Source organism: Streptomyces sp. NPDC058579 (assembly GCF_042718575.1).
Classification (GTDB): Bacteria; Actinomycetota; Actinomycetes; order Streptomycetales; family Streptomycetaceae; genus Streptomyces.
Genome location: NZ_JBHXPI010000009.1, coordinates 56921 through 168673, shown reverse-complemented (window position 1 = coordinate 168673; position 111753 = coordinate 56921). Strand labels below are relative to the sequence as shown.

Here is a 111753-nt window from a genome sequence, read left to right as displayed (position 1 = left end):
CGTGACTTCCTTGCAGGCGCTCTGCGAGCGCGCCGGGCAGGCCGTTGCGGCGACCTACCGGGTGCGGACCGCGAGCGGGGGAGAGCACCTGTACTTCACCGCCCCGGCCGGCGTCCGGCTGCGGTCGACGGCGGGCACGCTCGCGCCGAAGGTCGACACCCGGGGGTGGGGCGGCTACGTCGTCGCCCCCGGATCTGTCCTTCCCAGCGGCTCGTACGACGTCCTCGACGACGTCCCTGTTGGTGAACTCCCCGTGTGGCTTCTGGAGGCTCTGGCACCCTCTCAGAAGTCCGTACGGCCGGTTGCGCTGTCCATGCCGAGCAGGGCGAGCCGGTACGCCGACGTGGTGCTGGAGCGCGAGGCCGCCGCTGTCGCCACGGCCGTGGAGGGTGGCAGGGAGGCGGAGTTGTTCCGGGCCGCCCGCGCCGTGGGGCGCCTGGTCGCGTGGGGCGACCTCGACCGGCACGTGGTTGAGGAGGCTTTTCAGGTGGCGGGGGAGTCGGCGGGACTGCGGCCGGCCGAGTGCCGCTCGACCCTGCGCAGCGCTCTGAACTGGTCCATCCGTACCGCCCGACCCCGGGAGACGGCATGAGCGACCGCCCCAACCCCCGCCTGAAAAGCATCACCCGGACCACCGACTGCCCGGCAGCCGCCGAGCAGCCTCGCCGCCTGCGGGCCGTGGGCGCCTCGAAGGTCGTCGCCGAAGGCGTCACTTCTGCTCTTCTCCCGAACCCCGGCGACCCGACACCGGATCAGCCCGGGATCCGCATCTGTGCGGCTCCGGTCTACCGGTCGCACCACGACGGCGCCCGCTGGTCCACCCGCACGGACGGAGCCCCCACGGCTGCGTACGCCTGCGCCTGCGGCCAGACCGGCGCCGCCACCGGGGCGAACTCGGTTGCGGCCCTGGTCGCCGAGTACGACGCCCACAAGACCGCCTGCACCGGGGCCGTGGTCCCGCTTCCCGAAGGGAGGGACGCCGCATGAGCGAGCAGCCCATCGACGGCGCCGCCCTGCTCGCCGAAGTCGAGCAGTTCCACCGCCGGTTCAACGTCTTCCCCCGCGAAGCCGCCTACGTCGCCGTCGCCCTGTGGGACGCCCACGCCCACCTCCTCGACGCGTTCGACTCCACCCCGCGGCTGGCGTTCCTCTCCCCAGAACCCGGATCCGGCAAGTCCCGCGCCCTGGAGGTCGTGGAGACGCTCGTGCCGCGTCCGATGCTGGCGGTGAACGCGCGGGCCGCCGCCCTGTTCCGGTCCGTCTCCGACCCCGCCGGACGGCCCACGATCCTGTTCGACGAGATCGACACCGTCTTCGGACCCAAGGCCGGGGACAACGAGGAACTGCGCGGATTCCTGAACGCCGGGCACCGCCGCTCCGGAGTCACCTACCGGTGCATCGGCGACGGCGGCAACCAGACCGTCGTGGAGTTCCCCTCCTACACCGCCGTCGCCGTCGGCGGGCTCGGCTACCTGCCCGACACCATCACCACCCGCTCGGTCATCATCCGCATGCGCCGCCGCGCGAGGAACGAGCACGTGGAGCCGTTCCGGGCCCGGCTGCACGAGGCGGAGGGCAACAAGCTCCGCGATCGGCTCGCCCAGTGGGCCGACCAGGTCCGCGAGGACGTCGCCGGACGCTGGCCCGAGATGCCCGAAGGCGTCACCGACCGCCCCGCCGACGTGTGGGAACCGCTGATCGCGGTCGCCGACGCGGCCGGCGGCGACTGGCCCGACCGGGCGCGTGCCGCGTGCCTGGAACTGGTCAACGCCTCCCGCGCCGACGACAAGGGCAGCCTCGGTATCCGGCTCCTCACCGACCTGCGGGACCACGTCATGGCGGGCATCGACCGGATGCCCACCGTCGCCGTCCTGGACCGACTGTGCGCGCTCGACGAGGCGCCGTGGGCCGACATGAGCGGCCGGCCGCTCGACTCCCGGATGCTCGCCAAGATGCTGGGCGAGTACATGACCAGCGACAACAACCCGATCAAGGCCCGCAACATCAAGACCGCCGGGACTGTCCTGAAGGGCTACTACGCGCTCGACCTCCACGACGCGTGGCAGCGGTACTGCCCCCCACCCCCCTCCAGGGCCGCTACCTCCGCTACCTCCGCTACCCCGCAGGTCAACGGCCTGGAATCGGTAGCGGAAGGGCTCTTCACGTCCGCTACCTGAGCGCTACCCCGCTACCGGCCCCGCGCCCCGGAAGCCGGGGCCGGTAGCGGCACACGTCCGCTACCGCTACCCCGTCCGCTACCTCCGATCATGCCCCTGACCAGGGCGGTAGCGGCACACGTCCGCTACCGCTACCCCGTCCGCTACCTCCGATCATGCCCCTGACCAGGGCGGTAGCGGAGGTAGCGGAGGTAGCGGACCTGACAGGAGGGGGCGAGACCGCCCCTCGTGTCGCCGCCCGGCAAGGAGAGGAAGGGAAGTTCATGACTACGGCCCCCGTCGCGTCTTCCACCGTGCACCGCCTGCATCGCGTCGAAGCCGCTGCCGAAGTACTCAACATCAAGCGGACGACGGCGTATGAGGAGATCCGGCTCGGCCGGCTCCGGACCGTCCGGATCGGCCGTAGGCGCCTCGTGCCGAGCGAGTACATCGACGACTACGTCGAACTCCTCAAGCGCGAGGCCGAAGCCGCTGCTTAACCCGTTCACCCGAGGGGCCGCACTGACCAGGTGCGGCCCCGCTGCTATTGGAAGGCGCGAATGCCTGAAGCGTCCGGCCGGCCTCGCAAGGCTGGCAATGGAGAAGACTCGATCTACTGGGACAAGTCGAAGAACCGCTTCGTCGGGGCTGTCTCTCTCGGCTACACCCCGGCTGGCAAGCGGCATCGGCCCAAGGTGTCCGGCAAGACGAAGACCGAAGTCCGGCACAAACTGAAGGAACTCAAGAAGGAGTTGGATGCCGGAGTTAAGTCCTCGGCCACGTACACCGTTGAGCAGGCCGTTTCCGACTGGCTGAAGAGCGGCCTTAAGGGGCGCGACACCGCGAGCGTCGACACCTACCGCAGTCTCGCCAAGAACCACGTCGTTGCCGATCTGGGAAGGGCGAAGCTGCGCGACCTGGAGGCCGATGCACTCGACCACTGGTTGGAAGAGAAGTCGATGGTCCTGGCGACCAGCTCTCTGCAGATGGTGCTCTCCATCCTGAGGCGGTCGATCGCTCAGGCCCAACGGAGAGGGAAGGTGTTCCGTAACGTGGCCGAGCTGGTGGAGGCGCCTGAAGGCAAGACGGGGCGCCCGAGTAAGTCCCTGACGCTGCCTCAGGCCAAGGCGGCTCTCTCCGCGATGCCCGGTTCCTGGATCCATGCCTACCTGGCCCTTTCGCTGTTGGTAGGCATTAGGACTGAGGAGGTGCGTCCGCTCACGTGGAGCCACGTGAAGCTGGACGTGCCCGAGGACTCTGTCCCGCATGTCGAGGTTTGGCGCTCCGTGAGACGCCGTGGAGAGACCAAGACGCGGAAGAGCCGCCGGACTCTGGCAATGCCGCAACAGCTCGTCGGCACCTTGCGGGCCCTGCGAGAAGTGCAGCAGGCTCAGCGCGCGTTGCTGGGGCTCTCTTGGCGTGACGACGACTACGTCTTCGGCACGGACAGCGGCGCGGTGCGTAGCGCCCACGATGTTCGGCGAGCGTTCAGAGCCTTGCTCAAGGAGGCCGGGTTCGAGACCCCCGAATCCTGGACGCCGAGAGAGCTGCGAACGAGCTTCGTATCCGTTCTGTCGGATCACGGGATCCCCATCGAGGTGATCGCTCGCGTAGTGGGCCACAGCACCACGCAGACCACGGAACTGGTGTACCGCAAGCAGATTCGCCCGGTCATCACCCAGGGCGCGGAAGCCATGGACGAGATCTTCCGGGATGCCGACAGTTCGAAGGGGTAGGGCCGACGACGTCAGTGCCGTGGCTCCCGATTTGGCTCCCCGTGGCGAACGCCGTGGGGAGCTGGAGCGGCGAGGGCTGCCGGTGACCAGCAGGTTTGGCGTCCAGTTCCGGAGGGGGCTGCTTACGGAGCCGCTAAGCGGCCCCTCAGACACCGCCTTGGACGGCCCCTCAGACACCGCCTCGAACGGCCCCTCAGCCCAGGCGGCGGTAACGCCGCTCCGGGCGGCCCGTACCCCCGTACCGCAGGGTGATCTCCGCGCGGCCCGTCTCCGCGAAGTACTCCAGGTAGCGGCGGGCGCTGACCCGGGAGAGCGCGCCGGCCTCCGCGCACTCCGTCGCCGACAGACCCTCCGGGTGGGCCCGCAGGATGCCGTCCACCAGGTCCGCCGTGTGGGCCGCGAGGCCCTTGGGGAGTTCGCGCGAGCCCGGCGGGCGGGTGCCGAAGATCTGGTCCACGTCCTCCTGGCGCGCCTCGTCCAGCGCGTCCAGACGGGTCCGCAAGCTGGCCACGTGCCGCAGCTGCTCCTGGAGCGCGGCCTGGTTGAAGGGCTTGATCAGATAGTGCAGCGCCCCCGCGCGCAGCGCCGAGCGGATCATGCCCGCGTCCCGCGCCGCCGTGATGAACAGGGCGTCGACCGCGAGACCGGACCCGCGCAGCTCGCGCAGGACGGAGATGCCGTCCATGTCCGGCAGGTAGATGTCGAGCAGGACGAGATCCGGGCGCAGCCGGTCGGCGAGGCGCAGCGCGTCACCGCCGCTGTGCGCGACCCCGACGACGGAGAAACCGTCCACAGTCGACACATATCGGCTGTGCAGCTTCGCGACCATGAAGTCGTCGTCGACCACCAGCACCTTCGTCACGCCGACACGCTAGGTCGAGACCACAAGGACCACAACGTCCGTTGATTGCGGAAGAGAGACAGGTTCTTAACGCGCGGGCAACATGTGGGCCACTTCACATACCTATCGAGAGGCGGCACACGTGCGTCTGCGCACCCCCCTCGCCCTGCTCGGGGCCGCGCTGCTGGTGTTGGTGGGGCCGCCCCTGCTCTCCGCCGGCGGCGGCTCCGACACCGGCACCCAGATACCCGGACTGCGCTTCATGGTCCCCAACACGCCCGGCGGCGGCTACGACATCACCGCCCGCACCGCCGCGAAGAACGCCGAGGACGCCGGTCTGACCACCGACATCGAGGTCTTCAACCTGCCCGGCGCCGGCGGCACCGTCGGCCTGACCCGGCTCGTCGGCGAGCACGGCAACGGCAAGCTCGCCATGTCCATGGGCCTCGGCGTCGTCGGCGCGGTCCACACCAACAAGACCCCGAAGACCCTCGCCGACACCACCCCGATCGCCAGGCTCACCATGGAGCCCGACATCGTCGTGGTCGGCAAGAACTCCCCGTACAAGACCATCCAGGACCTGCTCACCGCCTGGAAGAAGGACCCCGGCAAGCTGCCCGTCGGCGGCGGCTCCTCGCCCGGCGGCCCCGACCACCTCGCCCCGATGCTGATGGCCCAGGCCGCCGGCATCGCGCCGAAGAGCGTCAACTACATCCCCTTCGACGGCGGCGGCGAACTCCTCGCCTCCATCCTCGGCGACAAGGTCGCCTTCGGCGTCTCGGGCGTCGGCGAGTACCTCGACCAGATCGAGTCCGGCGAACTGCGCCTGCTCGCGGTCACCGGACCCGAGCGGGTTCCCGGCCTGGACGCCCCCACCCTGCGCGAGGCGGGGCTCGACACCGAGTTCATCAACTGGCGCGGGATCGTCGCCCCGCCCGGTCTCTCCGACGCCGAGCGCGACAAGCTCGTCGGCCTCGCCAAGGAGCTGCACGGCTCCCCGCAGTGGCGCGAGTCGCTGAAGAAGAACGGCTGGAACGACGCCTTCCTGCCCGGCGAGCAGTTCGGCGCGTTCCTCGCCGAGCAGGACAAGCAGGTCGCCTCCGTACTGAAGGAGCTGGGACTGTGACCACCCCCGCCACCGAGAAGACGCAAGGCCGCTCCTGGCTGCGCGAGCACTCCGAACTCGGCGTCGGCGTCCTCCTCTTCGCCATCGGCGTCCTCGTCCTCACCGACGCCCTCACCATGACCGTCGACATCGCCCAGCGCGGCCCGGTCGGCCCCAAGACCGTCCCCGTGGTCGTCGGCACCGGCCTGCTCGTCGTCGCCGTCCTCCTCGCCGTCGACGTCCTGCGCGGCGGCCGGGGCGAGTCCGAGGGCGGGGAGGACGTCGACCTCTCCGAGCCCGGCGACTGGCGCACGGTCCTGCTCCTCTCCGGGGTCTTCCTCGCCTTCGCCGTCCTCATCGGACCCGTCGGCTTCCCCGTCTCCGGAGCCCTGCTCTTCTGGGGCGCGGCCTACGCCCTCGGCAGCCGCCACCTCCACCGCGACCCGCTGATCGCCGCGGGGCTCTCCCTGCTCACCTACGTCGTCTTCAACAACCTGCTCGGAGTTCCGCTGCCCGGCGGCCCGCTGATGGGAGTGCTCTGACCCATGGACTCACTCAACTCCCTGATCGACGGCTTCGGTACGGCCCTCACCCCGATGAACCTGCTGTGGGCCGCGATCGGCGTGCTCCTCGGCACCGCCATCGGCGTCCTGCCCGGCATCGGCCCCGCCATGGCGGTCGCCCTGCTGCTCCCGGTGACGTACGGACTCGAACCGACCGGCGCCTTCATCATGTTCGCCGGCATCTACTACGGAGCCATGTTCGGCGGCTCCACCACCTCGATCCTGCTCAACACCCCCGGTGAGAGCGCGGCCGTCGTCGCCGCCCTGGAGGGCAACCCGATGGCCAAGGCGGGCCGGGGCGCGCAGGCGCTCGCGGCGGCCGCGATGGGCCACTTCACCGGCGGCATGATCGGCACGCTGCTGCTCGTCGCCCTGGCCCCGACCGTCGCCGCGCTCGCCGTCGACATCGGCGCGCCCGACTACTTCGCCATCATGGTCCTCGCCTTCATCGCGGTGACCTCCGTCCTCGGCTCCTCCCGCATCCGGGGCCTCGCCTCGCTGCTCATCGGCCTCACCCTGGGTCTGGTCGGCCTCGACCAGATGACCGGGCAGCAGCGCCTCACCTTCGGCTCGCTCCAGCTGGCCGACGGCATCGACGTCGTCATCGTCGCGGTCGGCCTCTTCGCGATCGGCGAGGCGCTGTGGGTCGCCGCCCATCTGCGCCGGAACGCCGGTGAGGCCATACCCGTCGGCCGCCCGTGGCTCGGCAAGGACGACGTGCGGCGCAGCTGGAAGTCCTGGCTGCGCGGCCCCGTCATCGGCTTCCCGTTCGGCGCGATCCCGGCCGGCGGCGCGGAGATCCCGACCTTCCTCTCGTACGTCACCGAGAAGCGGCTCTCCAAGCACAAGGACCAGTTCGGCAAGGGCGCCATCGAGGGCGTCGCGGGGCCCGAGTCCGCCGCCTCGGCCTCCGCCGCCGGCACGCTCGTCTCCATGCTGACCCTGGGCCTGCCGACGACCGCCGTCGCCGCCGTGATGCTCGCCGCCTTCCAGCAGTACGGCATCCAGCCGGGACCGCTGCTCTTCGAACGCGAACCCGACCTGGTCTGGGGCCTGATCGCCTCGCTCTTCGTCGGCATGGTCCTGCTGCTCGCGCTCAACCTGCCGCTCGCGCCCGTCTGGGCCAAGCTGCTGCGCATCCCGCGCCCGTACCTCTACGCCGGCATCCTCTTCTTCGCGGCCGTCGGCGCGTACGCGGTCGGCGGCGAGGCGCTCGACCTGGTCATCCTGCTGATCATCGGCCTGATCGGCTTCGGCATGCGGCGGTACGGACTGCCCGTCCTGCCCGCCGTCATCGGCGTCATCCTCGGCCCGGCCGCCGAACAGCAGCTCCGGCGCGCCCTGCAGATCAGCGACGGCTCGCTGACCGGCCTGGTGAACACCCCGTTCTCGATCACGGTCTACGCCGTCATCGCCCTCCTGCTGGCCTGGCCCCTCCTCAAGAAGGTGATCGTCCGCCGCCGTCACGTGTCGGCATGACCCAGGACGTCCTCCCCCTACGCCCTGCGGGCGTGGGGGGACCCCGCGTACGGCTACGAGCTCGTCGAGCGGCGTGTGGAGGGACCGTACGATCGTATGCACCACCGCAAGCGTCTCAACTCGCCCCCGATAGGGTGAGTTTCGGCCAGCTCATGGCGTGATCCGGTATCCCTGGCGGGCGATACACCCCCCACCCCGAAGGGATCACCCCTCATGCGTATCCGCCTCGCCCTCTCCGCCGGCACGCTGCTCGTCGCCGCGGCCGCCGGCACCGTCCACGCGGACCCGGCCGACTCGGTGACCGTCGACGCGTACGGAACCGTCGCCGCCGACGGCACGGTCACCCTCTCCGGCCAGTACCGCTGCCTCGACGACAGCGCGGGCCCGGTCTTCGTCAGCAGCACCCTCGTCCAGCGGGACCGCTCGGCCGGCATCGGCGGCACCCGGGCCGTCTGCGACGGCCAGGTCCACGACTGGTCCAACTCGGCCGTCGTGAAGGAGCCCGCCTACCGGGCCGGCGCCGCCCAGGTGAAGGCCGCCCTGATGCAGCTCACGCTCTCGAACCCGCTGGGCGTACCGCTGCCCGGCCTCCTCGCGGCGGAGGAGGCCGACGTCATCCTCGGCTGACGCCGACGTCGTGCGGTCGGGGTCCGGTGCTCCCGAGCAGCCGGACCAGACCCTCGCGGCCGAGGTGTTCGAGCTCGTCGAGGGCCGTGACGGCGCGGGCCGCCGCCTCCGGGTCGGCGGCGGCCAGGCCGCTCGCCGCGAACTCGTCCTCGTCGAGCCGCAGCACCTCGCTGCCGTCCGCCGACACCCACAGATCCAGGTCCAGGTCCTCGACCACGACCTCCGAGCCGTCGGTCGAGGCCGGCCGGGTGATGTCGCAGTACCAGCCCTTGAGCGTGCCGTCCGAGGACCGGACCTCCTTGACCGCGTACCACCGGTCGCGCCAGTAGTGCTCCACGAACACATCGCCCGGCTCGAACCGTACGAAGCCGAAGTCCCGCACCCCCTCGGCGGCCCAGGGCGCGCGCACGGTCAGCCGCGCGCCCTCCTCGGCCACGACCTCGGCGGGGTACCGGATCTTCGTCCGGCCCGCCTTCACGAGCACCACCTCAACCGAGCGCCCTGACATGGCGCACCTCCGTCGCACAGATCTCGTATCCGAACCATTCGTTGATCGCCAGCATCGGCCCGTTCCCGGCGTCGTTCCCGGTGAACGCCTCCGTACAGCCCGCCGCGCGCGCCCGGTGCAGGGAGGCGTTCTTGGCGAGCTTGGCCAGACCCCGGCCCCGGAACGCCGGGTCGGTGCCGGTCATCGCCGTGCTGTACCGCCCCAGGCCGTCGGTCTGGGCGGCGCTGAACGCGGCGGGGCGGCCGTCGACCACCGCGACCGTGGTCAGCTCGGGGTCGAAGAGGGGATGGTTCCACGTGGTCGCCAGCCAGTGCTCGTAGTCCGTCAGTTCGGAACCGACGTCACTGGGCTCGTCGGCAGTGGTCACCGCGTCGAGCACGAACAGCGGACGGGGATCGGCGGCGAAGGCGGCGGCGGCCCGCAGCTCGACACCGGCCGGCGGCTCCTGGAGCGGCGGCAGCTCGGCGGAGGTGAGGTCGAGGCGGAGGAAGTGCGCGGAGCGGCGGGCCTCGTAGCCGTGCCGCTCGGCGAAGCCACGGAACCCCGGCTCGTCGAGCACCCAGCTGTAGAGCGTCGTCGCCCCGCACCGCGCGAGATGCTCCTCGGCAGCCCGGACAAGGAGCGTTCCCGCGCCCAGGCCCCGCTTCTCCGGGTGGACGTAGACGTTGACCGAACCGATCCCGGGCTCGGGCGCGTCGTGCGCGATGCGGAGTTGGACCGTGCCGACGATCTCCCCGTCCACCTCGGCGACCAGGGGGCGCGCGTGGGCGTCGGGATGGGCGTGCGCCCAGTCGAACGCGACCTGGGTGCCGCTGGCGAGCATGTACGGGAGCGCGGCACGCCGGACGCGGGCGAAGGCCTCGGCGTCATCGGGGTGTACATCTCGGACGATCACAGTCATGGTGCCGCACGCTATGCGGGGGAGTGGCGCGGCCGCCTCCCATTTTCCCCCGGGGCGGGGGGAGAATCGGCGGGTGACATTGCGAATCACCGTGGACACGGCTTCCTCGACCGCCCCGTACGAACAACTGCGCGCCCAGATCGCGGAACGCGCCCGCTCGGGAGCCCTGCCGGTCGGCTACAAGCTCCCGACGGTACGGGGCCTGGCGGAGGACCTCGGCCTCGCGGCGAACACGGTCGCCAAGGCGTACAAGTCGCTGGAGGCGGACGGCGTCATCGAGGGGCGGGGCCGCCTCGGCACGTTCGTCGCCGCCGCCGGCGACGCGGCGGCCCGCCTCGCGGCGAGCGCGGCGGCGACGTACGCGGCGGAGGCGAAGCGCCTGGGCCTGAGCCGGGAGGCGGCGACGGCGGCGATCTCGGACGCCTTGCGGGCGACGTACGAGAGCTGATCCGGCGGACGCCCGGGCGCTCCGGCGAAGGCTCGGAGCGCCCCGACCGGGCTGCTTTCCCCGCCGGCTCGGAGTGCCCGACCGGGTTGGGTTCCCACCCGCCGGCTCGGAGTGCCCGACCGGGCTGCGTTCCCCCGCCGCCCCTACAGGTAAAGCCCCGACTCCGGGGCCCGGGACTCCGGGATGCCGGCGGGCGACGTGCCGCGGCGCAGGGCGTACAGCTCGGCGAGCGTCGCGCCGTCGCGCCCCACGCCCTCCTCCGTCCCCAGCCACCCCACGGCCTCCGACCGCGTGAGCCCGCCCACTTCGAGCCGGGCCAGGCACCGGCCGGGGCGGACCACGGCGGGGTGGAGCCGCTCCAGGTCCTCGTTGGTGGTGACGCCGACGAGGACGTTGCGTCCCTGACCGAGCAGCCCGTCCGTGAGGTTCAGGAGCCGGGACAGCGCCTGCCCCGCCGTGTTCTTCGCCTCGCCGCGGATCAGCTCGTCGCAGTCCTCCAGGAGCAGCAGCCGCCACCGCCCCTTCGCCGTGCCCTCGTCCTCGCCGATCGCGATGTCCATCAGATAGCCGACGTCGTTGAAGAGCCGCTCCGGGTCCAGGACGCAGTCCACCTGGCACCAGTCCCGCCAGGAGCGGGCGAGGGTGCGCAGCGCGGAGGTCTTGCCGGTCCCCGGCGGCCCGTGGAGCAGCAGCAGCCGGCCGGCGATGTCGTCCGGGGTGACCTTCATCAGCCGGTCCATCGCATCGGCCACCGGAGCCGTGTAGTTGGGCCGGATCTCCTCCCACGTCCCGGCGCTGATCTGCCGGGTCGTACGGTGCGGGCCGCGCCGGGGCGACACGTACCAGAAGCCCATCGTGACGTTCTCGGGCTGCGGCTCGGGCTCGTCCTTCGCCCCGTCCGTCGCCTCCTTGAGGATCCGCTCCGCGAGGTCGGAGTCCGTCGCGGTGACGGTGACGTCCGCGCCCCTGTTCCAGCGCGAGACGAGCAGCGTCCAGCCCTCGCCCTCGGCGAGCAGAGCGGCCCGGTCGTCGTCCTTGGCGGCGCGCAGCACCTTCGCCCCGGCGGGCAGGAGCGTCGCGGCGGGCTTCACCCGGTCCAGGGTCGTGCTCTGCGCGTGCGGCTGCTCGCCGGTCGTGAACCGGCCGAGGAAGAGTGCGTCGATGACGTCCGAAGGGGAGTCGCTGTCGTCGACGTTGAGCCGGACGGGCAGCGCCCGATGCGGCTCGGACGGGACGGACGGCGCGGACGGGTCGGACAGGACGGGCCCCTCGACTGGCGTGGCTGACATGGCGACCATGATCCGGCAACCGGGCATGCCCCGCACCACGTTTTGAAAGGAAGGAAAGGGCTGATCGGGCTTTATGCCCAAAGGTCTGTCGGCCCCCCAAAGAGGGACTTTCGACCCTGCTTACGGAGTCTTTACCTCTGTTTGGATCTTGCAGGTCAACCAAAGTTGATCAGGCCCGCGCCCAGCTGGAACGGCAGGCGTGGACCTGTCGTTCGAGCAAGGACCTGCATGTCGTCGATACGGCGTAGATTTACCGGATCCATCGCGGTGGGGGGCGTTTCGGCGCTGACTGCGCTCGCTCTGCTCGGCGCGGCCACCCCGGCCATGGCTGAGGAGCACACCGACCAGGCGGTCCACACCGACCAGGCAGCACAGGACGTACGCGACGCCGTACGCGCGAAGAACCCGCTCGGCGGGGTCGTGACCGAGGCCGTCACCGCCGAATCGGCCCTGCTCGCCGCCCAGGTGTACGACCGTCGGATCGAGGTCCTCGACCGGCGGACCGAGACCTCCACCACCTGGGCCAACCCCGATGGCACCCTGACCAGCACGGTCTCCGGCGGCCCCGTCCGCATGCTGAAGGACGGCACGTGGACCGACGTGGACGCCACGCTGCGCCGCCGGGCCGACGGCACCGTCGAGGCCGAGGCGCACCCCGGCGAGCTGAAGCTGGCCGGACCCGGCGGCGCCCGGGCGCGCTCGGCGCGCGACGCGGCCGACGCGCCCGCCTCCGCCGCCCGTGACCTGATCACCCTCGGCACCGGGGACCAGTCGCTCGGCGTCCAGTGGAAGGGCGGCCTGCCCGCTCCGGTCCTCGACGGACCGAAGGCCACGTACCCCGACGCCGTCCCGGGCGCGGACCTCGTCGTCGACGCCACCCGCACCGGCTTCGAGCAGTTCCTCAGCCTCAGGCAGCGGCCGGCCGACGGGGCCGCCCCGATGACCCTGCCGCTGCGGATCCCGGGTCTGACGGCCACCCAGCAGCCGGACGACTCCGTGGTGTTCGCCGACCGGGAGAGCGGTGAGCCGGTCGCCACCATGCCGGCGCCCGTCATGTGGGACGCCCAGGTGGACGAGCGCTCCGGGGAGCGCAAGCGCACGGCCCGGGTGCCGATGACGGTCGTCCAGGACGGGGACACGGTCGAGCTGCGGCTCACCCCCGACCGGGCGTTCCTCGCCGACCCGGCGACGAAGTACCCGGTGACCGTCGACCCGGCCACCGACACCCTCTCGGTCCTCTTCGACACCTTCGTCCAGGGCGGCGACACCACCGACCAGTCGGCGTCCACCGATCTGAAGATCGGCTGGCCCGGCGACTACGCGGGCACCACCAAGCGCACCGCGCGCTCCTTCATCACCTGGGAGACCGGCCAGTTCGCCGACGCGCTGGTGACCGACGCCAAGCTGTCGCTGTACAACTACCACTCCTGGTCCTGCGAGAAGCGCGGCTGGGAGGTCTGGGCGGCCGACCCGGCCGACACCTCGAGCCGCTGGACCAAGCAGCCCACGCTGCGCCAGAAGTTCGCCACCTCCGCCGAGACCCGCAGCGGCCCCTGCGGCAACGAGGGCCGGGTGACCGCCGACGTCACCGAGCTGGCGAAGACCTGGGCGAGCGCCAAGGCGGCGACCGGTTCGGTGGGCCTCAAGGCCGTCGACGAGTCGGACACGTACGCGTGGAAGCGCTTCTACTCCTCCGAGACCACGGAGGACAAGGTCCCGCAGCTGACGGTCACCTTCAACTACCGCCCCAAGAATGGCGCGAACCTCCAGGCCGGCACCCCGTTCCACAGCGAGGGCGGTGTCTACAAGGTCAACAGCCTGACCCCCACGCTCCGTTTCACCACCGAGGACGTCAACGAGGACGACCAGGTCCAGGGCACCTTCGAGGTCAAGGACAAGGCGACCGGCGAGGTCGTCGCCCTCTTCAACGCCCCGTTCGTGCGCTCCGGCGAGACGGCCTCCACGAAGGTCCCGGCCGGCAAGCTGGCCACGGGCCGCGCGTACACCTTCCGTACGACGACCTATGACGGCCAGCACTACGCCAACGGCTGGTCGGACCCGGTGACCTTCACCGTGGACACCTCCTGGCGTCCGGGCCCGGCCATCGACGCGTTCGGTGCGGCCAACGCGGCCCTCGACGCCGCCGACATCACCCCGGCGAGCACCAGTGACGCCCGGTTCGCGGTCATCGCCGAGACGGCGACCGGCACCGTGACCGTGCCGTGGGACTCCCAGGGCCGCATCGAGGTCAAGCCGGACGACATCCCCGCGGTCGGCATCGGATCCGGCGCCGGCCCGCAGCGCGCGGTCAACGTCAACGGCAGCGTGGTCCACGCCGACGCCGCCTCCCCGGTCGACACCGTCGTCCAGCCCACCCTCGACGGCGGCAGCCGGACGCTTCAGGTCATCAAGAACGCCACCGCGCCGCGCGAGTACCGGGTTCCGCTCAGCCTCGCCCCGGGGTCGAGCCTGCGTCAGCAGCCGGACGGCTCGATCGTGATCGTCTCGGCCGACCCGAACGAGCCGGTCGCGGCGATCAACGCCCCCTGGGCGAAGGACGCGCACGGCAAGCCGGTGCCCACGTCCTACCGTCTTGAGGGCCAGACCCTGATCCAGACGGTCTCCTTCGACGCGAACACCGCGTTCCCCGTCGTCGCGGACCCGTGGTGGAACCCGTTCAGCTGGAAGTGGAAGCGGATCGGCAAGGTCGTCAAGAACGCGGCCAAGAAGTGCGGCGTCGGCGCCCTCGCCGCCTATGTGCCCGTCCAGTCGCACCACGTCTCCGTCAACATCCAGCGCGCCCGCGCCGGCCTGCGGATGGTGAAGTTCGCGGGCGGTCCCTGGGGCTACGTCTCCGTGGCGGCCGCGGGCTGCCTGATGGGACAGCTGTCATGACCCGCGGGCAGGACCGGCGCCAGGCCCTCGGCTGGACGGGGGACCCCGCCCCCGGCGGCCGCCCGGCCGCCCTGCTTGACCTGCTGGTCCTGGTCGCCGTCCTGACGGTGATCGCACTCGGCCTGCGCGCGCTCACCGCCGTCCCCACCTGGGGGGCGATCCTGATCGGCGCCTTCGTGGCGGCAGGCACGACCCGCCTGCGCCCGGGCGCGCGCATGCTCCGCGCCGTGGGCCGCCGTCGCTGACGGCCCGCAGAGCGGAGGCCGTACCGGAGACCGCTCCGGTACGGCCTCCGCCGCTTTCGCTCGGCGCCTCAGACCGCGAGCCTGCCGGTCGCCCGCATCGCGCCCCGGGTTCGGCGGACCATGGCGTACCCCTTGGTCAGCACCCGGTCCGCCGCGAACGTCCGGCCGATCGCCCGGCCCTCCACGAGCCGGGTGAACTCCTCGATGCCGGTGGAGCGCCGGACGGTCAGCCGTTCCAGGGCGTACGGTCCCTGGCGGCGCCGCGCGACGGTGTTGCCCACGGCGAGCGCCTGGGCGTAGCCGGCCGCCCGGACCGTACGGCGGACGCGGCGGTCGGAGTAGCCGTACGGGTAGGCGAACGAGGCCGGCGCCCGGCCCAGCTCCTCGCGGACGATCTCCTTGCAGCGTAGGGTCTCGTACCAGAGCCGCCGGTCGTCGACCTGGTCGAGCTGCGGGTGACTGTGGCTGTGGCCGCCGATCTCCGTACCGGCGGCGGCCAGTTCGCGGACCTGGCCCCAGTCGAGCATGGTGTCCAGGGCCCCGCCCTCCTCGTCCCCACCGCGCAGCCAGCCCGTCGAGACGAACACCGTCGACGCGAAGCCGTGCTTGGCGAGCACGGGCAGCGCGTGCCGGTGCACGCCTTCGTAGCCGTCGTCGAAGGTGATCAGGACGGGGCGCGCGGGCAGCGGCCCGCCCGAGCGCCAGGCCCCGGCCAGCTCCGCCGTGGTCAGCGGGGTGAGCCCGTGGTCGGCCACCACCTCCATCTGCGCGGCGAACGCCTCGGGCGAGACGGACAGCCGGTGCGCGGCCGGAGCGGGCTCGTGGCCGACCGCGTGGTACATCAGGATCGGTACGGGTACGTTCACGCGGCCACCTCCGGAGCGGCCGTGGCGCGCCCGGGAGTCTCCTCCGGCAGGCTCGGGATCGGGCCCGAGGAGAACGTCGCCCCGCCCCCGCGCGCCCGCACCGCCGCCCGTACGTAGCCGCCCGCCGCGATCGCCACGCCCGCCACGATCGCGCCCGCCCGGCCCGCGCCGCCCGGTCGCCCGAGCAGCGCGTCGCGCAGACCGCGGACGACACCGGTCGGCAACACCCGGGTGGTGTACCGCCGTTCGGCCTCCAGGCCCTTGCCCGCGCCGACGCTCCTGGAGACGAGCGCCTTGGAGAGGCCTTCGGCGTAGGTCCGGGTACGGAAGTAGCCGAAGCGCTCGCGTACGGCCGGGACCTTGTGGTGGATCACGGCCCGGTCGTCGATCAACAGGACCGCGTCCGGGAGGACTTGGGAGAGCCGGATGCAGAGCTCGGTCTCCTCGCAGCCGAGCGGCCGCCGGTCGCCGTCCCGCCCGATGCCGGTGGCGAAGCCGCCCGCGGCGTCGAAGGCCGTCCGCCGGAAGGAGGCGTTGCCGCCGAGCACGTTCCGCACCCGGACCCGTCCGGGCGGCAGGCCGCGGTACGTGCAGCCGACGACCCAGTCGAACTCCTCGGGGAACCAGTCGGGCCGCCGGCCCGAGGCCCAGGCAGGCAGGGTCCGGCCTCCGACCGCCATGACGCGCGGATCGTCGTAGCCAGAGGCGAGGTACCGCAGCCAGTCCCGCTCGGCCACGGCGTCGTCGTCGAGGAAGGCCACGAACTCGGTACGGGACACGGCGATCCCGGTGTTGCGTCCTGAGGACAGGCCGCGGGGGCCCGCGTTGGCGAGCACCCGCACCTCCTCCTCGTCCGTGAACCGTTCCGTCAGCCGCGCCAGGAGCCGTTCGTTGTGGTCGACCACGAGCAGGATCTCCCGGGCCGGACGCGACTGGTTCCGTACGGAGTCGACCGCCGCGAGGATGTCCTCCCAGCGCTCCTCCGTGTAGACGCAGATCACGACGGAGAACTGACGACCATTCAAGATGCCTCTCCCCGGGGAACGTTGACCGAGAAGGCGGTCGGCCGGCGGCGGGCCGCGCGTCTCACGCCCTTCTCCTTGAGGATGACCTTGAGCACCCGGATGCCGTCGCGCACGGCGTTGAGGTTGCTGACACCGTGGATGCGCAGGTACTCGTGGCTCGGGACCTCCTGGACCTTGAGGCCGGCCTTGACGACCCGGATGTTGATCAGGGTCTCGATCTCGAAGCCGGTGCAGTCCAGGGTGACCTTGTCGAGGCAGTGCCGCCAGAAGGCGTTGTAGCCGTAGCAGAGGTCGGTGTAGCGGGCCCCGAACTTGCGGTTGACCAGGGCGCACAGCGCCCAGTTGCCGAGCCGGCGGATCGGCGTCATGTCGTCCGTACCGCCGCCGTTGGCGAAGCGCGAGCCCTTGGCGAAGTCGGCGCCGCCGACGAGCGCGGAGACGTAGGAGACGATCTCCTGGCCGTCCGCCGAGCCGTCCGCGTCGACCATCACGATGATGTCGCCGGTGCAGGCGGCGAAGCCGCTGATGAGCGCGTCGCCCTTGCCCTTGCCGACCTGCTTGACGACCTTGACGTCGGGCCGGAGTTCCCGGGCCACGTGCACGGTGTCGTCGGTGGAGTTTCCGTCGACCAGAACGACTTCGTGGATCCAGTCCGGCAGGGACTTGAAGACGTAGGGAAGATTTTCCGCTTCGTTCATCGCGGGGATGACGACGCTCACCGGCGGCGTGATCGCCAAATGCGAGGTGATCGCCTTGTATTGCGCTGCTATTCGGCGCTGATCGCTCTGCTCCACCGCTTCGTGGCCGCCGACGGCCGGGCGCAGGAATGAGCTCATGGTGGTGTTTCCCTCTCGTCCGGTGGACCGCCCGCCCCCGGGCTGTCCGGTGGTCTGTCCGGTTACGAAAGGGGGGTCCCCACCCCGTCCGAGCAGCGAAGATCGCCGTACGGCATAGGTGGGTTGGCATCTCAAACCGCGCGGCACGCGGCCCGGCGCAGGCACTTGCGCACGCCGAGACCAGCACCCCCCTACCGCGCCCCGCCCCGAGACCGTCGCGTCGCTTGAGCCCTCCCCTGAGCTGTAGCGCGACGGGTCGATGCGGGTGAGATGTACGACGGTATTGATGAATGCGACTGTATGGCAAGCCCTGGATCTGATGCTCCCGTTTCCGGTAATTGGCGGGCCTTGGTCGGTCAGATACGGAAGCGTCCCGATCGGTTTTTCGCAATCCGCTTTTCTGGTGGTGTTGTTGAGGCCGAATTGAACTCCTGCACATTGTTGTGCGAATTCTTTTCGATGAATGATCCATCAGGTGGCTGGATCTCGACGGTCGCTGGCGGCTGCTGACGCCCGCTCGGCGGTCGCTGACGGGGCGTCGGCAAGATCTCGCCAAATCTTCTTGGCATGGACACTTCCAACATGGCCGGATCAACTGCTACTACCTAGTAACGCAGTGATCCTGCTACAGGGAGGTTCCATGAAACTGTCCCGATTCGCGGCACTCTCGTCCTCACTCCTGCTCGGCGCCGTCCTCGCCCTCACCGGGGCGGGAGCCGCACAGGCCGCCGAAACCGCCGCTCTCGACTATGTGGCGCTCGGCGACTCGTACTCCTCCGGCGTCGGAGCCGGCAGCTACGACAGCGCCAGCGGCGACTGCAAGCGCTCCACGAAGGCCTTCCCCGTCCTCTGGAAGAACGCGAACTCACCCTCGTCGTTCGCGTTCACGGCATGCTCGGGCGCCCGAACGGGTGATGTCACGAGCGGTCAGCTCGGACCCCTCTCCACCGCCACCGACCTGGTCTCCATCACGATCGGAGGCAATGACGCCGGCTTCGCCGACGTCATGACCACCTGCGTCCTCCAGTCGGAGTCCGCCTGCATCAACCGGGTAAATCAAGCCAAGGCGTACGTCGCCAGCACCCTGCCCGGGAACCTCGACTCGGTGTATTCGGCCATCAGAGCCAAGGCCCCGAACGCCCGGGTCGTCGTCCTCGGCTACCCCCGCTTCTACAAGCTCGGCGGCGGCTGCGTCGCCGGCCTGAGCGAGAACGAGCGGCGCGCCATCAACGAGGGCTCGGACATCCTCAACGAGGCCACCGCCAAGCGCGCGGCCGACCACGGCTACACCTTCGCCAGCGTGGTCCCCGCCTTCACCAACCACGAGATCTGCTCCAGCGCGTCCTGGCTGCACAGCGTCAACTGGCTCAACATCGGCGAGTCGTACCACCCCACCGCCGCCGGCCAGTCCGGTGGCTACCTGCCCAGCTTCAGGGCTGTGGCGTAGGCGTAGCCGCAGCGGTAGGAGTAGTCGAACCACTCGGGTGGGTGGCCCCGCCGGTCGGGGTCACCTGCTCGCAGGTCACCGAGAACTCCACCCAGTTCGAGCTCTTCTCGACCGGAGCGCGCACCTCCATCCGGATCCGGTCGTGCCAGGTGTCGTCCGCCCGGTACGTCAGCTCCGTGTGCTCGACGTTCTTCTCCTGGGGGCCGCCCGCCGGGAACTCCAGCGTCCGCCAGCCCTTCTCCGCCGAGCTCTCCCCGCTCTCCGTGACCCAGCGGTACTCCACCGAGGCCGGCGTCCGGCCGACCGTGAGCGTGGCGGCGAAGGCCGGGGCCCGGTCCTCGGCCGGCGGACACGCGCCGCTGTAGCTGCCGCGCACGGCCCGCACGTACACCAGGACCGTCGGCACCGGCGGTGCGGTGGTGGCCGACGGCGTCGTGCGGGTCGGCGTGGGGGCCGTGGTGGTCGCCGTCGTGGGGGAGCCGGTCGTGGGCGTCCCCGTCGCCGGAGAACTCGTCACCGGGGCACCGCCCTTACCGCCGCCGTCCTGGTTCCGCAGCAGCGCGTACGCCAATGCGCCCACGGCGAGCAGCAGCAGGACCACGCCCGTCGCGAGAACGGCCACAGCACGCCCGGACCGACCCTCCGGCGCGGGATCGCGTGGAGCCGGAGCCGGTACTGGGAGCGGAAGGGGCGGAGTCGGGCTCGGCGGCGCGCTCCGGGGCGCGGGTCCGTCCTGTTCTGCTTCCGATGCGCGGCCGTTCGCGCCGTTCGCGCCGTACGGCTCCGAGCGCACCGGTCCCGACCGGGGCGAGCCGCCCGCGCCGACCAGCCTCAACTGCCGCTCGGCCACCTCCGCTTGGAGCCGGTCGCCCGGGTCCTTCCGCAACAGGCCCTCGATGACCGGCGCGAGCGCCCCCGCACGGCGCGGCGGCGGCAGCTCCTCGTCCACGACGGCACGCAGTGTGGCCAGGGGCGTGTCCTGGCGGAACGGCGAACCGCCCTCCACCGCCGCGTACAGCAGCACCCCGAGCGACCACAGGTCCGAGGCCGGGCCGGGCGTGCGGCCCAACGCCCGTTCAGGGGCGAGGAATTCGGGCGAGCCGATCAGCTCGCCCGTCATCGTCAGCGGGGAGGTCCCCTCCACCGCCGCGATCCCGAAGTCGGTCAGCACGACCCGGCCGTCGTTGGCGAGCAGGACGTTGCCCGGCTTCACGTCCCGGTGCAGCACCCCGGCCTCGTGCGCGGCGCGCAGCGCCGCGAGGACCTCGGCGCCGACGAGCGCGGCGCGCTGCGGGGGCATCGGCCCCTCCGCGTCGAGGGCCTCGGAGAGGGTCAGGCCGTGGACCAGCTCCATCACGATCCAGGGGCGGCCGTCCTCGGTGGCCACGTCGTAGACGGTCACCACGTTCCGGTGCGTGATCCGGGCGGCCGCCCAGGCCTCCCGTTCCAGGCGCGCGTACAGCCGCTGCTCGTCGGTGCCGCTCAGCCCCGCCGGGGCGCGGACCTCCTTCACGGCCACGTCACGGCCGAGCGCCTCGTCCCTGGCCCGCCAGACCGTGCCCATGCCGCCCTGCCCCAGAACGTCCAGGAGCCGGTACCGCCCCGCGATCACGGTCATGGCGTGTCCCCGTCCGTCGTCGGCACCGGTCGGCGGTCTCGGTCGTCCCGATCGGCCCCGGTGGAGCATTTCTGCCCCCGGGCCGCGGACTTCGAACACCCCGTGGAGAACGCGGGGTGATCTTGGTGGCGGAGATCACACACCGTCAGGTGGCGACAGGTGACGGGCTTGTGCGCAGGATGGTTCGTGACGGTTCGGCAGGTGTTCGAGCCCTGTCCAACTCACCCTGAAATCAGATGGATTCGGACAGTAGTCGTCAACCCCCGTACGAGTGTGGTGAATCCTGCCGGCGGGATACACGAGTGTCACAGCGGAGCGATAGGGTTAACCTGCCCGGGCTGGGTGCCCTCGTTAGGGTGGGGAGTGTCATGGAACAGATAGCAATGCGCAGCAGGCCGCGAGTGCCTGCCATCACATGCGGGAGTACTGCGACCAGTTCGCGGCTCGACCGTCATCTCGCGGTGCTCGGCGGCCCCGTCGTGCCCCAGCGTGAAGCGGCCGAGGCGACGCTGCTGATGCTGGAGCTGACCTCGCGCGACGCCACGCAGACCCGCCGTCACAAGAGCGCGCGCGTCTCGCTCTTCGCCCCCCTCCGCCGCCTCCGCCGAAGCCTCTTCGGCAGCAGGCGCTGAGAAAGAGGGTCCGACCGGCAGGGGTGTCAGTGAACCTTCGTTCCGCCGAGGCGGAACGGGGTGGGCTTTCACCCCGAGCGAGCACGCCACCCCCGAGCGAGCGCGCCCACCCCCGTGGGGCGTCCCGCCGACCCCGTGGGACGTCAGGCCGGCCCCGTGGGGCGTCACGCCACGACACCGTCCGCCCGTAGCGCCCGCAGCTCCTCCGGGGGAACACCCAGTTCCCCCAGCACGACGTCCGTGTCGTCACCAAGACCCGGCACACGCCCCATCGGTGCGTCCGGCCCGTCCGGGAACGTGACCGGCGGCACCAGCGACCTCAACGGCCCCACCGGCGACTCCACCTCCCGCCACCGCTCCCGCGCCGCCAGCTGCGGATGGGCCGCCAGGTCCGCCACCGTGTTCAACCGCGCGCACGCGATCCCCGCCGCGTCAAGGCGCGCCAGCGCCTCCGCCGCCGTCAGCGGCGCCAACGCCCCGGCCACGACCGCGTCCGTCGCCGCGCGGCCGGCGACCCGGGCCGTGTTCGTCGCGAAGGCCGGATCGTCCGCCAGATCCGGCCGATCAAGGACCTGTTCGGCCAGCCGCCGCCACTCGCGGTCGTTCTGCACCGAGAGCAGCACGAGGCTTCCGTCGGCGGTCGGATAGGCGTCGTACGGCGCGATGACAGCGTGCGCGAGCCCCGTGCGCGCCGGGGCAGTGCCTCCATGCATCCCGTGGTGCAGCGGATGCCCCATCCACTCGGCCAGCGAGTCGAGCAGCGACACCTCCACCGGGCCGCCCCGCCCGGTCGTCCCGCGCCGCACGAGCGCGGCGAGGACACCCGCGTACGCGTACATCCCGGCCGCGATGTCGGCCGCCGGGATCCCCGACTTCACCGGCTGCTCCGCCGTCCCGGTCACCGACACGAGCCCCGCCTCGCACTGCACGAGCATGTCGTACGCCCGCTTGTGCGCGTACGGCCCGCCCGGCCCGTACCCCGAGACATCCACCGCGATCAGCCGGGGATACGCGGCGCACAGGGTGGCCGCGTCCAGACCGAGCCGGGCCGCCGCCCCCTGCGCCAGGTTCTGTACGAAGACGTCCGCGCCGGCCACGAGCCGGCGGACCAGGTCGAGACCGCGCCCGTCCTTGAGGTCGACGGCGACCGACTCCTTGCCCCGGTTGCACCACACGAAGTGCGAGGCGAGCCCCCGGGCCGCCGTGTCGTAACCCCGCGCGAAGTCACCGCCGTCGGGGCGCTCGATCTTGATGACCCGGGCGCCCAGATCGGCGAGCTGGCGGGTGGCGAAGGGGGCGGCGACGGCCTGCTCGACCGCCACGACCGTGATCCCCGCCAGGGGAAGTGGCTGAGTGCTCATGACAGCCCTGCCTACCCTGCGGACCGCCCTCTGTCACCGTCGCCCTCGTCACGCGGGCCGGACCTGTTGCTCAGAGCAGGGCGAACTGGCCCTCCGGGCCCTCCTCCTGGTGGTCCAGTACGGAGGCGGGGCGGCGGGCCGTGGCCGGTACGGGCAGGACGCCCGCGTCGCGCAGTGCCGTGCGGGGCAGGAGCGGCGCGTCCGCGAGGAGCTTCGTGCGCTCGTCGTCCCGGGCGGCGAGGAGGGCGAGCACGGTGATGAGCTCCAGGAGTTCGGAGGTCCACTCCTGCGGCCAGGCCGCCGGGCCGATCGCCTCCAGGGAGCCGGGCTCGGCGGGCGTGGTCCGGTGCGCGAACCACTGCTCCAGCATCCGTACGCCACCCACCTGGAAGTCCCAGGCATCGGCCGGGACGGGCGAGATCCTGCCGTCGTCGAGCGTCAGGGTCTCCTCCCCGGGCTCGTACGCGAGCGTGGTCGGCCGGGCCGGGATCGGTGCCCGGACGTAGGGCCTGCGCCCGCCGGGCAGCCGGGGGCGCTCGCCGCCCCGGGCGCCCCGCAGCTGGATGTCCGTGAGCCCGCGGCCGAGTGCCACGCCCGCCGCCCAGACGTCCGGGCCCGCCGGGAGCGGGACACGACAGCCGGCGGGGGAGGGGCGGGCGGCGGCCAGGGCCCAGGCGAGTACATCGGGGGCGGTGACCTGAGTCCCGTACCGCTCACTCAGCCAGGGCAGCAGGCCGGGCGCGAGGTTCGGCTCCTCGCCCCCGGGGCGGCGGAACAGCGGGCGGATCCGGCCCGGGCGTCCCGCGGGGGAGCGGCCGGCCGGCAGCGCGGCCGTCACGAGCAGCGCGGGGCCGGCCGCGCCCGGCACGTACCCCTGCTCGACGGCGAAGAGCTGCCGCTCGTCCGCGACCCGCCACAGTTCGGGGCGCGCGGTGTCGATGAGCCGGTGGTCGGGGAGCAGCCACTGCTCGTCGAAGGGCCCGTGGGCGAGCCGTACGGGCTCCGGGCACGGCCCCGGCTCACGGGCGAACCGGACCGTGCCGGTCCGCTGCCCGGGCAGCGCGGCCACCGAACTCGACGGCGTGCGCGCCCGGCTGGACCGGAACAGCTCCTCGCGCTCCTCGGGGCCGGCGGCGACGAGCCGGTTCCAGCGCTCGCGCAGCGTGCGGACGTCCGGCGCCACGACCCAGGACCGGCCGAGCCGCAGCGGCGCGACGGACCACGGCATCAGCTCGTCCAGGAGGGGCGCGTCGTCCAGCGGTACGTCTCGGGTCACCCTCGGATGCTAGCGAGCGGGCTCGGCGGGCCTCCACCGTGCCGGTGGCTCAGGCTCAGTGCGACGCCTCCACCGTCCCGCTGGCTCACTGCGCCTCCACCGTCACCGTGAAGGAGAAGCGGTCGCCCCGGTACCGGATCCGGGCCACGTCCACCACCCGGCTGTCCTCGTCGTAGGTGACGCCCGTGTAGTGCAGGATCGGCGAGAGCAGTGGCACCTGGAGGAGGGCCGCCGTCTCCGGGTCGGCGAGCCGGGCCTCGACCGTGTCCGTGATCCGGCTGATCCGGACGCCCACCACGTCGCGCAGCACCTTCGTCATCGGCCAGCGCTCCAGGTCGGCCGGGTCGAGACCGGCCGCCACGTCCGGACGTACCGCGTTCTCCGCCCAGTTGGTGGGCTCGCCGCTCTCCCCGTCGCGGCGCAGCCGCTTGTACGCGACCACCTCCGCGACATCGGGGAAGAACTCGGCGAGCTCACCCGGCACCGGCTCGGTGCCGTGGTCGAGGACGGTGGTCCGCTCGCCGGACTGCTGGGCCACGATCGCGTCGATCGAACCGAGCAGCCGGCGCGGGGAGGCGCGCCGGGCACCCGGCTCGATGAAGGTGCCGCGCCGCCGGTGCCGGCTGATCAGGCCCTCCTGCTCCAGTTCCTTCAGGGCCTGCCGCATCGTCAGCACGCTCACGCCGTAGTGCGCGGCGAGCTGCTCCTCGGTGGGCAGCCGCAGCGACGCGTCGGGCGTGCGGCCCAGTATCGAGGCGCGCAGCGACTGCGAGACCTGATACCAGAGCGGCAGCTTGCGGTTCAGGACCAGCGAGTCGGGAGCGAAGGCGGTCACGGCGTTCTCCGTACGACGACAGCGAGACTCTACGGCCGGAAGTGGCGCTGAAGACCCTGCCATACGTCGTCATATGCGTTCTGCAGGTGGTCGGCGCCGGCCGCCTGGGCGGTGGCGGTCACCGGCCAGCGGGTCTCGAACATGAACGCAAGACCGTCGTCGATCTTCTGCGGCTTCAGCTCGGCGGCGCTCGCCCGGTCGAAGGTCTCCCGGTCGGGACCGTGCGCGGACATCATGTTGTGGAGGGATCCGCCGCCGGGGACGAAGCCTTCGGCCTTCGCGTCGTACGCGCCCTCGATGAGGCCCATGTACTCGCTCATCACGTTGCGGTGGAAGTACGGCGGCCGGAAGGTGTCCTCGCCCACCAGCCAGCGCGGGGCGAAGACCACGAAGTCGACGCCCGCGAGACCGGGGGTGTCGGTCGGCGAGGTGAGGACCGTGAAGATCGACGGGTCGGGGTGGTCGTAGGAGATCGACCCGATGACATTGAAGGTGCGCAGGTCGTAGACGTACGGGCTGTGGTTGCCGTGCCAGGCGACGACATCGAGCGGAGAGTGGTCGTAGGTCGCGGACCAGAGGTTGCCGCAGAACTTGTTGACGACCTCGACCGGGCCCTCCACGTCCTCGTACGCGGCGACGGGCGCCCGGAAGTCGCGGGCGTTCGCCAGGCCGTTGGCGCCGATCGGGCCGAGGTCGGGGAGCTGGAAGGGGGCGCCGTAGTTCTCGCAGACGTAGCCGCGGGCGGTCGCGTCGAGGAGTTCGACGCGGAAGCGGACGCCCCGGGGGACCAGCCCGATCTCGCCGGGGTGGACGGCGAGCAGGCCCAGCTCCGTACGGAGGAGCAGGCCGCCGCGCTCGGGGACGATCAGCAGCTCGCCGTCGGCGTCGCTGAAGACCCGCTCCATGGAGGCGTTCGCGTGGTAGAGGTGCACCGCCATGCCCGTGCGCTGCGTCGCGTCGCCGTTGCCGCCGAGCGTCCAGAGGCCGGCCAGCCAGTCCGTCGCCGGCGCCGGGTCGGGGAGCGGGTTCCAGCGCAGCCGGTTCGGGTCGGGGACGGTCTCGGTGAACGGCGCGGAGCGGACGGCGCCGTTCTGGATCCGGGTGAACGGGGGGTGCGCGGCCGAGGGGCGGATCCGGTAGAGCCACGAGCGGTGGTTGTGGGCGCGCGGCTCGGTGAACGCGCTGCCGCTCAGCTGCTCCGCGTAGAGGCCGAGGGGCGCGCGCTGCGGCGCGTTGCGGCCGTGCGGCAGCGCGCCGGGGACCGCCTCGGAGGTGTGCTCGTTGCCGAAGCCGGTGGAGTACTGGAGCCCGTCGGCCGTCTTTCTCGCCCGCTCGGTGTTCTCCGTGGTCATCGCACGCTCCTGTCCTGACGCCCAAAACAATCCTATGCATGACCGTAGGATTCCGCGCCCGCTCGCGTCAACGGGGCGCCGAGGGGCGATCGGGGGTCGCCGGGGGTCTCCGGGGGTCTCCGGGGTCTCCCGAGGGTCCCCGAGGTCTCGGTTCGACGTGATGTGCGCATGAGGGGTTCCAAAAGATGAACAATGCTCTACTCTCACGCGCATGTCGTGGACCCGCAGGCTCCTTGTCGCGCTCTCGGTCGTTCTCGCGGCGCTCGTCGCCGCCCTCGTCACCGCCCCCGGGGCCCAGGCCCATGAGGAGCGGCCCGTCACCTTCCCCGACGGCACCGGCAGCGTGCCGACGCTCCGTACGGGGGAGCCCGATCTCCTGGTCTGCAAGACCGGCCGGGTCGACTTCGACCGCCGGATATCCGGCTTCCCGGCCGAGCTGAAGGCCCGGAACCTGGCCCTCTTCGACCGCTGCGCGCGCAGCGGCTTCCGCCATCTCCAGGAGGCCGTCGACGCCGTCGACCGGCCCGGGATGACCATCGCCGTCCTGCCCGGCCTGTACGAGGAGGAGCCTTCTCAGCCCGCGCCGGCCGGCGCCTGCGCCGCGCTGAAGGCCCCCAAGTCGGCGCTCGGCTACCAGATCCTGTCGTACGAGCAGCAGAAGCAGTGCCCGCACAACCAGAACCTGGTCGCGATCCTCGGCAAGAAGAACCTCCAGATCGAGGGCACCGGCGCCTCCCGCCTGGACGTCGTCTTCGACGCGAAGTACACCAAGCTCAACGCGCTGCGCGCCGACGCATCCGACGGCGTCTACTTCCGTAACTTCACCGCCCAGCGCACCACCTTCAACTCGCTGTACGTCCTCGCGGCCGACGGTTTCGTCATCGACGACGTGCTCACCCGGTGGAACGACGAGTACGGCTTCCTCACCTTCGCCTCCGACCACGGCCTCTACAAGAACTGCGAGTCGTACGGCAACGGGGACTCAGGCATCTACCCCGGCTCGGCCTCCGACATCAACGAAGGCCGCGGCTACGACGTCCCGCGCTACTCCATCGAGATCACCGGCTGCCGCAGCCACCACAACATGGTCGGCTACAGCGGCACGGCCGGAGACTCCGTCTACGTCCACGACAACGAGTTCGACCACAACATGGGCGGCGCCTCCATGGACTCCGCCTTCCCCGGCCACCCCGGACTCCCGCAGAACCACGCCCGCTTCGAGCGGAACCTGATCCACGACAACAACCAGAACTACTACCGGTACGTCGCCGACGGCACCTGCGCCAAGCCCCCGGTCGAGCGCGGCTACGAACAGGGCGTCGTCTGCCCGCAGATCTCCATGCCGCCGGGCACCGGCATCATCACGGCGGGCGGCAACTGGAACCTGTACGAGAACAACTGGGTGTACGGACACCAGCGCGCCGCCTTCTTCCTGAGCGCCGTCCCCGCCTTCATCCGGGGCGAGTCGGCCTGGGGCAAGCAGACCGACACCTCCCACCACAACCGCTACGCCGGCAACCACCTGGGCGTCGACCGCTCCGGCGCCTCCCGGCCCAACCGCACGGACGTGTGGTGGGACGGGCAGGGCGGCGGCAACTGCTGGCAGGCGGAGGGCAAGCCGGCGGGGGCCTCCAGCCCCGGCGCCCTGCCCGAGTGCGGGAAGCGGCGCGGCGAGGTCTTCGGGAACACCGACCGGCTCGTCGGTGAACCGGCCAAGCTCGCCCACCTCCTGGTGTGCGCCGACTACAACGTCCAGGCGCGCCGGCTGCCCGCCGGCTGCGACTGGTACGGCGCGCGGGGCATCCAGCGCGTCGAGACCCAGCTCGCCCTGGGGATCGCCGTCGTCCTCGCCCTCGTGGGCGGCGCCCTGTGGTGGCGCAGGCTCCGCGGCCACCGGCTCGCGGGCCTCGCGACCCTCCTGGGCCTCGTGGGCCTGGCCCTGGACGTGGCCGGCTCCACCCTCGGCCTCGCCTCCGGCCCGCTCCCGGCCCTCGCGCTCCTCCTGATCGGCGCCTGGTGGACCGTGGTCGGCCTCGCCCTGCGCCCGACCCGCCCCGTCTTCGCCTGGACCACCCTGGCGCTCGGAGCCCTCACCCTCCTCGACGCCTTCGACAAGGCCGTCCTGATGATCCCCTGGATCCCCCTCAGCCCCGCCTGGCTGCGCGGGCTCCTCGCGGTGGTCTGGGTCCTGTGGGCCGTGATCGCCGCCGGCCGCCGCGCCCCGGGGGGAGCGGGCGACCACGAACCCGCCCCGGACCCGGACTCGGACCACCCGACGCCGGTCACGACGGCGGCGCGCGAGGCGAGCGACGGGGGCGCCTCGTGAGGCGGGCGGGCGCGCTGGCCGGGGTGGTCCTCGTCGTCGTCCTGACCGCCACCGGGTGTGGCGGGCGGGCGACGACCCACCACAAGCCGGGGACCAGCCACCAGGAGGCCACCGGCGGCAGCGGCACCCTGCTCGCGGCGACGGACGAGGCCGGGCACCGGCTGCGGGAGGTACCGGCGGAAGGAGCCCCCGCCGTGCGCGTGGAGGTGCGGCCCGACTCCGAGGGCGGTTGGAACATCCACGTCACCGTGGGGAGGTTCCGCTTCACCCCCGAGAGCGTCGGCGGCGCGGCCATCCCGGGCCGTGGCCACGCCCGGCTCCTGGTCGACGGCAAGGAGGCCGGCCGGGCCTACGGCCCCTGGCACCACGTCCCGCCCGGCGCCCGCTCGGTCACCGTCCGGCTCCACGCCGACGACCACACCGTCTGGGCGGTAGCGGGCAAGCCGGTCGAGGCCACCGTCCCCCTCACCACCGGCGCCGGTACCCCCTCCGGCACCCCTCCGGCGTCGGCCGCCACCGCTCCCACGACCTCCGCGCCCGGGAACACCACCCCCGCCCCCGGCCGGACCGTCGAGATCACCGTCACCGGAAAGTCCGTCCAACCACCGCCCTCCCGCGTCGAGTTGAAGAAGGGCGAGCAGCTCACCCTCCGCGTCACCGCCGACCGCGCCGACACCCTCCACGTCCACGGCTACGACCGCGAACTGCCCCTCACCCCCGGCGAACCCGGCACTCTCACCTTCACCGCCGACCGCACGGGTCTCTTCGAGGTCGAGACCCACGGCTCGGGCCTCCTCCTGACCCAGCTCGTCGTCCGGTGACCGCCGCCGCGCACCCCCCGACCCCAGCCCACCTCCTCGCCCACGGCATCGGCTCCCAGCACGACCTCCCGCTCTCGCCCTTCTACGCCTACGCGGGAGCCTTCGCCGCGCTCTTCGTCTCCTTCCTGGCCCTCGGCCTGCTCTGGCCCACCTCCCGGTTCCGCGGCGACCGGGCGGGCCGCCCGCTGCCCGCCGCCGTCCAGCGCGTCGCCGACGCCCCGGCCACCCGTAACGCCCTGCGTCTCGTCGGAGCGGCCGCCGCCACCGCCGTCCTCCTGTACCTCCTCCTCGGTCCCGACGACCCCGACCACAACCCCGCGCCCGGAGCCGTCTACGTCCTGCTCTGGGTGGGCCTCGTCCCCGCCTCCCTTCTCCTCGGGCCCGTCTGGCGCCTCCTCAACCCCCTGCGCGCCCTCCACGCGCTGCTCCCCGCTCCCCGCGCACCCCGCCCCCTGCCCGCCGGTCTCGGCATCCGCCCCGCCGCCGCGGGCCTGCTCCTCTTCGCCTGGCTCGAACTCGCCGTGCCCGACCCCGCGTCCACCACCACCCTCCTGACCTTCCTCGCCGTACTCACGGCCACCGGCCTCCTCGGCGCCGCCCGCCACGGCCCCGACTGGTTCGCCCACGCCGACCCCTTCGAGGTCTACTCCGCCCTCCTCGCCCGGCTCTCCCCGCTCGGCCGCCGGGCCGACGGCCGACTCGTCCTGCGCTCCCCCTTCAACAGCCTCGACTCGACCCCGCAGGTCCCCGGCCTCGTCGCCACCGTCTGCGTCCTGCTCGGCTCCACCGCCTACGACGGCTTCTCCGACAACCCCCGCTGGATCACCACCCTCCAGACCTCCCCCCTCGGTCCGACCGCCACCGCCACCCTCGGCCTCCTCGCCGCCATCGCCCTGGTGGCCGCCCTCTACGGCCTCTGCGCGGGCACCCTCCGCCTGATGTCCCGCGAACTCACCAGTCCTCTCACCTCCTTCGCCCACTCCCTCCTGCCCATCGCCCTCGGCTATCTCGTCGCCCACTACTTCACACTCTTCGTCACCGAAGGACCACGTACCGTCATGATGGCAGTCGGCACTGACAACGCCCTCGCGCCCGCCCCACCGCTGAGCCCCGGCGCCCTCGCCACCCTCCAGGTCACCGCCATCGTCACCGGCCACGTCATTGGCGTCGTGGCCGCCCACGACCGCGCCGTGCGCCTCTTCCCGCCCGCCCGGGCCGTGGCCGGCCAACTCCCCCTGTTCGCGCTGATGATCACGTACACCCTCGGCGGCATCGGCCTGCTCATCGCCTGACCCGCCCGTCGCGCGCCGCGTCCCGTCCTTCGCGCGTCCGGCTCGTCGCGCGGCCCGCCCCTGCCCGTCGCGCGTCCTGTTCGTCGTGCGCCCCGCCCATCGCCTGACCCGACCGGGAACGGAGCGGCATCATGGACCCCGTGCCCCAGCCATCCCTCCGTCGCACCCCCGTCCAGCAGCGCAGCGCCGAGCGCCTCGCCCGGATCCTCGACGCCTGCGCCGAACTCCTCGACGAGACCGGCTACGAGCAGCTGAGCACCCGCGCGGTCGCCGTGCGCGCGGGCGTCCCCATCGGCTCCGTCTACCGCTTCTTCGGCAACAAGCGCGCGATGGCCGACGCCCTCGCCCACCGCAACCTCGACCGTTACGCCGAGCGGATCTCCGCCCGCCTCGCCGCGACCGGCCGGGTCGACGCGTACAGCGCGATCGACGGCGTCCTGGACGAGTACATCGCGATGAAGCGCACCGTCCCCGGCTTCGCGCTCGTCGACTTCGGTGTTCCCGCGCCCACCGTCGACGAGGGCTCCGCCGAGGGGGATTCGGGCGGCGACGCCAACCACCTCGTCGCCGACCGGCTCTGCGGTCTCCTCGCCGACCATCTCGGCCGCACCGCCGACGAGGCGCTGCGCCGCAAGGTCCTGGTCGGTGTCGAGGCCGCCGACGCACTGCTCCAACTCGCCTTCCGCGCCGCCCCGTCCGGCGACCCCGCGCTCATCGCCGAGACGCGGGAACTCCTCTACGCCTATCTCGCGCCCTCCCTGAGCTGACGAACCGGCGGACCGGCGGACCGGCGGACCGACGGGCCGACGGATCGAGGGACCACGGACCTACGGACCGACGGACCCTCCCCACCGTCCGTACCGGTCGGTATGCTCGCAGGTGCCCGCGCGCCACCGTCGCCGCTCCAGGGAGTCCGCCATGTCCACCGCCCTGCGCATCTGCCCCCTCTGCGAAGCCACCTGCGGGCTGACCCTGACCCTCGACGGAACCAAAGTCACCGGCGCGCGAGGTGACCGTGACGACGTCTTCAGCCAGGGCTTCATCTGCCCCAAGGGCGCCGCCTTCGGCGAGGTCGACGCCGACCCCGACCGGCTCACCGGGCCCCTCGTCCGCAAGGACGGCACGCTCCAGGAGGCCACCTGGGACGAGGCGTTCGACACCATCGCCGCCCGCATCCGGCCGCTGATCGAGACGCACGGTCCGAACGCGGTGGGCCTCGTGCTCGGCAACCCGAACGTCCACGCCATGGCCGGCGCCCTCTACCCGCCGCTGCTGATCGGCGCCCTGCGCACCCGTAACCTGTTCACCGCCTCCACGCTCGACCAGATGCCCAAGCACGTCTCCAGCGGACTGCTCTACGGCGACGCCTTCGCCATCCCCGTCCCGGACCTCGACCGCACCGACCACCTGCTGATGCTCGGCGCCAACCCGCTGGACTCCAACGGCAGTCTCTGCACCGCCCCCGACTTCCCCGGCAAGCTCAAGGCCCTGCGCAGGCGCGGCGGCACCCTCACCGTCGTCGACCCGCGCCGTACGCGCACCGCCCGGCTCGCCGACCGCCACCTCGCCATCCGCCCCGGCGCCGACGCCCTCTTCCTCGCCGCGCTCGTGCACACCCTCTTCGCGGAGGGCCTCGCCGACCCCGGCCCGCTCGCCGACCACGTCCAGGGCATCGAGGAGGTACGGGAGGCGGTACGGGAGTTCACGCCCGAGGCCGTCGCCGCCGCCTGCGACGTGGACGCCGCCACCCTCCGTACCGTCGCCCGCGAGCTCGCCGCCGCGCCCACGGCCGCCGTCTACGGCCGGATGGGCAGCTCCACCGTCGCGTACGGCACCCTCGCCAACTGGCTGGTCGACGTCCTCAACGTCCTCACCGGCAACCTCGACCGGCCCGGCGGCGCGCTCTTCCCGCTCTCCGCCACCGCCCCCGCACCCCGACCGGCCGGCCCCGGGAAGGGCTTCGCGCTCGGCCGCTGGACCAGCAGGGTCTCCGGCCACCCCGAGGCCAAGGGCGAACTCCCGATGGCCGCCCTCGCCGAGGAGATCGAGACGGAGGGCGCGACGGAGGACGACGGGCGCATCCGCGCGGTCATCACCCTCGCCGCCAACCCCGTCCTGTCCGCCCCCGACGGGCTCCGCCTCGACCGGGCGCTCGGCACCCTCGACTTCATGGTCGCCGTCGACCCGTACCTCAACGAGACCACCCGCCACGCCGACGTCGTCCTGCCCCCGCCGCCGCCCTCGCGGAGCGCCCACTTCGACTTCGCCTTCAACGGCTTCGCCGTCCGCAACCAGGCCCGTTTCACCCCGGCCGCCGTCCCTCTGGAAGAGGGACGCATGGACGAGTGCGAGATCCACGCCCGGTTGGTCCTCGCCGTCTCAGGGATGCTGGGAGCCCCGCCTTCCGCCGTCGACGAACTCGCCATCGACGCCACCCTCGCCAAGGCCGTCACCCAACCGCACTCGCCCGTCCACGGCGCCGACCCCAAGGCAGTCGCCGCCGGGTTGAGCGGCGCGACGGGGCCCGAGCGGCGCCTCGACCTGATGCTCCGCCTCGGCCCGTACGACCTCACCCTCGACGACCTGCTCGCGGCGCCGCACGGCATCGACCTCGGCCCCCTGAAGCCCCGGCTCCCCGGGCTCCTCAAGACCCGCAGCGGGCGCGTGGAGCTGCTCCCCGACCCGATCGCGGCCGACCTGCCCCGGCTGCGCGCCGCCCTCGACGCCGAGCCGGGCGGCCTCGTCCTGGTCGGCCGCCGGCATCTGCGCTCCAACAACAGCTGGCTGCACAACGCGCCGTCCCTCAACAGCGGTTCGAACCGGTGCACCCTCCAGGTCCACCCGGCCGACGCCGACCGCCTCGGCCTCGCCGACGGCAAACCCGCCCGGATCGCGGCGGAGGGCGGTGCCCTCGAGGTCGAGGTGGAGATCACCGACGCCGTACGGAGCGGGGTGGTGAGCCTGCCGCACGGCTGGGGCCACGACCGGTCCGGCACCCGGCTAGCGGTCGCCGCCGCCCGCCCCGGCGTCAACGTCAACCAGCTCCTCGACGGCTCCCGGCTCGACCCGCTGTCCGGCACCGCCGTGCTCAACGGATTCCCCGTGGAGCTGGCGCCCCTGCCGTAGCCGGCCACCGCGTTGACCTGGAGTTTTGCTCGTATTGCTCACGCGTCAACATCTTGTTAACGGCAGAAGAGGCCACCTAACGTCATCCGGACCGCCGCACCGGAGCGAGCCGCCCCGGTGTGAGTTCAAGGGTGAACGTGAGGTGTCCTCCATGCTGACCGTCCTCGGCTTCGCCATGATCGCGACCTTCCTGGTCCTGATCATGACGAAGAAGATGTCGCCGATCGCGGCGCTCGTACTGATCCCCGCGCTGTTCTGCGTGGCCGTCGGGCAGGGCGCACAACTCGGCGACTACGTCATCGACGGCGTCGAGAAGCTCGCGCCCACCGCCGCGATGCTCATGTTCGCCATCGTCTACTTCGGTGTGATGATCGACGTCGGCCTCTTCGACCCGATCGTCCGGGGCATCCTGCGCTTCTGCAAGGCCGACCCGGTGCGTGTGGTGGTCGGTACGGCGGTGCTCGCCGCGATCGTCTCGCTCGACGGCGACGGCTCCACCACCTTCATGATCACCGTCTCGGCGATGTACCCGCTCTACAAGCGGCTCGGCATGAGTCTGGTCGTCATGACCGGCATCGCGGCCACCGCGAACGGCGTCATGAACACCCTGCCCTGGGGCGGCCCGACCGCCCGGGCCGCGACCGCGCTCAAGGTGGACGCCGCCGACATCTTCGTCCCGATGATCCCGGCGCTCGGTATGGGCCTGCTCTTCGTCTTCGGCCTCGCGTACGTCCTCGGCCGCCGCGAGCGCAAGCGCATCGGCTACCTCACCCTGGACGAGGTGCTTGAGCCGCAGACGGAGACCGTTCTGGTGACGGCGGGTGGCGGCGGTACGGGCGCGGCCGCGGTGGCGGCGTCCGGTTCCGGTTCCGGCTCCCTGCCGTTGGACGGCGCCGAGGTGCCCGACGGGGGCTTCCAGGGGCTCGCCCCGGACCGGCCGACGCTCCGGCCCAAGCTGTACTGGTTCAACGCGGGCCTCACTGTCGCGCTGCTGACCGCGATGATCCTCGAACTGCTGCCGATCCCGGTCCTCTTCCTCCTCGGCGCCGCCCTCGCCCTCTCGGTCAACTACCCGAAGATGGCCGACCAGAAGGCCCGGATCGCGGCGCACGCCGAGAACGTCCTCAATGTGGCCGGCATGGTCTTCGCCGCCGCCGTCTTCACCGGAGTCCTCACCGGTACGGGCATGGTCAAGCACATGGCCGACTGGCTCGTGGGCGCGATCCCGGAGGGCATGGGCCCGCACATGGCGCTGGTCACGGGCGTGCTGAGCCTCCCGCTGACGTACTTCATGTCGAACGACGGCTTCTACTTCGGCGTCCTGCCGGTCCTCGCCGAGGCGGGCGCGGCGCACGGCGTGTCGCCGCTGGAGATCGCCCGGGCCTCGATCGTCGGCCAGGCGCTGCACATGTCCAGCCCGCTGGTCCCGGCGGTGTACGTGCTGGTCGGCATGGCGAAGGTCGAGTTCGGCGACCACACCCGGTTCACCGTGAAGTGGGCGGCGCTCACCTCGCTGGTGGTCCTGGCGGCGGGGATTCTCTTCGGGATCATCTAGCTCGGGGTCATCTAGCCGGGACAGTCCGGCGGCGAGGGGGACGGAGGGCGACCCGGCCTCCGCTGGGGGAGTGAAAAACGGAGGGTGACGCGGCGCTGCTGCCACTCTCTGTATTCCAGTCATGACACATAGTCCGATTATCGGTTGATTGTCTGTGTCTTCATGACTGGAGGAACCCCCGCATGACCGCTCTGGCAGTACGTCCCCTGCTGTCCGTCGCCGCCGCGTCGATCGCCCTCGGAGCCGTCGCCCTGGCCGGCGCCCCGGCCGCGTACGCGGCACCCGGCGACAACGGCGACATCAAGATCCATCGTGAGGGCACGGCCGAACCCAATCAGAGCAACCACTCCAGGGTCTGCAAGTTCCACTTCGCGGCCTTCAACTTCGACGACCTGCTCTCGGTCCATTGGGAGGTCGTCCCGGAGAACAAGGTCAGCCCGGTCAAGGATGGCGACATCGCCATCAACGCCGAGGGCGACGGCTTCACCGCCGACATGGAGCTGCCCGACGGCAAGTACCGGCTCGAATGGAGCTGGGTCGGCCAGCTCGGCGCCAAGAAGAGCAAGAACTTCACCGTCAAGTGCCTGGACGACGTGACCAACCCGGATGTCACCCCTCCGCCACCGAACGGAGGCGGTGAGAACGGCGGAAACGGCAACGGTGGCAATGGAAGCGGCTGGCCCGGCAGCACCGCCAGCGCCAGCGCCAGCGCGACCGCCACCGCCACCGCGCCGCCACCGAACAACAACGGAAGCAACGGAGGTGGAAACGGCGGTAGCGGAGGCAGCGGCAGCAGCGGCGGTAGCGGCTGGAACGGCGGCACCACCGGCACCACCAGCGACACCGGCAGCACCAGCAGCACCGGCACCACCGGCACCACCGGCACCGAGAACGGTGGCAACGGCACCACCCAGAAGCCCCCGCACAAGCCCCCGCACGGTCCGGTCGGCGCCGGTGGCGGCGGCAGCGCGGACACGACGTCCTCCGACGACGGCTCCGCCTTCGGGGTCGGAGCGGCCCTCGCCGCGGGCCTCGCGGGCACGGCGGGCCTGATCCTCGTACGCCGGAACCGACGCCGTACGCATGGCGAGTCGTAGGTCCCGCACCACGCGCAGGCAGCGCCGCCTCCTCCGGCTCGCGCGGACCGTGCTGGTGACCCTGTCACTGGTCGGCGGCGGCATCTGGTGGGCCTCGGACGACGAACCGTCCGACCCGCCGGAGGCCGCCGCCGCGGCCACGCGCGCGGTGGACCAGGGCGCGCCAGGGGCCCCGGGCGAAGCCGGGCGGGAGCGCGACCAGAAGCCGAAGGCGGAGACGCGGTCCGATGCCCCGGCGAAGGCCCCGCCCAAGACGGCCCCGGCCAGGCCCGCGCCGTCGCCCGCGCCCCTGACCCGCTCGCGCGCCACCAGCCTCGCCATCCCGGCGATCACCATCGAGGCCCCGGTCATGGGCCTGGGCCTCGACGGGGCCGGGCAGCTCGGCTCACCGCCGATCGAGAACCCCCGGATCGTCGGCTGGTACACGCGCGGTCCTGCCCCGGGCGAGCTCGGCACCGCGGTCGTCGTGGGCCATCGCGACACCCGCACGGGGCCCGCGATCTTCCTCAATCTCGACTCGCTCGCCCCCGGCAACACCGTCCGGGTCGCCCGTGCGGACGGCAAGGTCGCCGTCTTCAAGGTCGACAAGGTCAAGACGTACACGAAGGAGGAATTCCCCGACCAGGAGGTCTACGGCTCCACGGGCCGCCCCGAACTGCGGCTGCTGACCTGCGGCGGTTCCTTCGACCCGAAGAAGGGCTACGCGTCGAACATCGTCGTCTTCGCCCACCTCACGGACGTCGCCCGGACGATCTGAGCGACGCGCCGCCCGCCTTCCCGCGCGCCCGTGCCACCCGGAGCGAACCCGCCGGATACGGCGGCTCCGCCGCCAACGCCGCCGCCCTGTCGAACCCCTCCGCCGCCTCACCCGCGCGGCCGAGGGCCGCGAGGGCGGCGGCGTGCGTGGCGCGAGCCTCCGTCGGGGGCCGGCGGTGGCGAGGAATCGCCAACCCCTTCCGGACTCGCGGACCCGGCGCGCAAGATGGCTGAGGGGCTGGAACGAGCCCGCAAACGCCGCGTGGATGTCGTCCTGCACCAGCATCACGGGCCGCTCCGCCGCCAGTTCGCCGAGCAGCCGGTCCCGCTCCTCCTCGGCACCGCGTCACGGACCGTACGGAGTGTCCTCCCTCCGCGTCGTGGCCCGCCCCCCACAGGACGGCTGTCGCCTCCTCGGCCGCTCTGCGGGCCGCGTCGCCGACGAGGCGGGTCTTGCCCAGGCCCGCCTCACCGGTGACCAGGAGCGCCAACGTGACGGGCGGGCTCGGCCGGGACGCTAGAACTGGTCCGTTACTGGGGAGTTACTGAGCCTCGGACCGCCCCGGGGTCCGAACCTGAACCCGCATCGAGAAGGTCGTGTCCATGCCGCTGCGCCCGCTGACCACCCGTACCCGTGTCGCCTTCGCCATCGCCGGACTCCTGATCGCCGCCGGCGCCCCCACCGCGTACGCCACCCTCGGCGCGGAGACGCCCGCGCGGACCTCCGTCACCGCGCAGGCGCGGGGCAAGGCGTACGTCGAGACCCGGCTCTTCTTCGGGACCGAGCGCCCCGACGGCGGCCCGGCCGTCACCGACGAGCAGTTCATGGCCTTCGTCGACGCCGAGGTGACCCCCGGGTTTCCGGCCGGTCTTACTGTCCAGAACGGGCGTGGACAGTGGCGCGACAAGAACGGGACCATCGAGCGGGAACGCTCGTACGAGTTGATCCTGCTGTACCCGGCGTCGGAGGCGCGGGTGCACGATCCGCGGATCGAGGAGGTCAGGGAGGCGTACCGGACGGCCTTCGGGCAGGAGTCGGTGGCCCGGCTCGACGAGCCGACCCTGGCCGACTTCTGAGGCTCTGGCGCTGAAAAACTAACAGCGCTAGTTTGGTGCCGGATGGGGCGTGCGGTACCGGCCGGTGACGAAGACGGAAGAACCCAGGAACCGAAGGAGCAGCGGATGAAGAGCCACGACGCGATGTACATCGGCGGGGAGTGGCGTCCCGCCGCCTCCACGGACACCATTCCGGTCGTCAACCCGGCGGACGAGCAGGTCATCGCCCATGTGCCGGCCGGCAATGCCGAGGACGTCGACACCGCGGTACGGGCCGCCCGCGCGGCCTTCCCCGGCTGGGCCGCCACCCCGCCCGCCGAGCGCGCCAAGCTGATCGGCGCGCTCCGCGACGGCCTCGCCGCCCGTGCCGAGGAGATCGCCGCGACGGTCACGGCCGAGCTCGGTGCGCCGCCGCAGCTCGCGTCCGCCGTCCACGCGGGTCTGCCGATCGCCGTGGCCGGTACGTACGCCGAACTCGCCGCCGCCCACTCCTTCGAGGAGAAGGTCGGCAACTCGACCGTCTACTCCGAGCCGGTCGGCGTCGTCGGCGCGATCACCCCGTGGAACTACCCGCTCCACCAGATCGTCGCCAAGGTCGCCCCCGCGCTCGCGGCGGGCTGCACCGTCGTCCTGAAGCCCGCAGAGGACACCCCGCTGACCGCCCAGCTCTTCGCCGAGGCGGTCCACGGCGCGGGCCTCCCGGCCGGGGTCTTCAACCTGGTCACCGGCCTCGGCCCGGTCGCCGGGCAGGCGCTCGCCGAGCACCCGGACGTCGACCTCGTCTCCTTCACCGGCTCGACCGCCGTCGGCCGCCGGATCGGCGCCCTCGCGGGCGGCGCGGTCAAGCGGGTCGCCCTGGAGCTCGGCGGCAAGTCCGCCAACGTGATCCTGCCGAGCGCCGATCTCGGCAAGGCCGTCGCCGTCGGCGTCGCCAACGTCATGGGCAACTCGGGCCAGACGTGCAGCGCCTGGACCCGGATGCTGGTCCACCGCGACCAGTACGACGAGGCGGTGGCGCTGGCCGCCGAGGCCGTCGCGAAGTACGTCCCCGGCGAGCGCGTCGGCCCGCTCGTCAACGCCAAGCAGCTTGAGCGGGTGCGCGGCTACATCGAGAAGGGCGTCGAGGAAGGGGCCCGGATCGTCGCGGGCGGCCCCGAGGCCCCGCGCGAGACCGGCTACTACGTCTCCCCGACGGTCTTCGCCGACGTCACCCCGGACATGACGATCGCCCAGGAGGAGATCTTCGGCCCGGTCGTCTCGATCCTGCGGTACGAGGACGAGGACGACGCCCTCGCCATCGCCAACGGGACGGTGTACGGGCTCGGGGGCGCCGTCTGGGGCGAGCAGGAGGCGGCCGTCGCCTTCGCCCGCCGCATGGACACCGGCCAGGTCGACATCAACGGCGGCCGCTTCAACCCGCTGGCCCCGTTCGGCGGCTACAAGCAGTCGGGCGTGGGGCGCGAACTCGGGGCGCACGGCCTCTCCGAGTACCTCCAGACCAAGTCCCTCCAGTTCTGACCCCCGCCGATCCGGCCCTTCGAAGCACCTGAGGAGCAAGACGCGTCATGAGCGTGGTCCGCGCCGCCTTCCTGCCCGCCGTCGGCTCTCCCCTGGAGATCGCCGGGATACGGCTGCCCGAGCCCGGCCCCGGCCAGGTCCGGGTCCGCCTCGCCGCCGCCGGGGTCTGCCACTCCGACCTCTCCCTCTCCAACGGCACCATGCGGGTGCCCGTCCCCGCCGTCCTCGGCCACGAGGGCGCCGGCACGGTCGTCGCCGTCGGCGAGGGCGTCACGCACGTCGCCCCCGGCGACGGCGTGGTCCTCAACTGGGCGCCGTCCTGCGGCGCCTGCCACCCGTGCTCGCTCGGCGAGGTCTGGCTCTGCGCCGACGCGCTGACCGGCGCAGGGAACCTCCACGCCACCACCGAGGACGGCACCGACCTCCACCCCGGGCTCAACGTGGCCGCCTTCGCCGAGGAGACCGTCGTCGCGGCGAAGTGCGTCCTGCCCGTCCCGGACGGCGTCCCGCTCACCGACGCGGCCCTCCTCGGCTGCGCCGTCCTCACCGGCTGGGGCGCGATCCACCACTCGGCACGGGTCCGGCAGGGCGAGACCGTCGTCGTGTACGGCGTCGGCGGCGTCGGCCTCGCCACCATCCAGGCCGCCCGGATCGCGGGCGCGTCGACGATCATCGCCGTGGACGTCTCGCCCGAGAAGGAGGCCCTGGCCCGGGCCGCCGGGGCGACCGAGTACGTCGTCGCATCCGAGACCACCGCCAAGGAGGTCCGGAAGCTGACGGGCGGCCAGGGCGCCGACGTGGCCGTCGAGTGCGTGGGCCGCGCCACCACCATCCGTACCGCCTGGGACTCCACCCGGCGCGGCGGCCGCACCACGGTCGTCGGCATCGGCGGCAAGGACCAGCAGGTCACCTTCCACGCCCTGGAACTCTTCCACTGGGGCCGGACGTTGTCCGGCTGCGTGTACGGCAACTCCGACCCCGCCAAGGACCTGCCCGTGCTCGCCGAGCACATCCGGGCCGGCCGCCTCGACCTGGGCGCGCTGGTCACCGAACGCATCACCCTGGACGGCATCCCGGGCGCCTTCGACAACATGCTCGCGGGCAAGGGCGGCCGGGCGCTGGTCGTCTTCTAGCGGCCCTCGGTGGAATCGACGCTCTCGGCCGGCGCCTCCTGCTCGGACGGAGGCTTCGGCCGGGAGCGCGAGACCGCCACACCCGCCAGGCACAGCGCACCGCCCGCGAGCGTCAGCAGGCCCGGCAGCTCCCCGAGGAACACCCACGCCATGAGGACCACGAGCGCCGGTACGGCGTAGGTCGTCGCGCCCATGCGGCCTGCGGTCGTACGGGCCAGGGCGTAGGCCCAGGTCGTGAAGGCGAGAGCGGTCGGGAAGACCCCGAGGTACACCATGTTCAGGGTCGCCGGGAGCGGCGCCCGGGCCGCCTCGTCGACCAGCTGACCGGCGAACGGCAGGCACGCCACCGCGCCGACGAGGCACCCGAAGGTCGTGACCTGGAGGGCGCTGCCGTGCGCCAGGGCCGGCTTCTGGGCGACGACACCGCCCGCGTACGCGATCGCCGCCACCAGGCAGAGCAAGACGCCGAGCACGGAGGCGTGGCCCTCGCCCGACATGGAGAGCCCGACGGCCACCGCGCCCGCGAAGGACACCGCCATGCCCGCGACCAGTCGGGGCGGCAGCTTCTCGCCGAGGAACCGGGCGCCGAGCAGGGCGATCAGGATCGGCCCGATGTTCACGACCATCGCGGCCGTGCCCGCGTCGACCTCCTGCTCGCCCCAGTTGAGCGCCACCATGTACGCGCCGAACCACAGGACCCCGGAGACCGCGATCCCCGGCCACGCCGCCCGGGGCGGCAGCCCCTCCCGACGGACCAACAGGACCACGCCGAGGACCAGGGCCCCGGAGAGGAGTCGGCCGAGGGCCAGCGCGCCGGGGGAGTAGGCCTCCCCGGCGCTGCGGATCGAGACGAAGGCGGAGGCCCACAGGACGACGGTGACGCCGGCGGCGGCGATCGCCAGGCGCGAGCCGGCGTGGGATGTGGGGGACGCGGGGGACGTGGCGGGGGAGTCGGTCATGGGGTGACCGTAGGCCCCGGACCCTTCGGCGCTCACCGCAATATCGCCGGGTCGATGCCCAGCGCCTCCTGGAGCGCGCGCTCCCCGACGGGGGTCACCTTCACCGCGCGCTCCGAGCCGATCCGTACGCACCAGCCGCTCTCCAGGGCATGGGCGCAGAGCGTCGCGCCCGCGATCCCGGCGAGATGCGGCTTGCGCTCGGTCCAGTCGAGACAGCCGCGGGCGATCGGCCGCCGGCCCCGGGGCGCGAGCGGGATGCCGTGCTCCCCGAACCACTCGACGCCCCGGTCGGTGAGCGCGAACCCGGTGTCCTGGCGCAGCAGTCCGCGCGCGGTCATGGCCTCGGTGATCGTGATCCCGAGCCTCCCCGCGAGATGGTCGTAGCAGGTACGGCCACGGGCCATCGCCCGCCCGGCCCCCGCCGCGCCGAGCGTCGCCGGCGGTCCGGTGAGCGCGGGCTGTGACCGTGCGGCGAGGTCCTCCACGAGATGCGCGATCCCCGGGTCGGCGAGCCGGACGTACCGGTGCCGTCCCTGTCGCTCCTCCGCGAGCACCCCGCCCGCGACGAGCTTCCCGAGGTGCTCGCTGGCGGTCGACGGCGCCACGCGCGCGTGCCGCGCCAACTCCCCTGCGGTCCAGGCCCGCCCGTCGAGCAGAGCGAGTACGAAGGCGGCACGGGTCTCGTCGGCGAAGAGCGCGGCGAGCGCGGCCAGGTCTTTGGATGCCATGCGTCCAGGATCGCGCGACTACCGTTCGGCGACGGCCGAAGCGTCCTTCCCCGGGGCCACCCCCGCCTTCCCCCGGGCCGCCCCAGCCTCCCCTCGGGCCACCGCAGCCTCGTACTGCATCGCCAGCCCGTCGAGTAGCGCCCGCAGGCCCGTGTCGAAGGCGCCCTCGTCGACCTTCTGGCGGTGTTCCGCGAGGAGATGGGCCTGGCCGAGGTGGGGGTAGTCGGCCGGGTCATAGGCCGCCTCGTCGTCGACGAAGCCGCGCGCGAAGGAGCCCAGGGCCGAGCCGGTGACGAAGTAGCGCATCAGCGCGCCGATGTACGTCGCCTGAGCCGGGGGCCAGCCGGCCCGGACCATCGCGCCGAAGACCGCGTCGGCGACCCGCAGGCCCGCCGGGCGGCGGCCCGGGCCCTGGGCGAGGACCGGGACGATGTTCGGGTGGTCGGCGAGGGCGGCGCGGTACGAGGCTGCCCAGTCGTGCAGGGCCGTACGCCAGTCACGGTCGTCGCCCTCCTCGAACATCGACAGGTCGACTTTCGCGCTGACCGCGTCGGCGACCGCGTCCAGGATCTCGTCCTTGGTGCGGAAGTGGTTGTAGAGGGACGGCCCGCTGACTCCGAGTTCGGCCGCCAGCCGCCGCGTCGAGAGCGCCGCGAGGCCCTCGGCGTCCACGAGCGCGCTCGCCGTCTCGACGATGCGTTCTCTGCTCAGGAGGGGCTTGCGCGGTCGGGCCATGGCGCACATAGTAGGCCTGCGCAGCAGAAACTAGCAGTGCTAATTAAACCCTCCCTCCCAGTCGTTCTCCTAAGGTCGGTGGCGTCGTGAACCTGGAGCTCAGCGAGGAACAGGAAGCCGTGCGGCGGCTCGCCGAGGACTTCGTCGCCCGCGAGGTCGCCCCGCACGTCGTCGCGTGGGACCGGGCCGAGAACGTGGACCGGGCGATCGTGAAGAAGCTGGGGGCCGTCGGCTTCCTCGGCCTGACGATCCCGGAGGAGTACGGCGGTTCGGGCGGCGACCACCTCTCCTACTGCCTCGTCACCGAGGAGCTCGGCCGCGGCGATTCCTCCGTGCGCGGCATCGTCTCCGTCTCGCTCGGCCTCGTCGCCAAGACCATCGCCTCCTGGGGCGACGAGGAGCAGAAGCGGACCTGGCTGCCCCGGCTCGCCTCCGGCGAGGCCCTCGGCTGCTTCGGTCTCACCGAGCCCGGCACAGGCTCGGACGCCGGCAACCTCGCCACCAGGGCCGTACGCGAGGGGGGCGCGTACGTCGTCAACGGCTCGAAGATGTTCATCACCAACGGCACCTGGGCCGACGTGGTCCTGCTCTTCGCCCGTACCGGAGACGCCCCCGGCCACAAGGGTGTCTCCGCCTTCCTCGTCCCCACCGACACCCCAGGCCTCACCCGCCGCACCATTCACGGCAAGCTCGGTCTGCGCGGCCAGGCGACCGCCGAACTGGTCCTGGAGGACGTGCGCGTCCCCGCCTCCGCGATGCTCGGCCCCGAGGGCAAAGGTTTCTCCGTCGCCATGTCCGCCCTCGCCAAGGGCCGGATGTCGGTCGCCGCAGGCTGCGTCGGCATCGCGCAGGCCGCCCTCGACGCCGCCGTGCGGTACGCCGGGGAGCGCGAGCAGTTCGGCAAGCCCATCGCCTCGTACCAGCTGGTGCAGGAGCTGATCAGCGACATCGCCGTCGACGTGGACGCCGCCCGGCTGCTGACCTGGCGGGTCGCCGACCTGATCGACCGCGGCCAGGACTTCGCCACCGCCGCCTCCAAGGCCAAGCTGTACGCCTCCGAGGCCGCCGTGCGCGCGGCGAACAACGCCCTCCAGGTCTTCGGCGGCTACGGCTACATCGACGAGTACCCGGTCGGCAAGCTGCTGCGCGACGCGCGCGTGATGACGTTGTACGAGGGCACGAGCCAGATCCAGAAGCTGATCATCGGGCGCGCGCTGACGGGCGTGTCGGCGTTCTGAGTGGCGTGTCGGCGTTCTGAGTACAGAGCGGGACGCGGCTGAGTATCCGGACGGATGTGGCCCGCGCCACATCCGCCGGATGCTGGGGTCATGAGCGACACACCGGTCAAGCAGCAGAACACGGCCGCCTACCACCTGCAGGCCGTCATCTCCTTCGGGCTCGCGCTCGCGGCCGTGGGCATCGGCATCTTCAATCTGGAGGCGGACGCCTGGGTGCGGTCCTTCCTCGCCATCGCCGTCCTCTACCTCACGACCTCCGCCTTCACCCTCGCCAAGGTCGTCCGCGACCGGCAGGAGGCGGGCCAGATCGTCAGCCGGGTCGACCAGGCCCGGCTGGAGAAGCTCCTCGCCGAGCACGACCCCTTCCAGAAGCTCTGAGGCTAAGCGCTTGCTCAGCTTCGTTGTATGGTGTTCGTCCTGACGGCTGGAGAAGGGGCGAACCATGAGCGTCGCTGAGGAGACGCCCGGCGGCGAGGACGCGCCGTGGGGCGAGGTCACGCCCGAGGCGGCCAGGCGGCTGCTCGTCGCGGCCGTCGAGGCGTTCGCCGAGCGCGGCTACCACGCCACCACGACCCGGGACATCGCCGGCCGCGCCGGCATGAGCCCGGCCGCGCTCTACATCCACTACAAGACCAAGGAAGAGCTGCTCCACCGGATCAGCCGCATCGGCCACGACAAGGCCCTGGAGATCCTCCGGGACGCCGCCGACGGCGAGGGCGCGGCGGGCGAGCGGCTCGCCGACGCCGTACGGTCCTTCGTGCGCTGGCACGCCGAGCGGCACACCACGGCGCGGGTCGTCCAGTACGAGCTCGACGCCCTCGGGCCCGAGCACCGCACCGAGATCGTGGCGCTGCGCCGGGAGTCCGACGCCACCGTGCGCCGGATCATCAACGAGGGCGTGGCGGCGGGGGAGTTCGACGTGCCGGACGTCGCGGGCACGACCGTCGCGGTGCTTTCGCTCTGCATCGACGTCTCGCGCTGGTTCAACACCCAGGGCCGCCGGACGCCGGACGAGGTCGGCGCGCTCTACGCCGACCTCGTGCTGCGGATGGTCGGCGCTCAGAAGTAGTAGCGCGAGACCGACTCGGCGACGCAGACCGGCTTGTCGCCGCCCTCGCGCTCCACCGTCACGGTCGCGGTCACCTGGACCCCGCCGCCGGCCTCCGTCACCTCGGTCAGGACGGCCCCGGCGCGCAGCCGAGAGCCGACGGGCACGGGGGCGGGGAAACGGACCTTGTTGGTCCCGTAGTTGAGGCCCATCTTCATGCCCTCGACGCGCATGATCTGCGGGACCAGGGTGGGCAGCAGCGAGAGCGTCAGATAGCCGTGCGCGATGGTCTTCCCGAACGGCCCGCCGGCCGCCCGTTCCGGGTCCACGTGGATCCACTGGTGGTCACCGGTCGCGTCGGCGAACAGATCGATCCGCTTCTGCTCGATCTCCAGCCATTCGCTGTGTCCCAGCTGCTCGCCGACGGCGGCACGCAGCTCTTCGGCGGAGGTGAAGATCCTCGGCTCAGCCATGTTTCCCTCGTCCCTTCGTGAACCTGTGACTCCTGCGTACGGTGTTTCTAAGCGCTTGCTCAGCATGTGGGGCGGGGGGCCCGCTGTCAACGGACCGTAGGGCCCGAACAGTAGGGTTCGAAGGGTGCCCCAGATTCCCGAGAAGGTTCACGAACTCACCGTCGGCCAGCTGTCCGCCCGTAGCGGGGCCGCGGTGTCCGCCCTGCACTTCTACGAGACCAAGGGCCTGATCCGCAGCCGCCGTACGAGCGGCAACCAGCGCCGCTACGGCCGTGACACCCTCCGCCGGGTCGCCTTCATCCGGGCCGCGCAGCGCGTCGGCATCCCGCTGGCGACCATCCGTACCGCCCTCGCCGAACTCCCCGAGGAGCGCACGCCCACCAACGAGGACTGGGCACAGCTCTCGGCGGCGTGGCGCACGGAGCTGGACGAACGGATCAAGCAGCTCGGGCGGCTGCGGGACCATCTGAGCGACTGCATCGGCTGCGGGTGCCTGTCCCTGCGCAAATGCGTCCTGTCCAACCCCGACGACGTGATCGGCGAACAGCTCACCGGCTCGCGCCTGATGGGGGAGCGCCGCAAGGCGTAGGGCCTCTCGTCCCGAGGACGGCGAAGAGGGGCCCGCCACCCCCGTGGACGGGCCCCTCGGTCTCATGGCTCTCGGCTTCCGCCGGTCACTCGTACTCGGTGCCGCCCTTGCGGGTCAGGTACGCCGGGCTGACCGCCTTGGCGATGGCGCGGCCGCCGACGACCGGGCTGTACCGCTCCGTGACGGGGCGGATCACGACCCCCTCGCGCAGGTGCAGCTCGCGCCCGGACACGGTCTCCCGCCCGCTGGCCAGCTCGAGCACGGTCGCCGGGTCGTACGGACCGGTGTACAGCCGCGGTACGAGGGGCAGTTCGCCGGCCTCCAGGACCTCGGCCGGGTCCAGCCACCGCACATGGCCGTCGATCTCAGCCGATACGTCGAAGACCGCGTAACCGAGGTCCTCGCCGCGGGCGTTCGCGCCGTAGCCGAGGTCCTGAACCCCCGCTCCGTACACCTCGCCGAACAGCCCGACCCTGCGTGCGCCCAGGCGGGCGGCGAGCCGCGCCGCGACCTCGGGGACGCCGTGGCCGATGACGGCCCGCCAGTACAGGTTCCGCGGGTCCTCCTGGAGCGCCAGGCCCTTGGAGCCGAAGCCCTTCGAGGAGACCTGGACGCGCCCGTCCTCGGCGAAGTACGTGGCGAGGCAGGCCGAACCGTGCAGCTTCTCGGTCAGGACCACCGGCTCGCCGGGCTCGAAGATGCCCGGATACCGCTGGAGGTTCTCGATGTCGACCCACGACAGCAGGTCGGGCGCGACCTCCACGTCCCCGCTCATCGTCGGCGGGATAGGCGGCACCCACTTCGTGATCCCGAGCAGCTCGGCGAAGTCGGTCCCCTCGGAGGCCGCCGCGACCAGGTCCACGTCCGCCAGCGCCTTCGGGCGGCACACGATGCCCTGCGACACCTCACCGCGAAGCCGCACCGCCTTGACGCGGTCCGAGGCCTTCCCGGCGAGGCGCCCGGTCAGGCCGAGTTCGTCGACGAGCGCGGCGGGCAGCACGGCCTGCTCCGGAATGTAGACGGCGACATCGCCACTGCGGTACGCGCCCTTCGCCACGACGGCGCGGTAGAGGCCCACTTGGGCGAGCTCCAGCGCGTCGGCGTTCGGATGGACGTGGACGGCCAGGGTTTCGGCGGTGACGCGCAGCGTCGACATGTCAGTGCTCCGGAGACTCGGTTGGCGTTCTCGTCGCAGGACACTCTGCGGGAACGGAACGAGCCGGGGCCACCGAATTGTGCGGGCCCTTCAGCCGGCGGTGCCGACCGCGGCCGTGACGAGCTGGGCGTTGGAGTCCGCGCGGCTGCCGTCGGGCAGCAGCAGCGTGTCCTCGAGACCGATCCGCGTGTCCAGGCCGAGGCGGCGGGCAAGCCGCAGGACGGGCCAGGCGCCGGCGTCCTCGCCGTGGAGGAGGACCGGGCGCCCGTGGGCGGAACCGGCCAGGGTCGCGAGGAGCGCGAGGGCCGTGGACTCGGCGGTCGCGGAGTCGGGATCGGTCACCTCCGCCAGGATCCGCAGCACGCGGGGCGCCAGCGGTGAGCCGAGGAACCGCGCGGGGCCGTCCGTACCGGACCACAGGCCCGCCTCCACGCCCACGCCCCGCTCCAGGAGCGCGGCCGCGAGCTCATCGGCGCCCGGCTCGTGCCAGTTCACGGACGCGTGGTCGGGCAGGACCGTCCAGGCCCGGACGCGCTCCACCCGCCGTACGGGATCGGGCTCGGCCCAGGCCCCCGTCGTCACGCCCACCGGTACGTCGACGGCGCCCCTGATCGCCGTCAGGGTCTCCGCGAGGACCCGGGGCGACAGCGTGTCGCTCCCGCACGGCGTCCTGGGGTGCACATGGACGTCCCGCGCCCCCGCCGCGACCGCCCGCGCGGCCTCCTCGGCCATCGCACCGGGCGACATCGGCACCGCGGCCGAATCCCCGGGCCCGCGTGTCCCGTTCAGACAGACCTGGATCACGATGTTCCCCCGTGTCCCCCGTTACCCCGTTGCTCGTCGATCACCGTCGCTGATCACACACCGTCGCCGGCCACACACTCATGACGCACCGTTCCTCATGCCACCGACGCCAGCCGGGACACCGCCCCGCTCCCGTCCCGGGCGCGTGTCAGCGCCCCGGTCGTCAGGACCGCCCGGGGCACGACCACGCCGCACGCCCCGCACACGGGGCCGAACCACGGCTCGTCGACCAGATCCGGCCGCCACTCGATACGGTCCCCCGCGCACACCGGGCAGTGGTCCCGGGGCGCGGACTCCAGGGCGGTGATCAGCCGCCGCAACACCTCGGCCAGCGGCTCCGAGGGATGCACCGCCGGGTCGTCGCAGCGCGCGACCCCGTTGCCACCCCACGTCCGCCGGTGCCAGTCGTCGAGCGCGCCCGGCCGGCGCAGCCCCTCGTGCTTCTCGCGCCGCCGTCGCGCCGCGAACTCCTTCTCGTACGCGAGCCACACCGCCCGCGCCTCCTCCAACTCCTCCAGCGCGGCCACCAGCCGCCCCGGATCGAGCTCCCGGTCCTCGGGCCCGAACCTGTGCCGGTGGCACAAGTGGTCCCAGGTCGCACGGTGCCCGTACGGAGCGAACCGCTCCAGGCACTTACGCAGCGAGTACCTCCGCAGCGCCGTATCACTCCCGGTATCGCGCACCTGTCTCGCAAGACTCCGGAAACCCGCCATGGCTCCGCACCTCCGTCGCTCGTACTTCGGCGTCAAGGACGTTATGGAATGGACGAACGACCGGCCCTTCGTGTTCCATCGAAAATTCGATGGGGCCCATCAGAGGCGCACGGGGGGAGTCTGATGCAGGACGTACGAGAGAGCCTCGCGGCCAATCCGGCCCTTCCTGAGCACCTGTTCGAACGCCTTGCGGCGACCGGCGACGAGGACGTCCGCTACGCCCTGGCCTGCCGCGACGACCTGACCGAGGCCCAGGCACGTACCCTGCGCGCGCACGACGACGCGGACCTGTGGACCCTCGTCGCGCGCGGCAAGGTCCCCTGGGCCGAGGTACCGCGTGACGACCCCGCCCTGCTCCTTGCCGCCGCCCAGGCCGGGACGGCACCGGAGGCGGCGATACGGGAACTCGCCCGTCACCCGGATCCCGAGGTCCGCGCCGAAGTAGCCGACCACGGCACGGGTCTCCCGCCCGAGGTCCTGGCCGCCCTCGCCCGCGACCCCGACCCGACCGTCGCCGAGCGGGCCGCCGAGGTTCCCGAGCTGCCCGCCGACCTCGCCGCGGAACTCGCCCGCCACGCGCACGTGCCCGTCCGCGTGAGCCTCGCGGGCAATGACCGCGTCCCGCCCTCCCTGCTCGCCGCCCTCCTCGCCGACGGTGGCCGGCCCGCGCCCACCCGCTGCGGGGCGTGCGGGCGGCAGGCCGAGGGCTGCGCCGACCACACGCCGGGCGTCCGCCGCATCCGGCTCGCTGCGGCCGCCAACCCTTCCGTACCGCCCGCCGCTCTGGAGGCCTTCCTCGACGCTCAGGAAGCCGAGGAAGGTCAGGAAGCCGAGGAAGCCGCGACCGTCTGGCTGCTCGCCGACATCGCGGAGCGGACCGACCTCCCGGTCTCCCTCCACACGCGCCTGGCGGCCCATCCCGACGCGTTCGTACGGAAGGCCCTCGCGCGCAACCCGAGCATCGGCGAATCCCTGCTTCTCCGGCTCGCCGACGACCCCGATCTCATTGTCCGCCTGGCGGTCTCGGAGAACCCGGCCGTCCCGCTCGCCCGGCTCACCGCGGACGCGGGCCGCCGTCGGCTCCCGCGCGAGCCGCTGCCCCGGATCCTCGCCGCCACCGACGCCGAGCTCGCGAACCTGGCGGCGAGCCGGGTGGCCCAGGTCCGGGCGCTCGTCGCCGCCCGCCCCGACCTTCCGCCGGCCCTCGCCGACCGGCTCGCCGCCGACGCCGACCTCGGGGTCGTCCGGCGCGTCGCACCGCACCCCGGGCTCACCGAGGACCGGCTCACTGACCTGGTCGAACGCCACGGGCAGCCCGTGTACGGGGCCGTCGCGGGGAACCCCGGCTGCACCGGCGCGCTGCTGCGCCGGATGGCCAGGGACGCGGGCCCCGCGCGCAAGGCCGTCCGCCCGATCGCGGCGCACCCCGCCCTGCCGCCGGACGTCGTCGAGGACCTGCTCACGCACCCGGACCCGAAGGTCGCCCGAGCGGCCGCGGAGCACCCCGCGCTGCCCGTGGCGACGATGGAGCGCCTGCTCGCCCGCGCGTCAGAGAGCTGACCTACGCGAGAACCGACCTACGCGAGCGGGCCTACGCGAGCGGACCTACGCGAGAGCCGACCTACCGCCCCCCGATCCGCCCCGCCGACACCACGAGCCGCGCCAGCTCCGGGTGGCAGATGTCACTGTGCTCGCCGACCACCTGCGCCGCGTCGACGCTCACGCACCCCGACGTCGGGAGGCCGTCGCGCAGGGCGCGGGGCAGGGGGATGGCGGGGGTGTTCGGGACGGCCTGGATGCCGTCGTGGCCGATGGCCATCCAGCGCTTGTCGGTGTCGAGCAGGGAGTCGGCGTCCCTGGCCAGGCGGGAGGCCAGGGGGTAGAAGACCCGCAGCGCGGTGTCGTGGCGGGAATAGCAGGCCACCACCGGGCCCTCGACCCGGCGCTGGAGGTCACGCAGGGAGCCGCCCCGCCCCGGATCGTGGGGCAGGCGCGCCGCGAACGCGTAGTGCGAGAAGGCGCCTTGGAGCAGCGTCAGCGACGCCACGTTCCGCGTCCCGGAGGGCAGTCCGCGCAGCGCGTACGCGACGAGTCGGGCGCCGAAGCTGTGGCCGACGAGGTGGAACCGCAGACCGGGGGAGGAACGGGCGACCTCGCCGAGGAGCGGGCCGAGGCCGCGCTCGCCGACAACTCCGGCCCGTCGCTTCATCGTGTAGTAGGTGGCCTGGCGCAGCGCCTCCTTCGCGCCCTTCCAGTACCGCGCCAGTCTCCCGCCGAACGCCTCGCGCGGGGTCGGTACGGTCCCCGGACCCGCCTCCTCCTCCAGCGCGTCGGTGAACATCGCGCAGACCGCCACCGTGTCCGCGAGCAGGAAGTCGGGCACGGTCCGACCGTTGTCGAGGAAGCCCTGCGCGCCGGTGGTGTCGGTCAGTGTCCGGAGCAGCTCCCCGAACTCGGCGAACGCCGCCTCGTCGTCCGGCTGTTCGGCGAGCAGCGTGGCGATCCGCCCCACCACCGCCTCCTTGCCCGGGTGCACGGCCGTCACGGACTCGAAGTCGGGGATCGGTTCGTCCGAGAACATCATCGACGGCCACACCACCCCCGCGTACCCGACGCGTGCGCCCGGCCCCAGCACGTCCGGGAACGGGGCGAAGAACCGGTCGTACAACCCGTTCGCCACGGAAGGGGTGTTGTTCCACCCGTGGGCGAACACCACCAGATCCGTGACGCCTTGGGCAGCCAGGCGGGCGAGCGCCTCGCGCCCGCCCGCCTGCCCGTCGCCGTCCTTGTCGAAGGTGATCGCCCGGTACGGCTCCACACTCATCCCGGCCATGGTCTGCCCGTCCCTCCGCGTCGAGGAAGCACTCCGAGGGAGCGCTCCGAGAAGCACTCCGAGGAAGCGCTCTGAGGAAGCGTTCGGAGGAAGCCCCTGAGGTGACTTCTCCCGCGTCAGCATCCTGCGCGCACGGAGGGACGGCCAGGCTTTCAGCGCAGGCGCGCCGCCGAGATCTCGGGGAAGTGGACGAGCACGTCGTACGAGGTGGCGAGGCGCACCGCCGCCTGGTTGCCCGGCCACGGGTACGCGGTGCCGACGAGCCAGGCCGGCCGGTGCACGTTCAGCCAGCTCCGGGCCGCGGGCGTCGTCGTCCGCAGGTCCAGGTAGAAGGGGCGCTGGGAGACCCGGTCCAGGGTCTCGGCACTGCTGTCCCCGTCACCCGGAAGCCCGACCGTGAAGCTCTTGATCGGTTCGCCCGGCGCCTCCGTGTCGTGCGCGTTGAACGAGCCCCTCGCGAACGAGGCGCCCACGCTCACATAGTCCCGGCCCAGCGCGTCGCGCATGAAGGCCCCCTGGAGGCGCGGGTACTGGTCCGGCTTCGTCGTCTCGTAGCCGACGTGGCCGTTGTGCGCGGAGAGCAGCATCCGGTCGCCGGTCGCCCGCTGCCACCACACGGTGTTCTCGGCCATGATCCGGTCGCGGTACAGCATCGCGTCGGCGATCCCTCCGGGGCTGGACACGTCGTGCGCCAGCTCGGTGCCGACCTGGGAGATCGCGCGGGCGTTCTGCACCATCCAGGTGTGCTTCTCGCGGTCCCGGCCGGGCTTCTGACGCTCGAGCAGGGCCAGCGCGCGGTTCACGTCCGACGCCATCCGACGCCGCTCCTCCAGCGGCCTGGCCATGTACGCGTTCATCCAGGAGTCGACGGAACCGACCGGCCGCGAGGTCCGGTACAGCTCCTGGAAGCGCGGCAGCAGCCGGGGATACGTGGCCGCCACATAGCCGGTGACCTCGTCGAAGAGCTCCGGCCCCGCGTAGCCCAGGTCGTTGCCCATGAACCGCACCTGGTGGTCGGGGTGGCGCAGATTGTGCTGCCGCATCCAGGTGATCAGGTCGAGGTACTCCTCGGTGTTCCAGAAGCGGTACGCGTTCTGGAACTCCTCGGCCATGATCCGCTTCGGGTCGCCCTTGCCGAACCGTACGTAGTCGTCGATGCGCAGCCCGGCGGACCAGTTGGCCTCCAGGGCGAAGGTGGTGAAACCCTTCTTCTCCACCAGGTGCTCGAAGATCCGGTGCTTGGTCTCGAAGAACTCGGCCGAGCTGTGCGTCGCCTCGCCGATCCCGACGACCTTGGCCGAGCCGATCATCCGGTCCAGCGGGCGCAGGTCGGTCAAGGGGCGGGCGCTGTGGGCGAGTTCACGGGCGGGGTCGGGCGTCGCCACCGAGGCGTCCGCCCGCGCGGCACCGGCCGGGGCGAGCGCGGCGAGGCAGAGGGCTACGGCCGCGCCCACCAGCGGTAAACGGCGGTTTCGAGTGATCGTTTTCATGGGGCAAGCCTGGCGGCGGTGGACCGACCGCCGCCAACCTGCCCACACCCCGACCGAACCGGGGGATATCCCCCGTAATCCCCGTCGTCCGCTCTATCCTCCGTCACCTGTACAGCAGGTACTCCCTCCGCACCGCCCGGAACGCGGCCAGGTCCGCGCCCCACGCCCCCACGACCTCGTCCGTGTCCGCGCCCGCGTCGATCAGGGTCCGCACCCGCGTCGAGCCCGTCAGCTTGTCGATCCAGTTGTCCGGGCGCCACGCGAAGCCGCTCCACGCGCGCGTGGCGCTGACGAGGAGCCCGATCCCGGTCCGTACGGGGTCGAAGGCGGCCCGGTCGTGCACCTGCACCTGCACCCCACCCACCGTCTTCCCCTGGAACTTGGAGAACGTCGGGGCGAAGTACGCCTCCCGGAACCGCACCCCGGGCAGCCCGAGCCCGTTCGCGGCCTCCGCCCACCGCCGGTCGATCCCCTCCGCGCCGAGCAGCTCGAAGGGGCGGGTGGTACCGCGCCCCTCGGAGAGGTTGGTGCCCTCGAAGAGGCAGGTGCCGGAGTAGACGAGCGCGGTGTCGGCCGTCGGCATGTTCGGGCTCGGCGGCACCCACGGCAGCCCGGTCGCGTCGAAGAAGTCCGCGCGCCGCCACCCCGACATCCGCACGGTCTCCAGCTCCACCGGCCGGGCCAGGAACTCCGCGTTGAACAGCAGCGCCAGCTCCGCGACCGTCATTCCGTGCGCCTGCGCGATCGGCTCGCGCCCCACGAAGGTCGCGAACGCGCGGTCGAGGACCGGGCCGAGCGCGGCCCGCCCGGTCACCGGGTTCGGCCGGTCCAGGACGACGAACCGTTTCCCCGCCAGTTCGGCCGCCACCATGCAGTCGTAGAGCGTCCAGATGTACGTGTAGAAACGGGCGCCGGCGTCCTGGATGTCGAAGACGACGGTGTCCACGCCCGAGGCCGTGAAGACGTCCGCGAGCGGCTGCCCGCTCTTCAGGTACGTGTCGTAGACGGGCAGCCCGGTCGCCGGGTCGTCGTACCGGCCCTCGGAGCCGCCGGCCTGCGCCGTGCCCCGGAAACCGTGCTCGGGGCCGAAGACCGCCACCAGGTCCACCCGGTCGTCGGCGTGCATGACGTCGACGATGTGTCGGACGTCTGCGGTGATCCCCGTCGGGTTGGTGACGACGCCGACGCGCTCTCCCGCGAGCGCCCGGTACCCGTCGGCGGCCAGCCGCTCGAATCCGGTACGGACCCGCCGGCCGCCGCCCCCGTCGTGCGCCTCGGCCGCCGGGGCGGCCACCGCGCCGATCCCGAGGGCGCCGCCGGCGGCCAGCAGACCGCGTCTCGACAGGCTCGACAGGTTCGACTCGCTCGAAAGGCTCATGCGGAAACCTCCTTGATCGCCTTCCCTGACATGGCCACGCACGCTAGCGCTCCTGACCGCCCCAGGGAACGAGGCGTGCGCAGGGGATCGCAGGGGACTTTCGCGACGACATACCGACTGGTTAGTCTGCCCGTACTGTCGCAACGGAGAGGCGGGTCCCGATGAGTACGGTGCAGGGTTCTGGAGTGGTCGTCACGGGTGCGGGCGGCGGGATCGGGGCCGCGCTCGCGCGCCGGTTCGCCGCCGAGGGCGCCCGGGTCGTCGTCAACGACCTCGACCCCGACCGCGCCAAGGCCGTCGCCGAGGAGATCGGCGCCGCCGCCGTCGCCGTCCCGGGCGACGCGTCGGAGATCGTCGAGGAGGCCCGCGAGGCGCTCGGCGGCACCGTCGACGTGTGGTGCGCCAACGCCGGGCTCGCCTCGGGCGGCGACGCCTTCGCCGACGAGGCCGTCTGGGCCGCCGCGTGGGACGTCAACGTCATGGCCCATGTCCGCGCGGCCCGCGCCTTGCTGCCCGACTGGCTGGAGCGCGGCAGCGGCCGCTTCGTCTCGACCGTCTCCGCCGCCGGGCTGCTCACGATGGTCGGCGCGGCTCCGTACAGCGTCTCCAAGCACGGCGCGTACGCCTTCGCCGAGTGGCTCTCCCTCACCTACCGCCACCGGGGCCTCAAGGTCCACGCGATCTGCCCGCAGGGCGTGCGTACGGACATGCTCACCGCCGCCGGATCGGCGGGCGAACTCGTCCTCGCCCCGACCGCGATCGAGCCCGAGGACGTGGCCGACTCCCTCCTCGACGCCATCGAGGCCGACCGCTTCCTCGTCCTCCCGCACCCCGAGGTCGCCGGCTTCTACCAGGCCCGCGCCACCGACCCCGAGCGCTGGCTCGGGAACATGAACCACATCCAGCGCAAGTGGGAGGGCGACCACGCATGACAGCGCCCGAGTCCCTCTACGCCGCTAAGCCCTGGCTCGCCCAGCTCTCCGAGGCCCAGCGCGCCCCGATATCCCCGCCCGCCACCCCGCTGCACGCCTTCCGTGCCGCCGTCGCCCGGGCCCCCGAGCACCCGGCCCTCGCCTACTTCGACGGGCGGCTGACCTACCGCGAGACCGACGCGCTCTCCGACTCCGTCGCCGGGCACCTCGCCGCGCGCGGTCTCGCCAAGGGCGACCGGGTCGCGATCATGCTCCAGAACAGCCCGCACTTCGTCCTCGCCCTGCTCGGCGCCTGGAAGGCGGGCGCGACCGTCGTCCCGCTCAACCCCATGTACAAGGCGGGCGAGGTCGGGCACGCCCTGCGGGACTCCGGGGCCACCGCCGTGGTCTGCTCCGACCGCGCCTGGGCGAGCTTCCTGCGGGAGACCACCGCCGACACCTCCGTACGGATCGCCCTCACGGCCTGCGAACGCGACCTCCAGACCCGCGACGACCCGCGCGTCCTCGACTTCGAGCGGGTGGAGACGGAGGCCGATGACCTCCTCGCCGTCGCCCGCGCCGGACACCCCGCCCCTGGAGGCCGCGAGCTCACCGCCGAGGACGTGGCCCTGATCAGCTACACCTCGGGCACCAGCGGCACCCCCAAGGGCGCCCTCAACCTCCACCGGGGCATCGCCCACAACGCCGAACGCCAGCGCACCGGACACCCCGTACCGGAAGGCGCGGGCTACTTCGCGCTCGCCCCGCTCTTCCACATCACCGGCCTCGTCTGCGAGCTTGCCGCCTGCTTCGGCAACGCCGGCACCCTCGTCCTCGCCTACCGCTTCGACGCCGGCGTCGTCCTCGACGCCTTCCTCGAACACCGCCCCGCCTACACCGTCGGCCCCTCCACCGCCTTCATGGCCCTCGCGGCGCACCCCGGCGCGACCCGCGACCACTTCGCCTCCTTCCTGGTCGTCTCCTCGGGCGGCGCCCCCGTCCCGCCGGCCCTGGTGGAGAAGTTCCGCGCGGGCTTCGGCCCGTACATCCGTAACGGCTACGGGCTCACCGAGTGCACCGCCCCCTGCGCCGCCGTACCGCCCGAGAAGGAGGCCCCGGTCGACCCCGCCTCCGGCACCCTCTCCGTCGGCGTCCCCGGACCCGACACGGTCGTCCGGATCCTCGACGAGACCGGCGCCGAGGTGCCCTTCGGCGAACACGGCGAGATCGCCGTGCGCGGCCCGCAGGTCGTCCCCGGCTACTGGCGGCTCCCCGAGGCCACCGCCACCACGTTCCCCGAAGGGGAACTGCGGACCGGGGACATCGGCTTCATGGACGCGGACGGCTGGCTCTACGTCGTCGACCGCAAGAAGGACATGATCAACGCCTCCGGCTTCAAGGTCTGGCCCAGGGAGGTGGAGGACGTCCTCTACACCCACCCGGACGTCCGCGAGGCAGCCGTCGTCGGCATCCCGGACGCCTACCGGGGCGAGACGGTCAAGGCGTACGTGAGCCTGCGTCCGGGCTCCGCCGTGGAGCCGGCGGAGCTGTCCGCGTACTGCGAGCAGCGGCTCGCCGCGTACAAGTACCCGCGCGAGGTCGAGATCCTGGCGGAGCTGCCCAAGACGACAAGTGGGAAGATCCTCAGGAGGGAACTCCGTTCCCACCGGTAGACACGACACACGGCACACCACACATCACCACACCACGGTGATCACTTTGGAAGGCGGCGGCGCATGGCCAGGACGACGGACGGGAGCGGTACCCCCGTCCCCCAGAGGCTGCTGGCCGCCGCCACCCGGCTCTTCGCGGAGCAGGGCTACGACCGCACCTCCGTCCAGGAGATCGTGGAGGCGGCGGGCGTCACCAAGGGCGCGCTCTACCACTACTTCGGCTCCAAGGAGGACCTCCTCCAGGAGGTCTACGCCCGGGTCCTCCGGCTCCAGCAGGAGCGGCTCGACGCCTTCGCGGACGCCGACGCGCCGGTGGAGCAGCGGCTGCGGGACGCCGCCGCCGACGTCGTGGTGACCACCATCGACAACCTCGACGACGCCTCGATCTTCTTCCGCTCGATGCACCACCTCAGCCCGGAGAAGAACAAGCAGGTCCGGTCCGAGCGGCGGCGCTACCACGAGCGCTTCCGCGCCCTCATCGAGGAGGGCCAGCAGTCCGGGGTCTTCTCGTCCGCGACCCCGGCGGACCTGGTGGTGGACTACCACTTCGGCTCCGTCCACCACCTGTCCACCTGGTACCGCCCCGACGGCCCGATGACGCCCCAGCAGGTCGCCGACCAGCTCGCCGACCTGCTGCTGCGCGCCCTGCGGCCGTAACGCTGTACGAGCGTCGCCGCCCTACAGGTACTTCTTCAGCTCCCGCCGCGCCAGCGACCGCTGGTGCACCTCGTCCGGCCCGTCCGCGAGCTTCAGGGTCCGCGCGCCGGCCCAGAGCTCGGCCAGCGGGAAGTCCTGCGACACCCCGCCCGCGCCGTGCACCTGGACGGCCTTGTCGAGGATGTCGACCACCGCGCGCGGGGTCGCGATCTTGATGGCCTGGATCTCCGTGTGCGCACCCCGGTTGCCGACGGTGTCCATCAGCCAGGCGGTCTTGAGGACGAGCAGCCGCAGCTGCTCGACCGTCACCCGGGCGTCCGCGATCCAGTTCTGCACCACACCCTGCTGGGCGATGGGCTTGCCGAAGGCGGTACGGGAGACGGCCCGACGGCACATCAGCTCGATCGCCCGCTCGGCCATGCCGATCAGCCGCATGCAGTGGTGGATCCGGCCGGGGCCGAGCCGGGCCTGGGCGATGGCGAAGCCGCCGCCCTCCTCGCCGATCAGGTTCGTCGCCGGGACGCGGACGTCGTGGAAGAGGACCTCGGCGTGCCCGCCGTGCGAGTGGTCCTCGTAGCCGTACACCTGCATCGCCCGCCGCACCTCGACGCCCGGGGTGTCGCGGGGCACGAGGATCATCGACTGCTGGCGGCGGATGTCCGCGCCGTCGGGGTCGGTCTTGCCCATGACGATGAAGATCCTGCAGTCGGGGTTCATCGCCCCGGAGATGTACCACTTCCGGCCGTTGACCACGTAGTCGTCGCCATCGCGCAGGATCCGCGTCTCGATGTTGGTCGCGTCCGAGGAGGCCACCTCGGGCTCCGTCATCGCGAACGCCGAGCGGATCTCCCCGGCGAGCAGCGGCTCAAGCCACTGCTTCTTCTGCGCCTCGTCGCCGAACTGGGCGAGCACCTCCATGTTCCCGGTGTCGGGCGCCGCGCAGTTGAGGGCCGTCGGGGCCAAGTGCGGGCTGCGGCCGGTGATCTCGGCGAGCGGCGCGTACTGGAGGTTGGTGAGCCCTGCCCCGTGCTCGGCGTCGGGGAGGAAGAGGTTCCACAGGCCCTGGCGGCGGGCCTCGGCCTTCAGCTCCTCCACGACGGCCGGGGTGTCCCACGGCGAGGCGAGCAGCGCCCGCTGCTCGTGGGCGGTCTCCTCCGCCGGGTAGACGTGCTCGTCCATGAAGGCGAGCAGCTTCTCCCGCAGCTCCTCGGTGCGCGCGTCGAATGCGAAGTCCATGGCGGATCAGCCTTCCTGGAGGGTGGTGAGGCCGTGCTCGATGAAGACGGGGACGAGGTCGCCGATGCGGTCGAAGCCGGCGCCGACGGTCTGGCCGAGGGTGTAGCGGTAGTGGATGCCCTCCAGGATCACGGCGAGCTTGAACCAGGCGAAGGCCGTGTACCAGGAGATGGCGGAGGTGTCGCGGCCGGAGCGGAGGGCGTACCGCTCGATCAGCTCGGCGGGGTCCGGGTGGCCGGCGGCCCCGGCGGTCGTGGAGACGGGGGAGTGCGGGAGGTCGAGCTTCGCGCTGTACATCGCGAGCAGCCCGAGGTCCGTCAGCGGATCGCCGAGCGTGGACATCTCCCAGTCGAGGACGGCCTTGATCCGGTCGTCCGCGCCGATCAGGACGTTGTCCAGGCGGTAGTCGCCGTGGACGACGGCCGGGGCCGCGGAGGCGGGCAGGGCGCGGCCGAGCGCGGCGTGCAGCTCGTCGATGCCCGCGAGCTCCCGGTTGCGGGAGGCGTCGAGCTGCTTGCCCCAGCGGCGCAGCTGGCGGTCGAGGAAGCCCTCGGGCCGCCCGAAGTCGCCGAGCCCCACCTCGGCCGGGTCCACGGCGTGCAGCTCGACGAGCGTGTCGACCAGGCCGAGGACGGCCTCGCGGGTGCGCTCGGGGCCGAGCGGGGCGAGCTGTTCGGCGGAGCGGTACGGGGTGCCGTCGACGAACTCCATGACGTAGAAGGGCGCCCCGAGGACGGACTCGTCCTCGCAGAGGAGCACGGTCTCCGGGACGGGCACGGCCGTCGTGTGCAGGGCGCTGATCACGCGGTGCTCGCGCTTCATGTCGTGCGCGGTGGCGAGGACATGACCGAGCGGAGGCCGGCGTACCACCCAGCGGTCTGTGCCGTCGGAGACGACGTACGTCAGGTTCGACCGGCCGCCCTCGATCAGCCGGGCGTCGAGCGGGCCGCGCACGAGTCCCGGCCGTTCCCGGTCGAGGAATCCGCGCAGCTGCTCGGGGTCGAGACCTGGTGGCGGAGCTGAACTCATCGTGCGTACCTCCGGGGACGGGAGAGCGGGTCGGCGTTCATGATGACCGACCAGTCGGTATGTCGTCCAGGGTGGGGCGGGGACTGAGGGGCGCCGATAGGGGAAAAGGAGAGGCAGAGCTCTGGCACCGGATCTGATCCATGAATAGAGTTCACATATGAATCCAGCGCTGCTTGTCGAGGACGTCCGGCTGACCCCGATCCTGATCGCCGACCCGCCGCTGCTCAACACCCAGGGCGTCCACCAGCCCTTCACGCCCCGCCTGATCGTCGAGGTGGTGACGCGGGGCGGGGTGGTCGGCCTCGGCGAGACGTACGGCGACGGGAAGTACCTGGAGCTCGCCCGGCCGCTGGCCGAGGCGCTCCCGGGACAGTCGGTCACGGACGTGAACGGCCTGTTCGGGCTGGCCGAGCGGGTGTGCGGCGACTCGCGGGCCGTGGACGAGCGGGTCGACGCGGGCGGCCTGCGCGGGGTCCAGACCGCCGACAAGCTCCGCCTCTCCGTCGTCTCGGCCTTCGAGGTCGCCTGTCTGGACGCGCTCGGCAAGACCCTCGGCCTGCCCGTGCACGCGCTGCTCGGCGGCAAGGTCCGCGACTCCGTCGAGTACAGCGCGTACCTCTTCTACAAGTACGCAGGGACCGACGACTGGGGCGCGGCCCTCGACCCGGCCGGCATCGTCGCGCAGGCCCGCCGCTTCGACGGCGCGTACGGCTTCCGGTCCTTCAAGCTCAAGGGCGGGGTCTTCCCGCCCGACCAGGAGATCGCCGCGATCCGGGCCCTCGCCGAGGAGTTCCCCGGCCGGCCGCTCCGGCTCGACCCCAACGGCGCCTGGTCCACGGAGACCTCGCTCGACGTGGCGCGCGAACTGAAGGACGTCCTGGAGTACCTGGAGGACCCGGCGACCGGCACGGACGCCATGGCCCACATCGCGGCCCGCACGGACGTGCCGCTCGCGACCAACATGTGCGTGACGACCTTCGAGGAGGTCCCCGAGGCCTTCGCCGAGAACGCGGTACGGATCGTCCTCTGCGACCACCACTACTGGGGCGGGCTGCACCGCACCCGCGAACTGGCCGCGCTCTGCCGTACGTACGGCGTCGGGCTCTCCATGCACTCCAACACCCACCTCGGCATCAGCCTCGCGGCCATGACCCAGGTGGCCGCGACACTGCCCCGCCTCGACCACGCCTGCGACACCCACTACCCGTGGCAGACCGAGGACGTCGTCACCACCCGCCCCGCGTTCCGGGACGGGCACCTCGCGGTCTCCGACGCGCCCGGCCTCGGCGTCGAACTGGACCGCGCCGCACTCGCCGCCCTGCACCGCCGCTGGCTCGACGACGACGGCACCCACCGCGACCGCGACGACGCGGCGGCGCTGCGCAGGCTGCGGCCGTAGGAGGCCCGGGGCTCAGGAGACCTGGGACTCAGGGACTCGGGAGGGTGAGCGGCTGCGTGTTGTCCCCGGACGCGGGTCTGCTTCCCGGTATTACCCGCGCGCGGTGACGCCCCGCCAGGTACGGCGGGGCAGACTGTCCGGCCCCTGGGGACGGCCACGGCGGCCCGAAAGGCCCTTCGGGAGCGCGCGCCCGGCCGCCGGGCAGGGCTAGGCGTGGCAGGCCACCGGCACGCCGCCGTTCATCGCCGCCATGTCCCCGAAGACCGTCACCGGGTCCAGCGGCGAACCCTCCGGCAGGCCACTCAACTCCGCGTACGCGCGGTGCAGGTTGGCCACCAGACGCTCGCTCTCCCGCCAGGCGGCGAACTCCCCGAGGTCCGCCTCGCGCGCCGTCTCCAGGGGCGTCGCGCCCTTCGCGTACCCCTCGTGGGCCAGTTCGGCCACCCACCGCAGATACCGCTCCGTCGCGTCGTACGCGGACGGGTCCGTCACGGGCCCGTGCCCCGGCACCACCGTCGGCGCGTCCAGAGAGCGCAGCAGGCCGAGGGCGCGCAGCGAGCCCGCCAGCGAACCCATCGGCAGGAACGGCGTCCCGCCCTGGAAGACCAGGTCCCCGGTGAACACCACGCCCCGCTCCGGGACATGGACGATCGAGTCGCCGGTGGTGTGCGCGGGACCCGGGTGCAGCACCCGCACCTCCAGCTCGCCCACGTACAGGGTCAGCCGTTCGCTGTACGTGAGTGAGGGCGGGGTCACCTCCACCGCGCCGAAGTCCGTCTGCGGCCAGATCAGATGGAGCTGGCGGCCGACGGCGATCTGCTCGGCCCGGCAGCTGTCGTGGCCGACGACCCGCGCCTCGGGCGCGAACACCCCGTTGCCGTAGGTGTGGTCGCCGTGATGGTGGGTCGAGACGATGGTCCGGGGGAGCGGCAGCCCCTCGGCGAGCACCGCCGCGCGCAGCAGGCGGGCGCGGCGCTCGGTGGCGGCCGTGTCCACGAGCAGGGTCTCGTGGGCGTCGCCCAGGAACCCGGCGTTGTTCAGGCACCAGCCGCCGTCGGGCTGGACGAAGGCGAACACGTCCGGCGCGAGCGCGACGACATAAGGCTCGAAGGCGGACGCGTGGGATGTGACGTGGGCGTTGGAGTGCGCGTGGGCATTGGCGTTGGCGTTGGCGGACAAGATGACCCCCGGACGACGAGAACGGGCCCGAACTGACAGGTGGCAGCCTGCCAGTCGGGCCCGGTCCGGGGAAACTCAGTGGTCGTCCCAGTGCCCGTCGTGCGCCGCGTGCCGGTGCCCGTCGTGCGCGTAGTCGACGTGGTCGCCGTGGGCCACCGCCTCGTGCCCGCACGCCGGCCCGTGCTGGTGCGTGTGCCCGTCGTGCGACTGGTGCCGCGTCCGCTCGCACTCGTCCCAGTGGCCGTCGTGCTCCCGGTGGAGATGCCCGTCGTGGGCGTAGTCCACGTGCCCCTCGTGCTCGACGGCCGGATGCCCGCAGGCCGGGCCGTGGTCGTGCTCGTGGGTGGGGTGCTCTTGGTGGAGAAGGGTCATGACATCGCCTCTGTGGGGGTGTGATGTGACGTGGTTCAGGTTAGCCCTGAATGTCCGAGTCGTCCTGGTTCCACCCCTGTGCGTCGGCGAACGCCTCCCCGTACTCCGCCGCCCACCGCCCCAGCGCCTCGATCGGCCCCAGGAGCGTCCGCCCCAGGCCGGTCAGCGCGTACTCCACACGGGGTGGCGACTCGTCGTAGACCCGCCGCTCCACCAGGGCGTACCCCTCAAGCCGGCGCAGCGTCTCGGTGAGCACCTTGGCGCTGATCCCACCGATCCCGGCCCGAAGCTCACGAGGGCGCAGGGGCCCCTCGGCCAGGGCGTACAGGACCACGGCGTTCCAGGTGTTCGCGAGCAGGTCGAAGCCCAGCCGGGCCCGACAGTCGGCGAGCAGCCGCTCGGTCACCTCGGCCCCCGCCCCACGCACCGATCGGTAACCGAGGGCCCCTCTAGCGTCGTTCGCATCGCTCCACACGACCACAGGGAGGCGCGCATGCGCATCGGAATTCTCGGTACGGGGAACATGGCCGAGGCACTCGGCGGACAGTGGGCCCGGGCCGGCCACGAGATCCTCGTCGGCGGCCGGACGGCGGCCGGGGCGGACGCCCTCGCCGCACGGATCGGCGCCCACGCGGGCAGCCTCCGCGACGCGGCCCGGTTCGGCGACGCGGCCCTCCTCGCCCTCCCGTACGACGCCGTGCTCGACGTCCTCGCGGGCGTCGGCGCGCTGCCGGGCGACCCGGTCCTCATCGACTGCACCAACGCGATCGGACCGGGTCTCGTCCTCACCACCGGCCACGGCCCCGGCGCCGCCCGGACCATCGCGGCCGCCACCGGCGCCCGCGTGGTGAAGGCCTTCAACCACGTCACGCCCGCCGTCTGGGCCCGAACGCCACCCGTCTTCGCCGACGGCCGGCTCACCGTCCCGCTCTGCGGCGACGACGAGCAGGCACTGGCCCTCGTCGCCACGCTGGTGAAAGACCTGGGCTGCGTCCCGCTCGTCGTCGGCCCGCTCGGCCGCGCCGACCTCCTGGAGGCCGCCACCGCCTTCCTGATCGGCCTCTGGCACGCCGGTCAGGACCCACGCACCCTGCTCCCTCCGCCGGCGGCGCTGGCTGGCTGACCAGGCGCGCTGCCGCTCTGCCGGGGGTATCCGGCTTGCGGGGGACGGGGGGCGCAGTGATCGTTCGGGGTATGAAGGCGATCAGCTACAGCCGGTACGGCGGCCCCGAGGTGCTCGAGTACGGCGATCGGCCCGACCCGAAGGTCGGCCCGGACGACGTGCTCGTCAAGGTACGGGCGGCGGCCGTGAACCCCGTCGACTGGAAGGCCCAGGCCGGCTACCTGGACGGGATGATCGACGCCGTCTTCCCGGTGATCCCCGGCTGGGACGTCTCCGGCGTCGTCGTCCAGCCCGGCGTCTCCGTCACCGAGTTCACCGTCGGTGACGAGGTCATGGGCTACGTCCGCGAGGACTTCCTCTCCCGGGGAACCTTCGCGGAGTACGTCGCCGCCCCCGTCCGTACGCTCGCCCGCAAGCCCCGCACCGTGGGCTTCGAGGAGTCCGCAGCCCTCCCGCTGGCCGGGCTCACCGCCTACCAGGTGCTCCACCAGGCCCTCACCGTCCGCCAGGGCGACACGGTCCTGGTGCACGCGGCGGCCGGCGGAGTCGGCTCCATGGCCGTCCAGATCGCCCGCCACCTCGGCTGCCGGGTCATCGGCGCGGTGCGCGAGGGCGGCCAGGAGCGGGTCGAGGAACTGGGCGGCGAGCCCGTCGTCTACGACGAGCACACCTTCGTCGACCAGGTCCGCTCCCTCGCGCCCGACGGCGTGGACGCGGCCTTCGACACCATCGGCGGCACCTTCCTCAAGAAGACCGCGGACGTCCTGGCCCCCGAGGGCCGCCTGGCCTCCATCGCGGACGGCGAGGTGATCGGCCTGGGCGGCCGCTACTTCTGGGTCCGCCCGGACTCCGAGGACCTCGCCGCGCTCGCCCGTCTGGTCGACGAGGGCGTGCTCTCCGTACGGGTCGCCCGGTCCTTCCCCCTGGAAGAGGCCGCCGACGCCCAGCGCGCCAACCAGGAGGGCGGCCTCCAGGGCAAGGTCGTCGTCACGGTGGCCTGGCCGGACTAGAGGCACCCAGCTCCCCTACAGAACCACCGCCACCGCGAGCGCTGCGAGGGCCACCGTGCACGCCGTCGCGAGCAGTGCGCCCCGGCGCGAGAGCGGGCTCGGCCGGGCCGCGTCCAGGGTGTGGATGCGGCGGTGGGCGACCGCGAGGAAGCCGACCCAGACCAGCGCCACCCCGGCGGCGCCCGCCACCCCCGCCGCCGTGATCTCGTCCGTGATCGCCGACTTCGCGGCAAGCACCGCCACGATCGTGCAGGTCAGCGTCGTACGGCGCCACGCGAGCCGGGTCCGTTCCGGCTGCAGCCCCGGATCCCGGACGGGCGCCGCCCCCTCGGTCACCGGCCGGCCCAGCCGAAGAGGATGACCACCACCATCACCACGGCCACCAGGGCCACCGCGAGGCTCAGCACCGTCGGGAACCGCGACACCGGCAGGTCCTCCCCGCGCCGCATCGCCCGCTCGCACCGCACCCAGTGGTTCACCGCCCGCAGCGCGCACAGCACGCCCGCCGCCAGCAGCGCGAGCGCGAGCCCGACGCGTACGCCCCAGCGCAGGTCCGGCAGGAACTGGTCGACGGCGAACCCGCCACCCACGAGCGCGAGCGCGGTCCGGATCCAGGCGAGGAAGGTGCGCTCGTTGGCGAGCGAGAACCGGTAGTCCGGAGTCTCGCCCTCGTCACGGATCCGCTGCGGCGCGAACCACAGGCGCAGACTCTGCACGAAGTCACTCACCCGGGCACCTTAACCGCGGTGCGCGCGGAGCCGTTCGTACGCGGCCAGGCCGTCCGGCACCCACGCCCACTCGCCGAGCCGCGCGACCACCTCCGCCTCGGGCAGGAAGGCGTGCCAGGCGACCTCCTCCACCTGCGGGTCCACCGGCAGCTCGCACCGCACCTCGTACACCGCCGACCACCACTTCCCGGCGACGCCCCCGGAGTCGTACAGGAACCGGAAGAGCGGCTCGGGGCGTGGCAGACCGGAGACGCCGAGCTCCTCCTCGGCCTCGCGCAGCGCCGCGTCGTCGTACGACTCGCCGGCGCCGACGACCCCGCCGACGAACATGTCGTACATCGACGGGTAGACCAGCTTCCCGGGCGTCCGCCGGTGCACGAAGATCCGGCCCTCGGCGTCCCTTGCCTGGATGAAGACGCAGCGATGGATCAGGCCCCGCGCGTACACCTCGCCGCGCGGGGCCTGCCCGATCACCTCGTCGTGCTCGTCGACGACGTCCAGGATCTCTTCGGCGGGGTTCATACCCCCATCAGATCACTGCCCCATGACGTACTTCACCGTCGGCCCGGTCGTCCAGCCGCCGTCCACGGCCAGCTCCGCGCCCGTCACGTAGGAGGCCGCGTCCGAGAGCAGGAAGACCACCGCGCCGGCGATCTCGTCGGGCTCCCCGACCCGCCCCATCGGGGTGTTGGGGTACTTCCCCTCACCCTTCTCGATGCCGACCCCGGCGGTCATCGGGGTGTACGTCATGCCCGGGTGGACCGAGTTGACGCGGATCCGCGCCGTGCCCAGCTCCACCGCGCCGATCTTCGTCAGCCCGCGTACGCCCCACTTCGAGGCGCCGTAGCCGGCGGTGAGCGCGAGGCCCATCAGGCCGGCGGCCGAGGAGATGTTGACGATCGAGCCGCCGCCGGCCTCCTTCATCGCCGGGATCGCGGCCTTCATGCCGATGAAGACACCGGTCAGGTTGATGTCGAGCACCCGGCGGAAGTTCTCCACGGACTCGGTCTCCAGGAAGGCGCCGCTGGATATCCCGGCGTTGTTCACCAGTCCGTGCAGCCCGCCGAACTCGGCGACCGCGTACGCGACGGCCGCCGCCCACGCCTCCTCGGAGGTCACGTCGTGGTGGAGGAAGCGCGCCCGCTCGCCCAGCTCGGCCGCGGTCGCCTTGCCCTCGTCGTCGAGCACGTCGGTGATCACGACGTTCGCCCCGGCGGCGACGGCCTGCCGCGCGGCCTCGGCGCCCAGGCCGCGGGCGCCTCCGGTGATGAGGACGGTCTTGCCGGTGAGGTCGTGGAGGCGGGGGTTCTCGGTCATGAGAGGTCCTTTCGGATCGAGGGCATCGAGGGCGGCGGCGGAGCTTGCAGCAGGGCCGTCGTGGTCTGGACGAGGTCGGCGAGGAAGAGCTCCTCGTCCGTCAGCGGAACGGTGCCGTCGAGGTACTGCCGGGCCCGGTCGGCCATGGCGGCGCCGACGACGGTGAGCGCCAGGTCGAGCCGTTCGAGCAGGAGAGCCTCAGGAAGACCGGGCAGGCCAGGCCGGCCAGGCAGGCCGGTCGAACCGGTCAGACAGGCCTCGACCCGCTCGATCAGCCGCCAGTACACCGTGCCGTCGAGCGTGGGATGCGGCGTGCGGGTGCGCACCCCGCTCTCGTGGCTGAGCTGGGCGGAGATCCGCAGACAGCGGCGGCCGCGCTCGGTGCGCAGCTCGCTCGCCTCGGCGCCGATCAGGGCCCTGAGCAGCGCGTGCGGCTCGTCGGGCGCCTCGGCGAGGAGCGGTTCGAGGACCTGCTCCGTACGTCTCTGGCGGCCGGCCATCACCGCGTCGAGCAGGCCCGCCCGCGAGCCGAAGTGGTACTGCACGGCCGACGGGTTGCTCTGGCCCGCGAGGGCCACGATGTCCCGCAGCTGGGCGCCGTCGACGCCCTGCGCGGCGAAGAGTTCCTCCGCCGCGCGGATCAGTTTGTCCCGGGTCTCGGGCCCTGACGTCCTCGCCATGCCCACCATATTAATGCTCGACATTAGAAAAGGGGAGGGGCGTGCACGCGGTCCGCACGGTCCGGACGGTTGACTCGATACATTCGTGTATCCAAGATTCGGTCCATGTCGTACGACGCTGATGTGATCGTGATCGGGGCCGGCCTCGCCGGCCTGGTGGCCACCGCCGAACTCGTGGACGCCGGGCGGAGCGTCATCCTGCTCGACCAGGAGCCCGAACAGTCCCTGGGCGGCCAGGCCCACTGGTCCTTCGGCGGCCTCTTCCTCGTCGACTCGCCCGAGCAGCGCAGGCTGCGCATCAAGGACAGCCACGAGCTCGCCCTCCAGGACTGGTTCGGCACGGCCGGCTTCGACCGCCCCGAGGACCACTGGCCGCGGAAGTGGGCCGAGGCGTACGTCGACTTCGCGGCCGGCGAGAAGCGGTCCTGGCTGCACGCGCGCGGGGTGCGGTTCTTCCCCGTCGTGGGCTGGGCCGAGCGCGGCGGGTACGACGCGACCGGGCACGGCAACTCGGTGCCCCGCTTCCACATCACCTGGGGTACGGGACCCGGCCTCGTCGCCCCCTTCGAGCAACGCGTGCGCGAGGGCGTGGCCCGCGGCCTCGTCCAGTTCCGCTTCCGGCACCGGGTCACCGCCCTCGGATCCACGGCCGGCGCCGTGGACACGGTCAGCGGCGAGATCCTGGAGCCGTCCGGCGCCGAGCGCGGCACCGCGAGCAGCCGGGAGGTGACCGGCTCCTTCGCGCTCCGGGCGCAGGCGGTGATCGTCACCTCGGGTGGCATCGGCGGCAACCACGACCTCGTACGCAAGCAGTGGCCCGACCGCCTCGGCACCCCGCCCGCGAAGCTGCTCTCCGGAGTCCCCGCCCACGTCGACGGACTGATGCTCGGCATCACCGAGGAGGCCGGGGCGCGCCACATCAACCGCGACCGGATGTGGCACTACACCGAGGGCATCGAGAACTGGAACCCGATCTGGGCCAAGCACGGCATCCGCATCCTGCCCGGCCCGTCCTCGCTCTGGCTGGACGCGCGCGGCCGCCGGCTGCCCGTCCCGCTCTTCCCCGGCTTCGACACCCTCGGCACGCTCGAACACATCATGCGGACCGGCCACGACCACACCTGGTTCGTGCTCGACCGGCGCATCATCGGCAAGGAGTTCGCCCTCTCGGGCTCCGAGCAGAACCCTGACCTCACCGGCAAGTCGATCCGCGACGTCATCGGCCGCGCCCGCGCGGACGTACCGGGCCCGGTGCAGGCGTTCATGGACCACGGCGTCGACTTCGTCGTCGAGAACGACCTGGCCGCCCTCGTCCGGGGCATGAACGCCCTCACGGACGAGCCCCTGATCGACGAGGCGGAGCTGCGCCGCGAGATCACGGCGAGGGACCGCGAGATCGCCAACCCCTTCACCAAGGACCTCCAGGTCACGGCGATCCGGGGCGCGCGCAAGTACCTGGGCGACAAGCTGATCCGTACGGCGTCCCCGCACCGGATCCTGGACCCCAAGGCCGGTCCGCTGATCGCCGTACGCCTGAACATCCTCACCCGGAAGTCGCTCGGCGGCCTGGAGACCGACCTGTCGTCGCGGGTACTCCGGGAGGGCGGCGAGGTACTGGAGGGGGTGTACGCGGCCGGCGAGGCGGCTGGCTTCGGCGGCGGAGGCGTCCACGGCTACCGCTCCCTGGAGGGCACCTTCCTCGGCGGCTGCATCTTCTCGGGCCGGGCGGCGGGCCGGGCGGCGGCCAAGGCGTTGGGGTAGGCGGAGGCGGAGGCGGTGGGCTGGGCGTACCCGATGGGGTCGTCCGGCCCTCAGACCTCCCCGAGGCGCCGCACGACCCGGAACCGCTCCGCGACCGCCATCGTCGCGTCGGTCACGGTGAACTCCGGGTCGCCGAGGAACTCCCGCATCGCGGCGCCGTGCCAGAACCCGTTGTGGGCGGTTCGCCACTCGGCGACGGTCGTGTACCCCTCGCCCTCGTCGATCGCGAACCGGAGGTCGATCTCCCCGACCGGCAGGACCCGTACCTCCGTGGTCTCCACGACCGCGACGGGCCGCTCGGCCGAGTCCACCAGGGCCCAGCGCTCGCCGACACGCGGCAACTCCTCGCCCGCCGCCTCGTACTCCACCACGAGGCCGGTCGTCGAGGTCTTGTCGCCGGAGAGGACCGCGGCCACGAGCGTGTCGCGCAGCGGGCCGGGGAAGGCGAGCTCGAACGGCTTGAGGGAGGCGGGGTCGTCGAACGTCTCTTCCATGCCCGTCAGTGTGGCACGGCTCACTCGCCGACCCCTTCGTGGCGCCGGTCGCCCCCAACTCACCATGAGGGCATGGAGACAGGCATCGCACTGCCCCAGTACGGAACGCACGCCCGCCCCGAGACGATCGCCGGCTTCGCCCGCGACGCCGAGGAAGCGGGCTTCGACTCCTTCTGGGTGGGGGACCGTTCGCTCGCCCCGGTCGCACCGAGCGACATCTACCCGGGCCACACCCCCGAGAACCCGTACCCCCAGGAGTACCGGACGTTCCTCGACCCGCTCACCGTCCTGACGGTCGCCGCCACCGCCACCCGGCGGGCCCGGCTCGGCATGTCCACCCTCAACGCCCCCTGGTATCCGCCCCTGTTGCTCGCCCGCAGCCTCACCTCGCTCGACGGGCTGAGCGGCGGCCGGCTCGACGTCGGCCTGGGCATCGGCTGGCTCCGCGACGAGTACACCGCGGTCAACGCCGACTTCGGGCGGCGCGGCGCCCACCTCGACGAGATCCTCGACATCCTCGGGGGCATCTGGACCGAGGAGGAGTTCGGCCACAAGGGCCCGCACTGGACGATCCCCCGCGCGTACGTCGGCCTCCGCCCCGCCCAGCCCGCCGGGCCCCCGGTCTACCTCGGCGGCTTCAGCCCGGCCGCGCTGCGCCGCGTCGGCCGGCGCGCGGCCGGCTGGGTCGGCGCGGTCCTGCCGCCGGAGGCCGCCGCGGGCCTCTGGGAGATCGCCCGCCGCGCCGCGGACGAGGCCGGCCGGGACCCCGACGCGCTGCGCCGCCACATCCGGTTCAACGCCACCCCGGACATGACGGCCGACACCGTAGCCGCCGTTCTGGCGGGTGTCCGGGCCACCGGAGCGGACTCCTGCTTCGTCGACTTCCAGCAGGCGACCCGCGAACCCGAAGAGGCCCTGGAACTGGGCCGGAACGTACTGAACCGGATCAGGAACGCCTGAGCGGCGATCCGGACCCGGTCCCGTACGGAGGGGGAGTGCGGCGGCTACAACACCAGCGACAGCAGCAGCACGAAGACGATCCCGACGACCGAGATGATCGTCTCCATCACCGACCAGGTCTTGATCGTCTGGCCGACGGTCATGCCGAAGTACTCCTTCACCAGCCAGAAACCGGCGTCGTTCACATGGCTGAAGAAGAGCGAGCCCGCGCCGATCGCGAGGACGAGCAGCGCCGTCTCGCTCGTGCCCATGCCCTCGGCGAGCGGGGCCACGAGCCCGGCCGCCGAGATCGTCGCCACGGTGGCGGAACCGGTCGCGAGGCGGATCGCCACCGCGATCAGCCAGGCGAGGAGCAGCGCCGGGATCGACCAGTTCTCGGAGAAGTCCAGGATCATCTGGCCGACGCCCACGTCGATCAGGGTCTGCTTGAAGCCACCGCCCGCGCCGACGATCATCAGGACGCCCGCGATCGGGGCGAGGGACTTCTCGACGGTGGTGGAGAGCCGCTGCTTGGTGAACCCGGCCGCGCGGCCCAGCGTGAACATGCCCACGAGCACGGCCGCGAGCAGCGCGATGAGCGGCGAGCCGATGACGTCGGTGACCTTCTGCAGCCCGTTGCCGGGGTTGTCCACGACGATGTCGACGAGCGCCTTGACCAGCATCAGGACGACGGGCAGCAGGACGGTCGCGACGGTGGCGCCGAAGCCGGGACGCTTCTCCAGGTCCTCCGAGGGACGCGTGGGGATCATGTTCTCGGGGGCCGGGATGTCGACCCAGCGGGCCGCGTACCGGGAGAACAGCGGACCGGCGATGATCACGGTCGGTATCGCGACCAGGACGCCGAGGGCGAGCGTGACACCGAGGTTGGCGCCGAGCGCGTCGATGGCGACCAGCGGGCCGGGGTGCGGCGGTATGAGCCCGTGCATGACGGACAGACCGGCGAGGGCGGGTATGCCGATCCGCATCAGCGAGTAGTTGCCGCGCTTGGCGACGAGCAGCACCACCGGGATCAGCAGGACGATGCCGACCTCGAAGAAGAGCGGCAGCCCGATGACGGAGGCGATGAGGACCATCGCCCAGGGCATCGCCCGCCCGCTCGCCCTGGCGAGGATCGTGTCGACGATCTGGTCCGCGCCGCCGGAGTCGGCGAGCAGCTTGCCGAGGATCGCGCCGAGCGCGATCAGCACGCCCACACCCGCGACGGTCTTGCCGAGACCGGTGGTGAACGAGTCGATCGTCGCCGCGAGCGGCGCACCGGCGAAGGCACCGAGCGCCAGCGAGCCGATCGTCAGGGCCAGGAAGGCGTGCAGCTTGAACTTGGTGATGAGCAGGACGATGACGGCGATACCCGCGAGCACGGCGAAGCCCAGCTGGGCGTTGCCGGCCGAGGTGATCGGCTCGACGGCGTCCGCTGCCAGCATCTCGACGCTGAGACTGGTCACGGTGGTTCCTTACGGGGACGGGGGCGAGGGGGAACGAGGGGGGCGACGCCGGGGGCTGCCGCCGAGGGACCGACGTACAGGTGGCGCACGCCGGGTCGGCGTACGGGGGTGACGCCGAGGGGAGTCGGGTTTCGGGGTGACGCCGCGAGGAGTCGGTCTTCGGGTTACGCCGAGCAAGCCGACGTACGCGATGCGCCGTCAGCCGACCAGGCGGCCCAGCGCCGCGACCGCGCGGGCCGCGATCTCCTCCGGTGAGCCGGAGACGTCGACGGCGACGCCCGCCTCGTCGTCGCCCAGCGGCTGGAGCGTGGCGAACTGGGAGTCGAGCAGGGCCGTCGGCATGAAGTGGCCCTTGCGCTCGGCCATCCGCCCCTCGATCAGCTCGCGGTCGCCGGTCAGATGGAGGAAGACCACGCCCGGGGCGGCCGCCCGCAGCCGGTCCCGGTAGATCCGCTTCAGCGCGGAGCTGCTCACCACCCCGCCGAGCCCTTCCCGGCCGTGCGCCCAGCGCCCGATCGCGTCGAGCCAGGGGCCGCGGTCGGCGTCGTCCAGCGGGACGCCGGCCGACATCTTGGCGACGTTCGCCGCCGGGTGGAAGTCGTCGCCCTCGGCATAGGGGACGCCGAGGGCGTCCGCGACCAGCGGGCCGATGGTCGTCTTGCCGGTGCCGGCGACGCCCATCACGACGACGACCCGGGGGACCGTCGGGGAGGTGGTGCTCATGGGGTGGTGCCTCGCTGTCTTCTTCGACATCGATCCGTCGCGCTCATGAAACCCATTGGGTACGACGTATTCAAGGGTCTGTGACATTAAAGTCATACTTTTTGTTCCCGATCTTGGTCGCCGCGTAGGCTGACCCCCATGACGACACCGGCCCAGGGGCTTCATTCGCACGTCCTCGCCACCCTGGGTCTCGCGATCACCGCGGGGGAGTACCCGCCCGGCAACGTGCTGCGCACCGACGAACTCGCCCAGCGCTTCGACGTCTCGCGCACCGTCGTCCGCGAGGTCGTCCGCGTCCTGGAGTCCATGCACCTCGTCGAGTCCCGCCGCCGCGTCGGCGTGATCGTCCTGCCGACCGCCCAGTGGAACGTGTACGACCCCCAGGTCATCCGCTGGCGCCTGGCCGGCGCCGACCGCCCCCGCCAGCTCCGCTCGCTCACCGTGCTCCGCTCCGCGGTCGAACCCGTCGCCGCGGGCCTCGCCGCCACCCACGCCACCCCCGAGCAGTGCCGCGAACTGACCGAGCAGGCCCTCGGCATGGTCGCCACCTCACGCGGAAGGCAGCTGGAGGCGTATCTCGTCCACGACATCGCCTTCCACCGGGTCGTCCTCAACGCCTCCGGCAACGAGATGTTCGCCCGGCTCGGCGACGTCGTCGCCGAGGTCCTCACCGGTCGCACGCACCACCAGGTGATGTTCGAGGACCCCGACCCGGCCGCCGTCACCCTGCACGTCCAGGTCGCCGAGGCGGTACGGGAGAGGGACGCGGTCCGCGCCGAGGAGCTGACGCGTCAGATCGCGGTCGGCGCCCTCAAGGAACTGGACGTTCTCGCCCCGTAAGTCCGGCGCACCCCGGTACTTTACGCCCACGCAACCTCAGAAGTAGCTCAAATAAGGGCGTTCAGTGACATTGGCCACTGCTGAATTCCCGCCTTGCCGTGACGATGTGCGCTGGCCGTAAGAGCCGTGGACGATCTCCACGCGCGCGCGGCCGGGTACCGCACAGACCCTCCCCCTCACGAAGGCGAACAACTCCATGAGTGACCGCACCCCCTCTGCGGCCGACACGCTGTCCGCCACGCCACCCCCGGCGACCGCCACAGGGACGTCCCCCCACGTCGACGCCGGTGACGCCGGATACCGCAAGGACCTCAAGTCCCGGCACATCAACATGATCGCCATCGGCGGCGCGATCGGCACCGGCCTCTTCCTCGGCGCCGGTGGCCGCATGGCCAGCGCGGGACCGTCCCTCTTCATCGCCTACGCCGTCTGCGGCGTCTTCGCCTTCTTCGTGGTGCGGGCCCTCGGTGAGCTGGTCCTCTACCGCCCCTCCTCCGGAGCCTTCGTCTCCTACGCCCGTGAGTTCATGGGCGAGAAGGGCGCCTACACGGCCGGCTGGCTCTACTTCCTCAACTGGTCGACCACCGCCATCGCCGACATCACCGCGGCCGCGACCTACGCCCACTTCTGGGCCATGTTCAGCGACGTCCCGCAGTGGATCCTCGCCCTGATCGCCCTCGCGGTCGTCCTCGCCGCCAACCTCATCTCCGTGAAGTACTTCGGTGAGATGGAGTTCTGGTTCGCGATCATCAAGGTCGGCGCGCTCGTCGCCTTCATGCTGATCGGCATCTTCCTGATCGTGACCTCGCACGAGGTCGGCGGCCACACCCCGGGCTTCTCCACCATCACCGACAACGGCGGCATCTTCCCCAGCGGTGTCATGCCGATGCTGCTGCTGATCCAGGGCGTCGTCTTCGCGTACGCCTCCGTCGAGCTGTGCGGCGTCGCCGCCGGCGAGACCGAGAACCCCGAGAAGATCATGCCGAAGGCGATCAACTCGATCATGTGGCGCGTGGGCATCTTCTACGTCGGCTCCGTCGTCCTGCTCGCGCTCCTCCTGCCGTACACCGCGTACTCCGGCGACCAGAGCCCCTTCGTCACCGTCTTCGACAAGCTGGGCATCCCCGGCGCCGCGGGCGTCATGAACCTGGTCGTCCTGACCGCCGCGCTCTCCAGCCTCAACTCGGGCCTGTACTCCACCGGCCGGATCCTGCGCTCCATGTCGCTGTCGGGCTCCGCGCCCAAGTTCACCGGCGTCATGAACAAGGGCGGCGTCCCCTACGGCGGCATCCTGCTGACCGCCGCCTTCGGTGTCCTCGGCGTCGGCCTGAACTACGTCATGCCCGGCGAGGCCTTCGAGCTCGTGCTGAACTTCGCCTCCATCGGCATCATCGGCACCTGGGCCATGATCATGGTCTGCTCGCTGCTCTTCGTGAACCGCTCCAAGGACGGCCGGGTCACCCGCCCCGGCTACCAGCTGCCCTGGGCCCCGTACACCCAGATCGTCACGCTGGTCTTCCTCGGCTCGGTGCTGGTCCTGATGTGGATGGACGGCGGCATCAGCCGCACCACTGTCAACTGCCTCCCGCTGATCGGGCTCCTGCTCGTCGGCGGCTGGTTCCTGGTCCGCAAGCGGGTCCGCGCGACCGCGGCGGCGCACCAGGACTGAGACCCCCACGGGACGACGAGACCCCCGCAGGCGGCGGCCTGCGGGGGTCTCTCGCGTCTATCCGTCCCCGTCCATCCCGTCGAGCCGCAGCCCGCTCTCGAACCGCAGCGGCACCCCCGTGAACGGGTCGGTGAACTCAAGGACCCGCGCGAGCAGTTGCAGCGGCCGCGCGTAGTCCTCAGGGCCGTCCTCCTGGACCACCGGGTAGACCGGGTCGTGCAGGATCGGCAGCCCCAGGCTGTTCATGTGCACCCGCAGCTGATGGGTCCGCCCGGTCATCGGCAGCAGCCGGTACCGCCCCAGCCCGCCCCGCCGCTCGACCAGCTCGATCCGGCTCTCGCTGTTCGGCTCGCCCGGCTCCTCCCGCGCGGCGATCACCCCGCGCTCCTTGACGATCCGGCTCCGTACGGTCACCGGCAGCGCGACCCCGGGGTCGTACGCCGCCACCGCCTCGTACTCCTTGCCGACCAGCCGGTCCCGGAACAGCGTCTGGTACGCCCCCCGGTCCCCGGGTCGCACCACGAACAGCACGAGCCCGGCCGTCAGGCGGTCGAGCCGGTGGGCGGGCTGCAGCTCCGGCACCCCCAGCTCCCGCCGCAGCCGCGCGAGCGCGGTCTCGGTCACATGCCGCCCGCGAGGCATCGTCGCCAGGAAGTGCGGCTTGTCGACGACGACGATCCGTTCGTCCCGGTGCACGACCCCGATCTCGAAGGGCACCCGCTCCTCGGCGGGGAAGTCCCGGTGGAACCAGAGGTACGTCCCCGCCGCGTACGGCTCGTCCTCCCGGACCGGCCGCCCGTCCACGCCCACGAACCGCCCGTCCCGGATCATCTCCCGGACCCGCGCGTCCCCGACGGCCCCGCCGTACCGCGCCAGGAGGTACTCCCCGACGGTCGCCCACCCGTCCTCGACGGCCTCGGGCAGCCGGACCCGCACGGGATCGATCCCGTCGCGCTGCGCGAGCGGCGCGACCGGCCCCTTCGTTCTCCGTCTCACCGGCCCCATCGCCTCCTCAACGCAAGAAGGACCCCACATGACGTGGGGTCCTTCGCTGGTGTCCGAGGGGGGACTTGAACCCCCACGCCCGATAAAGGGCACTAGCACCTCAAGCTAGCGCGTCTGCCATTCCGCCACCCGGACAAGGTGTCTGTCTTTCCGGCCGCTGGGCCGTTCCGACGTGGAAAACCATAGCAAACATTGGGGGTGGCCGATCACCACCCCCGTTCGGGCCGAAACCGTGTGACGGGCGGATGTCGGCCGGCGGCCGCCCTTGGGTCCCGGGGGTCGGGCGCGCGAGGATGGGGGCGTCCACCAGCAAGCACGTGGGGCACGTAGTGGGAGGAAGCAGCGTGAGCGAGTCGAACACGGCGAGGAGCGTCACCGGCGAGGACGAGGTCGTCGACCTCTGTCGTGACCTCATCCGCATCGACACCAGCAACTACGGCGACCACTCCGGCCCGGGCGAGCGTGCGGCGGCGGAGTACGTCGCCGAGAAGCTCGCGGAGGTCGGTCTCGAGCCGAAGATCATCGAGTCGCACAAGGGGCGGGCGTCCACCGTCGCCCGGATCGAGGGCGAGGACCCGTCGCGGCCGGCCCTCCTCATCCACGGCCACACCGACGTCGTGCCGGCCAACGCCGAGGACTGGACCCACCACCCCTTCTCCGGCGAGGTCGCCGACGGCTGCGTCTGGGGCCGGGGCGCGGTCGACATGAAGGACATGGACGCGATGACCCTCGCGGTCGTCCGCGACCGGATGCGCAGCGGCCGCAAGCCCCCGCGCGACATCGTCCTGGCCTTCCTCGCCGACGAGGAGGCGGGCGGCACCTACGGCGCCCGGCACCTCGTCGACCACCACCGGGACCTCTTCGACGGTGTGACGGAGGCGATCGGCGAGGTCGGCGGCTTCTCCTTCACCGTCAACGAGAACCTGCGGCTCTATCTGGTCGAGACGGCCCAGAAGGGCATGCACTGGATGCGGCTGACCGTCGAGGGCACGGCCGGGCACGGTTCGATGACCAACAACGACAACGCCATCACGGAACTCTGCGAGGCCGTGGGCCGCCTCGGCCGCCACCAGTGGCCGGTGAGGGTCACCAAGACCGTACGGTCCTTCCTGGACGAGCTCTCGGACGCGCTGGGAACCCCGCTCGACCCCGAGGACATGGAGGCGACGCTCGCCAAGCTGGGCGGCATCGCCAAGATGGTCGGCGCGACCCTGCGCAACTCCGCCGCCCCGACGATGCTCGGCGCCGGGTACAAGGTCAACGTCATCCCCGGCCAGGCCACGGCCCACGTCGACGGGCGGTTCCTGCCGGGCTACGAGCAGGAGTTCCTGGCCGACCTCGACCGGATCCTCGGCCCCCGGGTCAAGCGCGAGGACGTGCACGGGGACAAGGCCCTGGAGACCAGTTTCGACGGCGCCCTCGTGGACGCGATGCAGCTGGCCCTCCGCGCCGAGGACCCGATCGCCCGGGCGGTGCCGTACATGCTCTCCGGCGGTACCGACGCCAAGTCCTTCGACGACCTCGGCATCCGCTGCTTCGGCTTCGCGCCGCTCCAGCTGCCGCCCGAGCTGGACTTCGCCGGGATGTTCCACGGCGTGGACGAGCGCGTGCCGGTGGACGGGCTGAAGTTCGGCGTCCGCGTGCTGGACCGGTTCATCGACGCCTCCTGAGCGGCGTCTCGTGCAGCTGTCTCCGAATAATCGGCCGCGCGTACGCCTTTGACCGGAAAGAGTGAATGCACTCATAGGCTCGTAGCCCCATTACTTCCCCCTCGTTACAGGTGGTGCGGTCCGCGGCTGGGATCGCATTGCCAACAAGGAGGAATAATGATCAAGAAGGTCGTCGCTGCTGCGGCTGCCACCGGCGGTCTCGTTCTCGCGGGTGCGGGCATGGCCGTTGCCGATTCGGGTGCCCAGGGTGCCGCCATCGGTTCCCCCGGCGTGCTCTCGGGCAACGTCGTCCAGGTGCCGGTCCACGTCCCGGTGAACGTGTGCGGCAACACGGTCTCCGTGATCGGGCTGCTGAACCCCACCTTCGGCAACACCTGCGTCAACGCCTGACGTTGTGCCTCGACCCGTGAGGGTCTGAGCCAGGCCGGCCCCGGAGTGCGTGCCATGCACTCCGGGGCCGGCGGGCATTCCGCCCCGGGCGTTCGGGCCCGGTGGCCCTCTTCTGAAGCCAGAAGGCAGAAGCCGAAAAGGCAGGGAACAAGCTATGCGACAGGTCACACGCAAGAGCCTGATCACCGTTGCGGCCGCGGGCGGAGTCATCGCCCTCGGTGGTGGTTACGCGAATGCCGATTCGGGTGCGAACGGCGCGGCCTCGAATTCCCCGGGCGTCGCGTCCGGGAACACCGTCCAGGTTCCGGTGCACGCGCCGGTCAACGTCTGCGGAAACACCGTCAACGTCGTGGGTCTGATGAACCCGGCGTTCGGCAACAAGTGCGCCAACGTCTCCAAGCCGGGCAAGGGCAAGCACCGCGGCTCCTCGGCCGAGGGCGGCAGCAGCAACTCCCCGGGCGTCGCCTCCGGTAACACCGTCCAAGTGCCGGTCCACGCCCCCGTGAACGCCTGCGGGAACAGCGTCTCGGTCGTGGGCGCCATCAACCCGTCGTTCGGCAACGAGTGCGGCAACGGCATCGAGCCCACGCACCCGGGTCACCCGGGCGAGCCGGGGAACCCGGGGAACCCCGGGAATCCGGGCGAGCCGGGGAATCCCGGCAACCCGGGTGAGCCGGGCAACCCGGGTGAGCCCGGGAACCCCGGTAACCCCGGTGAGCCGGGCAACCCCGGGAACCCGGGCGAGCCTGGGAACCCCGGCAACCCGGGCACGCCCGGTAACCCCGGTACGCCTGGCGAGCCCGGCACCCCCGGCAACCCGGGTGACTCCGGTGAGCACGGGACGCCGAACGGCCCGAACACGCCCGGTACGCACACGATCACGCAGCCCGAGGCGACCGAGGAACTGGCGCAGACCGGTTCCGGTCCGCTCGGCGTGGCCGTTCCGGCCGGCGCCGCCCTGCTGCTCGCCGGATCGGTGCTCTACCGCCGCTCCCGCCGGTCCGCCCAGGTCTAGGACGACCGCGTCACGCAGAGGGGCCCCGCACGGCGGGGCCCCTTCTCATGTCACCAGGTGGCGCGTACCTGACGGATGATGCGCCGGCGCAGCCGCACCCTGCGGCTGCCGTCCCGGTGCAGGCTCAGGCGGTCCAACTCCCAGTGACCGTACTCGGCATGGTCGGTCAGCAGCCGCGTCGCCTCCTTGCGGGAGACACCGCGCGGCACGTACACGTCGACAAATTCGTATTCCGGCATCGCATCTATTGTGCGGGCACAGGCCAGGTACGGATAGCGTGCGTCCCATGTCTGATGCTGCGCAGCCGACCGCTGCCGAGGTACGTGCCGCCGCCGAGGCGGTCAAAACCGCACTGGACCGTCACCTCGAGGCGGTCGAACGTCGTTCGGGGGACGACGACCCGGCCGTCTATGAAGCCTTCAACGCCCTCGCCGCGGCGGCCGAGGCCTACGACGAGCGGCTCTACGACCGTTACGACGAGGTCACCCCGTTCGAGATCCCGGGCGCCGACGACTCGCTCCCGCCCTACGCGGGTCCGGAGGAGCCGCACGCCCTGAGCGTACTGATCCGTCGCGACTACGCCGTCGTCGAACCGCAGCGGCTGCTCGCCCAGGCACAGCGCATCGCCGATCTGGAGGGCGACGAGGAGGGGCCGGACGCGGGCCCCGCCGCCGGTGTCAGCACGCACGCCGCGCTCGGTGTGCTCTTCGGGGAGTACGAACCGGACGAAATCGCCTCGCGGCACAAGGAGTTCGGCCTGGAGGAGGGCGACTCCACGCTCTGGGTCTCGGCCGCGGAGGAGCTGCCCGAGGCGGGGGAGTGGCTGAACGCCCCCTTCGAGCAGGCCGATCCGGAGCGGATCGTCTGCCGCTTCGACGTCAGCGCGGTCTTCGACGACGAGCTGGACGACGACCTGGAGGAGCAGGACGCCTGAGGCGCACGGCGTCGTACGGAGGGCGGGGCACCGCAGGGTGCCCCGCCCTCCGGCTTGCAACCCTGGGTGTCCTCAGTCCTCCGAGGCCGCCAGCAAGGCCTCCAGAAGCGGCCTCAGCCGGGTCGTGCGCTCCGGGGGTACGCCCTCGGCCACCGCGCGGGGCAGGGCCTGGTCCACGCCGTGGACGATCGAGAGATGGCGCTCGCCCCGGCCGAAGGCCGTGTACACCCAGGCCCGGTCAAGGCCCTGGGCCGCGTCCCCCGGCAGCACCACGACCGCGGCCGGCCAGCGCATCCCGGCGGCCTGGTGGGCCGTGAGCGCCCAGCCGTGCCGGAGCGCGGACTCCACCCGCTCCTTCGGTACGACGAGGGGCTCGCCGGCGCACTCCAGGCGCAGGCCCTCGGCGTCGGCGCCCACGACCGTCCCGGTCACCGTGCGCCCCGGGGCCGGCACGTAGGCCACCCGGTCGCCCGGGTCGAAGCCGCCGAAGCGGCCGGGGCCGGGGTTGAGCCGCTCCTTGAGCGCCGCGTTCAGCGCGCGGGTGCCCGCGGAGCCGCCGTGGCCGACCGTGATCACCTGGGTGCTCCCGGCGGGCACGTCGAACGCGCGGGGGATCGAGTCGGCGACGAGCTGGACCGTGCGGTGGACCGCCTCGCCCGCGTCCCGGACCGGGACGATCACGACCTCCTTGCCGGGAGCCTCCACCTGGTTCAGCTCGCCGATGCCGATGCCCGAGATCAGCTCGCCGATCGGTCCTGGGTCGGGGAGGCGGGAGGCGACCGCCGGACACACCCGGGCCGCCAGCACATCGCCGAACACCCGGCCGGCGCCCGCGGAGCCGAGGACGCCGGGGTCCCCGCTGAGCACGAGACGGCAGCCGTCGGGCAGGGACTCGACGAGCGTCGTCGCGCTCTCGACGTCCAGCTGCGGCGCGTCCAGGACGACCAGCAGGTCCAGGGCCAGGGAGCCCTCCTCGTCACGGCCGGGACCCGCGGCGCCGGACACCAGGGCGGCGACCGTCAACGCCTCCGCGCCGAGGCGCTCGACCCCGTTCTCGCTGTGCGCGGCCACGGCGACCCGCAGGCCCCGCTCCCGGGCGGCCTCGGCGAGCGCGACCGGCTCGCTGCGGGCCGTCTCGCCCCCGGTGTGCAGGACCAGGCCGTACGCGCCGGCCGCGCGGACCAGGTCGGGGCCCTCCCAGACCTCCGCGGAGACGGTCTTGACCAGCCGGGCCAGACCGTCGGCGAGGCTCTCCTCGGCCATGGCGTACCGGTCGAGCCCAAGGAGGGCCGGCACGTCGGGCTCCTCGGCCTCGGAGGTCTCGGCACCGTCGCCGCCCTCGGCGTCGGCTTCTTCCTCGTCCTCGGTCTCTTCGGGGACCTGCTCCTCCTCCTGGAAGAGCAGCACCGCGCCCTCGGCGGCCGCCGCCCGGATCGCCTCGTCCGGGTCGGACACGGAAAGGCCGGTGAGTCCGGTCCGTACGGCGGTGTCCCCCAGGGCCGTGGAGCCCTTCAGCGCGGCCCGTTCGAGCAGCCAGGCCACCAGGGCGACGGCCCGGCGGGGGTCGTCGGGCCCGCACTCCGCGCCGAGCAGGGCCCGGGCGAAGCCGTCGGCGTGCTCGGGCCGCACCCCGGGCACGGCAAGCAGCTGCCACGGGTCCTCCCGCAGCGCCTCCGCGGCGCCCTCGCCCAGGGTGGCGGCGACCTGGCCGGCCAGCGACTCCGGCGCCCCACCGCGCGCGAGGACCTCCCGCACGGCCTCAAGCGTCTCCGGGGCGGCCGCCCGCGCCTGACCCACCGGGCCCACGGGGGCTGCCGGGACGGGCGTGGCGGGCGCCGGGACGGACGCGGTGCGTCGCGGCTCAGGAGAGGGCGAGGGGGCGGGCGAGGGCTGCGGCGCCTCGAAGAACGCGCTGCCCGACTTCGTACCGCTCTCCACCGCCCGCACCGCCGCGAGCAGGTCGGCCGCTGTGCCGCTCAGCTTCGTGCCCGCGTCCACGGGCGCCGCCTTCTCGGCCTTGCGCTGCTCGATCCGGGCCCGCAGCTCCCGCTGCGCGGCCAGCTCCGCCTGCGCCTCGGACACCTCGGCGGCCTTCGCCTCCGCGTCGCCGGCCTTCGCTTCCCCGTCGGCGGCCTTCGGCTCCTCCGCGGCGGCATCCGGGGCGTGCTCGGCCGCGGCCTCGTCGGTCTCGCCCGGCTCTGGCTCGGTGGCCTCGGGCGGGGTCTCCCGCGAAGGCTCGGTCACAAGGTGCTCCAGTCCTGGTCCGGATAGCGGTGCACGGGCGCCGACACATCGTCGAGCGCCCGGCAGATCTCGTCAGGAAGACTAAGGCTCTCCACTGACAGAGCGGCCGTGAGCTGCTGCGCGTTGCGCGCGCCGACCACCGGGGCGGTCACGCCGGGCCGGTCGCGGACCCAGGCGAGCGCCACCTGGAGCGGCGTCGTCGCCAGGCCGTCCGCCGCCGTGGCGACCGCGTCCACGATCCGGCTCGCGGCCTCGTCGAGATACGGCTCCACGAACGGGGCCATGGTCTCCGAACCGCCCCGCGAGTCCGTCGGCGTGCCGGTGCGGTACTTGCCCGTCAGCACCCCGCGCCCGAGCGGCGAGGACGGCAGGAGGCCTATGCCCAGGTCCAGGGCCGCGGGCAGCACCTCCCGCTCGACGCCCCGCTGGAGCAGCGAGTACTCCATCTGCGTCGCCGCGAGCCGGGTCCGCCCCGCACCGGCCGCGCCGAGCTGCCAGGTGCCGGCCTTCGCCAGCTGCCACCCGCAGAAGTTGGACACGCCCACGTACCGCGCGCGGCCGCTGCTCACGGCGATGTCCAGCGCCTGGAGGGACTCCTCCAGCGGGGTGTGCGGATCGAAGGCGTGCAACTGCCACAGGTCCACGTGGTCCGTGCCGAGCCGGGCCAGGGACGCGTCGAGCGCCGCAAGGAGGTGCCCGCGCGAACCGTCCATCCGCCGGTACGGGTCAGGCACGCTGCCCGCCTTGGTGGAGATGACCAGATCACGCCGCGGCACCAGCCGCTCCATGAGCTGCCCGAGCACGTACTCGGCCTCACCCCCGCCGTACACGTCCGCCGTGTCCACGAGCGTGCCGCCCGCGTCCCAGAAAGCCTTCAACTGGTCGGCGGCGTCGTGCTCGTCGGTGTCCCGGCCCCAGGTGAGGGTGCCGAGCCCGAGCCGGGACACGCGCAGGCCGGTACGTCCGAGATGCCTCTGCTCCATGGGCGCGAGATTACTGGCCAAGACCCCACGCGGAGAGAGCCTGTGGACAACCTCCCCCTGACGGATCCGTGACCCGCGCGCTAGAGTCCGGCCCAAGGGACGTTACTGATCGGTAAAGAGGGTGTGGTCATGAGGCTCGGCATCAACCTCGGCTACTGGGGCGCGGGCATGGACGGCGACAACCTCGCCGTCGCCCAGGAGGCGGACCGCCTCGGCTATGACGTCTGCTGGGCCGCCGAGGCCTACGGCTCCGACGCGCCCACCGTGCTCTCCTGGGTGGCAGCCAAGACCGAGCGGATCGACGTCGGCTCGGCGATCATGCAGATCCCGGCGCGCCAGCCCGCGATGACGGCGATGACCGCCGCCACTCTCGACTCGCTCTCCGGCGGCCGGTTCCGCCTCGGCCTCGGGGTGTCGGGACCGCAGGTCTCCGAGGGCTGGTACGGCGTCAAGTTCGACAAGCCGCTGGCCCGGACCCGCGAGTACGTCGAGATCGTCCGCAAGGCCATGACCCGCGAGCGGCTCACGTACGAGGGCGAGCACTGGACGCTCCCGCTGCCGGAAGGCCCGGGCAAGCCCATCAAGCTCACCGTCCACCCGCAGCGCGAGCACATCCCGCTCTACATCGCGGCGATCGGCCCGAAGAACCTGGAGCAGACCGGCGAGATCGCCGACGGCGCGCTGCTGATCTTCCCCTCCGCCGAGCACCTGGAGGAGACGGCGCTGCGCCCGCTGCGGGCGGGCCGCGAGAAGGCGGGCCTGACGATGGAGGGCTTCGACGTCCACCCGACCCTGCCGATCGCCCTCGGCGACGACATCGACGCCCTGGCGGACATCTTCCGCCCGTACACCGCCCTGTACGTCGGCGGCATGGGCAGCCGGAAGCAGAACTTCTACAACCAGCTGGCCCAGCGCATGGGCTACGAGAAGCAGGCCGCCGAGATCCAGGACAAGTACCTGTCGGGCGACAAGACGGGCGCCGCGGCCGCCGTCCCGCGCCAGCTGATCGACCAGACCACGCTGCTCGGCTCCGTGGACCGGATCGCCGACCGGATGAAGGCCTACGCCGAGGCCGGTGTCACGACGCTGACCCTCGCCCCGGCCGGCTTCACCCTCGACGAGCGGCTGGCGGCGCTGCGGGCGGGCACCGAGGCCCTGGAGCACGCGGGCCTGGCCTAGCGCCTAGCCGGAAGCTCCGCGGAAGTCTGCGGCCGTGGTGGGGGCTCGGGGGGTCTTCCCCGCCACGGCCGTCACGCAGCACAACGCTTCACACGGGCGCACGGTTACGAGCCGGACGCTCCTTCTTTCAGCCGAACGGCCCGCCCCTCCTGTTGCCCACCCGGCCGTACCGCACTTGACTCGTTCAATGCGGACGTGCGGCGTGCGGACGCCCGTATGGAGGTGGCTGCAATGCTCACGGCCAAGAGCCTGTTCCAGGAAATCATCGACAACGACGAGTCCTTCCAGCTCTTCTGCTCCATCGCCGCCAGCGGCGAGTCCCAGGGAGGCTGGGAGAACGCGCGGATCGCGGCCCTCGTCGCCCCCGGTATGCGGGACCTGGCCCCGAAGATCACCCGGCATGGCGCCGACGAGGACAAACACGGGCGGATCTTCAACGCGTTGCTGAAGAAGCGCGGCCTCGAACCCGTACCGGTGCCGTCCGACACCGACTACACGATGCTCCTCGAACAGGGCGGCATCGGCCTCGCCCACGACAAGCTCCGCCGGGACGAGCCGCTGAGCGAGGAGGACATCATCGTCTACCTCGCGCACAGCCGGGTCACCGAGCAGCGGGCCGCGGACCAGATGGACATGCTGGTCACGTACTTCGGGAACCATCCCGAGCTCGGCAAGGCCATCCACATGATCGACAACGACGAGGCGAACCACCTCGCGTACTGCCACGAGGAGCTGCTGCGCCTCGCGTACGCCGGGCACGGCCGGCTCATCCAGCGCACCCTGCGCGAGTCCGCGCTCGCCGAGATCAAGGTCTACCGGGACGTCAGCCTCGCCGTGATGGGCCACATGGGCCGCATCCTGAAGTGGCCGAAGGCCAAGGCGGGGGCGCTCGCCGCCGGGATCCACGGCATGTACGGGTACGAACGCCTCGCCGGCTGGCACAAGATGGTCGACCTCAAGATGCCGGAGCGCCGTGACGCGCTGGGCGGGCCCGCGACGCCGGCCCCCGCGTTCTAGGACGGCCGGGCCTGACACCCCCTACAGCCAGCCCCGGCGCTTGAACAGCCGGTACAGGCCCAGCTCGATGCCGATCAGGATCAGGATCAGCGCCGGATACGACCAGGTCCACGTCAGTTCCGGCATGTGCTCGAAGTTCATGCCGTAGATCCCCGCGACCATCGTGGGGACCGCGGCCATGGCCGCCCACGCCGAGATCTTCCGTACGTCGTCGTTCTGCCGCACGCCCATCTGCGCCAGATGCGCCGCCAGGACGTCCGACAGCAGCCGGTCGAGGCCCTCCACCTGCTCGTTGGCGCGCATCAGGTGGTCGCTGACATCGCGGAAGAAGGGCTGCGAGCCCTCGTGCACGAACGGCACGTCCCCGTCCGCGAGACGGGCCATCGGGCCCGAGAGCGGCCCGGCGCCCCGCCGGAACTCCAGGACCTGCCGCTTGGCCGTGTAGATCCGCTCCGCCGTGTTCGACGGGCCCACGCCCACCGGGGCGAACACGTCCGCCTCCAGCTCCTCCAGGTCGACCTGGAGCTCACCCGCCACGTCGATGTAGTGGTCCACGACCGCGTCGCTGACCGCGTACAGGACGGCCGTCGGACCGTGCCTCAGGACGTCGGGCTCGGCCTCCAGACGGCGCCGTACGGCCGCCAGCGGCGCGCCCTCCCCGTGCCGGACCGTCACCACGAAGGAATCGCCCACGAACAGCATCAGCTCGTCCAGGGAGACCCGGTCGCTCTCCGGCTCGTACACGACGGGCTTGAGGACGACGAACAGCGAATCGTCGAAGATCTCCAGCTTGGGGCGCTGATGGGCCTTCAGGGCGTCCTCGACGGCAAGCGGATGCAGCGCGAACTCGTCGGAGACATGGTCGAACTCGGCCTCCGTCGGCTCGTAGAGCCCGACCCAGAGGAAGGCGTTCCCGCTCGCCCGCGCCTCTGCCAGGGCGTCGGACAGATCCGCGGGGCCCTCGGTGCGGCGCCCGTCCCGGTAGATGGCGGAGTCCACGATCACGCGCCGCATTCTCCCCCGTGCCGAGGCCGCCCGCACGCTCGGACACCCCGCACGCGCGCGTGCGGGTGTCTACTCTTGCCGCCATGGCCACGCTTCTTCTCGTCCGGCACGGACGCTCCACCGCCAATACCTCCGGTGTGCTCGCCGGGCGGCTGCCCGGGGTCGCTCTCGACGAGCGGGGGCTGGCGCAGGCCGCCGCGCTGCCCGGGCGGCTTGACGGGGTGCCGCTCGCGGCCGTCGTCACCAGCCCGCTCCAGCGCTGCCGCGAGACCCTGCGACCCCTCCTGGAGGCCAGGCCCGGGGTGCCGCTCCACACCGAGGAGCGGATCAGCGAGTGCGACTACGGCGACTGGTCGGGGCGCAAGCTCGCCGAACTGGCCGACGAGCCCCTCATGCAGGTCGTCCAGGCCCACGCCTCCGCCGCCGCCTTCCCCGGCGGCGAGTCGATGCGCGCCATGCAGGCCCGGGCCGTCGACGCCGTACGGGACTGGAACGCGCGCGTGGAGGCCGAACACGGCGAGGACGCCGTCTACGCCATGTGCTCCCACGGCGACATCATCAAGTCGATCGTCGCCGACGCCCTCGGCATGCACCTCGACCTCTTCCAGCGCATCCACGTCGACCCCTGCTCCGTCACCGTCATCCGCTACACCCGGCTGCGCCCCTTCCTCGTACGCCTCGGCGACACCGGCGACTTCGCCGCCCTCGCCCCCAAGGCGAGCGCCGACCCCAACGGGGCCGCCGAGGTAGGGGGCGGTGCGGGCGCACCGTGATCCATCCGCGCAGTAGGGTGGACGGGCCGCTGTAGCGCGTGCCTCCATCACTGCCGAGACCCAAGGGAGTCAGGGACGTGTCCCGTCAGGTGTTCCTCTACGACCCACCGGAGCGTTTCGTGGCCGGCACGGTCGGGCTGCCTGGCCGCCGTACGTTCTTCCTGCAGGCGTCCGCGGCCGGCCGGGTCACCAGCGTGGCGTTGGAGAAGACCCAGGTCGCCGCGCTCGCCGAACGCATCGACGAACTCCTCGACGAGGTGGTCCGCCGCACCGGCGGCAACGCGCCCGTCCCGGCCGTCGCGCCGGCCGACATCGCCGACACCGCGCCCCTCGACGTGCCCGTCGAGGAGGAGTTCCGGGTCGGCACCATGGCGCTCGCCTGGGACGGCGAGGAGCAGCGCATGATCGTCGAGGCGCAGGCGCTCGTCGAACTCGAGGCCGAGTCCGAGGAGGACCTCGCCGCCGCGGAGGAACGGATGCTCCAGGACGAGGAGAACGGGCCGCCGATGCTGCGCGTCCGCCTCACCGGGTCGCAGGCCAGGGCCTTCGCCAAGCGCGCCCTCGACGTGGTCAACGCCGGGCGTCCGCCGTGCCCGCTGTGCAGCCTGCCGCTCGACCCCGAGGGCCATGTGTGCCCCCGCCAGAACGGATACCGACGCGGAGCATGAGCGGCCTCGACAACCGGGCGGTCGTCGACCTGCTCACCAAGGGCGAGCTGACCGTGCGCGGCCAGGTCCGCGAGGCCTCCAACGCGGTGCTCGTCTGCGCCGTCTCCCTCGATGGCTCCGAGGCCGAGTGCGTCTACAAGCCCGTCGCCGGCGAGCAGCCCCTCTGGGACTTCCCCGACGGCACCCTCGCCCAGCGCGAGGTCGCGGCCTACGAGCTCTCCGAGGCCACCGGCTGGGGCCTCGTACCGCCCACGGTGCTGAGGGACGGACCGTACGGCGAGGGCATGGTCCAGCTGTGGATCGACGCCGACCCGGGGGCGAGCCTGCTCGCGCTCACCGAGGACGAGGAGGCGGGGGAGGGTTGGAAGGCCGTCGGGCCCGCCCAGGTCGGCGAGGACCGCACCGCCCTGCTCGTCCACGCCGACCGCCCCGAACTGCGCCGGCTCGCCGTCCTGGACGCCGTCATCAACAACGGTGACCGCAAGGGCGGGCACCTGCTGCCCGCGCCGGACGGCCGCCTCTACGGCATCGACCACGGGGTGACCTTCCACGTGGACGACAAGCTGCGGACGCTGCTGTGGGGCTGGGCGGGCGAGGAGCTGCCCGCCGAGGCCGCCGCCGTCCTGGAGCGGCTCGACGGCTCCCTCGCCCCCGGGACCCCGCTCGCCACCCGACTGGCGGAGCTGCTCACCGCGGCCGAGGTGGACGCCCTGCGCCGCCGCGTCTCCGCCCTGCGCACCACCGGCCGCCACCCGGAGCCCTCCGGGCAGTGGCCGGCGATCCCCTGGCCGCCGGTCTGACCTCCGGCCGCCGCCTGAGCCCGCTCCGGCCTCCGGGTGCCGCCTGGCCCGCCCGGCCTCCGGGCGCCGCCTGGGTCCCCTCCGACCGATCGGATCCGGCCAAGCCCCCTACCCGGGCCGTACCCCCCAGGGGGTATGCATGAACGGCCGCGAGCTGCAAGAGCGCCTCCTCGGCCAAGATCCCGCATCCGGTTCGTATCCGGAACGAGTGTCCGGTTACGCTCAGGTCATGCATGCCTGGCCCGCTTCTGAGGTCCCCGCCCTGCCCGGCAAGGGCCGCGACCTCCAGATCCACGACACCGCGACCGGTGGACGAGTGACCCTCGCCCCCGGTCCCGTCGCCCGTATCTACGTATGCGGCATCACGCCGTACGACGCGACCCACATGGGTCACGCGGCGACCTACAACGCGTTCGACCTCGTTCAGCGCGTGTGGCTCGACACCAAGCGGCAGGTCCACTACGTCCAGAACGTCACCGACGTCGACGATCCACTCCTGGAGCGCGCGATCCGGGACGGCGTCGACTGGGTCGGCCTCGCCGAGCGCGAGACCGCCCTCTTCCGCGAGGACATGACCGCCCTGCGGATGCTGCCGCCGCAGCACTACATCGGCGCGGTCGAGGCCATACCCGGCATCGTGCCGCTCGTCGAACGGCTGCGGGACTCCGGCGCGGCCTACGAACTCGACGGCGACATCTACTTCTCCGTCGAGGCCGACCCGCACTTCGGCCAGGTGTCGAACTACGACACCGAGCTGATGCGCCACCTCTCCGCCGAGCGCGGCGGCGACCCGGACCGCCCGGGCAAGAAGAACCCGCTCGACCCGATGCTCTGGATGGCCGCCCGTGAGGGCGAGCCGAGCTGGGACGGCGGCAGCCTCGGCGCCGGCCGCCCCGGCTGGCACATCGAGTGCGTCGCGATCGCCCTCGACCACCTCGGCATGAGCTTCGACGTCCAGGGCGGCGGCTCCGACCTGATCTTCCCGCACCACGAGATGGGCGCCTCCCACGCCCAGGCGCTGACCGGCGAGTTCCCCATGGCCAAGGCGTACGTGCACGCCGGCATGGTCGCCCTCGACGGTGAGAAGATGTCCAAGTCCAAGGGCAACCTGGTCTTCGTCTCGGCGCTCCGCCGCCAGGGCGTCGACCCGGCCGCCATCCGGCTCTCGCTCCTCTCGCACCACTACCGCGCCGACTGGGAGTGGACCGACCAGGTCCTCCAGGACGCCGTGGAGCGCCTGGACCGCTGGCGCGCCGCCGTCTCCCGTCCCGACGGCACGTCCGCCGACGCGCTGGTCGAGGAGGTCCGCGAGGCGCTCGCCGACGACCTCGACGCGCCGGCCGCGCTCGCCGCGGTCGACCGGTGGGCCGAGCGGCAGCTCGCCGAGGGCGGTACGGACGAGTCCGCGCCCGGCCTCGTCTCCCGCACCGTGGACGCGCTGCTCGGAGTGGCCCTGTAGCCCCCTCCCGTACAACTCGCTTGGCGCGAACCGCCCTTGGACTTCTCACGAAGTCCGGGGGCGGTTCCGTTTTGTCCTGGCCCTGGTGCTCGTTTCTGCGCTAAATACCCTCCATGCAATCAACATTGCGCATGAAGGCTGCATTGGCCGGCGCCGTGCTCGGGCTCCTCGCGGTGTTCGCGGGCCCCGGCAGCGCCCAGTCCGCAGAGCCGTCCGCCGACGAGCCCACGCCGACCACCGTCGGCGACGTCACCGGCTTCCAGGCCGACGGCGCCGTCTACCGGCTGACCGCCGGCAGCGCCCAGGCCCGCGTCAGCTTCGTCACCGACGAGACCTTCCGCGTCGAACTGGCCCCCGACGGCACGTTCACCGACCCCACCGGACAGGACATCGTCAAGCCCCAGGGCCCCCCGCCCCGGACCCGCTGGCGCGACCGCGGCGACCGCTACGAACTCACCTCCGCGAAGGTGACCCTGCGGGCCTACAAGTCGCCGCTCCGCTTCGCCGCGTACCGCGCCGACGGCACCCCGCTCTGGTCCGAGACCAGCGGTCTCAGCTGGACCCAGGAGCGCACCACCCAGTCCCTGGCCCGAGGCGCCGACGAGCAGTTCTACGGCGCCGGGATGCAGAACGGACGCGGCAACACCTCGCACCGCGGCAAGACCGTCGAGGTCGGCGTCGACTACAACTGGAACGACGGCGGCCACCCCAACTCCGTGCCGTTCTACCTCTCCTCGGCCGGCTACGGCGTCTACCGCAACACCTACGCCCCCAACACCTACGTCTTCGGCGAGCCCGTCACCACCAGCGCGAAGGAACAGCGCTTCGACGCCTACTACTTCACCGGCTCAGGCTCCGACGCGGTCAAGGACGTCATCGGCCAGTACACGAACCTGACCGGCAAACCGTTCCTGCCGCCCGTCTACGGCCTGGAGATCGGCGACGCCGACTGCTACCTCCACAACGCCAACCGGGGCGAGCGCCGCACCCTCGACGCCCTGAAGGTCGCCGACGGCTACGTCCAGAACGACATGCCCAACGGCTGGATGCTCGTCAACGACGGCTACGGCTGCGGCTACGAGGACCTCGCCGAGACCGCGAACGGCCTCAAGGACCGCGGCATGCAGCTCGGCCTGTGGACCGAGGACGGGCTCGACAAGCTCGGCGAGCAGGTCAGGGCCGGCCAGCGGGTCGCCAAGCTCGACGTCGCCTGGGTCGGCCCCGGCTACAAGTTCGCCCTCGACGGCTGCAAGGACGCCTACGCCGGCATCGAGGCGCACAGCGACGCCCGCGGCTTCACCTGGGCCCCCGAGAGCTGGTCCGGCGCGCAAGCCTGCGGCGTCCAGTGGTCCGGCGACCAGTCCGGCACCTGGGAGTACATCCGCTGGCAGATCCCCACCTACGCGGGCGCCTCCATGTCCGGACTCGCCTACACCACCGGTGACGTCGACGGCATCTTCGGCGGCAGCGCCAAGACGTACACCCGCGACCTGCAGTGGAAGATGTTCCTGCCGGTCACCATGACCATGGACGGCTGGGCCGCCAACGACAAGCAGCCCTTCCGCTACGGCGAGCCGTACACCTCGATCAACCGCGACTACCTGAAGCTCCACGAGTCGCTGCTGCCCTACATCTACTCGCACGCCCACCGCGCCACGAAGACCGGCGTCGGCCTCGCCCGGCCGCTGGTCCTGGAGTACCCGAACGACCCGAAGGCGGCCTCGGAGACGGCCAAGTACGAGTTCCTCAGCGGTGAGGACTTCCTCGTCGCCCCCGTCTACCAGGACGCCGTCGAGCGCGACGGCATCTACCTCCCCGAGGGCACCTGGATCGACTACTGGAGCGGCCGCACCTTCCAGGGCCCGGTCACCGTCGACGACTACAGCGCCCCGCTCGACACCCTGCCGCTCTTCGTCCGGGCGGGCGCCACCGTCCCGATGTGGCCGGGCGGCATCCGCTCGTACACCGAGCGCACCCCCGGCTCCGCGCTGGCCTGGGACATCTACCCGCAGGGCAGCTCGTCCTTCGAGCTGTACGAGGACGACGGCGTCACCCGCGCCCACCGCACCGGCCAGTACGCCACCCAGACCGCCGAGGTCCGCGCGCCGCAGCGCGGGGCGGGCGACGTGACGGTCAAGATCGGCGCGAGCAAGGGGACCTTCACGGGCAAGTCCACCGCCCGGCCCTACCAGTTCACCCTCCACACCGGCGACGCCCCGAGCGAGGTCTCGCTCGGCGGGCGCGAACTGCCGCGCCTCACCTCCAAGGCCGCCTACGAGGCCGCAGGACAGGGCTGGTGGTACGACCGCGACGACCGCGGGGGAGTGGTGAAGGTCAAGACCGCCGCCCAGCGCACCGACCGCGCCTTCACCCTCGAACTGGAGGACACCAGCGCCGTCGGCGGAGCCGTCCCGGGCGCCACGGCCACCGCCGCCGTCCCGGCCGGACAGGAGCTGGGCGCGGGCGTGCCCGGCACCGTCGCCGTCGACGTGACGGCGGGCACCAGGGACGCCACCGGCGTCGAGGTGTCGCTCACGGCCCCCGCCGGCTGGCAGGTCACCCCGGCCGCTCCGGTCGCCCGCATTCCGGCGGGTACCACGAAGCGGGTCGAGGTCACCGTCACCCCGGCCAAGGACGCGGAGCCTGGCGAGGCCACGCTCACCGCGACCGTCCGTCACCGCGCGGCGAGCCAGGACCGGACGGCCGTCCAGCGCTTCGCCGTCGGGGTGATGCCCGAGCCGCCGTCGGCCGGCGTCTGGGCGAGCGACCTGACCTGGCTGAAGTCCACCAACGGCTGGGGACCGCCCGAACGCGACCGCTCCAACGGCGAGTCGGGCGCGAGCGACGGCCGGCCCCTGACCCTCGCGGGCACGACCTACGAGAAGGGCATCGGCGCCCACGCCGACTCCGACATCGAGGTCTACCTCGGCGGCCGCTGCACCGCCTTCACCGCCGACGTCGGCATCGACGACGAGATCAACGGCTACGGCGAGGTGGCGTTCTCGGTCGAGGCCGACGGCAAGGTCCTGTGGACCTCGCCGAAGCTGACCGGCGCCTCGGCGACGCTGCCCGTCCAGGTGGACGTGACCGGAGCCCGGCACGTCCGGCTCCGGATCACCGACACCAACGGCTCCAAGAGCGGTGACCACGGGGACTGGGCGGCCGCCCGCTTCGACTGCGCCTGACGGCCGAGCGGGTACGCGAAGGGGGCCGCACCGTGATCGGTGCGGCCCCCGTTCCCGTACGGCTCAGTCCTGGTCGTCGCCCTCGCCGTCGCGCTCCTCGGGAGCGTCCGGCGGGGTGTCCTGCGGGGTGTCCGGCATCGCGTCCGACGGAGTGTCCGCCTGCGCGTCCGGCGCGTCGGACGCCTCCGGTGCCGCCTCCGGCCCCGGCTGCTCCGGCTTCGGCGGACGGGTCCGGCCGCCGCCGGTCTCCCGCAGGTACGAGGTGTCCCCGCCCTCCGTGGCGACGCCCGGTCCTGCCGGCCCGGGACCCGGCCCCGGGCCGCCGTCCCGCCGCCGCAGGTAGCGCTCGAACTCGCGGGCGATGGCCTCGCCCGAGGCCTCCGGCAGCTCCGCCGTGTCCCGCGCCTCCTCCAGCGTCTGGACGTACTCCGCCACCTCGCTGTCCTCGGAGGCCAGTTGGTCCACGCCGAGCTGCCAGGCCCGCGCGTCCTCGGGCAGTTCGCCCAGCGGGATGCGCAGGCCGATCAGGTCCTCGAGGCGGTTCAGGAGCGCCAGGGTCGCCTTCGGGTTGGGCGGCTGCGAGACGTAGTGCGGCACGGCCGCCCAGAGGCTGACCGCGGGCACGCCCGCGTGCGTGCAGGCCTCCTGGAGGATCCCGACGATGCCCGTGGGCCCTTCGTACCGGGTCTCCTCCAGGTCCATCGTCCGCGCCAGGTCCGGGTCGGAGGTGACCCCGCTGACCGGGACGGGCCGGGTGTGCGGGGTGTCGCCGAGCAGCGCGCCCAGGATCACCACCATCTCCACGCCCAGCTCATGGGCGAAGCCCAGGATCTCGTTGCAGAACGAGCGCCAGCGCATCGACGGCTCGATCCCGCGCACGAGCACCAGGTCACGCGGCTTCTCGCCGCCGACCCGGACCACGGAGAGTCTGGTCGTCGGCCAGGTGATCTTCCGGGTGCCGTTGTCCAGCCATACCGTGGGCCGGTTGACCTGGAAGTCGTAGTAGTCCTCGGCGTCGAGCGCCGCGAACACCTCGCCCTTCCATTCCCGGTCCAGGTGGGCGACCGCGGTGGAGGCGGCGTCGCCGGCGTCGTTCCAGCCCTCGAACGCGGCCACCATGACCGGGTCGATCAGCTCGGGAACCCCCTCGAGCTCGATCACCCAGCGCCTCCTTTTCGACGTTGCTGCCGTTCCTGTCTTTCCAGTCGTACGGACCAACCTTAAGGCTTTCCGGGGGCCCGTCCGCAGCCCTCGTGCACCACCGAAGGCCGTTCGCGGCCTTGATCGACTACCCAGGAACGCGCCTCGGCACACGGACGAGTAAGGGGCGGCCTCCAGGGAGACCGCCCCTTACCCCGCCTCTTACCTCACGAGATCAGCGCGTCACTTGCGCAGCATCTCGTCGACCTTGCCCCGGATCTCGTCCGTGGCGAGGCCCCGTATCGTCAGCGTCGTACGGCGGCGCAGCACGTCGTCCGCCGTCTCGGCCCACTCGTGGTCCCGGGCGTAGGCGACCTGCGCCCAGATCTCCGGCGCGTCCGGGTGGACGCGCTCGCCGAGCGCCGGGTTCTCGTTCGCCATCCGCGCGATGTCGAAGGCGAGCGAACCGTAGTGCGTCGCGAGGTGCTTGGCGGTGTCGGCGGCCATCCGCGGGCCGGGGGCCGGGCCGTCGACGAGCAGCCGGTGCGCGACCGCGTTCGGGTTGGCGATGCCGGGCAGCGGGAGCCGCTTCGGCAGCGTGGACACCGACTCGTAGTCCTCGCCCAGCGGGTGCCCCGGCAGGGCCTCCAGCTTCTTCATGACCGTACGGCCGATGTGGCGGAAGGTCGTCCACTTGCCGCCGGCCACCGACAGCATGCCGCCGCGGCCCTCGGTGACGACCGTCTCGCGCTTGGCCTTGGAGGTGGCGCCGGGGCCGCCCGGCAGCACCCGCAGCCCCGCGAAGGCGTAGGTGATCAGATCGCGCGACAGCTGCTGGTCGCGGATGGAGAACGCGGCCTCGTCGAGGATCTGCGCGGTGTCCTTCTCGGTCACCTCGACCTGGCCGGGGTCGCCCTCGTACGCCTCGTCGGTCGTGCCGAGCAGCAGCATGTCCTCCCAGGGGAGGGCGAAGGTGATCCGGTACTTGTCGATCGGGGTCGCGAGCGCGGCCTTCCACGGCGAGGTCCGCTTCAGGACCAGGTGCGCGCCCTTGGAGAGCCGGATGGAGGGCGCCGCGTTCGGGTCCTCCATCTTCCGCAGGTGGTCGACCCACGGGCCGGTCGCGTTGAGCACCAGGCGGGCGGTGACGCCGAACTCCTCACCGCTCGTACGGTCCTTCAGCTCCGCGCCCGTGACCCGGCCGCGGGTGAAGCGCAGCCCGGTGACCTCGGCGTGGTTGAGGACGACGGCGCCGGCCTCGACCGCGGCGCGGACCGTCATCAGCGCCATGCGGGCGTCGTTCATCTGGTCGTCGCCGTACACGGCCACGGCCTTCAGGTTGTCCGTCCGCAGCTCCGGTACGTCCTGCGCGGCCTTGGCGGGGCTGAGCAGGTGCCCGACGCCGTCACCGAAGGCGGAGAGCGCGGAGTACGCGAAGACACCGGCGCCCAGCTTGGCGGCGCCGTGCGGGCCGCCCTTGTAGACGGGCAGGTAGAAGGTGAGCGGGTTGGCGAGGTGCGGCGCGACCTGGCGGGAGACCGCACGACGCTCGAAGTGGTTCTCCGCGACCAGCTTGACCGCGCCGGTCTGCAGGTAGCGCAGCCCGCCGTGGAGCAGCTTGGAGGAGGCGGAGGAGGTGGCGCCGGCGAAGTCGCCGGCGTCCACCAGGGCCACCCGCAGGCCCGACTGCGCGGCGTGCCAGGCGGTGGAGATGCCCAGGATTCCGCCGCCGATCACCAGGAGGTCGTACGTCGCCTTGGAAAGCTGCTCCCGAGTCTCGGCGCGGCTCGGCAGGGAACCGGCAGCCGGTCGCGTCCCCAGGGCGGGGACGCTCTGCAGGGTGGTCATGTCGATCTACTCCTCGTCCTCGATCCAGCCCATGGTCCGCTCGACGGCCTTGAGCCAGCTCTTGTACTCGCTCTCACGCTTGTCGGCGTCCATGCGAGGGGTCCATTCCGCCGCGCGGCGCCAGTTGGCGCGCAGGGCGTCGGTGTCGGGCCAGAAGCCGACGGCCAGGCCGGCGGCGTAGGCGGCACCGAGGCAGGTGGTCTCGGCGACCATCGGGCGCACGACCGGCGCGTCGAGGAAGTCCGAGAGGGTCTGCATCAGCAGGTTGTTGGAGGTCATGCCGCCGTCGACCTTGAGCGCGGTCAGCTCGACGCCGGAGTCCTTCGTCATGGCGTCGGTGATCTCGCGGGTCTGCCAGGCGGTGGCCTCCAGGACGGCGCGCGCGATGTGCGCCTTGGTGACGTACCGGGTGAGGCCGGCGATCACACCGCGGGCGTCGGAGCGCCAGTAGGGGGCGAACAGACCGGAGAAGGCGGGCACGAAGTAGGCACCGCCGTTGTCCTCGACCGAGGACGCGAGGGTCTCGATCTCGGCGGCGGACTTGATAAGGCCCATCTGGTCGCGCATCCACTGCACCAGCGAACCGGTGACGGCGATCGAGCCCTCCAGGGCGTAGACCGGCTTGGCGTCGCCGATCTGGTAGCCGACGGTGGTCAGCAGCCCGCTGTAGGAGTTGATGATCTTGTCGCCGGTGTTCATCAGCATGAACGTGCCGGTGCCGTACGTGGACTTGGCCTCGCCCTCGGCGAAACACGTCTGGCCGAAGAGGGCGGCCTGCTGGTCGCCGAGCGCGGAGGCGACCGGGATGCCGTCGAGGACGCCGCCCTTGACGGTGCCGTACACCTCGGCGGAGGAGCGGATCTCCGGCAGCACGTTGGCCGGGATCTCCATGGACTGCACGATGCGCTCGTCCCAGGCCATGTCGTGCAGGTTCATCAGCATGGTGCGCGAGGCGTTGGTGACGTCGGTGACGTGCCGGCCGCCGTCGACACCGCCGGTGAGGTTCCAGATGACCCAGGAGTCCATCGTGCCGAAGAGGATGTCGCCGCGCTCGGCGCGCTCGCGCAGGCCCTCGACGTTGTCGAGCAGCCAGCGGACCTTCGGGCCGGAGAAGTACGAGGCGAGGGGCAGGCCGGTCTCGCGGCGGAAGCGGTCCTGGCCGACGTTGCGGCCGAGCTCCTTGCAGAGCGCGTCGGTGCGGGTGTCCTGCCAGACGAGGGCGTTGTGGACGGGCTCACCGGTGTTCTTGTCCCAGAGCAGCGTGGTCTCGCGCTGGTTGGTGATGCCGACGGCCTTGACGTCCGCGGAGGTGATCCCGGCCTTGCTGATCGCGCCGGCGACCACTTCCTGGACGTTGGTCCAGATCTCGGCGGCGTCGTGCTCGACCCAGCCCGGCTTCGGGAAGATCTGCTCGTGCTCCTTCTGGTCGACGGCGACGATCCGGCCGTCGGTGTCGAAGACGATGCAGCGGCTGGAGGTGGTGCCCTGGTCGATGGCGGCGATGAACGGGCCGGCGGTGTGTGCGTCGGTCACGGTGTGCTCCAAGGAGGTCTCGGTGGAAGGACGGCTCAGGCGAACGCGATGTTGTAGATACCCGCGGCGATCGCGCCACCCACCAGGGGGCCGACGACCGGGATCCATGCGTAGCCCCAGTCGGAGCCACCCTTGTTCGGCAGCGGCAGCAGGGCGTGCACGATGCGCGGGCCGAGGTCACGGGCCGGGTTGATGGCGTAACCGGTCGGGCCACCGAGCGAGAGGCCGATGCCGACCACGACGAACGCGGTGATCAGGGCGCCGATGACGCCGAGGCCCTTGCCGCTGTCGTTGAGGCCCTGGGTGAGCACCGCGAGGACCAGCACGACCGTGCCGATGATCTCGGTGGCCAGGTTCTGCCAGACCACTCGGACCTCGGGCCCGGTGGAGAAGACACCGAGCACCGGACCGGCGTTCGGCGCGGCCTTCTGGTCGACCATGCCCTCCTCGTGCGGCGGCGCGGAGATGATCTCCTGGTCCGTGAGGTGGGCCTGGAACTGTCCGTAGTAGGCGATCCACACCAGGACCGCGCCGAGCATGGCGCCGAGCATCTGGCCCGCGAAGTAGACCGGAACGTTGCTCCAGTCCCCGTCCTTGAGGGCGATGCCGACGGTGACGGCCGGGTTCAGGTGGGCGCCCGAGAGGGTACCCGTCATGTACACGGCGGTCATGACCGCGAAGCCCCAGCCGAACGTGATGGCGAGCCATCCTGCGTTCTGAGCCTTCGAGCGCTTGAGCACCACGGCGGCGACGACGCCACCGCCGAGCAGAATGAGTACGGCGGTACCAATGATCTCGCCGATGAAGATGTCGGAGCTGGACACCCGCGACTCCTTTGTCCTTCGTCCAGGGGAAGGCGAACCCCGGGTCCCTCCGGTGGTCCGCGCCCTCATATGAGGGCGTTGCCGGCCCTTGGCACTGCCACACTCTAGCGCGTATTGCCGGTAGGTGTTCGGCAATGCCGACCGATGCACGGAAGTTTTGCCCTCTGGTTAACAGCGCGTCAAGGGCTGGGGTAATGAAAAACCCGCCGATAACGGGATCGTTACCGACGGGTTGAGCAGGCACTCCTGCCTGGGCGGACGCCCGGGCTCAGTGGATCAGAAGCGCCCCGCGCCCAGATCGCGGGAGACGGCGCGGGCGCAGTCCCGTACGGCCGCGACGAGTTCGGACCGCAACTCGCCGTCCGCGCACACCCGCTCCACCGCGCCTGTGATCGCCACCGCGCCCACCGGCATCCGGCGCCGGTCGTGGATCGGGGCGGCCACCGACGCCACGCCGTCCCAGGTCTCCTCCACGTCCGCGGCCCAGCCCTTGGCCCGGGTCGTGTCGAGCAGCGTCTCGAACTCCTTGAGGTCGGTGACCGTACGGGGGGTGAAGCCCTCGCGCGGCACCTGTAGAACCTCGCTGTGCGCCACCGGGTCGTACGCCGAGAGGACCTTGCCAAGGGCCGTGGAGTGCAGCGGCTGCATCGCCCCCACCTCCAGGACCTGCCGGCTGTCGTCCGGCCGGAAGACGTGGTGGACGATCAGGACGCCCTGCAGGTGCAGCACGCCCAGATGGACGCTCTCGCCGCTGGAGCGCGCCAGGTCGTCCGTCCAGACCAGCGCCCGCGCGCGCAGCTCGTGCACGTCCAGATAGCTGTTGCCCAGGCGCAGCAGCTCCGCGCCGAGCTGGTAGCGGCCCGAGGCCGCCTCCTGTTCCACGAAGCCCTCGGCCTGCAGGGTGCGCAGGATGCCGTGGGCCGTGCCCTTGGCCAGGCCCAGGGACGAGGCGATGTCGGAGAGGCCGAGCCGGCGCTCGCCGCCCGCGAGCAGTCGCAGCATCGCCGCCGCCCGTTCAAGCGACTGGATGTTCTTCGCCATCGCCCGGCCTTTCTCCCTGTCCATGTGTCCATGACCCCGGGGTCTCTCCGTGGATCCTGAAGGACAGGATCGCGTGGATCATGGTGTTCGACAATGCTGAACACTATCGGTCGATGCCGACCGCGCGTTACCTACACAGTGTCGGTCATGAACGGGTCCGACCGGGAGTCCCCGGAAGACAGGATGCCGTCCGCCCAGTGGAACGCGATGTCCACCCCGGCTTCCACGCGGTTACGCTGGCCCCGTGCACCCTCCACCGAGCGTGCAAAGCCGACAGCCGTCGCATCCCAGGGAGCTCATCCATGGCCTCGTCGCCGACCCCTTCCGTTGACAGCCGCACCCGCGCCGCAGCCCTCCGCGAGGCGCTCGCGACCCGTGTGGTGGTGGCCGACGGAGCCATGGGCACCATGCTCCAGGCACAGGACCCCAGCCTCGAGGACTTCCAGGACCTCGAAGGCTGCAACGAGATCCTCAACGTCACGCGGCCCGACATCGTCCGCTCGGTCCACGAGGAGTACTTCGCCGCCGGGGTCGACTGCGTCGAGACCAACACCTTCGGCGCGAACCACGCGGCCCTGGGGGAGTACGACATCCCCGATCGGGTGTACGAGCTCTCCGAATCCGGCGCACGGATCGCCCGCGAGGTCGCCGACGAGTTCACCGCCTCCACCGGACAGCAGCGCTGGGTCCTCGGCTCCATGGGTCCCGGCACCAAGCTGCCGACCCTCGGTCACGCCCCTTTCACCCTGCTGCGCGACGCCTACCAGCAGAATGCCGAGGGCATGATCGCCGGCGGCGCCGACGCGCTGCTCGTCGAGACCACCCAGGACCTCCTCCAGACCAAGGCGTCCGTCATCGGCGCCCGCCGCGCCCTGGACGCCCTCGGCATCGACGTGCCGCTCATCGTCTCCGTCACCGTCGAGACCACCGGCACCATGCTCCTCGGCTCCGAGATCGGCGCCGCGCTCACCGCGCTCGAACCGCTCGGCATCGACATGATCGGCCTGAACTGCGCCACCGGGCCGGCCGAGATGAGCGAGCACCTGCGCTACCTCGCCCGCCACTCCCGTATCCCGCTCTCCTGCATGCCCAACGCCGGCCTGCCCGTCCTCGGCAAGAACGGCGCGCACTACCCGCTGACCGCCCCCGAGCTCGCCGACGCCCAGGAGACCTTCGTCCGCGAGTACGGACTCTCCCTCATCGGCGGCTGCTGCGGTACGACCCCGGAGCACCTGCGCCAGGTCGTCGAGCGGGTGCGCGACCTCACGCCCGCCGTCCGCGACCCGCGCCCCGAGCCCGGCGCCGCCTCGCTCTACCAGACGGTCCCGTTCCGCCAGGACACCGCGTACATGGCGATCGGCGAGCGCACCAACGCCAACGGCTCGAAGAAGTTCCGCGAGGCGATGCTGGAGGGCCGCTGGGACGACTGCGTCGAGATGGCCCGCGACCAGATCCGCGAGGGCGCGCACATGCTCGACCTGTGCGTCGACTACGTGGGCCGGGACGGCGTCGCCGACATGGCCGAGCTGGCCGGCCGCTTCGCCACGGCCTCCACCCTGCCGATCGTCCTCGACTCCACCGAGGTCCCCGTCATCCGGGCCGGCCTGGAGAAGCTCGGCGGACGCGCCGTCATCAACTCCGTCAACTACGAGGACGGCGACGGGCCCGAGTCGCGGTTCGCGAAGGTCACGAGCCTCGCCCAGGAGCACGGCGCCGCGCTCATCGCGCTCACCATCGACGAGGTGGGCCAGGCCCGCACCGTCGAGAACAAGGTCGCCATCGCCGAGCGGATCATCGACGACCTGACCGGCAACTGGGGCATCCACGAGTCGGACATCCTCATCGACACGCTCACCTTCACCATCTGCACCGGGCAGGAGGAGTCCCGCAAGGACGGCATCGCGACCATCGAGGCCATCCGCGAGCTCAAGCGCCGCCACCCGGACGTCCAGACCACGCTCGGCCTGTCCAACATCTCCTTCGGCCTCAACCCGGCCGCCCGCATCCTGCTGAACTCCGTCTTCCTCGACGAGTGCGTCAAGGCGGGCCTCGACTCGGCGATCGTGCACGCCTCCAAGATCCTGCCGATCGCCCGGTTCGACGAGGAGCAGGTCACCACCGCGCTCGATCTGATCTACGACCGGCGACGCGCCCAGCAGGGGGACGAACCGGCCTACGACCCGCTGCAGAAGCTGATGGCGCTCTTCGAGGGCGCCACCACCAAGTCCCTGAAGGCCGGCAAGGCCGAGGAACTCCTCGCCCTGCCGCTCGACGAGCGCCTCAAGCGGCGCATCATCGACGGCGAGAAGAACGGCCTGGAGGCCGACCTCGCCGAGGCCCTCCAGGAGCGCCCCGCCCTCGACATCGTCAACGAGACCCTCCTCGACGGCATGAAGGTCGTCGGCGAGCTCTTCGGCTCCGGCCAGATGCAGCTGCCGTTCGTCCTGCAGTCCGCCGAGGTCATGAAGACGGCCGTCGCCTACCTCGAACCGCACATGGAGAAGACGGACGCCGACGGCAAGGGCACGATCGTCCTCGCCACCGTGCGCGGCGACGTCCACGACATCGGCAAGAACCTCGTCGACATCATCCTGTCCAACAACGGCTACAACGTCGTCAACCTCGGCATCAAGCAGCCGGTCTCCGCGATCCTGGAGGCCGCCGAGGAGCACCGCGCCGACGTCATCGGCATGTCGGGCCTGCTGGTCAAGTCCACGGTGATCATGAAGGAGAACCTGGAGGAGCTCAACCAGCGCGAGCTGGCCGCCAAGTACCCCGTGATCCTCGGCGGCGCGGCGCTGACCAGGGCGTACGTCGAGCAGGACCTGCACGAGATCTACCAGGGCGAGGTCCGCTACGCCCGCGACGCCTTCGAGGGCCTGCGCCTCATGGACGCGCTCATCGCCGTCAAGCGCGGCGTCCCCGGCGCCAGCCTGCCCGAGCTCAAGCAGCGCCGGGTCGCCAAGCGGGACACTCCCGTCCTGCAGGTGGAGGAGCCGGAGCCGGGCGGCCGCTCCGACGTCGCCGTCGACAACCCGGTCCCCACCCCGCCGTTCTGGGGCACCCGCGTCGTCAAGGGCATCCCGCTGAAGGACTACGCCTCCTGGCTGGACGAGGGCGCCCTGTTCAAGGGCCAGTGGGGGCTCAAGCAGGCCCGCGCGGGCGGGGCTACGTACGAGGAACTGGTCGAGACCGAGGGCCGGCCCCGGCTGCGCGGCCTCCTGGACAGGCTGCACACCGAGAACCTCCTGGAAGCCGCCGTGGTCTACGGCTACTTCCCGTGCGTGTCCAAGGGCGACGACCTGATCATCCTCGACGAGGCCGGCAACGAGCGGACCCGCTTCACCTTCCCGCGCCAGCGCCGCGGCCGCCGCCTCTGCCTCGCGGACTTCTTCCGCCCCGAGGAGTCCGGCGAGACCGATGTCGTCGGCCTCCAGGTCGTCACCGTCGGCTCGAAGATCGGCGAGGCCACGGCCAAGCTGTTCGCCTCCGACTCCTACCGCGAGTACCTGGAGCTCCACGGCCTGTCCGTGCAGCTCGCCGAGGCCATGGCCGAGTACTGGCACGCCCGCGTCCGCGCCGAGCTCGGCTTCGCGGGCGAGGACCCCTCCGACGTCGAGGACATGTTCGCGCTCAAGTACCGGGGCGCGCGCTTCTCCCTCGGCTACGGAGCGTGCCCTGACCTGGAGGACCGGGCGAAGATCGCGGACCTGCTCCAGCCGGAGCGGATCGGCGTCCACCTCTCGGAGGAGTTCCAGCTCCACCCCGAGCAGTCCACGGACGCCATCGTGATCCACCACCCCGACGCGAAGTACTTCAACGCGCGGTAACCCCCGCCCCGGGAGTAAATCAGCGCACCTCACGTCATCCGGACGTACACTGGTCGGTCCAGTGCAGGCCGGTCGCCCACCCCCGTACCGGGGTGGGTGACCGGCCTTCTCGTCCCTCCATGGAGGTGTGCCGGATGACCAGTACGGTCCCCGCGTCCCTTGTCCGCGCCAACGGAAGCTCCGCGCTGCAAGCGGTCTTCCTCGACATGGACGGCACCCTGGTCGACACCGAGGGCTTCTGGTGGGACGCGGAGGTGGAGGTCTTCGCCGACCTCGGGCACCGGCTGGACGAGTCCTGGCGCGACATCGTCGTCGGCGGCCCCATGACCCGCAGCGCGGGCTACCTCATCGAGGCCACCGGCGCCGACATCACCGTCGCCGAGCTCACCGTCCTGCTCAACGAGAAGTTCGAGCACCGCATCGGCCGGGGCGTCCCCCTGATGCCCGGCGCCGAGCGGCTCCTCGCCGAGCTGGCCCGGCACAACATCCCGACCGCGCTGGTCTCCGCCTCGCACCGTCGCATCATCGACCGGATCCTCGCCTCCCTTGGCCGTGACCGCTTCGCGCTCACCGTGGCCGGGGACGAGGTGGAGCGCACCAAGCCACACCCCGAGCCCTATCTGACGGCGGCGACCGGCGTCGGCGCCGAACCGGCCCTGTGCGCCGTCATCGAGGACACCGCGACGGGCGTCGCGTCCGCCGAGGCCGCCGGCTGCCGGGTCGTCGCCGTGCCCTCCGTGGCCCCGATCGCGCCCTCCCCTGGGCGGGTCGTGGTCCGCTCCCTGGAGGACGTGGACGTGCCCTTCCTGCGCACGCTGATCACCGGTCCCTGAGCAGAGCTGATCACCGGCCCCTGAGCAGAGAGGCGGCCGCCTCTGGTACGGACCACGCGCGTGACCTTCGTCACCCAGCGTGCCGGACCCCGGGTGGCCGCCTCACGTCCGATATCCGTAATGCCGGGATTGCGGGTCGACGTCTGTCCCGATTCGCGCCTTCCTTGCTCATTCATGCCCGCGCATGACTATCGAGCCCCCTGTATTCATGATCACTATCCGCATCCGAGGCGGACCCGCGGCGGTCAGCCGCCACGGCCGCTCGCACTAATCTTTCGCGAGTACTTCGCCGCGCCTTCCGCGCTCCCGGCGGCCCATCCAAGTCGCCGCGAACACAGGACCGATCGCTCACCATCCCGGCCCGATCGCCCGCCCCGACCGGGCGGAAGCGGTGGAGTGTCCGTACACCGCTGTATCCCAGTGCCGGATGAGGAGAAAGTCCCTGATGCGCCGCAAGACCCTGGCCCTGCCGGCCATAGCCGGCCTGCTCGCCCCCCTGCTCACCGCCTGTGGCGGCGCGGACGAGTCCAGAGCCATCGTCGTCGGCACCACGGACCAGTTCGTCGCCACCAGCGACGCCCCCGCCCCGCTCGACCCGGCCTTCGCCTACGACACCGGTACCTGGAACATCCTCCGGCAGACCGTGCAGACCCTGATGCACGTACCGCGCGGCGGCGGCGAGCCCGTCCCCGAGGCCGCCCAGAGCTGCTCCTTCAGCGACCGGGTCAGCGAGAGCTACCGCTGCACGCTCCGCGAGGGCCTCACCTTCGCCGACGGCACGCCGCTGACCGCCGCCGACGTCAAGTTCTCCGTCGAGCGCGTCCTCGCGATCAAGTCCGACAACGGAACCGCCGCCCTCCTCGCCAACATCGACACCGTCGAGACCAACGGCGAGCGCGACGTCGTCTTCCACCTCAAGGCGCCCGACGCGACCTTCCCGTACAAGCTCTCCACCCCCGTCGCCGGCATCCTCAGCAAGGACAAGTACGACGGCAGGAAGCTCCGCGACGGCTTCGACGTCGACGGCTCCGGCCCGTACACCATGAAGACCGAGCGCGACGGCGACCGCTTCGTCAAGGCCGTCTTCACCAAGAACCCCGCGTACAAGGGCGACATCAAGCTCCGCAACGACAAGGTCGAGCTGCGCTCCTTCGCCGACGCCGACTCCATGGGCCAGGCCCTGGAGAAGAGCGACATCGACATGATGACCCGCGCTATGTCGCTCGAACAGGTCAAGACGCTCACCGAGAAGCCCAAGGACGGCATCGACCTCACCGAGGTCCCCGGCCTGGAGATCCGCTACCTCGCCTTCGACACCGACGCCCCGTCCGTCAAGGACAAGGCCGTCCGGCAGGCCATCGCCGCCGTCGTCGACCGCGGCGCGATCGTCAACGCCGTCTACGGCCCCACCGCCCAGCCGCTCTACTCGCTGATCCCCTCCAGCGTCACCGGCCACTCCACGGCCTTCTTCGACGCCTACGGCGAGCCCAGCAAGAGCCGGGCCGCCGGCATCCTCGGCAAGGCCGGTATCACCGACCCGGTCGCGTTCACCCTGCACTACACCACCGACCACTACGGCTCCGGCACCAAGCAGGAGTTCGAGGCGCTGCGCGACCAGCTCAACGCCACCGGCCTCTTCGACGTGACCGTCGAGGGCAGCGAGTGGTCCACCTTCCGGCCCGCGCAGAAGCGCGGCGACTTCCCCGTCTACGGTCTCGGCTGGTTCCCCGACTTCCCCGACCCGGACAACTACGTCGCCCCCTTCCTCGACGCCGACAACTTCCTCAACACCCCCTACGTCAACGCCTCGGTGCGGGATCAGCTGATCCCGCGCTCGCGCCGCTCGGCCGACCGCACCGCCGCCGGCCCCGTCTTCGGGCAGATCCAGAAGATCGTCGCCCAGGACGTCCCCGTCCTGCCGCTCTGGCAGGGCAAGCAGTACGTCGCCGCGCGCGACGACGTGACCGGCGTCGAATGGGCGCTGAACACCTCCTCTGACCTGCTCCTGTGGGAGCTGGCCCGCAGGAACGCCTGACCCCTCCACCAGTTCGGCTCCACCGGCCGCGCACCCGCGCGCGACGGTCCGGCAAGAGATCAAGAGGCACGTTCTGTGAAGCACAACAAGTGGCTGACGGCACCCCTTGCCGCGGGCCTGTCCGCCGCGCTGCTCAGCGGCTGCGGAACCCAGCAGGGTGGCGGCGCCGGCTCCGGCGGCAACGTCCGCGTCGGCATGTCCGACGAGGTCCTGGCCACCGACCCGGCCGCCGGCTACGACCCCGGCTCCTGGCTGCTGTTCAACAACGTCTTCCAGTCCCTGCTCGCCTTCCCCAAGGGCGGCACCGAGCCCCAGCCTGAGGCCGCCGAGAAGTGTGGCTTCGAAGGCGGCAGCACGGTCTACCGGTGCACCCTGCGCGAGGGCCTGAAGTTCTCCAACGGGAACCCGCTGACGTCCAAGGACGTCAAGTACTCCTTCGACCGGGCGCTGAAGATCGACGACCCGGCCGGACCGGCGCCGCTGCTCTCCTCGATCAAGTCCATCGAGACCCCCGACGACAAGACCGTCGTCTTCCGGCTGAAGACCCCCGACGCCACCTTCCCCAGCAAGATCGCCTCCGGTGCCGGCTCCATCGTCGACCACCGCGAGTACTCCGAGGACGGGCTGCGCACCGACGGCAAGGCGGTCGGCTCGGGCCCGTACAAGCTTGAGTCCATCAGCGAGACCGAGGCCGTCTTCTCCGTCAACGGCGGCTACACCGGCAGCGCCAAGCCGCAGAACGGCGGGGTCACCCTCAAGCTGTACGGCGGCGACCGCGCCGCCCTCTCCAAGGCGCTCTCCGCGGACGAGATCGACATCGCCTACCGAGGCCTCGCCGCCGACGACATCGCCGCCCTCGAAGCCTCCGCGAGCACCGACGACAAGGGTGTCGAGGTCGTCCAGGGCACCAGCGCCGAGGTCCAGCACCTCGTCTTCAACGTCAAGGACCCCGTCGTCGGCAAGCTCGGCGTCCGCCAGGCCATCGCCCACCTCGTGGACCGCGAGGCGCTCGTCCAGCACGTCTACAAGTCGACCGCCACGCCGCTGTACTCGATCGTCCCCGCGGGCATCGCCGGCCACAACACCGCCTTCATCGACACCTACGGCGACCGCCCCGACGCCGCCAAGGCCAAGAAGGCGCTCCGCAAGGCCGGCATCACCGACAAGGTGAAGCTCACCCTCTGGTCCACCCCCAGCCGTTACGGCCCCTCCACCGACCAGGAGCTCAAGGCGATAGCCGAGCAGCTCAACACCAGCGGCCTGTTCGACGCCGAGGTGAAGTCCGTCGAGTTCGACCAGTACGAGAAGGACATCGCGGCCGGCAAGTACGGCGTCTACGTCAAGGGTTGGGTGCCCGACTACCCGGACGCCGACAACTTCACCGCCCCGTTCTTCGGTGAGGGCAACGTCCTCAGCAACAACTACACCAACGCCACCATCACCGGCAGCCTCCTGCCGAAGACCTCCGCCGCCGCCGACCGCACCGGCACCGACCTGGACTTCGGCAAGATCCAGGACCTGGTCGCCGAGGAACTGCCGCTGCTGCCGCTCTGGCAGGGCAAGCAGTACGCCGTCTCCCGGGACGGTGTCACCGGCCTCGACTGGACCCTCGACGCCTCGACCGTCTTCCGCTTCTGGGAGCTGAAGAAGGGCTGACCCCCCGTCCCACGGCGAAGGGGCCCGGCACGCGACACGCGCGCCGGGCCCCTTGCTCGGTCTCGGTGACTGCTTCGCTCGGTCTGAGCGACTACTGCGCCCCGGGGCGCACCAGGCCGCTCTCGTACGCGTACACCGCCGCCTGAACCCGGTCACGCAGCCCCAGCTTGGTCAGCACATGGCCGACATGCGTCTTCACCGTCGTCTCGCTGACGAACAGATCCGCCGCGATCTCCGCGTTCGACAGACCACGCGCCACCAGCTTCAACACCTCGACCTCACGCTCGGTCAACCTGTTCAGCGTGTCCGGGACCTGCTCGTCGCCCGACGGCAGATGCGCCGAGTACTTGTCGAGCAGCCGGCGCGTGATCGACGGCGCCAGCATCGCCTCACCCGCCGCCACCACCCGGATCGCCTGCACCAGCTCGTTCGCCGGGGCGTCCTTCAGCAGAAAGCCACTGGCCCCCGCCCGCAGGGCCTCCACCACGTACTCGTCCAGGTCGAACGTCGTCAGCACCAGGACCTTCGCCGGACCGTCCCGGCCCGGGCCCGTGATCTGGCGCGTGGCCTCCACGCCGTCCATCCGCGGCATCCGGATGTCCATCAGCACCACATCGGGCTGCAACGCGCGCACCTGGTCCAGCGCCTGCAGGCCGTCCCCGGCCTCACCGACGACCGCGATGTCCTGCTCCGCCTCCAGAATCATCCGGAAACCGGTGCGCAGCAGCGGCTGGTCATCGACCAGTAGGACGCGGATAGCCACGAGAACTCCTTCACGGCGCGGGCTGGACCGGCCCCATTCTGCCCTGCCCCGAATCGTCCGACTCCGGCGGGCGCGCTGAAACGATCTCCGCCCGGAACTCCCCGCCGCTCTCCGTCCGTAGCTCCCCGCCGTCCGCCTGCCGGATCTCTCCGCCGTCCGCCCGCCGGATCTCCAGCGGATACACCGGGGGAGTCCCACCGAACTCCGGGCACACCGCCTGGTGGTCGCACCACCCGCACAGCTTCGTCGGCCGGGGCCGCCACTCACCCGTCTCCGTCGCCAGCCGGATCGCCTCCCACAGCGCCAGCAGCTTCCGCTCCACGCGCAGCAGATCCGCCTCCACCGGGTCGTACGTCAGCACATCCCCACTGCCCAGATACACCAGCTGCAGCCGCCGCGGCACGACCTGCTTCAGCCGCCACACCACCAGCGCGTAGAACTTCATCTGGAACAGCGCGCCCTCGCTGTACTCCGGCCGCGGCGCCTTCCCCGTCTTGTAGTCGACGATCCGCACCTCGCCCGTCGGCGCCACATCCACCCGGTCGATCACCCCGCGCAGCCGCAGCCCCGACTCCAGCTCGGTCTCCACGAACAGCTCACGCTCCGCCGGCTCCAGACGCGTCGGATCCTCCAGCGTGAACCAGCGCTCCACCAGCTGCTCGGCCTGGACCAGCCAGCCCGCCAGACGCTCACCCTCCGCGTCCTCCGCGAACAGCTCGGCCAGCTCCGGCTTCGACTCGAGCAGCCGGTCCCACTGCCCGGGAATCAGCCCCTTCGCCCGCGGCGCCGTCCGCTCCACCGCCGGATGATCGAACAGCCGCTCCAGAACCGCGTGCACCAGCGTGCCCCGCGTCGCCGCCTCGCTCGGCTTCTCCGGCAACCTGTCGATCACCCGGAACCGGTACAGCAGGGGACACTGCATGAAGTCGCTCGCCCGCGAAGGCGACAACGACATGGGCGCCCTGGGCCCCACCGCCGGCTGCTCGCTCGTACTCATGACACAGACCCTACGACCCGCCACCGACAGCGAGCCGAATACCATCGACGCCAGACCCCGTCACGCTGCATGATCGAAGAGTGACGCACGACAGGGGTCGAGCGGAAGGCAACGAGAGGAACCCGTGAACCAGGACGACGAGCGCGGCGAGAACCAGCGGCCGCGGTCCGGCGACGCGGAACCGCCGGCCGGCGGCGACTCCCGCACCCGGCGCGGCGAGGACCCCGGCGGAGGAATCCTCATGGGCCGCCCCTTCGGGGTGCCCGTCTACGTCGCCCCCAGCTGGTTCCTCGTCGCGGCCCTCATCACCTGGGTCTTCGGCGACCAGATCCAGCGCGTCCTGCCCGACCTCGGCGCCGCCCGCTACCTCGTCTCTCTCTTCTTCGCCATCGCCTTCTACGCCTCCGTGCTCGTCCACGAACTGGCCCACACCATCGCCGCGCTCCGCTTCAAGCTCCCGGTGCGCCGCATCCAGCTCCAGTTCTTCGGCGGCGTCTCCGAGATCGAGAAGGAGACCGAGACACCCGGCCGCGAATTCGTCCTCGCCTTCGTCGGCCCCCTGCTCTCCCTGGTCCTCGCCGGCGTCTTCTACCTCACGATGTACGCCGTCGAGCCCGGCACCGTCCCCGGTGTCCTCCTCGCCGGCCTGATGATCTCCAACCTCATCGTCGCGATCTTCAACCTGCTGCCCGGCCTGCCCCTCGACGGCGGCCGCATGCTCCGCGCCGTCATCTGGAAGATCACCGGCAAGCCCATGAGCGGCACCATCGCCGCCGCCTGGGTCGGCCGCGCCCTCGCCGTCGCCGTCCTCATCGGCCTCCCCCTGCTCACCCGCACCGGCCTCCTCGGCAACTCCAC

General features: G+C 71.9%; 103 protein-coding genes and 1 tRNA gene (2 of these 104 only partly in view). 56 read left to right on the top strand and 48 right to left on the bottom strand.

The genetic code is table 11. The annotated features are described in order from the left end of the window. The 5 genes from ACFWRO_RS14900 to xerC form a co-directional block, all read left to right on the top strand. On the top strand, nt 1-592 hold the 3' portion of the coding sequence (locus ACFWRO_RS14900; RefSeq protein ID WP_384509581.1) for a bifunctional DNA primase/polymerase. Its footprint begins 311 nt before the window's first position; the window shows 592 of its 903 coding nt (coding positions 312-903); its start codon lies beyond the left edge, outside the window; the stop codon is at nt 590-592. Continuing rightward, the gene (locus tag ACFWRO_RS14895; RefSeq protein ID WP_384509580.1) at nt 589-987 is read left to right on the top strand and encodes a hypothetical protein; all 399 of its coding nucleotides are present in this window, start codon (nt 589-591) and stop codon (nt 985-987) included. Before ACFWRO_RS14900 ends, ACFWRO_RS14895 begins: the two co-directional genes overlap by 4 nt. Next, on the top strand, nt 984-2177 hold the full coding sequence (locus ACFWRO_RS14890; protein WP_384509577.1) for a DUF3631 domain-containing protein: 1194 nt from the start codon (nt 984-986) through the stop codon (nt 2175-2177). Before ACFWRO_RS14895 ends, ACFWRO_RS14890 begins: the two co-directional genes overlap by 4 nt. Nucleotides 2178-2440: 263 nt before the next feature. Next, nucleotides 2441-2656 (top strand): helix-turn-helix domain-containing protein, encoded by a 216-nt coding sequence (locus ACFWRO_RS14885; protein ID WP_384509575.1) that lies wholly within the window; start codon nt 2441-2443, stop codon nt 2654-2656. A gap of 60 nt (nt 2657-2716) precedes the next feature. Beyond that, entirely contained in the window at nt 2717-3892 is a 1176-nt protein-coding gene (xerC, locus tag ACFWRO_RS14880; protein WP_384509572.1) for a tyrosine recombinase XerC, read from the top strand. A 193-nt stretch (nt 3893-4085) separates the two neighbouring features. Here the strand turns inward: xerC and ACFWRO_RS14875 are convergent, their stop codons facing one another. Continuing rightward, entirely contained in the window at nt 4086-4754 is a 669-nt protein-coding gene (locus tag ACFWRO_RS14875) for a response regulator (RefSeq protein WP_384509569.1), read from the bottom strand. Nucleotides 4755-4875: 121 nt separating this feature from the next. On the opposite strand from ACFWRO_RS14875, the gene ACFWRO_RS14870 reads away from it, so the two are divergent. The 4 genes from ACFWRO_RS14870 to ACFWRO_RS14855 all read left to right on the top strand — a co-directional run bounded on the left by ACFWRO_RS14870 (nt 4876) and on the right by ACFWRO_RS14855 (nt 8507). Then, a complete protein-coding gene (locus ACFWRO_RS14870; RefSeq protein ID WP_384509566.1) occupies nt 4876-5859 on the top strand; it encodes a Bug family tripartite tricarboxylate transporter substrate binding protein in 984 nt (327 codons plus the stop codon). Next, nucleotides 5856-6380 carry a tripartite tricarboxylate transporter TctB family protein gene (locus ACFWRO_RS14865; protein WP_384509563.1) on the top strand — a complete coding sequence of 175 codons (525 nt, stop codon included), beginning with the start codon at nt 5856-5858 and terminating at the stop codon, nt 6378-6380. Before ACFWRO_RS14870 ends, ACFWRO_RS14865 begins: the two co-directional genes overlap by 4 nt. A 3-nt stretch (nt 6381-6383) precedes the next feature. Beyond that, the gene (locus ACFWRO_RS14860) at nt 6384-7880 is read left to right on the top strand and encodes a tripartite tricarboxylate transporter permease (protein WP_384509561.1); all 1497 of its coding nucleotides are present in this window, start codon (nt 6384-6386) and stop codon (nt 7878-7880) included. 213 nt (nt 7881-8093) lie between these two features. Continuing rightward, complete coding sequence (locus ACFWRO_RS14855; protein WP_384509558.1) at nt 8094-8507, top strand: DUF6299 family protein; 414 nt, start codon at nt 8094-8096, stop codon at nt 8505-8507. Here the strand turns inward: ACFWRO_RS14855 and ACFWRO_RS14850 are convergent. After that, nucleotides 8494-9015, bottom strand: a complete 522-nt coding sequence (locus ACFWRO_RS14850) for a DUF402 domain-containing protein (RefSeq protein ID WP_384509556.1) — start codon at nt 9013-9015, stop codon at nt 8494-8496. The two genes, ACFWRO_RS14855 and ACFWRO_RS14850, sit on opposite strands and share 14 nt — an antisense overlap. Continuing rightward, nucleotides 8996-9916: a GNAT family N-acetyltransferase gene (locus tag ACFWRO_RS14845; RefSeq protein ID WP_384509553.1), complete on the bottom strand. Its 921-nt coding sequence runs from the start codon at nt 9914-9916 to the stop codon at nt 8996-8998. Before ACFWRO_RS14845 ends, ACFWRO_RS14850 begins: the two co-directional genes overlap by 20 nt. A gap of 73 nt (nt 9917-9989) precedes the next feature. Here ACFWRO_RS14845 and ACFWRO_RS14840 point away from each other — a divergent pair, with 73 nt between their 5' ends. Continuing rightward, a complete protein-coding gene (locus ACFWRO_RS14840) occupies nt 9990-10364 on the top strand; it encodes a GntR family transcriptional regulator (RefSeq protein ID WP_362004223.1) in 375 nt (124 codons plus the stop codon). A gap of 143 nt (nt 10365-10507) precedes the next feature. Here the strand turns inward: ACFWRO_RS14840 and ACFWRO_RS14835 are convergent, their stop codons facing one another. After that, nucleotides 10508-11653 (bottom strand): DUF5925 domain-containing protein, encoded by a 1146-nt coding sequence (locus tag ACFWRO_RS14835; protein ID WP_384509550.1) that lies wholly within the window; start codon nt 11651-11653, stop codon nt 10508-10510. Nucleotides 11654-11977: 324 nt separating this feature from the next. Here ACFWRO_RS14835 and ACFWRO_RS14830 point away from each other — a divergent pair, with 324 nt between their 5' ends. Together ACFWRO_RS14830 and ACFWRO_RS14825 are read left to right on the top strand one after the other, a co-directional pair. Further along, on the top strand, nt 11978-14548 hold the full coding sequence (locus ACFWRO_RS14830) for a DNRLRE domain-containing protein (RefSeq protein ID WP_384509547.1): 2571 nt from the start codon (nt 11978-11980) through the stop codon (nt 14546-14548). Then, the gene (locus ACFWRO_RS14825; protein WP_384509545.1) at nt 14545-14793 is read left to right on the top strand and encodes a hypothetical protein; all 249 of its coding nucleotides are present in this window, start codon (nt 14545-14547) and stop codon (nt 14791-14793) included. The genes ACFWRO_RS14830 and ACFWRO_RS14825 overlap by 4 nt, the downstream gene beginning before the upstream one ends. A gap of 68 nt (nt 14794-14861) precedes the next feature. Here the strand turns inward: ACFWRO_RS14825 and ACFWRO_RS14820 are convergent, their stop codons facing one another. The 3 genes from ACFWRO_RS14820 to ACFWRO_RS14810 are packed head-to-tail and all read right to left on the bottom strand — an operon-like array spanning nt 14862 to nt 17520. Beyond that, complete coding sequence (locus ACFWRO_RS14820) at nt 14862-15635, bottom strand: polysaccharide deacetylase family protein (RefSeq protein WP_384509717.1); 774 nt, start codon at nt 15633-15635, stop codon at nt 14862-14864. Between the two features lie 20 nt (nt 15636-15655). Beyond that, entirely contained in the window at nt 15656-16684 is a 1029-nt protein-coding gene (locus ACFWRO_RS14815; protein WP_384509543.1) for a glycosyltransferase family 2 protein, read from the bottom strand. Beyond that, on the bottom strand, nt 16681-17520 hold the full coding sequence (locus tag ACFWRO_RS14810) for a glycosyltransferase family 2 protein (protein ID WP_384509540.1): 840 nt from the start codon (nt 17518-17520) through the stop codon (nt 16681-16683). Before ACFWRO_RS14810 ends, ACFWRO_RS14815 begins: the two co-directional genes overlap by 4 nt. A 640-nt stretch (nt 17521-18160) precedes the next feature. On the opposite strand from ACFWRO_RS14810, the gene ACFWRO_RS14805 reads away from it, so the two are divergent. Next, nucleotides 18161-18967 carry an SGNH/GDSL hydrolase family protein gene (locus tag ACFWRO_RS14805; protein WP_384509537.1) on the top strand — a complete coding sequence of 269 codons (807 nt, stop codon included), beginning with the start codon at nt 18161-18163 and terminating at the stop codon, nt 18965-18967. Here ACFWRO_RS14805 and ACFWRO_RS14800 read toward each other — a convergent pair. Beyond that, nucleotides 18951-20585: a serine/threonine-protein kinase gene (locus tag ACFWRO_RS14800; RefSeq protein WP_384509534.1), complete on the bottom strand. Its 1635-nt coding sequence runs from the start codon at nt 20583-20585 to the stop codon at nt 18951-18953. The two genes, ACFWRO_RS14805 and ACFWRO_RS14800, sit on opposite strands and share 17 nt — an antisense overlap. Nucleotides 20586-20953: 368 nt before the next feature. Here ACFWRO_RS14800 and ACFWRO_RS14795 point away from each other — a divergent pair, with 368 nt between their 5' ends. Next, on the top strand, nt 20954-21217 hold the full coding sequence (locus ACFWRO_RS14795) for a hypothetical protein (protein WP_384509531.1): 264 nt from the start codon (nt 20954-20956) through the stop codon (nt 21215-21217). A 164-nt stretch (nt 21218-21381) separates the two neighbouring features. Here ACFWRO_RS14795 and ACFWRO_RS14790 read toward each other — a convergent pair whose 3' ends face one another. The 4 genes from ACFWRO_RS14790 to hmgA all read right to left on the bottom strand — a co-directional run bounded on the left by ACFWRO_RS14790 (nt 21382) and on the right by hmgA (nt 26041). Beyond that, nucleotides 21382-22578, bottom strand: coding sequence for a CaiB/BaiF CoA transferase family protein (locus tag ACFWRO_RS14790; protein WP_384509528.1), 1197 nt, complete (start codon nt 22576-22578; stop codon nt 21382-21384). 70 nt (nt 22579-22648) lie between these two features. Next, nucleotides 22649-23806 (bottom strand): type ISP restriction/modification enzyme, encoded by a 1158-nt coding sequence (locus ACFWRO_RS14785; RefSeq protein ID WP_384509714.1) that lies wholly within the window; start codon nt 23804-23806, stop codon nt 22649-22651. A 133-nt stretch (nt 23807-23939) separates the two neighbouring features. After that, a complete protein-coding gene (locus ACFWRO_RS14780) occupies nt 23940-24689 on the bottom strand; it encodes a GntR family transcriptional regulator (RefSeq protein ID WP_384509525.1) in 750 nt (249 codons plus the stop codon). Between the two features lie 29 nt (nt 24690-24718). Beyond that, nucleotides 24719-26041 carry a homogentisate 1,2-dioxygenase gene (hmgA, locus tag ACFWRO_RS14775; RefSeq protein ID WP_384509523.1) on the bottom strand — a complete coding sequence of 441 codons (1323 nt, stop codon included), beginning with the start codon at nt 26039-26041 and terminating at the stop codon, nt 24719-24721. 211 nt (nt 26042-26252) lie between these two features. Between hmgA and ACFWRO_RS14770 the strand changes: the two genes are divergently transcribed. The 11 genes from ACFWRO_RS14770 to ACFWRO_RS14720 all read left to right on the top strand — a co-directional run bounded on the left by ACFWRO_RS14770 (nt 26253) and on the right by ACFWRO_RS14720 (nt 40721). Then, complete coding sequence (locus ACFWRO_RS14770) at nt 26253-28367, top strand: right-handed parallel beta-helix repeat-containing protein (RefSeq protein ID WP_384509520.1); 2115 nt, start codon at nt 26253-26255, stop codon at nt 28365-28367. After that, the gene (locus tag ACFWRO_RS14765) at nt 28364-29188 is read left to right on the top strand and encodes a hypothetical protein (RefSeq protein ID WP_384509518.1); all 825 of its coding nucleotides are present in this window, start codon (nt 28364-28366) and stop codon (nt 29186-29188) included. Before ACFWRO_RS14770 ends, ACFWRO_RS14765 begins: the two co-directional genes overlap by 4 nt. Continuing rightward, nucleotides 29185-30480 (top strand): hypothetical protein, encoded by a 1296-nt coding sequence (locus tag ACFWRO_RS14760; protein WP_384509515.1) that lies wholly within the window; start codon nt 29185-29187, stop codon nt 30478-30480. The genes ACFWRO_RS14765 and ACFWRO_RS14760 overlap by 4 nt, the downstream gene beginning before the upstream one ends. A gap of 131 nt (nt 30481-30611) precedes the next feature. Beyond that, entirely contained in the window at nt 30612-31247 is a 636-nt protein-coding gene (locus tag ACFWRO_RS14755) for a TetR family transcriptional regulator (RefSeq protein ID WP_384509512.1), read from the top strand. 151 nt (nt 31248-31398) lie between these two features. Further along, nucleotides 31399-33606: a molybdopterin oxidoreductase family protein gene (locus ACFWRO_RS14750; RefSeq protein WP_384509509.1), complete on the top strand. Its 2208-nt coding sequence runs from the start codon at nt 31399-31401 to the stop codon at nt 33604-33606. Nucleotides 33607-33757: 151 nt separating this feature from the next. Next, nucleotides 33758-35161 carry a CitMHS family transporter gene (locus ACFWRO_RS14745; RefSeq protein ID WP_384509711.1) on the top strand — a complete coding sequence of 468 codons (1404 nt, stop codon included), beginning with the start codon at nt 33758-33760 and terminating at the stop codon, nt 35159-35161. Nucleotides 35162-35343: 182 nt separating this feature from the next. After that, nucleotides 35344-36258 (top strand): hypothetical protein, encoded by a 915-nt coding sequence (locus ACFWRO_RS14740; RefSeq protein WP_384509506.1) that lies wholly within the window; start codon nt 35344-35346, stop codon nt 36256-36258. Beyond that, nucleotides 36245-37015, top strand: coding sequence for a class F sortase (locus ACFWRO_RS14735; protein ID WP_384509503.1), 771 nt, complete (start codon nt 36245-36247; stop codon nt 37013-37015). The genes ACFWRO_RS14740 and ACFWRO_RS14735 overlap by 14 nt, the downstream gene beginning before the upstream one ends. A 602-nt stretch (nt 37016-37617) precedes the next feature. Further along, nucleotides 37618-38091 carry a DUF3574 domain-containing protein gene (locus tag ACFWRO_RS14730; protein ID WP_384509500.1) on the top strand — a complete coding sequence of 158 codons (474 nt, stop codon included), beginning with the start codon at nt 37618-37620 and terminating at the stop codon, nt 38089-38091. A 105-nt stretch (nt 38092-38196) separates the two neighbouring features. After that, entirely contained in the window at nt 38197-39588 is a 1392-nt protein-coding gene (locus ACFWRO_RS14725) for an aldehyde dehydrogenase family protein (protein WP_384509498.1), read from the top strand. A 47-nt stretch (nt 39589-39635) separates the two neighbouring features. Then, on the top strand, nt 39636-40721 hold the full coding sequence (locus tag ACFWRO_RS14720; RefSeq protein WP_384509495.1) for a Zn-dependent alcohol dehydrogenase: 1086 nt from the start codon (nt 39636-39638) through the stop codon (nt 40719-40721). Here the strand turns inward: ACFWRO_RS14720 and ACFWRO_RS14715 are convergent. From ACFWRO_RS14715 to ACFWRO_RS14705, 3 genes are read right to left on the bottom strand one after another with little or no spacing between them, the layout of a single operon-like run. Beyond that, nucleotides 40718-41680, bottom strand: coding sequence for a DMT family transporter (locus ACFWRO_RS14715; RefSeq protein ID WP_384509493.1), 963 nt, complete (start codon nt 41678-41680; stop codon nt 40718-40720). The genes ACFWRO_RS14720 and ACFWRO_RS14715 overlap by 4 nt on opposite strands. Nucleotides 41681-41712: 32 nt before the next feature. Beyond that, nucleotides 41713-42408 carry an ArsR/SmtB family transcription factor gene (locus ACFWRO_RS14710; protein ID WP_384509490.1) on the bottom strand — a complete coding sequence of 232 codons (696 nt, stop codon included), beginning with the start codon at nt 42406-42408 and terminating at the stop codon, nt 41713-41715. Between the two features lie 18 nt (nt 42409-42426). Then, nucleotides 42427-43143 carry a TetR/AcrR family transcriptional regulator gene (locus ACFWRO_RS14705; protein WP_384509487.1) on the bottom strand — a complete coding sequence of 239 codons (717 nt, stop codon included), beginning with the start codon at nt 43141-43143 and terminating at the stop codon, nt 42427-42429. A gap of 86 nt (nt 43144-43229) precedes the next feature. Here ACFWRO_RS14705 and ACFWRO_RS14700 point away from each other — a divergent pair, with 86 nt between their 5' ends. From ACFWRO_RS14700 to ACFWRO_RS14690, 3 genes are all read left to right on the top strand, one after another. After that, nucleotides 43230-44381 carry an acyl-CoA dehydrogenase family protein gene (locus tag ACFWRO_RS14700; RefSeq protein ID WP_384509484.1) on the top strand — a complete coding sequence of 384 codons (1152 nt, stop codon included), beginning with the start codon at nt 43230-43232 and terminating at the stop codon, nt 44379-44381. 90 nt (nt 44382-44471) lie between these two features. Further along, a complete protein-coding gene (locus ACFWRO_RS14695) occupies nt 44472-44759 on the top strand; it encodes a YiaA/YiaB family inner membrane protein (RefSeq protein WP_384509481.1) in 288 nt (95 codons plus the stop codon). Nucleotides 44760-44823: 64 nt separating this feature from the next. Continuing rightward, a complete protein-coding gene (locus tag ACFWRO_RS14690) occupies nt 44824-45450 on the top strand; it encodes a TetR/AcrR family transcriptional regulator (RefSeq protein ID WP_384509478.1) in 627 nt (208 codons plus the stop codon). On the opposite strand, the gene ACFWRO_RS14685 is transcribed toward ACFWRO_RS14690, so the two are convergent. Then, nucleotides 45441-45902 (bottom strand): MaoC family dehydratase, encoded by a 462-nt coding sequence (locus tag ACFWRO_RS14685; protein WP_384509476.1) that lies wholly within the window; start codon nt 45900-45902, stop codon nt 45441-45443. The two genes, ACFWRO_RS14690 and ACFWRO_RS14685, sit on opposite strands and share 10 nt — an antisense overlap. Before the next feature lie 124 nt (nt 45903-46026). On the opposite strand from ACFWRO_RS14685, the gene soxR reads away from it, so the two are divergent. Continuing rightward, the gene (gene soxR / locus ACFWRO_RS14680) at nt 46027-46491 is read left to right on the top strand and encodes a redox-sensitive transcriptional activator SoxR (protein WP_384509473.1); all 465 of its coding nucleotides are present in this window, start codon (nt 46027-46029) and stop codon (nt 46489-46491) included. A gap of 85 nt (nt 46492-46576) precedes the next feature. Here the strand turns inward: soxR and ACFWRO_RS14675 are convergent, their stop codons facing one another. From ACFWRO_RS14675 to ACFWRO_RS14665, 3 genes are all read right to left on the bottom strand, one after another. Further along, a complete protein-coding gene (locus ACFWRO_RS14675; protein ID WP_384509470.1) occupies nt 46577-47647 on the bottom strand; it encodes an RNA ligase (ATP) in 1071 nt (356 codons plus the stop codon). Between the two features lie 90 nt (nt 47648-47737). Further along, complete coding sequence (locus tag ACFWRO_RS14670; protein WP_384509467.1) at nt 47738-48451, bottom strand: 3-keto-5-aminohexanoate cleavage protein; 714 nt, start codon at nt 48449-48451, stop codon at nt 47738-47740. A 95-nt stretch (nt 48452-48546) separates the two neighbouring features. Next, the gene (locus ACFWRO_RS14665; RefSeq protein ID WP_384509464.1) at nt 48547-49164 is read right to left on the bottom strand and encodes a hypothetical protein; all 618 of its coding nucleotides are present in this window, start codon (nt 49162-49164) and stop codon (nt 48547-48549) included. Nucleotides 49165-49287: 123 nt separating this feature from the next. Between ACFWRO_RS14665 and ACFWRO_RS14660 the strand changes: the two genes are divergently transcribed. Beyond that, entirely contained in the window at nt 49288-50724 is a 1437-nt protein-coding gene (locus ACFWRO_RS14660) for a hypothetical protein (protein ID WP_384509461.1), read from the top strand. Between the two features lie 61 nt (nt 50725-50785). Here ACFWRO_RS14660 and ACFWRO_RS14655 read toward each other — a convergent pair whose 3' ends face one another. The 3 genes from ACFWRO_RS14655 to ACFWRO_RS14645 form a co-directional block, all read right to left on the bottom strand. Further along, the gene (locus ACFWRO_RS14655; protein WP_384509458.1) at nt 50786-51988 is read right to left on the bottom strand and encodes a serine-threonine protein kinase; all 1203 of its coding nucleotides are present in this window, start codon (nt 51986-51988) and stop codon (nt 50786-50788) included. 161 nt (nt 51989-52149) lie between these two features. Continuing rightward, nucleotides 52150-53487 (bottom strand): erythromycin esterase family protein, encoded by a 1338-nt coding sequence (locus tag ACFWRO_RS14650; RefSeq protein WP_384509455.1) that lies wholly within the window; start codon nt 53485-53487, stop codon nt 52150-52152. 103 nt (nt 53488-53590) lie between these two features. After that, entirely contained in the window at nt 53591-54865 is a 1275-nt protein-coding gene (locus ACFWRO_RS14645; RefSeq protein WP_384509452.1) for an exo-beta-N-acetylmuramidase NamZ domain-containing protein, read from the bottom strand. Nucleotides 54866-55026: 161 nt separating this feature from the next. Here ACFWRO_RS14645 and ACFWRO_RS14640 point away from each other — a divergent pair, with 161 nt between their 5' ends. From ACFWRO_RS14640 to ACFWRO_RS14630, 3 genes are all read left to right on the top strand, one after another. Further along, entirely contained in the window at nt 55027-55797 is a 771-nt protein-coding gene (locus ACFWRO_RS14640; protein WP_384509450.1) for an SDR family oxidoreductase, read from the top strand. Then, on the top strand, nt 55794-57449 hold the full coding sequence (locus ACFWRO_RS14635) for an AMP-binding protein (protein ID WP_384509448.1): 1656 nt from the start codon (nt 55794-55796) through the stop codon (nt 57447-57449). Before ACFWRO_RS14640 ends, ACFWRO_RS14635 begins: the two co-directional genes overlap by 4 nt. A 63-nt stretch (nt 57450-57512) precedes the next feature. Beyond that, a complete protein-coding gene (locus ACFWRO_RS14630; protein ID WP_384509445.1) occupies nt 57513-58106 on the top strand; it encodes a TetR/AcrR family transcriptional regulator in 594 nt (197 codons plus the stop codon). A gap of 21 nt (nt 58107-58127) precedes the next feature. Here the strand turns inward: ACFWRO_RS14630 and ACFWRO_RS14625 are convergent, their stop codons facing one another. Both ACFWRO_RS14625 and ACFWRO_RS14620 read right to left on the bottom strand, forming a co-directional pair. Continuing rightward, entirely contained in the window at nt 58128-59342 is a 1215-nt protein-coding gene (locus ACFWRO_RS14625; protein WP_384509442.1) for an acyl-CoA dehydrogenase family protein, read from the bottom strand. A 6-nt stretch (nt 59343-59348) separates the two neighbouring features. Further along, a complete protein-coding gene (locus tag ACFWRO_RS14620; protein ID WP_384509439.1) occupies nt 59349-60371 on the bottom strand; it encodes a phosphotransferase family protein in 1023 nt (340 codons plus the stop codon). A gap of 157 nt (nt 60372-60528) precedes the next feature. Between ACFWRO_RS14620 and ACFWRO_RS14615 the strand changes: the two genes are divergently transcribed. Beyond that, nucleotides 60529-61770, top strand: a complete 1242-nt coding sequence (locus ACFWRO_RS14615; RefSeq protein ID WP_384509437.1) for a glucarate dehydratase family protein — start codon at nt 60529-60531, stop codon at nt 61768-61770. Nucleotides 61771-61977: 207 nt separating this feature from the next. On the opposite strand, the gene ACFWRO_RS14610 is transcribed toward ACFWRO_RS14615, so the two are convergent. The 3 genes from ACFWRO_RS14610 to ACFWRO_RS14600 all read right to left on the bottom strand — a co-directional run bounded on the left by ACFWRO_RS14610 (nt 61978) and on the right by ACFWRO_RS14600 (nt 63727). Then, nucleotides 61978-62847: an MBL fold metallo-hydrolase gene (locus ACFWRO_RS14610; RefSeq protein ID WP_384509709.1), complete on the bottom strand. Its 870-nt coding sequence runs from the start codon at nt 62845-62847 to the stop codon at nt 61978-61980. Between the two features lie 177 nt (nt 62848-63024). Continuing rightward, a complete protein-coding gene (locus tag ACFWRO_RS14605; RefSeq protein WP_384509435.1) occupies nt 63025-63321 on the bottom strand; it encodes a hypothetical protein in 297 nt (98 codons plus the stop codon). 40 nt (nt 63322-63361) lie between these two features. Beyond that, nucleotides 63362-63727 carry a winged helix-turn-helix transcriptional regulator gene (locus ACFWRO_RS14600; RefSeq protein ID WP_384509432.1) on the bottom strand — a complete coding sequence of 122 codons (366 nt, stop codon included), beginning with the start codon at nt 63725-63727 and terminating at the stop codon, nt 63362-63364. An 87-nt stretch (nt 63728-63814) separates the two neighbouring features. On the opposite strand from ACFWRO_RS14600, the gene ACFWRO_RS14595 reads away from it, so the two are divergent. Both ACFWRO_RS14595 and ACFWRO_RS14590 read left to right on the top strand, forming a co-directional pair. Next, a complete protein-coding gene (locus tag ACFWRO_RS14595; protein WP_384509429.1) occupies nt 63815-64444 on the top strand; it encodes an NADPH-dependent F420 reductase in 630 nt (209 codons plus the stop codon). A 71-nt stretch (nt 64445-64515) separates the two neighbouring features. Next, on the top strand, nt 64516-65454 hold the full coding sequence (locus ACFWRO_RS14590) for an NADP-dependent oxidoreductase (RefSeq protein ID WP_384509426.1): 939 nt from the start codon (nt 64516-64518) through the stop codon (nt 65452-65454). A 15-nt stretch (nt 65455-65469) separates the two neighbouring features. Here ACFWRO_RS14590 and ACFWRO_RS14585 read toward each other — a convergent pair whose 3' ends face one another. The 5 genes from ACFWRO_RS14585 to ACFWRO_RS14565 are packed head-to-tail and all read right to left on the bottom strand — an operon-like array spanning nt 65470 to nt 68179. Further along, nucleotides 65470-65790 (bottom strand): DUF202 domain-containing protein, encoded by a 321-nt coding sequence (locus ACFWRO_RS14585; protein WP_384509423.1) that lies wholly within the window; start codon nt 65788-65790, stop codon nt 65470-65472. Next, a complete protein-coding gene (locus tag ACFWRO_RS14580; RefSeq protein ID WP_362004361.1) occupies nt 65787-66182 on the bottom strand; it encodes a DUF202 domain-containing protein in 396 nt (131 codons plus the stop codon). Before ACFWRO_RS14580 ends, ACFWRO_RS14585 begins: the two co-directional genes overlap by 4 nt. 9 nt (nt 66183-66191) lie before the next feature. Next, nucleotides 66192-66704 (bottom strand): NUDIX hydrolase, encoded by a 513-nt coding sequence (locus ACFWRO_RS14575; protein WP_384509418.1) that lies wholly within the window; start codon nt 66702-66704, stop codon nt 66192-66194. Between the two features lie 12 nt (nt 66705-66716). Further along, a complete protein-coding gene (locus tag ACFWRO_RS14570; protein WP_384509416.1) occupies nt 66717-67499 on the bottom strand; it encodes a glucose 1-dehydrogenase in 783 nt (260 codons plus the stop codon). Then, nucleotides 67496-68179, bottom strand: coding sequence for a TetR/AcrR family transcriptional regulator (locus ACFWRO_RS14565; RefSeq protein WP_384509413.1), 684 nt, complete (start codon nt 68177-68179; stop codon nt 67496-67498). Before ACFWRO_RS14565 ends, ACFWRO_RS14570 begins: the two co-directional genes overlap by 4 nt. Before the next feature lie 105 nt (nt 68180-68284). Here ACFWRO_RS14565 and ACFWRO_RS14560 point away from each other — a divergent pair, with 105 nt between their 5' ends. Beyond that, a complete protein-coding gene (locus tag ACFWRO_RS14560; protein WP_384509410.1) occupies nt 68285-69940 on the top strand; it encodes an FAD-binding dehydrogenase in 1656 nt (551 codons plus the stop codon). 50 nt (nt 69941-69990) lie between these two features. Here ACFWRO_RS14560 and ACFWRO_RS14555 read toward each other — a convergent pair whose 3' ends face one another. After that, complete coding sequence (locus ACFWRO_RS14555; RefSeq protein ID WP_384509407.1) at nt 69991-70434, bottom strand: ASCH domain-containing protein; 444 nt, start codon at nt 70432-70434, stop codon at nt 69991-69993. Between the two features lie 72 nt (nt 70435-70506). Between ACFWRO_RS14555 and ACFWRO_RS14550 the strand changes: the two genes are divergently transcribed. Continuing rightward, entirely contained in the window at nt 70507-71394 is an 888-nt protein-coding gene (locus ACFWRO_RS14550) for a TIGR03619 family F420-dependent LLM class oxidoreductase (protein WP_384509404.1), read from the top strand. 44 nt (nt 71395-71438) lie between these two features. Here the strand turns inward: ACFWRO_RS14550 and ACFWRO_RS14545 are convergent, their stop codons facing one another. Continuing rightward, nucleotides 71439-72836: a GntP family permease gene (locus ACFWRO_RS14545; RefSeq protein WP_384509401.1), complete on the bottom strand. Its 1398-nt coding sequence runs from the start codon at nt 72834-72836 to the stop codon at nt 71439-71441. Nucleotides 72837-73034: 198 nt separating this feature from the next. Continuing rightward, nucleotides 73035-73559, bottom strand: coding sequence for a gluconokinase (locus tag ACFWRO_RS14540; protein WP_384509399.1), 525 nt, complete (start codon nt 73557-73559; stop codon nt 73035-73037). A 138-nt stretch (nt 73560-73697) separates the two neighbouring features. Here ACFWRO_RS14540 and ACFWRO_RS14535 point away from each other — a divergent pair, with 138 nt between their 5' ends. Beyond that, complete coding sequence (locus ACFWRO_RS14535) at nt 73698-74399, top strand: FadR/GntR family transcriptional regulator (RefSeq protein WP_384509396.1); 702 nt, start codon at nt 73698-73700, stop codon at nt 74397-74399. A 196-nt stretch (nt 74400-74595) separates the two neighbouring features. Then, nucleotides 74596-76068, top strand: coding sequence for an amino acid permease (locus ACFWRO_RS14530; protein ID WP_384509393.1), 1473 nt, complete (start codon nt 74596-74598; stop codon nt 76066-76068). 57 nt (nt 76069-76125) lie between these two features. Here the strand turns inward: ACFWRO_RS14530 and ACFWRO_RS14525 are convergent, their stop codons facing one another. Continuing rightward, on the bottom strand, nt 76126-77064 hold the full coding sequence (locus ACFWRO_RS14525; protein ID WP_384509390.1) for an RluA family pseudouridine synthase: 939 nt from the start codon (nt 77062-77064) through the stop codon (nt 76126-76128). 56 nt (nt 77065-77120) lie between these two features. Further along, nucleotides 77121-77208 (bottom strand) — tRNA-Leu (locus ACFWRO_RS14520). 209 nt (nt 77209-77417) lie between these two features. Here ACFWRO_RS14520 and ACFWRO_RS14515 point away from each other — a divergent pair. From ACFWRO_RS14515 to ACFWRO_RS14505, 3 genes are all read left to right on the top strand, one after another. Next, on the top strand, nt 77418-78743 hold the full coding sequence (locus tag ACFWRO_RS14515) for a M20/M25/M40 family metallo-hydrolase (protein WP_384509387.1): 1326 nt from the start codon (nt 77418-77420) through the stop codon (nt 78741-78743). Nucleotides 78744-78899: 156 nt separating this feature from the next. Then, nucleotides 78900-79133 (top strand): chaplin ChpH, encoded by a 234-nt coding sequence (gene chpH / locus ACFWRO_RS14510; protein WP_362004389.1) that lies wholly within the window; start codon nt 78900-78902, stop codon nt 79131-79133. Nucleotides 79134-79287: 154 nt separating this feature from the next. Then, the gene (locus ACFWRO_RS14505; RefSeq protein ID WP_384509384.1) at nt 79288-80148 is read left to right on the top strand and encodes a chaplin; all 861 of its coding nucleotides are present in this window, start codon (nt 79288-79290) and stop codon (nt 80146-80148) included. A 50-nt stretch (nt 80149-80198) separates the two neighbouring features. Here ACFWRO_RS14505 and ACFWRO_RS14500 read toward each other — a convergent pair whose 3' ends face one another. After that, complete coding sequence (locus ACFWRO_RS14500; RefSeq protein ID WP_005319466.1) at nt 80199-80387, bottom strand: DUF5703 family protein; 189 nt, start codon at nt 80385-80387, stop codon at nt 80199-80201. A 47-nt stretch (nt 80388-80434) separates the two neighbouring features. On the opposite strand from ACFWRO_RS14500, the gene ACFWRO_RS14495 reads away from it, so the two are divergent. Then, nucleotides 80435-81082 (top strand): hypothetical protein, encoded by a 648-nt coding sequence (locus ACFWRO_RS14495; RefSeq protein ID WP_384509382.1) that lies wholly within the window; start codon nt 80435-80437, stop codon nt 81080-81082. A 72-nt stretch (nt 81083-81154) separates the two neighbouring features. On the opposite strand, the gene ACFWRO_RS14490 is transcribed toward ACFWRO_RS14495, so the two are convergent. Then, nucleotides 81155-83326, bottom strand: coding sequence for a helix-hairpin-helix domain-containing protein (locus ACFWRO_RS14490; RefSeq protein WP_384509380.1), 2172 nt, complete (start codon nt 83324-83326; stop codon nt 81155-81157). After that, nucleotides 83323-84309, bottom strand: a complete 987-nt coding sequence (locus ACFWRO_RS14485; RefSeq protein WP_384509378.1) for an aldo/keto reductase — start codon at nt 84307-84309, stop codon at nt 83323-83325. Before ACFWRO_RS14485 ends, ACFWRO_RS14490 begins: the two co-directional genes overlap by 4 nt. A 129-nt stretch (nt 84310-84438) precedes the next feature. On the opposite strand from ACFWRO_RS14485, the gene ACFWRO_RS14480 reads away from it, so the two are divergent. Continuing rightward, nucleotides 84439-85488: an LLM class F420-dependent oxidoreductase gene (locus tag ACFWRO_RS14480; protein ID WP_384509376.1), complete on the top strand. Its 1050-nt coding sequence runs from the start codon at nt 84439-84441 to the stop codon at nt 85486-85488. Between the two features lie 231 nt (nt 85489-85719). Further along, the gene (locus ACFWRO_RS14475; protein ID WP_384509373.1) at nt 85720-86505 is read left to right on the top strand and encodes a ferritin-like domain-containing protein; all 786 of its coding nucleotides are present in this window, start codon (nt 85720-85722) and stop codon (nt 86503-86505) included. 21 nt (nt 86506-86526) lie between these two features. Here the strand turns inward: ACFWRO_RS14475 and ACFWRO_RS14470 are convergent, their stop codons facing one another. Next, the gene (locus ACFWRO_RS14470) at nt 86527-87519 is read right to left on the bottom strand and encodes a magnesium and cobalt transport protein CorA (RefSeq protein WP_384509370.1); all 993 of its coding nucleotides are present in this window, start codon (nt 87517-87519) and stop codon (nt 86527-86529) included. Nucleotides 87520-87593: 74 nt separating this feature from the next. On the opposite strand from ACFWRO_RS14470, the gene ACFWRO_RS14465 reads away from it, so the two are divergent. The 5 genes from ACFWRO_RS14465 to ACFWRO_RS14445 all read left to right on the top strand — a co-directional run bounded on the left by ACFWRO_RS14465 (nt 87594) and on the right by ACFWRO_RS14445 (nt 94395). Beyond that, nucleotides 87594-88283: a histidine phosphatase family protein gene (locus tag ACFWRO_RS14465; protein WP_384509367.1), complete on the top strand. Its 690-nt coding sequence runs from the start codon at nt 87594-87596 to the stop codon at nt 88281-88283. Nucleotides 88284-88360: 77 nt separating this feature from the next. Then, complete coding sequence (locus tag ACFWRO_RS14460) at nt 88361-88951, top strand: DUF3090 domain-containing protein (RefSeq protein ID WP_384509364.1); 591 nt, start codon at nt 88361-88363, stop codon at nt 88949-88951. Further along, the gene (locus tag ACFWRO_RS14455) at nt 88915-89751 is read left to right on the top strand and encodes an SCO1664 family protein (RefSeq protein WP_384509362.1); all 837 of its coding nucleotides are present in this window, start codon (nt 88915-88917) and stop codon (nt 89749-89751) included. Before ACFWRO_RS14460 ends, ACFWRO_RS14455 begins: the two co-directional genes overlap by 37 nt. A 229-nt stretch (nt 89752-89980) precedes the next feature. Further along, complete coding sequence (gene mshC, locus ACFWRO_RS14450; RefSeq protein WP_384509359.1) at nt 89981-91210, top strand: cysteine--1-D-myo-inosityl 2-amino-2-deoxy-alpha-D-glucopyranoside ligase; 1230 nt, start codon at nt 89981-89983, stop codon at nt 91208-91210. Between the two features lie 113 nt (nt 91211-91323). Further along, complete coding sequence (locus ACFWRO_RS14445; protein ID WP_384509357.1) at nt 91324-94395, top strand: NPCBM/NEW2 domain-containing protein; 3072 nt, start codon at nt 91324-91326, stop codon at nt 94393-94395. A gap of 63 nt (nt 94396-94458) precedes the next feature. Here the strand turns inward: ACFWRO_RS14445 and ACFWRO_RS14440 are convergent, their stop codons facing one another. The 5 genes from ACFWRO_RS14440 to ACFWRO_RS14420 all read right to left on the bottom strand — a co-directional run bounded on the left by ACFWRO_RS14440 (nt 94459) and on the right by ACFWRO_RS14420 (nt 100781). Further along, nucleotides 94459-95556 carry a PAC2 family protein gene (locus ACFWRO_RS14440; RefSeq protein WP_384509355.1) on the bottom strand — a complete coding sequence of 366 codons (1098 nt, stop codon included), beginning with the start codon at nt 95554-95556 and terminating at the stop codon, nt 94459-94461. Between the two features lie 222 nt (nt 95557-95778). Beyond that, nucleotides 95779-97383: an FAD-dependent oxidoreductase gene (locus ACFWRO_RS14435; RefSeq protein ID WP_384509352.1), complete on the bottom strand. Its 1605-nt coding sequence runs from the start codon at nt 97381-97383 to the stop codon at nt 95779-95781. A 6-nt stretch (nt 97384-97389) separates the two neighbouring features. Next, nucleotides 97390-98916 carry a glycerol kinase GlpK gene (gene glpK / locus ACFWRO_RS14430; protein WP_384509349.1) on the bottom strand — a complete coding sequence of 509 codons (1527 nt, stop codon included), beginning with the start codon at nt 98914-98916 and terminating at the stop codon, nt 97390-97392. A 35-nt stretch (nt 98917-98951) separates the two neighbouring features. After that, a complete protein-coding gene (locus ACFWRO_RS14425) occupies nt 98952-99740 on the bottom strand; it encodes an MIP/aquaporin family protein (protein ID WP_384509347.1) in 789 nt (262 codons plus the stop codon). Between the two features lie 276 nt (nt 99741-100016). After that, on the bottom strand, nt 100017-100781 hold the full coding sequence (locus tag ACFWRO_RS14420) for an IclR family transcriptional regulator (protein ID WP_384509707.1): 765 nt from the start codon (nt 100779-100781) through the stop codon (nt 100017-100019). A 302-nt stretch (nt 100782-101083) separates the two neighbouring features. Here ACFWRO_RS14420 and metH point away from each other — a divergent pair, with 302 nt between their 5' ends. From metH to ACFWRO_RS14400, 4 genes are all read left to right on the top strand, one after another. Continuing rightward, nucleotides 101084-104611 carry a methionine synthase gene (metH, locus tag ACFWRO_RS14415; RefSeq protein ID WP_384509344.1) on the top strand — a complete coding sequence of 1176 codons (3528 nt, stop codon included), beginning with the start codon at nt 101084-101086 and terminating at the stop codon, nt 104609-104611. 134 nt (nt 104612-104745) lie between these two features. Beyond that, complete coding sequence (locus tag ACFWRO_RS14410) at nt 104746-105444, top strand: HAD family hydrolase (RefSeq protein WP_384509342.1); 699 nt, start codon at nt 104746-104748, stop codon at nt 105442-105444. Nucleotides 105445-105889: 445 nt separating this feature from the next. Continuing rightward, nucleotides 105890-107479 carry an ABC transporter substrate-binding protein gene (locus ACFWRO_RS14405; RefSeq protein WP_384509340.1) on the top strand — a complete coding sequence of 530 codons (1590 nt, stop codon included), beginning with the start codon at nt 105890-105892 and terminating at the stop codon, nt 107477-107479. Nucleotides 107480-107554: 75 nt separating this feature from the next. Further along, nucleotides 107555-109135 carry an ABC transporter substrate-binding protein gene (locus ACFWRO_RS14400; RefSeq protein ID WP_384509338.1) on the top strand — a complete coding sequence of 527 codons (1581 nt, stop codon included), beginning with the start codon at nt 107555-107557 and terminating at the stop codon, nt 109133-109135. Between the two features lie 91 nt (nt 109136-109226). On the opposite strand, the gene ACFWRO_RS14395 is transcribed toward ACFWRO_RS14400, so the two are convergent. Continuing rightward, a complete protein-coding gene (locus tag ACFWRO_RS14395; protein WP_384509335.1) occupies nt 109227-109898 on the bottom strand; it encodes a response regulator in 672 nt (223 codons plus the stop codon). A gap of 10 nt (nt 109899-109908) precedes the next feature. Further along, a complete protein-coding gene (locus ACFWRO_RS14390) occupies nt 109909-110895 on the bottom strand; it encodes a RecB family exonuclease (protein ID WP_384509332.1) in 987 nt (328 codons plus the stop codon). A gap of 241 nt (nt 110896-111136) precedes the next feature. Between ACFWRO_RS14390 and ACFWRO_RS14385 the strand changes: the two genes are divergently transcribed. Then, nucleotides 111137-111753: the 5' portion of a site-2 protease family protein gene (locus tag ACFWRO_RS14385; protein WP_384509703.1), read on the top strand. Its footprint extends 517 nt past the window's final position; 617 of the gene's 1134 nt are visible here — the first part of the coding sequence; the start codon lies at nt 111137-111139; its stop codon lies beyond the right edge, outside the window.

What these genes read in the sequence shown, in the direction of transcription:
- ACFWRO_RS14405 (WP_384509340.1), top strand. Translation starts at nt 105,890, where the DNA reads ATGCGCCGCAAGACCCTGGCCCTGCCGGCCATAGCCGGCCTGCTCGCC.
- ACFWRO_RS14830 (WP_384509547.1), top strand. Translation starts at nt 11,978, where the DNA reads ATGGCTGAGGAGCACACCGACCAGGCGGTCCACACCGACCAGGCAGCA.
- ACFWRO_RS14645 (WP_384509452.1), bottom strand. Translation starts at nt 54,865, where the DNA reads ATGAGCCTTTCGAGCGAGTCGAACCTGTCGAGCCTGTCGAGACGCGGT.
- ACFWRO_RS14640 (WP_384509450.1), top strand. Translation starts at nt 55,027, where the DNA reads ATGAGTACGGTGCAGGGTTCTGGAGTGGTCGTCACGGGTGCGGGCGGC.
- ACFWRO_RS14505 (WP_384509384.1), top strand. Translation starts at nt 79,288, where the DNA reads ATGCGACAGGTCACACGCAAGAGCCTGATCACCGTTGCGGCCGCGGGC.
- ACFWRO_RS14435 (WP_384509352.1), bottom strand. Translation starts at nt 97,383, where the DNA reads ATGACCACCCTGCAGAGCGTCCCCGCCCTGGGGACGCGACCGGCTGCC.
- ACFWRO_RS14730 (WP_384509500.1), top strand. Translation starts at nt 37,618, where the DNA reads ATGCCGCTGCGCCCGCTGACCACCCGTACCCGTGTCGCCTTCGCCATC.
- ACFWRO_RS14635 (WP_384509448.1), top strand. Translation starts at nt 55,794, where the DNA reads ATGACAGCGCCCGAGTCCCTCTACGCCGCTAAGCCCTGGCTCGCCCAG.
- ACFWRO_RS14795 (WP_384509531.1), top strand. Translation starts at nt 20,954, where the DNA reads ATGGAACAGATAGCAATGCGCAGCAGGCCGCGAGTGCCTGCCATCACA.
- ACFWRO_RS14785 (WP_384509714.1), bottom strand. Translation starts at nt 23,806, where the DNA reads ATGCCGTGGTCCGTCGCGCCGCTGCGGCTCGGCCGGTCCTGGGTCGTG.
- ACFWRO_RS14540 (WP_384509399.1), bottom strand. Translation starts at nt 73,559, where the DNA reads ATGAGCACCACCTCCCCGACGGTCCCCCGGGTCGTCGTCGTGATGGGC.
- ACFWRO_RS14410 (WP_384509342.1), top strand. Translation starts at nt 104,746, where the DNA reads ATGACCAGTACGGTCCCCGCGTCCCTTGTCCGCGCCAACGGAAGCTCC.
- ACFWRO_RS14810 (WP_384509540.1), bottom strand. Translation starts at nt 17,520, where the DNA reads ATGAGCTCATTCCTGCGCCCGGCCGTCGGCGGCCACGAAGCGGTGGAG.
- hmgA (WP_384509523.1), bottom strand. Translation starts at nt 26,041, where the DNA reads ATGACCACGGAGAACACCGAGCGGGCGAGAAAGACGGCCGACGGGCTC.
- ACFWRO_RS14495 (WP_384509382.1), top strand. Translation starts at nt 80,435, where the DNA reads ATGTCTGATGCTGCGCAGCCGACCGCTGCCGAGGTACGTGCCGCCGCC.
- ACFWRO_RS14535 (WP_384509396.1), top strand. Translation starts at nt 73,698, where the DNA reads ATGACGACACCGGCCCAGGGGCTTCATTCGCACGTCCTCGCCACCCTG.
- ACFWRO_RS14720 (WP_384509495.1), top strand. Translation starts at nt 39,636, where the DNA reads ATGAGCGTGGTCCGCGCCGCCTTCCTGCCCGCCGTCGGCTCTCCCCTG.
- ACFWRO_RS14855 (WP_384509558.1), top strand. Translation starts at nt 8,094, where the DNA reads ATGCGTATCCGCCTCGCCCTCTCCGCCGGCACGCTGCTCGTCGCCGCG.
- ACFWRO_RS14595 (WP_384509429.1), top strand. Translation starts at nt 63,815, where the DNA reads ATGCGCATCGGAATTCTCGGTACGGGGAACATGGCCGAGGCACTCGGC.
- ACFWRO_RS14575 (WP_384509418.1), bottom strand. Translation starts at nt 66,704, where the DNA reads ATGAACCCCGCCGAAGAGATCCTGGACGTCGTCGACGAGCACGACGAG.
- ACFWRO_RS14890 (WP_384509577.1), top strand. Translation starts at nt 984, where the DNA reads ATGAGCGAGCAGCCCATCGACGGCGCCGCCCTGCTCGCCGAAGTCGAG.
- ACFWRO_RS14740 (WP_384509506.1), top strand. Translation starts at nt 35,344, where the DNA reads ATGACCGCTCTGGCAGTACGTCCCCTGCTGTCCGTCGCCGCCGCGTCG.
- ACFWRO_RS14475 (WP_384509373.1), top strand. Translation starts at nt 85,720, where the DNA reads ATGCTCACGGCCAAGAGCCTGTTCCAGGAAATCATCGACAACGACGAG.
- ACFWRO_RS14625 (WP_384509442.1), bottom strand. Translation starts at nt 59,342, where the DNA reads ATGGACTTCGCATTCGACGCGCGCACCGAGGAGCTGCGGGAGAAGCTG.
- ACFWRO_RS14690 (WP_384509478.1), top strand. Translation starts at nt 44,824, where the DNA reads ATGAGCGTCGCTGAGGAGACGCCCGGCGGCGAGGACGCGCCGTGGGGC.
- ACFWRO_RS14675 (WP_384509470.1), bottom strand. Translation starts at nt 47,647, where the DNA reads ATGTCGACGCTGCGCGTCACCGCCGAAACCCTGGCCGTCCACGTCCAT.
- ACFWRO_RS14480 (WP_384509376.1), top strand. Translation starts at nt 84,439, where the DNA reads ATGAGGCTCGGCATCAACCTCGGCTACTGGGGCGCGGGCATGGACGGC.
- ACFWRO_RS14630 (WP_384509445.1), top strand. Translation starts at nt 57,513, where the DNA reads ATGGCCAGGACGACGGACGGGAGCGGTACCCCCGTCCCCCAGAGGCTG.
- ACFWRO_RS14565 (WP_384509413.1), bottom strand. Translation starts at nt 68,179, where the DNA reads ATGGCGAGGACGTCAGGGCCCGAGACCCGGGACAAACTGATCCGCGCG.
- ACFWRO_RS14820 (WP_384509717.1), bottom strand. Translation starts at nt 15,635, where the DNA reads ATGTACCACGCGGTCGGCCACGAGCCCGCTCCGGCCGCGCACCGGCTG.
- xerC (WP_384509572.1), top strand. Translation starts at nt 2,717, where the DNA reads ATGCCTGAAGCGTCCGGCCGGCCTCGCAAGGCTGGCAATGGAGAAGAC.
- mshC (WP_384509359.1), top strand. Translation starts at nt 89,981, where the DNA reads ATGCATGCCTGGCCCGCTTCTGAGGTCCCCGCCCTGCCCGGCAAGGGC.
- ACFWRO_RS14560 (WP_384509410.1), top strand. Translation starts at nt 68,285, where the DNA reads ATGTCGTACGACGCTGATGTGATCGTGATCGGGGCCGGCCTCGCCGGC.
- ACFWRO_RS14705 (WP_384509487.1), bottom strand. Translation starts at nt 43,143, where the DNA reads ATGGCCCGACCGCGCAAGCCCCTCCTGAGCAGAGAACGCATCGTCGAG.
- ACFWRO_RS14850 (WP_384509556.1), bottom strand. Translation starts at nt 9,015, where the DNA reads ATGTCAGGGCGCTCGGTTGAGGTGGTGCTCGTGAAGGCGGGCCGGACG.
- ACFWRO_RS14445 (WP_384509357.1), top strand. Translation starts at nt 91,324, where the DNA reads ATGCAATCAACATTGCGCATGAAGGCTGCATTGGCCGGCGCCGTGCTC.
- ACFWRO_RS14790 (WP_384509528.1), bottom strand. Translation starts at nt 22,578, where the DNA reads ATGAGCACTCAGCCACTTCCCCTGGCGGGGATCACGGTCGTGGCGGTC.
- ACFWRO_RS14745 (WP_384509711.1), top strand. Translation starts at nt 33,758, where the DNA reads ATGCTGACCGTCCTCGGCTTCGCCATGATCGCGACCTTCCTGGTCCTG.
- ACFWRO_RS14860 (WP_384509561.1), top strand. Translation starts at nt 6,384, where the DNA reads ATGGACTCACTCAACTCCCTGATCGACGGCTTCGGTACGGCCCTCACC.
- ACFWRO_RS14695 (WP_384509481.1), top strand. Translation starts at nt 44,472, where the DNA reads ATGAGCGACACACCGGTCAAGCAGCAGAACACGGCCGCCTACCACCTG.
- ACFWRO_RS14605 (WP_384509435.1), bottom strand. Translation starts at nt 63,321, where the DNA reads ATGACCCTTCTCCACCAAGAGCACCCCACCCACGAGCACGACCACGGC.
- ACFWRO_RS14685 (WP_384509476.1), bottom strand. Translation starts at nt 45,902, where the DNA reads ATGGCTGAGCCGAGGATCTTCACCTCCGCCGAAGAGCTGCGTGCCGCC.
- ACFWRO_RS14550 (WP_384509404.1), top strand. Translation starts at nt 70,507, where the DNA reads ATGGAGACAGGCATCGCACTGCCCCAGTACGGAACGCACGCCCGCCCC.
- ACFWRO_RS14800 (WP_384509534.1), bottom strand. Translation starts at nt 20,585, where the DNA reads ATGACCGTGATCGCGGGGCGGTACCGGCTCCTGGACGTTCTGGGGCAG.
- ACFWRO_RS14470 (WP_384509370.1), bottom strand. Translation starts at nt 87,519, where the DNA reads ATGCGGCGCGTGATCGTGGACTCCGCCATCTACCGGGACGGGCGCCGC.
- ACFWRO_RS14755 (WP_384509512.1), top strand. Translation starts at nt 30,612, where the DNA reads ATGGACCCCGTGCCCCAGCCATCCCTCCGTCGCACCCCCGTCCAGCAG.
- metH (WP_384509344.1), top strand. Translation starts at nt 101,084, where the DNA reads ATGGCCTCGTCGCCGACCCCTTCCGTTGACAGCCGCACCCGCGCCGCA.
- ACFWRO_RS14530 (WP_384509393.1), top strand. Translation starts at nt 74,596, where the DNA reads ATGAGTGACCGCACCCCCTCTGCGGCCGACACGCTGTCCGCCACGCCA.
- ACFWRO_RS14500 (WP_005319466.1), bottom strand. Translation starts at nt 80,387, where the DNA reads ATGCCGGAATACGAATTTGTCGACGTGTACGTGCCGCGCGGTGTCTCC.
- ACFWRO_RS14710 (WP_384509490.1), bottom strand. Translation starts at nt 42,408, where the DNA reads ATGGCATCCAAAGACCTGGCCGCGCTCGCCGCGCTCTTCGCCGACGAG.
- ACFWRO_RS14650 (WP_384509455.1), bottom strand. Translation starts at nt 53,487, where the DNA reads ATGAAAACGATCACTCGAAACCGCCGTTTACCGCTGGTGGGCGCGGCC.
- ACFWRO_RS14465 (WP_384509367.1), top strand. Translation starts at nt 87,594, where the DNA reads ATGGCCACGCTTCTTCTCGTCCGGCACGGACGCTCCACCGCCAATACC.
- chpH (WP_362004389.1), top strand. Translation starts at nt 78,900, where the DNA reads ATGATCAAGAAGGTCGTCGCTGCTGCGGCTGCCACCGGCGGTCTCGTT.
- ACFWRO_RS14835 (WP_384509550.1), bottom strand. Translation starts at nt 11,653, where the DNA reads ATGTCAGCCACGCCAGTCGAGGGGCCCGTCCTGTCCGACCCGTCCGCG.
- ACFWRO_RS14895 (WP_384509580.1), top strand. Translation starts at nt 589, where the DNA reads ATGAGCGACCGCCCCAACCCCCGCCTGAAAAGCATCACCCGGACCACC.
- ACFWRO_RS14750 (WP_384509509.1), top strand. Translation starts at nt 31,399, where the DNA reads ATGTCCACCGCCCTGCGCATCTGCCCCCTCTGCGAAGCCACCTGCGGG.
- ACFWRO_RS14885 (WP_384509575.1), top strand. Translation starts at nt 2,441, where the DNA reads ATGACTACGGCCCCCGTCGCGTCTTCCACCGTGCACCGCCTGCATCGC.
- ACFWRO_RS14390 (WP_384509332.1), bottom strand. Translation starts at nt 110,895, where the DNA reads ATGAGTACGAGCGAGCAGCCGGCGGTGGGGCCCAGGGCGCCCATGTCG.
- ACFWRO_RS14590 (WP_384509426.1), top strand. Translation starts at nt 64,516, where the DNA reads ATGAAGGCGATCAGCTACAGCCGGTACGGCGGCCCCGAGGTGCTCGAG.
- ACFWRO_RS14570 (WP_384509416.1), bottom strand. Translation starts at nt 67,499, where the DNA reads ATGACCGAGAACCCCCGCCTCCACGACCTCACCGGCAAGACCGTCCTC.
- ACFWRO_RS14725 (WP_384509498.1), top strand. Translation starts at nt 38,197, where the DNA reads ATGAAGAGCCACGACGCGATGTACATCGGCGGGGAGTGGCGTCCCGCC.
- ACFWRO_RS14485 (WP_384509378.1), bottom strand. Translation starts at nt 84,309, where the DNA reads ATGGAGCAGAGGCATCTCGGACGTACCGGCCTGCGCGTGTCCCGGCTC.
- ACFWRO_RS14825 (WP_384509545.1), top strand. Translation starts at nt 14,545, where the DNA reads ATGACCCGCGGGCAGGACCGGCGCCAGGCCCTCGGCTGGACGGGGGAC.
- ACFWRO_RS14845 (WP_384509553.1), bottom strand. Translation starts at nt 9,916, where the DNA reads ATGACTGTGATCGTCCGAGATGTACACCCCGATGACGCCGAGGCCTTC.
- ACFWRO_RS14665 (WP_384509464.1), bottom strand. Translation starts at nt 49,164, where the DNA reads ATGGCGGGTTTCCGGAGTCTTGCGAGACAGGTGCGCGATACCGGGAGT.
- ACFWRO_RS14770 (WP_384509520.1), top strand. Translation starts at nt 26,253, where the DNA reads ATGTCGTGGACCCGCAGGCTCCTTGTCGCGCTCTCGGTCGTTCTCGCG.
- ACFWRO_RS14655 (WP_384509458.1), bottom strand. Translation starts at nt 51,988, where the DNA reads ATGAGTGTGGAGCCGTACCGGGCGATCACCTTCGACAAGGACGGCGAC.
- ACFWRO_RS14420 (WP_384509707.1), bottom strand. Translation starts at nt 100,781, where the DNA reads ATGGCGAAGAACATCCAGTCGCTTGAACGGGCGGCGGCGATGCTGCGA.
- ACFWRO_RS14660 (WP_384509461.1), top strand. Translation starts at nt 49,288, where the DNA reads ATGCAGGACGTACGAGAGAGCCTCGCGGCCAATCCGGCCCTTCCTGAG.
- ACFWRO_RS14735 (WP_384509503.1), top strand. Translation starts at nt 36,245, where the DNA reads ATGGCGAGTCGTAGGTCCCGCACCACGCGCAGGCAGCGCCGCCTCCTC.
- ACFWRO_RS14805 (WP_384509537.1), top strand. Translation starts at nt 18,161, where the DNA reads ATGAAACTGTCCCGATTCGCGGCACTCTCGTCCTCACTCCTGCTCGGC.
- ACFWRO_RS14715 (WP_384509493.1), bottom strand. Translation starts at nt 41,680, where the DNA reads ATGACCGACTCCCCCGCCACGTCCCCCGCGTCCCCCACATCCCACGCC.
- ACFWRO_RS14555 (WP_384509407.1), bottom strand. Translation starts at nt 70,434, where the DNA reads ATGGAAGAGACGTTCGACGACCCCGCCTCCCTCAAGCCGTTCGAGCTC.
- ACFWRO_RS14615 (WP_384509437.1), top strand. Translation starts at nt 60,529, where the DNA reads ATGAATCCAGCGCTGCTTGTCGAGGACGTCCGGCTGACCCCGATCCTG.
- ACFWRO_RS14620 (WP_384509439.1), bottom strand. Translation starts at nt 60,371, where the DNA reads ATGAGTTCAGCTCCGCCACCAGGTCTCGACCCCGAGCAGCTGCGCGGA.